Below are 84,487 nucleotides of genomic sequence, written 5' to 3'. Positions count from 1 at the left end.
TGACGGCCGCCGGCATTGAGCGCGCCCAGCGCTCCGCCAGCTTGCGCGCCGCCTGCGCCTTGGGCGACCGATCGCCGCGCCAGCGCCGCAGCCGAAGCTCGAGATCCGGGTCATTGCCCCCCAGCCCGCGCTCGCCAAGCAGCACCGCGACCTCCGCCGCCACGCCGCCCAGCCCCATCTCGCCCGCGCGCACCAGCATGTGTGCCAGCCGCGGCGGCATCGGCAGCGCGGCGATGGCGCGGCCATGCGCGGTCGGCCGCCCGTCCGCATCGATCGCGTCCAGCGCGCCGAGCCGCGCCCGCGCCTCGCTGACCGCTGCCTCGGGCGGCGGATCGATCCACGACAGGTCGCGCGGGTCAGCCACGCCCCAGATCGCGCTGGCCAGCACCAGCGCCGACAGGTCCGCCTCCACTATCTCGGGCGGGTCGAACCGCGGCAGGCCGGCGGTCGCCGCTTCCTCCCACAGGCGATAGGCAACGCCCGGCCCCTGCCGCGCCGCACGGCCGGCGCGCTGAGTCGCCGACGCCTGGCTCGCGCGCTCGGTGACCAGCCGGGTCATCCCCGCCGCCCGATCATAGCGCGGCCGCCGCGCCAGCCCCGAATCGACCACGATGCGAATGCCATCAAGCGTCAGGCTGGTTTCCGCGATCGAGGTCGCCAGCACCAGCTTGCGCCGCCCGTCGGGCTCGGCCCGGATCGCCGCGCGCTGGGCGGCGGGATCAAGGCTGCCGTGCAACCGGTGCAGCGCCACGCCCGGCAGCCCCTCCAGGCGCTCCGCCGTCCGCTCGATCTCGGCCACGCCGGGCAGGAACGCGAGCACTCCGCCCTCCGCCTCGCCAAGCGCCAGCCGCACCGCCGCCGCCACCGCATCCTCGATCCGGTCGTGCGTCCGCCCGATGTGACGCAGCGTCAGCGGCCAGCTTCGCCCCTCGCTCTCGATCACCGGCGCGCCGCCCATCAACGTGGCAAAGCGCGCCCCGTCGAGCGTCGCCGACATCGCCACCAGCCGGATGTCCTCGCGCAGCCCGGCCTGTGCATCGAGCGCCAGCGCCAGCCCGAAATCGCCATCCAGGCTGCGCTCATGCACTTCGTCGAACAGCACCGCGGATACGCCCGCCAGTTCGGGGTCACGCTGGATCCGCGCGGTGAAGATCCCCTCCGTCACCACCGTCACCCGCGTCTTTGCCGAGCGTTTGGTGTCGAGCCGCGTCGCATAGCCGAACGTCTGCCCCACCGGCTCGCCCGCCAGCGCCGCCATCCGCTCCGCCGCCGCGCGCGCCGCCAGCCGCCGCGGCGACAGCAGCAGCACCTCGCCGGTGCACCATTCCTCGGCCAGCAGCGCGGGCGCGACCGCGGTGGTCTTGCCCGCCCCCGGCGGCGCGACCAGCACCGCATTGGCGCGGGTGCGCAGCGCCCCGAGCAGATCGGGGAGGACGGCGTGGATCGGCAGGTCGTCGACCATCACGGCAGCGCCATCACCTCGGGCGACCGGAGCGCCGCGTCGATCAGCGCCTCGTCGGGCTGGCGCGCGGGCGGCGTGTAGGCCGGCACCTCCACCGGCGCGCCGACCGTCACCGCGGCGAAACGCGCAGGATCGCCGCCGGTCTGCCGCAGGATCGCCTCCAGCATCCGCACCGGTGTCTCGCGCCCCTCATAGCTCAGGCGGAACGTCCCCCAGTGGATCGGGATGGCATGTGCCGCGCCCAGCCGGTTGAACACCCGCACCGCATCGGCCGGGCCGATATGGCTGCCCGTTCCCATCTGCCCGGGCACGAAGCGGAATGCGCCGACCGGGATCAGCGCCAGTCGCACCGGGCCATGCGCCGCCGCCTCGCGCGGCCAGTTTCCGTCGCCCATCCCCGTGTCGCCGGCGAAGAACAGATTGCCCCCCGGCAGCGTCACGGTGAAGGCGGACCAGAGCGCGCGGTTGCGATCGCTGAACCAGCGGCTGCCCCAATGGTGGTTGCGCGACACCGCCACGGCGACGCCCGGCTTCACCGTCACCGACTGCCCCCAGTCGAGCGCCGTTGACGGCACCCCCGCCTGCCCGATCACGCTGTCATTGCCGAGGCTGGTGACGATCAGCGGCCGGTCACGCTCCCACAGCCGTTTCAGCGTCGCCTTGTCGAGATGATCGTAATGATTGTGGCTGACCAGCACGAGGTCGATCCGGGGCAGGTCCTCCAGCCGCACGCCCGGCGCGGTGACCCGGCCGGGGCCAAAGCCGAACGGCCCGGCGCGATTCGACCAGATCGGGTCGGTCAGGATGTTCAGCCCCTGAGTCTGCACCAGCACGCTGGCATGGCCGATCCAGGTGGCGCGCATCCGCTCGCCCTCGACTTGCGGCAGCGGCCGGGTCTGGGTCACCGGCACCGCCGCCGGCCATTCGGGCCGGCCGTCGCCACCCGTCAGGTACCGCCAGAAAAAGCCGCCACGGCTGCCCCCCGTCGGTGGCCGCACGGTATCGGCGTCGCCATCGGGGTTGAAGAATCGCGCGCCATTGAAATGGTCGCCCGCCGGCCCCTCATAATAGATCCGGTCCAGGAACCGCGGCACGATCGTGATCGCCAGCAGCCCGCCGATCACCAGGAACAGCAACCCTGTCCCCGCCGCCTTCAAAATCGTCTTCAACCCGGTGGCTCCTCAGCGCAGCAATTCGTCAGGCACCCGGATCGCGCGGATGGACATGTGAACTTCGACCATGAACAGAACGAGGCTGGCGATCAGAAGGACCATCGCCAGGATGAAACAGACCGCCAGATACTGGCCGATATGAAGCCCCGCCAGCACCGCGACGAACAGCAGCGCGACGACCAGGCAGGTCATCACCGCGGATGATACCGCCAGGAACAGCGCATGGTTGATGTTGTTCATCCGCCGCGCCAGCAGCCGCAATTCCATGACGTGCCGGTCATGCTCGGGCCCGGTCGTGCGCGGATGCAGCGCCTGCAGGCTGCGCGACCGATCCACCACCCGCGACAGTCGCCCCGCCAGCACGTTCAGCAAGGCGCCGATGCCGGCCAGCATGAACACCGGGCTTACCGACAATTGGATGGTCTGCGCGATGGTGAGGACTTCGGGCGAATAGGGCATCGTCATGGAGTCTGGCCTGTTCGGGGCGGCGCAACAAGCAGCAATGGCTTGGTAACCTGGATCAGGATAGGCAACGAAGCATGACCAGCCATGCCGCGCGTGCCCGAATCAACCGTGCGCCGGGGCCGTGGCATGTCCGTCTGGCGGAGGGCCTGCCCTCGGCAATCGATCACGTCGCCGCCGCCGCGCCTGCCAGTCATGGCTTTCTGCGCCGCGCCTGGTTCGCCGCCGCCATGCAGACCTATGGCGGATCGGTACGCACCATGATCGTTGAGGCGGGCGACACGCCCGTCATCGCGCTGCCGCTGCGCACCGTCGGCCCGAGGCTGGCGCGCCTTGCTGCCGTGCCGGGCAGCTTCTGGCCGTTCCGCAGCTTTCCGGTGGCGGAGGACACCCCGCCCGCCGCTTTCGACACGCTGCTCTCAACACTAGCGCGCACCGTCCGCGTGCTGCGTATCGGCCCGGTCTATGATGGCGATCCTGCCGCAACGCCGCTGATCGATGCGGCGCGCGCCAGTGGCTGGCGCGTGATCGACCGCACCATCGCCACCAGCTTCCTGCTCGACATGGCGGCCGCGCTGGCGGAGGGGGTGTGGCCGCGCAATTCCACGCTGCGCAAGAACCGCTTCCACGAAAAGCATTTGGCCGAACACGGCACGCTCGGCTGGTCGTTCCTGACCGGCCGGGACTGGCCCGCCGCGTTCGATGATCTCGCCGCGATCGAATGGTCCAGCTGGATCGCCGCCCGCACCGACGGGCGCGACGCGAAATTCACCCGCGCGGGCCACGGCGCCTTCTGGCGTGCCGCCGCCGCCGATCCGGTGCTGGCGGGCATGTTCCGCGCCGCACTGCTGACGGTTGACGGCCGCCCCGCCGCCTTCTCCTTCGACATTGACGCCGGCGACCTGAAGTACGCCGTCGCCAACAGCTATGATCCGACGTTCGGCAAACATTCGCCGGGCAAGCTGCTTTATTACCGCAACCTCGTCGACGCGCTCGACCGCGGCATCACCCGGGTCGATTGGGGCGCCGGCGACAGCGGCTACAAACGGACGATCGGCGCCGCGCCCGGCCCGGCGATCCGCGATTATCTGCTGATCCGCCCGGGCGCGTCCACCGCGCTCGCGCCGCTGATCAGGCTGGCGTGGCGGAAACGCTAGCAGCGGCGGGGCGCGATGCCTCCTCGGCTGGCGGTGGCCCCATCAATATTGCCTCCACCGCATCGATCATCCCGTCCAGCGCCACCGGCTCGCCCCAATAGGGATGATCCGGCCCCGCCCCCGCATCACGCGCCGCCTCGCGCCCCGCCAGCAAGGTGCGCAGCGACAGGCCGGCGAACAGCAGCCGCTGATTGACCAGCGCGTGCGGCAGATGCGCCAGCAGCCGGTGGAAATGCGCCAGGCAGCGGACATAGCCTTCGGAATGTTCGCCGCCCGCCCATTCGTCGAACATCTGCCGCCGCTCGGTCTGCATGCTGGTCATGAAACGGAAATAGGTCTCGCCTTCCCCCGTCTCGCCTTGCAGCTCGGCATTGGGCACGACCAGCGCACGCACCACGTCGCGCAAGGACATCTCGCCCTTCGCCTCCGCCTCGTCCAGCATGGTCATGCGCGATGCGTCGATCAGGTCCGCGCCCTCGACCACCAGCTCGCGCAGCAGGTCGTCCTTGCTGCCGAAATAATAATGCACCGCCGCCGCGTTGCGCTGCCCTGCGGCTTCCACGATCTCGCGCATGCCCACCGCCGCGATGCCGCGTTCGGCGAACAGGCGGCGCGCGGCGCGCTTCAGCTCGTTGCGGGTGGAGCCGCCACGGCCGGCGGAGGGGGGACGCACCATGTTCATGCGGCAGGACCATCGGCCATGCGCGCCCGCGGTTCAAGTCACATGGCTTAGATTGACGCATCCCGGCCCCGCCGCCATGCTAAGGCGACCGACTTAGAAGCGGCGACCTGACAACGGCGGAGCGGGAGAGAGATGGCGGCATTGGCGCATGATCGTGAGGCATGGGCGGAACTCATCGATCTCGACGTGCTCGCGCGCTGGATGGATCGCCAGGGGCTCGGCGACGGGCCGATCACCGGCGCGCAGACGCTGGGCGGCGGCACGCAGAACATCCTGCTGCGCTTCGACCGGGCCGGCCGCACCTATGTCCTGCGCCGCCCGCCGCGCCGCCCGCGTCCCGAAAGTGACGAGGTAATGCGCCGCGAGATGAAGGTGCTCGCCGCGCTCGCCGGATCGGACGTGCCGCACCCCGGCTTCATCGCCGGCGAGGGCGATCCGGCCGTGCTGGGCACCGCTTTCTACCTGATGGAGCCGATCGACGGCTTCAACGCCACCGTCGGCCTGCCCCCGCTCCATGCCGAAAGCGCCGATGTGCGCCGCCGGATGGGCGAGGCGATCGTCGACGGCGCCGTTGCGCTTTCGCGGGTCGACCCGCATGAGGCGGGGCTGGACGATCTGGGCAAGCTCGACGGCTGGCTCGAACGCCAGGTGCCGCGCTGGCGCGCGCAATTGGATGGCTATGCCAAGTTCGACGGCTGGACCGGGCTCGACGCGCTCCCCGATGTCGATGCGATCTGCGCCTGGCTGGAGGCGAACCGCCCGACGACGATGCGCCCCGGGCTGATCCACGGCGACTATCACCTCTCCAACGTCATGTACCGGCCGGATTCGCCCGCGCTCGCCGCGATCGTCGACTGGGAACTCGCCAGCCGCGGCGATCCGTTGCTCGATCTCGGCTGGCTGACCGCCACCTGGCGCGACCCCGATGACGCCAATCCGCGGCTGTCGGTCACGCCGTGGGACGGCTTCCCCACGCTGGCCGAAATCGCCGATCGCTATCTCGCCGCCACCGGCCGCACCGCGGCGGAGGCGCGCTGGTACACCGTCCTCGCCCCGTTCAAGCTCGGTGCGATCCTGGAGGGAAGCCACGCCCGCGCCTGCGCCGGCCTGACGCCAAAGCCGATCGGCGACGCGCTCCACGCGCACACCATCTCGCTGTTCGACCGCGCGCTGCGCCGCATCGACAAGCCTTTGCTCTAGGCCCTCACTCGCCCCGCGCCAGCCGCTCCTCGGTCAGCGTCAGCGCCGATCGCGCGCCCGGCTCAGGCGTCACATTGGTCGCGAAATAGGCGATTCCGGTGCCGGCCGCGCGATCGACCCACAGGCCCGACCGCAGGCCATAGGCCTCGCCCGCATGGCCGATCCGTGGCCGCTTGTCGCCCACCGGATCATCACGGCAGGCCGGCAGCGGCGTCGCGGTAAAGCTGACCGCCAGGCCATAGCGGCAGTTGAAGCCGCCCGCGCGCACCCCGCTCTCCGCCTCCTCATTCTGCACGCCATTACTACCGTCGAACGTCCATTCGGGCGTCGTCAGCACCCGCATCGACGCCGGCGACAACAATCGCACGCCATCCACCGAGCCATCGCTCAGCAGCAGTCGCCCGATCTTGGCCAGCCCGCGCATCGAGATGCGAAGCCCACCCTGCGGCGAGAACAGCGCGCCATTGCGCCCCGCCTGCCAGGTCGTGAGGTCGCAGCTGCCATCCTTTGCGGGCGTGACCGGACAGCCGGCGATGAACGCCTGTTCGTCGCGCACCGGTTTTCCCTCGTCATACAGCACCACCGCGCGCGCCTTCGCCTCCGCACTGCACCCGGCCCAGTTGAAACAGGCGTCGAGCTTCAGCGGCGCGAGCACCAGCCTCTCCATCAGCCGATCGAACCGCTCACCCGTCGCCCGCTCCATCACGCTCGCCACCACGGGAAAATTGAGGTTGGTGTAGCGAAAGAACCGCCCTGGCGGGTTGGCGTCATCCCACGCCTTCGGCTCCGCCACCGCCGCCTGGATGCCTTCGTCCAGCGCGATCAGATAGCCGGCATGGTCGGTCAGGCCCGAACGGTGCGACAGCAGCAGGCGCAAGGTGATCGGCACGTCCGGGTAATTCGGATGGCGCAGCCGCCAGCCAAGCCGCTCCGACACATCGGCATCAAGGTCGAGCACCCCTTGCTCCACCAGCCGCATCACCCCGATCGCCACCACCAGCTTGGAGATGGAGGCGATGCGCACCGGATCATCCGCCGTCACCGCCCGGCCGCTTGCGGCGTCTGCCAACCCGCGGCTGTCGACCGTCGTCACGCCGTCGCGGTCGAACGCCACCCGGACGCTCGCCATCGGCGCACTCGCAGCAGCCAGCATCATCAGCAGCATCGGCATTCCCCCTCACCCTCCTCGATCGCCCGCCCAAAAGAAAACGATCGACTTAGTTGTGCACAACGGTAATCCTCCCGCTCATGCTGCCGCCCACGAGCAGCAACCGGAAGAGGACCGCCATGACCATCCTGCTGCACCAGTATGACAGCTCGCCCTTTTCCGAAAAGGTTCGCGTGTGCCTCGGCATCAAGCAACTCGCCTGGGCCGCGATCGACCAGCCGGTGATCATGCCCAAGCCTGATCTGCTGGCGCTCACCGGCGCCTATCGCCGGATCCCGGTGATGCAGATCGGCGCCGACATCTATTGCGACAGTGTGCTGATCGTGCGCGAGCTGGAACGCCGCTTCCCGAGCCCCTCGCTCTTCCCCACCGGCAGCACCGGGCTCGACCAGGCGCTGGCACAATGGACCGACCGCTCGTTCTTCCAGGCGGCGGTCGGCGTCATCTTCGGCGGCCTGGGTGACAAGGTCGATCCCGCCTTCCGCGCCGATCGCGAGAAATTGAGCGGCGCGCCCTTCAACCCGGAGGCGATGGCCGCCGCGGTCCCCTATATGGCCGCGCAGCTGCGCAGCCACGCCGCGCTGGTGAGCGATCAACTTGCCGACGGCCGCGCCTTCCTCACCGGCGACCGCCCCGGCCTCGCCGATGCCAACGCCTTCTACAATCTGTGGTTCGTGCGTTCCTTCCACGCCCCGTCGGCAGACGCCTTCCTCGATCTGCCCGGCCTCGCCGCCTGGTATGACCGGGTGGTGGCGATCGGCCATGGTGATCGCAGCGCGGCCACGCGGCAGGATGCGATCGCGGCCGCGCGCGACGCCACGCCCGCCCCCGCCAGCGTCGATCCCGCCGATCAGGCGCTCGCCGGCCGCACCGTCACCGTCGCCGCCACCGATTATGGCCGCGATCCGATCGCGGGCCGACTCGTCGGATCATCGCCGCACCATTGGTCGATCGCGCGTGATGACGACCGCGCGGGATCGGTGGTCGTTCACCTGCCCCGGCTCGGCTTCGCGCTAACACCCGCCCACTGATTGTTGCGCCATTTCCCTGATACACAGCGGAAAGGATGCGCGCATCACGGCGATGGAAACGATAAATAAACCCTGATCGTGTCATCCGGGTGTCGTGAAACTGCCGTTCAGCCCTGGTCCGGTCCCCGTGCCTTTATGGCAGCTGCTGGGTATCCGGAATGGTGACGACCCGGAATTGTGGGGGCGGTTGCGCGCGACTCAGCTGTTTGTCGGCCGCCGACTCGCGCTGTTCCTGCTCGCCGCCAACCTGTCGGGCGCGGTTGCGGTATCGATTCTGTTCAACGGGCGCGTACCGCATTGGTGGCTCGCGACCTGGTTCGTCGGGCTGGTCGCGGTATCGACCCTCATCACGCTTCGCCGCCTCAACACGCGGCATCTGGCGGAGGGGCAGGCCTCGCTGCAGGAGATGCGGGACACCGCGCTCGAAGGGCTCGCGCTTGCCGCGATCTGGAGCTTCCCGCCGCTCGTCTTCGCCGCCACCGCGCCGGCGGCGACCTTCGACCTGTGGATGATCCTGTCGGTGCTGATGACCGCGGCTGCCTTCGCCATGGCGCCGCTGGTCCTTGCCGCGCTCAGCTTCATCGGCGGCGTCGCGGCCTCTGCGATCCTCCTGCTGCTGCTCCAGCAAGCGATCATCCCGGCGCTCGCGACCTTGATCTTCGCCGCGCTGCTGGTCGCCGCGTGCATCACGCGCGCCCGGTTCCATGTCATGCTGCGCGCGATCGAGCTGAACCTCTCCGACAGCAATGAAACCGTCAGCCTGCTGCTCGGCGAGTTCGAGGATTCGCGCGCCGACTGGCTGTGGGAAACCGATGCGCAGCGCCGGCTCTGCCGCGTCAGCACTCGGGTTGCCAGTGCGCTCGGCTACACCCCCGATCAGCTGGAGGGTATGTCGCTGCTCCAGGCGCTGGCCGGCCCCAGCTGGGACACCGGCGATTTCAGCCCCGGGCTCCGCCTGCTCGCCGACAAGCTGAAACGGCGCGAGCCGTTCCGCGACCTCGTGCTGCCGGTGATCGTCGGCGGCAAGCAGCATTGGTGGGAAATCACCGCCAGCCCGCGCCACGACGAAAGCGGCCGTTTCGTCGGCTTCCGCGGCGTCGGCTCCGACGTCACCGAACAGCGCACGTCGGCCGACAAGATCAACCGGCTGGCCCGCTTCGACGCGCTCACCGGCCTTCCCAACCGGCTCTACGTCAACGAGGCGCTGGCCCGCGCGCTGGCGGAGGCGGAACGCTGGGGCAGCCGCGCCGCGTTCATGATGATCGACCTTGATCGCTTCAAGGCGGTCAACGACACGCTTGGCCATCCGATCGGCGATCGCCTGCTGGGCCGCGTTGCGGAGCGGCTCGGCCAGCTCATCACCGAAAACGAGCTGATCGGCCGGCTCGGCGGCGACGAGTTCGCCGTCGTCGTCAACGATGCGACCGATCCGGCGCGGGTCGAGTCGCTCGCCCGCACAATCATCGACACGCTGTCGCAACCCTATGAGGTCGATCAGCACACGCTCTACATCGGCGCCTCGGTCGGCGTCGCCACCTCGCCGCGTGACGGCCGCGCCGCGGAAACGCTGATCCGCTCGGCCGATCTTGCGCTCTATCGCTCGAAGGACGCCGGCGGCGGCGTCTTCCACGCCTATGAGCCGCAGCTTCATGTCGATGCGGAGGAGCGGCGCGTGCTCGAAATGGCGCTGCGCAAGGCGCTCGACCGCGGCGAGCTGCAGCTCGACTATCAGCCCGTCGTCGATGCGACGAGCGAGCGCCTGTCCGGCTTCGAGGCGCTGCTGCGCTGGCACAATCCCGAATTCGGCACGATCTCGCCGGCGAAATTCATCCCGCTGGCGGAGGAGACCCGGCTGATCGGGCCGATCGGCGAATGGGTCGTGCGCACCGCCTGCGAGGAAGCGACCCGCTGGCCCGATGACGTGCGCGTCGCGATCAACGTCTCGCCCGAACAGCTGCACAATCCCAATTTCGTCGCGGTCGTCGCCCGCACGCTCGCCAGCACGAAGCTCGCGCCGCACCGGCTGGAGCTGGAGGTCACCGAAAGCGTGTTCATGCGCGAGGGGACCGGCGCGGTGAAGGTGCTGGACCGCATCCTCGAACTGGGCGTCCGGCTCAGCCTCGACGATTTCGGCACCGGCTATTCCTCGCTCGGCTATCTGTCGCGCACGCGCTTTTCCTCGATCAAGATCGACCGCAGCTTCGTGACCGCCGCGGCCAAGGGCGTGCCGGAGGCGCTGGCGATCATCCGCGCCGTCGTCGCGCTCGCCGGCAGCCTCGGCATGGCGACGACGGCGGAGGGGGTGGAAACGTCCGACGAACTGACGCTCGTACGCGCGCTCGGCGTCTCCAAGATCCAGGGTTTCTACTTCGGCCGCCCGCTGCCGGTGAGCGAGGCACGCGCCCTGGCCGGCCGTACGGGCCCCGCGTTTCGTGCCGCTTGAACCTTTGCGCCAGGGTCGCTAAGGGCCGTGTCGCTGCAGGGGTGTAGCTCAGCTGGTTAGAGCGTCGGTCTCCAAAACCGAAGGCCCTCGGTTCGAATCCGAGCTCCCCTGCCAAGCATCCGGTGGGGCCAGGCCGCACGATCCGGCGGACATATCCGGCGCCCCGATCTCCCGCGCGCCCTGCCGCCCCTCACGACCCGTCCCTTTTGCGCGGCATGCCGTGCGCCCTTGCTCTTGACGGCGCGCATCGCTATTTCGCTGGACGCATCCGACAGCGCGGACGGCTTTTACCACCGTTTCCCCCCGGGGACGCGGTAGAAGGCACATGCCCCGCTCGCGGTATCGAACGATTAAAAGGCTAACGCACGTGGCGAAGACGTCCCCGATCGAGTTCATCAACCAGGTTCGTGCCGAGACCAGGAAGGTCGTGTGGCCGAGCCGGCGCGAAACGATCATGACCGGCGTCATGGTGATGATCATGACGACCATCCTGGCGCTCTTCTTCCTTGGCGTCGACACGGTCTTCAACGCGATCGTCAACGCCCTGCTCAGCCTGGCCAAGTAAGAAAAAGGACGCGCCCGCAACATGCCACGCTGGTACATTATCCACGCTTATTCGGGCTTCGAGGGCAAGGTTCGCGACGCGATCATGGCCGAGGCCAGCCGCATGGGCCTCGAACAGCTGGTCGAGCGGATCGAAGTGCCCACCGAGACGGTGCAGGAAGCGCGTCGCGGCAAGAAGGTCCAGGTCGAGCGCAAGTTCATGCCGGGCTATGTGCTCGCCAAGCTCGAGATGACTGACCAGGTCTATCACCTCGTCAAGAACACGCCCAAGGTCACCGGCTTCCTCGGTTCGTCCGGCAAGCCGCAGGCGGTGAGCGAGGCGGAAGCCGCGCGCATGCTCAACAGCAAGGAAGAGGCCGCCGCCGCGCCGAAGACCAAGATCAAGGTCGATTTCGAGATCGGCGATTCGGTCAAGGTGCTCGACGGCCCGTTCGCGAGCTTCAACGGCACCGTCGAGGAACTCGATTTCGACAAGGCGAAGGTCAAGGTGTCGGTGTCGATCTTCGGCCGCGCCACCCCGGTCGAACTCGACTTCGAACAGGTCGAACGCAGCAAGTAATCGCACGGCCACGCTCTCCTTCCCCCCATCCGGCCGGGAGGGAGAGCGCCGTCACGCAGCGGCGATCATTGCCCTGCCGCCACCGCCGTCATCGGCCGCGGCCAAAGCGCCGCTCCAGCCACGGCCGGACGATCAGCGCATTCACGTCGACCACCGCATGCAGCAGCATCGCGGCCCATAACAGCCCGGTCGACAGATACAGCCACCCCAGCCCCGCGCCGATCAGGCCGACAGCGATCATCCCGCCGCGCCCCTGGTAGCGATGCGCCAGCGTGAACAGCGCCCAGCCCAGGACGCAGCCGATCGCCGCGCTCCCCGTCACGATCGCCGCCAGCAGCGGCACCGTCAGGCGGAAGAACAATTCCTCCGCCACTCCCGCACTTGCCGCCAGCAGCAGCGCCGCGCCCGTCTCCCGGCGTGATCGCGCAATCGCGGGCGAACGGTACGTCGGCCCGATCACCCGCCACCGCCGCCACAGCGACACCGCGACCAGCCCGGCGCCCAGCAGGAAGCCGCCGCCGATCGACAGCGCCGTCTCGCGCAGCGCCACGCCATCAAGGGGAAGGATGCCAAAGGCGCCGTACAGCTCGGGCGGCAGCACCGCTACCGCCTTGATCCGCCCGATCAGCGCCAGCGCCACCAGCGAGGTCGCGCCATACATGCCGGCGATCCCGGCCGCCCAGCCTAGCGAGGCGCGGGGCCGCGAGGGGGAAGCGCCGCGCACCGCGTCAGCGATCCGCGCGGCGATGCTGCGCCGGCTGCGCAGCGCATGGGCGATCAGCGCGATCGCCCCGATCAGCAGCGCCAGGGCCGGCAGCACCCCCGCCGACATGCCCGCCGACGTCCCCGCCAGCATCAGCGCGGCCGGTTCACCGCCGCCCGCTCACGCCCGCCGCATCAGCGGTTCAGGCGGTGCTCGCCGCGCACCCAGCGCACCGTGCCCGACGAGGCGCGCATGACGACGCTCTCGGTGGTCATGATCTTGCCCTTGCGCTTCACGCCCTCCAGCAGCGACCCGTCGGTCACGCCGGTCGCGGCAAAGATGCAGTCGCCCTTGGCCAGCTCGGTCAGGTCATATTGCTTGTCGAGGTCGGTGATGCCCCATTTGCGCGCCCGGGCCCGCTCGTCCTCGTTGCGGAACAAGAGCCGGCCCTTGAACTGGCCACCGACGCAGCGCAGCGCCGCGCAGGCCAGCACGCCTTCCGGCGCTCCGCCCGACCCCATGTACATGTCGATCGTGGTGTCGGGATCGGTCGTCGCGATCACGCCCGCGACGTCGCCGTCGCCGATCAGCACCACGCCGCACCCGATCGAGCGCAGCTCGGCGATCATCTTCTCGTGGCGCGGGCGATCCAGCACGCACACGATGATCTCGTTGGGCTCGACGCCCTTCGCCGCGGCCACTGCCTTGACGTTCTCGGTCGGCGACTTGTCGAGGTCGATCACGCCCTCGGGCAGCCCCGGGCCGACCGCCAGCTTTTCCATGTACACGTCGGGCGCGTTCAGCAGGCAGCCTTCCTCGCCGATCGCCAGCACGGCCAGGCTGTTGGGGCCAGCCTTGGCGCAGATGGTGGTGCCTTCCAGCGGATCGAGCGCGATGTCGATCTTCGGCCCGGTGCCCTGCGCCGCGCCGACCTTCTCGCCAATGTACAGCATCGGCGCCTCGTCGCGCTCGCCCTCGCCGATCACGACCGTGCCGTCGATGTCGAGCGTGTTGAGCGCCTCGCGCATCTTCTCGACCGCGGCTGCGTCGGCAGCCTTTTCGTCGCCGCGCCCGATCAGGGTGGAGGCGCCGATCGCCGCCGCTTCCGTCACGCGAACCATTTCAAGCACCAGAACGCGATCAAGCACCTTGCTGGGTGTCGGCATTCAATCCCCCAAAGAAAAATCGTTGTTTCGCCGATGCGATAGGCATCAACCGCGACCGTGTCGAGACGCCGCTTGCCCGCCCGCCGTCGCCGAGCGACAAGTGGCCGCATGGCGAAGCTGAAGGTCTATCGCACCCCCGCTGGCTTTCACGACGCCTATGTCGCGGCGACCAGCCAGAAGGCGGCACTCGCGGCATGGGGCAGCGATGCCAATCTCTTCGCGCGTGGCATCGCGGAGGAAGTGACCGACCCCGCGCTGATGGCCGCCCCGCTCGATCGCCCGGGTGAGGTGATCCGCGTCGCCCGCACCATGGACGACGCCGACGAGCCCCCACCCCGCCGATCGACGCGCGCCCCGTCGAAAGCGAGCGCGCCGGAAACCCCCGCCGCAAGGGCCAAGGGCCGGCCGCAGCCCAAGGCAGCACCAAAGCCCAAGCCCAAGCCCGAGCCTAAGCCGAAACCTAAGCCAAAACGCACCAAGCTCGATCAGGCCGAAGCCGCCCTCGCCGCGGCCGAGGCGCGTCACAAGGCAGAACGCGAGGCGCTGCGCCGCGAGGAACAGGCGCTCGCCGCCAAACGCCGCGCGCTCGACAAGGCGCAGGCCGCCGAGCGCACCCGGCTCGATCGCCGCCGCATCGACGCACGGGAGGCGTATGAGGCCGCGCTCGATCAATGGCGCGAACCATGATGACCAATGATGCCGGGCCGCCCGCGACGTCGCCGCTCACCCGCACCCCCGCCCTCTGCTAGCACCGGCGCGATCATGGAAAGCGACACGATCCTTCCTGCCTTCGCCGCCTGGTTCGACCTGGCAGGGCTCGCCGTCTTCGCCGCCTCGGGTGCGTTGGCCGCGGCGCGGCGGGCGCAGACGCTGGTGACGTTGCTCTTCTTTGCTCTCATCACCGGGGTTGGCGGGGGCACGATGCGCGATCTCCTGATCGGCGCGCCGGTGTTCTGGATCGTCGACAGCCGCGCGTCGACCGTGTGCCTTGGCGTCGGCCTGCTGATCTGGGTCACGCCCGAACGCTGGTGGCGCGGCCAGGCGCTCGACTGGTTCGATGCGGTGGGGCTGGCGGCCTATGCCGTCTACGGCGCGGCCAAGGCGATCGGCTATGGCGTGCCGCCCGTTCCGGCCTTTGTGATGGGAGTGGTCACCGGCTGCGTCGGCGGCATCATCCGCGACGTGCTGGCCAACGAACCCTCGATCCTGATGCGGCCGGAGCTCTATGTGACGGCTGCCGCGCTCGCCGCCGCGCTCTACGTCGGCCTCACCTATGTCGCGCTCCCCGGCTGGGCCGCGGCGATGATCGCCGCCTCTGCCGGCTTCGCGCTGCGCGCCGCGGCGATCCACTGGCAGATCCACCTTCCCGCCTATCGCGGCCGGCGCTGATCCTCAGTTGCCGCCTCCCGGCAACCGCACCCCGACCTCGGTGAACGGCAATATGTCGGCGGCAGGCGCATCGCGCTCGCCCAGCGCGCATTGCCACAGACCGACGTCGATCCAGCGGCCATATTTGTGGCCCACCGCCTCCAGCACGCCGACGGGGCGAAATCCGACCGCCTCGTGCAACCGCACCGATCGGTCGTTGGGCAGCGTGATGACCCCCATCGCCTGGGTGAAATGCTGCACGCGCAGCGTCTCCAGCAGCGCCTGGTACAGCCGCCGCCCGATGCCGCGCCCGCGCGCCTCGGGCGACAGGTAGATCGACGTTTCCACCACATGGCGATAGGCCGCACGCTCGCGGAACCGGCCGGCATAGGCATAGCCGGCGATCGTCTCGCCCGCCGGCCCGGCCACCGTCGCCACCAGCCAGGGATACAGCCCGTCCGTGCCCGTCATGCGCAGCGCCATCTGCGCTTCGTCGGGCGCCTCGGTCTCGAACGACACGACGTCACTGGTGACGAAGGGGGCGTAGATGGCGGCGACCGCAGCGGCGTCTCCCGGCCGCGCCGCGCGGATCGCCAGCGTCACCGCTGGACCGCGACCGTCAGCGCGCTGATCCGCCCACCCTCCAGGATGCCGCGCAGCCGCGCGCGTCGCGGTCCGGCACCGGCGACGCCTTGCGTGCCATAGATGCTGAGCTCGCCGGTGCCGTCGCTGCGGCAGCGGACGTCCAGCGATTGCGCATCGGCCAGTCGCGCCGCCATCCGCCGCACCTCCGCCAGCACGCCGGCATCGACCGGCTTGCTGCCCGCCGTCAGCCGGTCAAGCATCACCGGATTGCCCGTCGCCGGCGCGGCGGTCAGCTGCAACTCATAGGTCACGGTACCGCAGGTGAACCGTCCCGACAGGCTGCGCGGCGAGGCCACCTGCACCGTCACTGCCGCGGCCGGCTCCGGCGCGCCGCCGGCGGGCGCCGCCGCCTGCACCAGCAACAGCGCCGCACCCATCATGGTTACAGGGCCGACGATCACAGACCCAGCCGCGCCAGCAGCAGGTCCATCAGCCGTGCGTCGCTCGCCGTCGCCTGCTGCGGCCCCAGCCCGCCGCACTCCAGGCAGCGTGCCTGCACGCCGCCGCCCGCGGCCAGCCGCCGCAGGTCGCCCGCCGCCTGCGCCATCGCCTGGCGCTGGACCCAGCCGATCCGCGCAAAGGCGTCGGCCGGCGCTGCGCCGCTGTCCTCCTCGCGGCTACCGATCTGCTGCACGATCTGGCTCGCCCAGGTCGGCTTCTTCTCCAGGTAGTTGGGCTTGGCTGTGTCGGGGTCCAGCTTCGCGCGGCGCGCCGCTTCCTTGATCGCGTCGTTCAGCGATCCGAAGCGATCGACCAGCCCGATCTGCCGCGCCGTGCCGCCATCCCACACGCGCCCCTGCGCGATCTCGTCGACCCGCGCGACGGGCAGCTTGCGCGATTGCGACACCAGCCGCACGAACTCGCGATAGCCATGCTCGATGGTCGATTGCAGCACCATGTCGGTCTGCTCGTTCAACCCACCCAGAAGGTCCGGCTGCCCGGCCAGCGGCGTCAGCTTCACGCCGTCCGTGGTGATACCGATCTTGGCCAGCGTTTGCTCGAACGTCGGGACGAGGCCGAAAATGCCGATCGATCCGGTGATCGTCTGCGGCTCGGCAAAGATCACGTCGGCCGGGGTCGATACCCAATATCCGCCCGACGCAGCCAGCCCGCCCATCGACACGACGATCGGCAGCCCCTGCCGCTTGGCCTGCAGCACCGCGGCGCGGATCTGCTCGGACGCCATCACCGACCCGCCCGGCGAATCGACCCGGACGACCAGCGCCTTCAGCTTGTTCTGCGCCAGCCCGTCGAGGATGTACTTGGAAATCGTCTCGCCGCCGGCGGTGCCCGGCGCGGCCTTGCCGTCGACGATCTCGCCCGCCACCGTCACGACGCCGATCTCGCCGCCATTGGGCGCCGGATTGGCGCTGACATAGGCGGCATATTTGATCTGGTTGAACCACCCGGCGGGCTTGCCGCTCTCGGTACCCGCCAGCTCGGCGACGCGGCGGCCGAACGCCAGGCGATCACCGATCTTGTCGACCATGCCGGTCGCCAGCGCCACCTTGCTGATGTCGCCCTGTGCCGACCGGGCGAGCTCGGCCGGCTGCTCCAGCCAGCGGGCGATCTGCGCCTTTGGCCGGGCGCGGGCGACGCCGTCCTTCCACTGGTCCAGCAGCGATCCGTACAGCGCCTCCGACGCCGCGCGCGATTCCGCGCTCTCGTCGGTACGGGTATAGGGCTCGACCGCCGACTTGAACTTGCCGACGCGGAACACGTGGACGTCGACGCCCAGCTTGTCGATCAGCCCCTTGTAGTACAGCCGGCTGCCGCCCGGACCGGATAGCGCGATCCCGCCCAGCGGCGCTGTCCAGATCTCGCTCGCCGCCGCCGCCAGGCGATAGCCGCCATCGGTATAGGCAGTGGCAAATGCCAGCACCGGCTTCCCCGCCTGCCGCGCGCGCAGCAGCGCATCGGCAACCTCGGCCAGCGTCGCGGGATAGCCGCCACCGAACCGGTCGAGGTCAAGGACGATCGCCTTGACCCGCGCGTCGTCCTTCGCCGCGTCGATCGCGCGCACCACGTCGCGCAGCCGATATTGCTGGCCGATCTGCTGCCCCGACACCAATGCCAGCGGGTCCACTTCCTGGGGCTGCTCGACGATCGGGCCGTTCAGCGCCAGCACCAGCGCGCCGTCCTTGATCGACGGCGCGCTCGGCCGCGAGTTCAGCGCCGCGAACAGCAGCGCAAAGAACAGCAGCATCGCGACGAGCACCAGCGCGTCCTTGATGCCGACCAGCAATTTCCACGCGCCGCGAACCAGCTTCATCATGTTTTCCCGGGATAATCGTCGATCGGTCTAGCCGATGGTGTATGGCATCAGCAATACGCGCCCTCACTTAGCGCGCGCGCCGCGTCCCGGCCCGGAACGTCCCCGGTCACAGCATCAGGGTCACAGCATCAGGGCCAAAGCGCCTGCGCCGCCGCCCAGCCGCTCGCCCAGGCCCATTGGAAATTATATCCGCCCAGCCATCCGGTGACGTCAACCGCCTCGCCGATCACATACAGCCCCGGCACCTTGCGCGATTCCAGCGTCTGCGACGAAAGGTCCGCGGTCGATACCCCGCCGACGGTCACTTCCGCCTTGGCGAATCCTTCGCTGCCGTTGGGCACGAAACGCCACCCCGCCAGCGCCTGCTCCGCCGCCGCCAGCTTCGCATCGGGCAGGTTGGCCAGTTCCCCGCGCAGCCCAAGCATCTCCGCAAGCGCATCCGCCAGCCGCTGCGGCAACGCCCCGGCGAGCAGCTTGCCGACACCCGCCCGCGGCGTCGCCCGCTTCGCCTCGCGCAGCCAGCCCTCCCCGCGATCGGGGACGAGGTCGACGATGATCGGGTCGCCATGCCGCCAATAGGATGACACCTGAAGGATCGCCGGCCCCGACAGCCCACGGTGCGTGAACAGCATCGCCTCACGGAACGCGGTCTTGCCCGCGCGCGCCACGACCGGGGTCGCGACACCCGCCAGCGCGCGAAACGGATCGTCCCCGCCCAACGTCAGCGGCACCAGCGCCGGGCGTGGCTCCACTACCTTCATCCCGAACTGCCGCGCCAGGTCATAGGCAAAGCCGGTCGCGCCCATCTTCGGGATCGACGCCCCCCCGGTCGCCACCACCAGCGCGCGTGCCGTGACCGGAACGTCCCGTCCCCCGCCGATCGCCACGCGAAACCCGTCAGCCCCATGCTCGACCCCGCCGACCGGCCGGCCAAGCGTGAAATCGACCCCGCCCCTGGCGCATTCCTCCAGCAGCATCGCCACGATCTGCCGCGCGGAACCGTCGCAGAACAATTGCCCCAGCGTCTTTTCGTGCCAGGCGATGCCATATCGCTCGACCAGCGCCAGGAAGTCGGCCGGCGTGTAGCGTGCCAGCGCCGATCGCGCGAAATGCGGGTTGGCCGACAGGAAACGGTCGGGCGCGGTACCGATGTTGGTGAAATTGCACCGCCCGCCGCCGGAAATCAGGATCTTCTTCCCGGCCTTTTCGGCATGGTCGATCACCAGCACGCGCCGCCCGCGCTGCCCGGCGACCGCGGCACACATCAGCCCCGCCGCGCCGGCCCCCAGCACGATGGCGTCATAATCCTGCGCGGTCACGTCCGGTCAGTGCAGCTTGGCGATCGACAATCCGTCGCGCTTCGCCTGCTCCTTCACCGATTCCTCGCTACGGGTCAGCGCCTTGGCGATCGCCTTCAGCGCCATGCCCTTCTTGGCCAGCGTGTGCAGCTTCTGGATTTCGTCCGGCTTCCACGGCTGGCGATGTCGTTCAAAGCGTTCGGCCATGGCCATATCCTACTCTATCCAGCGTCCACCGTCATCCCGCGCGGGATGAGCGGCGCCTGTCACCGCTCGCGAGTCGCCGCGAAGGTGACCTTGGAATAACGATCGGCGATATATCCGACTTCCCACGCGCTCTTCGCCAGGAACACCGGATTGCCGTCGCGATCCTTGGCCAGCGCGCCGCGGTTCAGATCGGTGAATTCCTTCAGCGCGGCGGGATCGTCCGAGGATATCCAGCGCGCGGTGTCGAACGGCGATGGCTCCAGATTGGCGGCGACCTTATATTCCGCCTCCAGCCGCGACAGCAGCACTTCCAGCTGAAGCTGCCCGACGACGCCGATGATCCAGTTCGATCCGATCTCGGGATAGAACACCTGGATCACGCCTTCTTCGCTGAGGTCATCCAATGCCTTGCGCAACTGCTTGGTCTTGGTCGGATCCTTCAGCGCGACGCGGCGCAGGATTTCCGGCGCGAAGTTCGGCAGGCCGGTGATCCGCACCCCCGGCTTCTCGCTCAGCGTATCGCCGACGCGCAACGTGCCGTGGTTGGGAATACCGATGATGTCGCCCGGAAACGCCTCGTCGGCGATCTCGCGATCCTGGGCGAAGAACAGGATCGGCGAATGGACCGCGATCGGCTTGCCATGCCCGGTCGGGGTCAGCTTCATGCCGCGCTTGAACGTGCCCGAGCACAGCCGCATGAACGCGATCCGGTCGCGGTGCTGCGGGTCCATGTTCGCCTGCACCTTGAAGACGAAGCCGGTGACGTCCTTCTCGTCGGGCTGCACCGGCGCGGGCTCCGCCGGCTGCGGGCGCGGCGGCGGCGCGTATTCGGCCAGCGCGGCGATCAGCTCGGCGGGGCCGAAATCCTTCAGCGCCGACCCGAAATAGACCGGCGTCAGGTCGCCGGCGCGATACGCCTCGGGGTCGAACGCGGCATAGCCCGCCTGCGCCAGCTCGATCTCCTCGGCGATCTCGGGCGGCAGTTCGGGCGCATCCTCGACCCGCCCCTGGAACGTGCGGCTGTCGCCATCCGGGCGGCTGATGCGGTTGGTCTTCAGGTCAAGCACGCCCTGGAACGTGCCGCCCATGCCGACCGGCCAGCTCATCGGGCACACGTCCAGCGCCAGCATGTCGGCAATCTCGTCGAGCAGCTCGAACACCGGCCGCCCCTCGCGATCGACCTTGTTGACGAAGGTGATGATCGGCACATTGCGCAGGCGGCACACCTCGAACAGCTTGCGCGTCTGCGCCTCGATGCCGCGGGCCGCGTCGATCACCATCACCGCCGAATCGACCGCGGTCAGCGTGCGGTACGTGTCCTCGCTGAAATCCTCGTGCCCCGGCGTATCGAGCAGGTTGAAGAACACGCCGTCCTTCTCGAACGTCATGACGCTCGACGTCACCGAGATGCCGCGCTGCTGCTCGATCTTCATCCAGTCCGATCGCGCGCGCCGGTTCTGCCCCCGCGCCTTCACCTCGCCCGCCAGATGGATCGCGCCGCCGACATACAGCAGCTTTTCGGTCAGCGTCGTCTTGCCGGCGTCAGGGTGCGAGATGATCGCGAAGGTACGGCGGGGGGATGGCATCAATGAATCCTGCGAACGTAAGGGCGCGCTTCGACTTTGCGGTTCGGGCAGACCCCGCGTGGCACGCAGCCGATCGGAGCGTGGCTGGCACGCCCCTTCAACATGCGAACGGCAGAAGGGTCAGGAACGCGGAGTCGCGCGCTCGGCTATATAGGCACTCACCGCGTCAAAGGTAGCGTCCAGCGTCACGAACGCTTCCTCGCGCTCGAACAGGTCGCCGACGCGCGCCGGCAATGCGGGGCTGAGGCCCGTTGCGCGCTCCACCGCCTCGGGGAATTTGGCCGGGTGCGCGGTCGCCAGCGTCACCGTCGGACAGTCGAACGCGGCGCTGCGCGCGGCGGACAGCGCGATCGCGGTATGCGGGTCGATCAGCTCGCCGGCATGTTCATGCGCCCAGCGCATGGCCAGCGCCATCCCGTCGGCATCGACGCTCGCGCTCGCCAGATGCGCCGCCGCGCCGCCATGCTGCGCATTGGTCAGCCGCATCGCCCTGGACGCCTCGAACCCCTGCATCTGCGCCGCCAGCGCCGCGCCGTCGCGATCGCCCAGGTCGAACAGCAACCGCTCGAAATTGGACGACACCTGGATATCCATCGACGGCGTGGCGGTTGGCACCACCGTGGCGGAGGAATAATCCCCGGCGGACAGCGCGCGGTGAAGGATGTCGTTGACGTTGGTGGCGACGATCAGCCGCTCGATCGGCAGGCCCATGCGCGCCGCGACATAGCCGGCGAAGACATCGCCGAAATTGCCCGTCGGCACGCTGAACGCGATCGGCCGCCCCGGCGCGCCCAGCCGAACGGCGGCGTAGAAATAATAGACCACCTGCGCCATCAGCCGCGCCCAGTTGATCGAATTGACCGCGCTCAGCCGGAACCGCCCGGAAAAGGCGGGGTCGTTGAACATCGCCTTCACCAGCGCCTGCGCGGTGTCGAAATCGCCGCGGATCGCGATATTGTGGACGTTGGGCGCGCGCACCGTCGTCATCTGCCGGCGCTGCACGTCGCTCACGCGGCCGGCGGGGTGGAGCATGAAGATGTCGATCTTCTCGCGCCCGGCAACCGCGTCGATCGCCGCCGACCCGGTATCGCCGCTGGTCGCGCCGACGATCGTCAGCGGCGCGCCGTCGTCATCCTTCAGGAACCGCTCGAACAACAGACCCAGCAGCTGCAGCGCCACGTCCTTGAACGCCAGTGTCGGGCCGTGAAACAGCTCCAGCACCCATTGGTCGTGGTCCAGCTGGCGCAGCGGCGTGACCGCGGCGTGCGAAAAGCGGCCATAGGCCTGCTCACACAGCGCGCGCAGCTCGTCCCGGCTCAGCGAATCCCCGATGAACGGCGCCATCACCGCCACCGCGGTATCGACATAGGACAGGCCGGCCAGCCCCGCGATCTCGTCGGCGCTCAGCGTCGGCCAGTGATCGGGCACGTACAGGCCGCCGTCCGACGCAAGCCCCGCGAGCGTCGCGCCGCGAAAGTCGAGCGTAGGGGCTGCCCCGCGAGTGCTGATGTACCGCATGGACGTGCGCGTTAGCCCGGCGACCGCCCCCTCGCAACCGCGCCCTCCTTGCCCGCCGCCTAGCTCAGCTTCGCGCTGTCGGTCAGCGGCGTGGCCGGGTCAGGCGCGGCTCGCCAGCCGCCGGCGCAGCGCGACGAGGTAGATCAACGCGGCGACCGCGGCGAAGAAGAACCATTGCCCGGCATAGGCCAGGTGATTGTTGGGGACGAGGCCGATGTCCGGCCGGCTGTTGGCGGTCAACCCCGCGGCTGGCTCGGCCGCGACCAGCAGCATCTCCTTGGGCGCTGCGCGGAACAGCGTGGCGATCAGCGGCGTCTGGTCGGGCGCATGGCTGATCCAGCCGCGCACCATGCCCCCGCCCCATTCGACCATCTTCGTCGGATCGCGTGTCGTGCCCAGCTGTACCTTGATCGGCGCGCCCCCGCCCGGCGTCAGGCAGGTCGCGATCAGGCGATAGCCCGCATTGCCCGCCCCCGCGCGGGTGATCCCGGTCACCTGCGCGCATTCGGCGACGCTGGCGCGGAACAGCAGCGAATCGTCCGGGCTGCGCGGAAACGTCACCGCCGGCCGCGACGGGTTGGCGGCGAGCTGCGCCAGCTGCGCCTCCTTCTGCGGCAGGCGCACGCGCAATTGCCACAGGCCAAGGCCGATCATCGTGGCAACCGCCAGCGCGACGATGATGGTGGGAAGGATCGGCAGCCGCCTCATGCCGCCCGCCCTGCCCTGCCGCCGCCCCCGCTGGCAAGGTCACATCGCATGGCGGGGCTGGTGGCATCCCCAAACGCGAACGGGCGCGGCTCCGGTGGAGCCACGCCCGCTTGCTTGTCGATCCAGTGGATCGGGTCGTCGGTCAGCCGTGGACCGGTGCGCCCCAGCCGCCCCAGATGTAGATGGAGACGAACAGGAACAGCCACACCACGTCGACGAAGTGCCAGTACCAGGCGGCCGCTTCGAACCCGAAATGCGCCTTGGGCGTGAAGTCGCCCTTATAGGCGCGCATCAGGCAGACGATCAGGAAGATCGTGCCGACGATGACGTGGAAACCGTGGAAACCGGTCGCCATGAAGAACGCCGCGCCATAGTTCAGTCCCTTGAACGGGAACGGCGCGTGCATGTACTCATAGGCCTGGATCATGCTGAAGATCAGGCCGAGGACGACCGTGACCCACAGGCCCTTCAGCACGCCGTCGCGGTTGCCGACGCCGATCATGCCCCACAGGCCGGTCTTCTCGCCGCCACGCTGGTTGTGGATCAGCGCATGGTGCGCCCAGGTGATGGTGGTGCCCGACAAAAGCAGGATCAGCGTGTTGAGCAGCGGCAGTTCGAAGGCGTTGATCACCTCCATGCCCTTGGGCGGCCACTGCGCGGCCAGCGCCGCACCCTCGGTCACGCGCTCCACCGCGCCGTCGACGAAGACGATCGCATCGGGGAACAGCGCGAAATCGAAATAGGCCCAGAACCAGCCGACGAAGAACATCACCTCGGAGGCGATGAACAGGATCATGCCATAGCGGAAATGCAGCTGCACGACCGGCGTGTGATCGCCCGCGCGGCCTTCGCGGATGACGTTGCGCCACCAGCAGAACATCGAGAACAGCACGGCCGCCAGGCCGGCGAAGAACAGCCAGCCGCCGCCGTTCGGCTTGTCGACATGGCCTCCGTGCATCCACATGATGCCGCCAGCCGCCATCGCCAGCGCCGAGAAGGAGCTGATGATCGGCCAGGGATCGGGTGGGAGAATGTGGTAATCGTGGTTCTTGGCGCCGGCCATCGGGCTCTTCCCCTGTTGGTACCCTGTGTTTTGCGTTCGCTTAGCTGGACGGCTTGCCCGAATCTACCGGGTAAAACGTATAGCTGAGCGTGATGGTCTCGATATCCCGCGTGTCGGGATCCTCAAGGATTTTCGGATCGACGAAATAGATGACGGGCATCCGCATCGTCTCGCCGGGCTTCAACGTCTGTTCGGTGAAGCAGAAACATTCGATCTTGGTGAAATATTGCCCCGCCTGCCCCGGCGTCACGTTGAACGTGGCGGTGCCGGTGGTCGGCACGGCGGCGCGGTTGGTCGCGGTGAAGAACGCCATGTTGCGCGCGCCGATCACCACCCGCTGGTTGGGCTGTTCGGGCGTGAAGCGCCACGGCAGCTTGCCGTTGGTGTTGGCGTCGAAGTCGATCTTCATCTCGCCGGCGACGGCGCCCGGCGCCTCCAGCCCGCGCTGCGTGGTGCCGTTGAACCCGGTCACCTGGCAGAACAGGCGGTACAGCGGCACGCTGGCGAAGGCGAGACCGGTCATGAACAGGAGGCCAAGCACGGCAAAGGCAGCGGTCCGCCCCTTGCCCGAAATACGTGCCAACATCAGTGCGCGAGACCCTCTCTGATCTTCACGATGGAAATGGCGAACACCAGCACCACGAACGCGCCCAGCAACACCGCCATCACGACCGCACGGCTTTTCTGCCGGCGCCGGATCAGATCCCGATCATCAATCATGCAATCCACCGATCGGCGACAAGCGCGCCAAACACCACAAACAGGTACAATATGGAAAATTTGAACAGCGCCTTTTCGGGCAGCATCTTGTCGTCCGCGGCCGTGGTGCGCCGCGCGACGCGCCACGCCAGCACGCCGAACCACGCCGTCATCACGCTCGACACCACGCCATAGATCGCACCGGTCAGCCCCAGCGGCCACGGCGCCACCGCCACGATCGCCATCGGGATGGTGTAGAGGCCGATCTGGTGCCGCGTCACCTTCTCGCCCGCCACGACGGGCAGCATCGGCACGCCGGCATTGGCGTAATCGGTCTTCACGAACAGCGCGAGCGCCCAGAAATGCGGCGGCGTCCACAGGAACACGAACATGAACAACAGCAGCGGCAGCAGCGCGACATCGCCCGTCGCCGCGGCCCAGCCGATCAGCGGCGGAAACGCGCCCGCCGCCCCGCCGATGACGATGTTCTGCGGCGTCCGCCGCTTCAGCCAGACGGTATAGATCAGGACATAGAACAGGATGGAGATGGTCAGGATCGCCGCCGCCGCGACGTTCAGCGCCAGCCCCATCAGGATGACCGAAAACGCGCCCAGCCCGACCCCGAAATGCAACGCCGACTGGCGATCCATCCGCCCGGCGGGCAGCGGCCGGCCCATCGTGCGCTTCATCACCGCATCGATGTCCGCCTCATACCATTGGTTGAGCGCCCCCGCCGCGCCCGCGCCCAGCGCGATGCACAGGATCGCGGTGAAGCCGAGCACCGGGTGGATCGTCACTGGCGCCGCCAGCATGCCGCACAGCCCGGTGAACACCACCAGGGTCAGCACGCGCGGCTTGGTCAGCGCGAGGAAGTCCCGCCAGTCGGCAGGCGGCAAAAGGGGGCTTGCTGGAGTCATGGAACTGGGGGCGGGCATAGTCTCTTGTCGCGCCTGGGGAAAGTGCGGATGCGCGCACGCGCCGGCGATCACGTCTGGCGGATCACCCGTGCGGCGCGCGATCCTGCCGGCGATCAGCCGTGCAGCACATGGTCCTTGTCGCGCACGGTACGCGCGCTGTTCGCCGGATGCGCCGGATCCTCATAGCCAAAGGCGATGCCGAACAAGAGCTTGTGGTCGTCGCCCACGCCCAGTTCGCGGTGCACGATCTCGGCATGGTGGCTCAGCGCCCCTTGCGCGCACGATGCCAGGCCATTGGCGGTCAGCGCCAGCATGAACGACTGCGCATACATGCCGCAATCGGCCGCCTCGCGCATCCCCGCCCAGGCCGGGATGAACAGGAACATGGCGTGCGGCGCGTCGAAGAAGCGGAAATTGCGCAGGAACGATTCGGTCCGCGCCGCCACATCCTCGCGCGCCACATTGGTCGCCGCGAACAGCGATTTGGCCGCATCGATCTGCCGCCCGCGATAATGGCCGGGATAGGCGCCGGTCAGCGGGAAATCGGGCGTCATCTTGGTGCCGCTCTTGGCCGCATCGTGCAGCACGGTGCGCATCCGCTCCGCCGACGCCCCCGACACGACATGCGCGGTCCACGGCTGGACGTTGCAGTTGGACGGCGCCAGCTGCGCCATCTCCATCACCCGCTCCAGCAGTTCGGCGGGCACCGGATCGGGCTTGAACCCGCGCACCGAACGCCGCTCGCGCAGCAGCCGCTCCAGCGTCGCACTGTCGCCGGACGGGGCATTTGCCTGCGCGCCCGCCTGCTCGTTTCTTGCCGCCGCTGCTGTCGTCGCCATCACCCACTCCTAAGTCACTCGTTCGAATCTCCTTGCCTCACCGCCGCCGCGAAGTCACCATCGCCGGCAAAAGACGTAGAAAATGGAGAGGCACGATGTACGACCTGATCATTCGGGGCGGCACGATCGTCGATGGATCGGGCGCGGCCCCCACCCGCGGCGATGTGGCGATTTCCGGCGATCGCATCGTCGCGATCGGAACCGTCAGCGACCCGGCGCGCCGCGAAATCGACGCCACGGGAAAGCTCGTCACCCCCGGCTGGGTCGATATCCACACCCATTATGACGGCCAGATCACCTGGGCCTCGCGCATGGACCCGTCCTCGACGCTCGGCGCCACCACGGTCGTCGTCGGCAATTGCGGCGTCGGCTTCGCGCCGGTCCGCCCGCAGGATCACGACACGCTGATTCGGCTGATGGAGGGGGTGGAGGACATTCCCGGCGCCGCGCTTCACGAAGGGCTGTCGTGGCAGTGGGAAAGCTTCGGCGAATATATGGATGCCGTCGACCAGCTCCCGCACGACATCGACGTCGCCGTTCAGGTGCCGCACGGCGCGCTTCGCGTGTACGTGATGGGCGAGCGCGGCGCTAACCGCGATCCGGCGACCCCGGAGGAGAATGAGGAAATGCGCCGCCTCACCGCGGAGGCGATCCGCGCCGGCGCGCTCGGCTTCTCCACCACCCGCACGATGGTCCACCGCACCGCCGACGGCGATCTCACCCCCACCGTGCGCGCCGCGCGCGAGGAGATGGAGGCGATCGCCCGCGGCATCGCCGACGCTGGCTCGGGCGTCCTCCAATGGGTCTCCGATTTCCAGGAAATGGACGAGGAGTTCAGCCTCGTCCGCGACCTCACGAAGATCGCCGGCCAGCCGCTGAGCTTCTCGATGGTTCAGGCCGATGTCGTGCCCAACCAATGGCGCGAACTGACCCAGCGGCTCGATGCCGCCGTCGCCGAAGGCTATCCGCTGAAGGCGCAGATCGCCGGCCGCCCGGTCGGGCTGATGCTCGGCCTGCAAGGGTCGGTCCACCCCTTCATCAGCCGGCCGAGCTACCGCGAGATCGCCGACCTGCCGCTGGCGGAGAAGGTCGCCCGGATGCGCGATCCCGAGTTCCGCGCGCGCCTCATCGCCGAGGCGCCGATGAAGGATCATCCCTTCGTCAATTCGGTCGCCGGCGCGCAGCACAAGATGTTCCGCATCACCGACCGCGTGGACTATGAACCCGATCCCTCGACCAGCCTCGCGGCGGAGGCAGAGCGGCTCGGCGTCCACCCCGACGAACTCGTCTATGATGCCTTGCTCGAGGACGAGGGCCGCGCCTTCCTGTTCTTCCCGATGCACAATTACGTCGAGGGCAATCTCGACAACGTCCACGCGATGATCACCAATCCCAACACGCTCTCGGGCCTGTCGGACGGCGGCGCGCATGTCGGCGCGATCTGCGACGTCAGCCTGCCGACCTTCATGCTGACCCACTGGTGCCGCGATCGCACGCGCGGGCCTCTGCTCGACCTCGCCGGCACGGTGAAGCAGCAGACCCGCGACACCGCGCTCGCCGTGGGGCTTGCCGACCGCGGCCTGCTCGCGCCCGGCTATCTCGCCGACGTCAACGTCATCGATTTCGACCAGCTCGAACTCGGCAAGCCGTACATGATCTACGACCTGCCCACCGGCGCGCGCCGCCTGATGCAAAAGGCGAAGGGCTATGTCGCGACGATCAAGTCGGGTCAGGTCATCTATCAGCACGGCGAGCCGACCGATGCCCTCCCCGGCAAGCTGATCCGCGGTCGCCAGCCGGCGCCTGCCCCCTTGCAAGAGGCGGTCGCCGCCTGACATGCCGCCGCTCATCATCGAGGCCGCGCTGAACGGCGCGACGCCGAAATCGCGCAATCCCAACGTGCCGATCACGCCGGACGAACTCGCCAGCGAGGCGCTGGCCGCGATGGAGGCCGGCGCCGCGATCGTCCACACGCATATCGAGCGGATGGACATGACCGGCGACGCCGCGGTCGATCGCTATTTGGCGGCCTATGCCCCCGTGCTGGCGGCGCGGCCCGACGCGATCCTCTGGGGCACCGTCGCCACCGGCCCCGATGTGGAGGCGCGCTTCAGCCATTATCGCGGCCTCGCCCGCGCCGGCGTTCGCATGGGCGCATTCGATCCCGGCTCGGTCAATCTCGGCACGCACGGCCCCGACGGCCTGCCCGGTGCCTCGGTCCTCTACGCCACCACCTACCGCGACATCGCCTGGCTCGCCGATCTGCACGAGGCGGAGAAGCTCGGCCCGGCGATCGCCATCTACGAACCCGGTTGGCTGCGTACTACGCTGGCCTATGAACAGGCCGGCCGCCTCCCCGCAGGCACCTTCGTGAAGCTCTATTTCGGCGGCCGCTACAATTTCCTCGACGGCAAGCGCAGCAACGTCACCTTCGGGCTTCCGCCAACGGAGAAGGCGCTCGACGCCTATCTCGAAATACTTGAGGGCTCGTCGCTTCCCTGGGCCGTCGCCGCGATCGGCGATTGCGTCGTGGAAACCGGCCTTGCCAAGCTCGCGATCGAACGCGGCGGCCATGTCCGCGTCGGGCTGGAGGATTTCGGCGGCGAGCGTCAGCCCGGCAACCTGGAGCTGATCGCGGAGGTCGTTGCGCTGGCGAAACAGGCCGGCCGCGCGGTCGCCACACCCGAACAGGCAGCCAAGATTCTCGGTCTGCCGCGATGAGGCCAGCCCCGTGTCAGACGTGGCCAATCGTCTCCGCAGACAGGCCAATGTTCTCCGGCAACAGGCCGGACTGACCCCATTACAATTCCAGGAGAGGCCACATGTTCGATCTGTTGGTGAAGAACGGCACGGTCGTCGACGGCACCGGCGCCCCCCGCTTCCGCGGCGATGTCGCGGTGCAGGGCGACCGGATCGTCGCGGTCGGCCAAGTGTCTGGAACGGCACGTGAAACCATCGACGCCGACGGCTGCATCGTCACCCCCGGCTTCGTCGATATCCACACCCACTATGACGGCCAGGTCTCCTGGGACCAGATTCTCGCCCCGTCCTCGATCAACGGCGTCACCTCCGCCGCGATGGGAAATTGCGGCGTAGGATTCGCCCCCGCCCGCGCCGACAAGCACGACTGGCTGATCCAGCTTCTGGAGGGGGTGGAGGACATTCCCGGCACCGCTCTGGCGGAGGGGCTGACGTGGAATTGGGAAAGTTTTCCCGATTATCTCAATGCCTTGAGCGAGCGTGAATATACCATCGATCTCGGCGCCCACATGCCCCATGCCGCGCTACGCGCCTATGTCATGGGCGACCGCGGCGGCGACCATCTGGCCCGTCCGACGCAAGGTGAGGTGGATCGCATGGCCACCCTCACCGCCGAGGCGATGGAGGCCGGCGCGCTCGGTTTCTCCACCTCGCGCACCCATGCGCACCGCAGCCGCGATGGCCTCAACATCGGCACGCTGACGGCGGAGGATCCCGAACTGCTCGGCATCGCCGCCGCGCTGCGGCAGACGGGGAAGGGCGTCATCCAGTTGATTTCCGACGCTTATCTCACCGCCGACGATGATTTCGCCGCCGCCGAACTCCAGCTGATCCGCCGCCTCGCCACCACCAGCGGCCGCCGAGTCTCCTTCACCGTGCAGCAGACCGACGACGCGCCCGACCGGTGGAAAAGCATCTATCGCGAGATCGATCAGATGGTGGCCGACGGCCTCCCCGTCAGCGCGCAGGTCGCCCCTCGCCCGATCGGCGCGATCCTCTCCTTCGCCTCCACTACCAACCCCTTCGTCGTCGCCCCCACCTACCGCCGCATCGCCGCGCAAAGCGCCAGCGTCGACGCGCGGCTGGAGGCGCTGGCCGATCCGGACGTGCGCTCGGCAATCCTCGCCGAACATGCCGGCTTCCACGCCAGCGAAGGCTTTATCGCGCTGATCACACGCGGTTTTTCGCGCATGTTCCGGATGACCGATCCGGTCGATTACGAACCGCACGAAAGCCAGTCGATCGCCGCCGAGGCCGCCCGCGCCGGCGTCGATCCCGCCGCCTATGTCTATGACGCACTGATGGAGGAAGGCGGCCGCCGCCTCCTCTACATGCCGCTGATCAACTATGCCCGCGGCAACCTCGACGACGTACACGGCATGATGACCGGCAATCATGTGCTCTACGGCCTGTCCGACGGCGGCGCGCATTGCGGCACGATCTGCGACGGCAGCCTCCCCACCACCACGCTCGCGCTCTGGTCACGTGGCAACAAGGCCGGCCTCAGCACGCCGATCGAATCGCTGGTCCACGGCTACACGCAGAAGAACGCCGCGCACGTCGGCTGGCACGATCGCGGGGTTCTGGCACCCGGCTATCTCGCCGATCTGAACGTCATCGCGCTCGACGACCTCGCGCTCGCCCCGCCCGAGATCGTGCAGGATCTGCCCGCCGGCGGCACCCGCCTCCTGCAACAGCCACGCGGCTACAAATGGACGGTGAAGTCCGGCGTGCCGACCTTCGCCCGCGGCGAATGGACCGGCCGCACACCCGGCCGGCTGGTACGCGGCGCCCGCAGCCTGAGCTGAGCCGCCCCTTGCCTTCTGGCCGATGGCCGGCATAGGCGGGCGGCGAAGCTGCTGCCGGCCATGCCGCGCCGGCGTGCGGCTCGTCAGGCGGCCATGATCGCCGCCACCCGCCATGTTGGACAGCGCCGCCAGATATGAACGTCGACCTTTTTGATTTCGATCTTCCGCCGGAACGGATCGCGCTCCGGCCCGCGGCGCCGCGCGATGCCGCTCGCCTGCTCGTGCTAGACGGCGCCGCCACCCGCGACCGGATCGTGGCGGATCTGCCCAGCGAATTGCGCGCCAACGACATCCTGGTCTTCAACGATACGCGCGTGATCCCGGCCCAACTTGAGGGCACCCGCGGCGAGGCGCGGATCGGCGCAACGCTGCACAAGCGCGAAGGGCCGCGTCGCTGGCGCGCCTTCATCCGCAACGCCAAGCGGCTTCGCCCTGGCGACACGATCGACTTCGGCGCAGGCGTCTCCGCCACCGCAAGCGATCGCGCGCAGGACGGAAGCTTCGCGCTCGACTTCGCCGGCGACGAGCCCGTCGAACTGCTGCTGGAACGTGCCGGCCGCATGCCGCTGCCACCATATATCGCCGCGAAGCGCCCGACCGATGCGCGCGATGCCGATGATTACCAGACGATGTTTGCGCGCGAAGCCGGCGCCGTCGCCGCGCCCACCGCCGCGCTGCATTTCACGCCTGACCTGATCGCGGCGCTGGACGCAGCAAAGATCGCCCACACCACGCTCACGCTGCATGTCGGCGCGGGCACCTTCCTTCCGGTGAAGGCGCAGGACACCGCCGACCATCAGATGCATGCAGAATGGGGCCGGATCGACGCGCCGACCGCCGATCGGTTGAACGCGGTCCGCGCGTCCGGCGGGCGAGTAATCGCCGTAGGCACCACGTCGCTTCGCCTGATTGAAAGCGCCACCGATGCGGACGGCACGATCCGGCCATTCGAAGGTGACACCTCGATCTTCATCACGCCCGGCTACCGCTTCCGCGGGATCGACGGCCTCCTGACCAACTTCCACCTCCCGCGCTCGACCCTGTTCATGCTGGTATCGGCACTGATGGGCCTCGATCGGATGCAGGCGGCCTATGCGCACGCGATCGCAAACGATTACCGCTTCTATTCCTACGGTGACGCCTCGCTGCTCCTGCCCTGACCGCAGTGCGGATCAGCTCGCCGCGATCAACGCGGTCGATTCCGCATCGGCCCAGTCACGCGCCCCGCTGACCCGCCACAGTTCGCGCCCGTTGGCGTCGAGCATGATCGTCATCGGCAGGTTCGCCTTATAGGCCAGGCTCAGGCCGAGCTCGGGATCGACATAGGGCACCAGCCGGGTCAGCCGCTGCTCGGCGAAGAAGGGGGCGACCTTCTCGCGCTGCATGTCCTGGCTGACCGCGAGCACATGGACCTTGTCTCCGGCGATCGCGGCGGCGGCATTCAGACTCGGCATCTCCTTGATGCACGGCGCACACCACGTCGCCCACAGGTTCAGCAGCACCGGCTTGCCGCGGAAATCGGCGAGGCTCGTCTTCTTGCCCGCGGCATCGAAGAAGGTCACCGACGGGGCTGCTTCGCCCTGATGCGTGCGGTCGATCTTACCGGCGACGCTGGCGGCTGACTTGCTGCCGACCGCTCCGTCCGGGGAAACTTCGTCGGGACTGGCGTTGCTCGCCCCTGCGACGTTCGCTTGCTCACCGGCGGGCGTTTGCTTATCGCAAGCCGAGGCTGCGAGCGCAGCCGCAAGGAGAAAGACAGTTCCCGAGCGCGATGACATGAGCGGTTCCAACCAGATGTGGGGCGGACGATTTGCCGAAGGGCCGGCCGCGGTCATGCGCGAGATAAATGCCTCCATACCCTTCGACAAGCGAATGTGGCGGCAGGACATCCGCGGCAGCCAGGCGCATGTCGCGATGCTCGCGAAACAGGGCATCATCGGCGCCGATGACGCCGCGGCGATCGCGCGCGGGCTCGAGACGGTCGAGGCACATTACGAACAGGCTGGCGTTGCCGAGGATCTCGCGCTCGAAGACATCCACATGCAGACCGAGGCGCGGCTGGCCGACGCGATCGGCCCCACCGCCGGCCGGCTGCACACCGCGCGCAGCCGTAACGATCAGGTGGCGACCGATTTCCGCCTGTGGGTGCGCGACGCGATCGATCAGACGCTCGCCGCGCTCACTGCCTTCCAGCGCGCCTTGCTCGACCGCGCCGAGGAACATGCCGCCAGCGTGATGCCCGGCTTCACGCACCTTCAGTCGGCGCAGCCGGTGACGTTGGGCCATCATCTGATGGCCTATGTCGAAATGGCGCGCCGCGACGTCAGCCGCTTTGCAGACGCGCGGGTGCGGATGAACCTGTCGCCGCTCGGCTCGGCCGCGCTTGCCGGCACCGGCTTCCCGGTGGATCGTCATGCCACCGCGGCGGTGCTCGGCTTCGATGGGCCGACGCGCAACTCGCTCGACGCCGTCTCGGATCGCGATTTCGCAATCGAGTACCTGACCTGCGCGGCGCAATGCGCGCTTCACCTGTCGCGGCTGGCGGAGGAGTTCGTCCTCTGGGCCTCGCAGCCGTTCGGCTTCGTCGCGCTCAGCGACCAATGGTCGACCGGCAGCTCGATCATGCCGCAGAAGCGCAATCCCGACGCGGCCGAGCTGGTGCGCGGCCATGCTGGGCGGATCACCGGCTGCCTCGTCAGCCTGATGGTGACGATGAAGGGGCTCCCGCTGGCCTATTCAAAGGACATGCAGGACGACAAGCCGCCGGTGTTCGAATGCCACGACCTGCTCGGCCTCTGCCTCGCGGCGATGACCGGCATGGTCGAAAGCGCGACCTTCCGCACCGATCGCATGCGCGCGCTGGCGGAAAGCGGCTTTGCCACCGCCACCGATCTTGCCGACTGGCTGGTGCGCGAGGCGGGTATTCCCTTCCGCGAGGCGCACCACATCACCGGCCGCGCGGTCGCCCGGGCGGAAGCGACGGGCGTCCGGCTCGACCAGCTGCCAATCGAGGATCTCACCGCCATCGATCCGCGGATCGACGCGCGCGTCTATGACGTGCTGTCGGTCGATGCGTCGGTGGCCAGCCGAACCAGTTTCGGCGGCACCGCACCCGACAATGTGCGCGCCGCGATCCGTGAAGCACGCGAGGCATTGGCATGAAGGCAGTTGTTCTCCTCGCCGGCACGCTCCTGCTGGCGGCCTGTGGCTCGTCGCGCGGGTTGCGGCCGGCGGAGGGAGAACATCTGCCCGTCGCTCCTTATGGCGCGACCGCCACGCCAACCCCGGCCGACCTTCTCACCCCCTCGCCGCAAGCCCGTCCCGGCCGCAGCGACGAAGTGCTGCGCAATTCAGAACAGCGCCGCAGCGACGAATTCGACCTCCCGCCAAGGTAAGCAATGGATCATTTCGCACTCGTCAACGGCGAGCTTCACTGTGAAGCCGTCCCGCTCTCGCGCATTGCTGCAGAGGTGGGCACGCCGGTCTATGTCTATTCCGCCAACACCCTGCGCACCCAGGCCCGCCGCTTCCGTGATGGCCTGAAAGACGTGGCGCGGGTCCATCTCGCCTACGCCATCAAGGCGAACCCGAACATCGCCGTGCTGAAGGTGCTGGCGAGTGAAGGCTATGGCGCCGACGTGGTGTCCGGCGGTGAAATGGCGCGCGCGCTCGCCGCGGGGATGCCGGCAAAGGACATCGTCTTCTCCGGCGTCGGCAAGACACGTGCGGAGCTGGTGAAGGGGATCGAGGCCGGCATCGGCCAGTTCAATATCGAGCTGGAAGAGGAAGGCGTCGTCCTGGCAGAGTTGGCGGCAGCGCGCGGCAAGACGGCCAGCGCGGTGCTGCGCGTCAATCCAGACGTCGACGCTGGCACCCACGCCAAGATCTCGACCGGCAAGCGCGAGAACAAGTTCGGCGTCGCGATCGACGAGGCCGCGGGCATCTTCGGCCGGCTGTCGCAGCTCGACGGGCTGAACCTGCGCGGCGTCGCGATCCACATCGGCTCGCAGCTGCTGAACCTCGCACCGCTCGAGGCGGCCTTTGAGCGGATCGGCGCCTTCGTCGCCGAGCTGCGCGCCGCCGGGCACACGATCACTCATGTCGATCTCGGTGGTGGCCTGGGCGTCACCTACAAGGACGGCGACGTGCCGCCCGACCCGGCCGATTTCGGCGCGATGGTCGCACGCATCACGCGCGACTGGGACGTGACGCTGATGTTCGAGCCTGGCCGTGTCATCGCGGGCAATGCCGGCGTGCTGTTGACCGAAGTCATCTGGGTGAAGCCGGGTGTCACCAACCCTTATGTCATCGTCGATGCGGCGATGAACGATCTGGCCCGCCCGGCCCTCTACGATGCCTGGCATGATTTCGCGGCCGTTCATCCCACGGGTGAGCGGATGGTCGCCAATATCGCGGGGCCCGTATGCGAGACGGGTGACACGTTCGCGCGCGACCGCGAGATCGACGTGGTGAAGTCCGGCGATCTGGCGATCTTCCGCACGGCGGGCGCCTATGGGGCGACCATGGCGTCGACCTACAATTCGCGCCCGCTGGTGCCCGAGGTGCTGGTCGACGGCGACCGGTACGCCGTCGTGGCGGACCGGATTTCGGCCGAGACGATCCTCGCTGCCGAGCGCGTGCCGGACTGGCTGTGACGCTCCACAGCCTGCCGATCTTCGTCCGGCTGAGCGGCCGGGCGGTGATATTGGTGGGCGAGGGAGAGGCGGCGGCCGCCAAACGGCGGCTGCTGGAACGCGCCGGCGCCGTCATTCTGACCGAGAGCGAGCGCCCGGCATCGCCTGGCGACGATCCGCGACTGGCCATCGTCGTGGATGATGAGCCGGCCGTCGCGCGGCTGAAGGCGCGCGGCATCCTGGTCAACGCGGTGGATCGCCCCGAGCTGTGCGACTTCACCCTGCCGGCGATCGTCGATCGCAACCCGGTCCTGGTGGCGATCGGTACGGGCGGCGCATCGGCCGGGCTGGCGGCAGCGCTGCGCCAGCGGCTGGAGGCGCTGCTACCGATGAACCTTGGCCGGCTGGCTGACGCCCTGTACGCGGCGCGCGGCGTGTGGCGCGGGCGCTTTCCGGATGCCACCGCCCGGCGCCGGGCCATCGCTGCGGCACTCGCGCCCGGCGAAACGCTCGATGTGCTGCGCGACTTCGCCGATGATCAGGCACTACCGCCCACGCGGGAACCTTCCGATGGCGGGGAACGTCGTGTCGAGCGCATGGTCCTCACCTCCCCCGAACCCGACGATCTGACGCTACGCCAGGCTCGGCTGCTGGCGAATGCCGACCGGGTGACTCACGGCGCGAACGTGCCGTCGGCGATTCTCGATCGTGCCCGCGCCGATGCCGACCGGCTGCCATGCGCCGTCCCCCCGGTCGATCTGCCCGGCCTCACCGTCGATGTGAGAATGGCGTGAGCGGCTTTGGCTATCGCGTCGGTGCTGACGAGGCGGAGAAGGTTTCGGTCCGCGACGCGTTGGCCAGCGATGCCACGATGGTGTGGGTGCACCTGACCGATACGGCGGAACATGCGCAGGCGTGGCTGCGTGATGAGGCAAGGCTGCCCGACTATATCGTCGATCCGCTGACGGCGCAGGAAACGCGTCCGCGGTGCGATGCGATCGACGAGGGCGCCTTCCTGAACCTGCGCGGCCGCACCGACGAGGAGCTCGATTCCTCCGACATGCTGGCCTCGGTCCGGATCTGGGTCACCAGGGGCCGTGTGATCTCTGTCACGCGAAAGCATCTCTTGGCGACCGACGTGGTCGAACGCGACGTGGCGGGCGGCCGGGTGCGCGACCCCGGTGACCTGATCGCAGCCTTCGCAACGGCCATCACTGGCGATCTCGACCCGGTAGTCGCCGATCTCGGCGACGATCTCGACGATTGCGAGCAGCAGCTGGACGCCAAGAAGGTGTTCGCCCTCCGCCGCAACGTCACGCGGGTCCGGGTGGAAGCGATCAATTACCGGCGCTTCCTCAACCCGCAGCGCGCCGCGCTGGAGCAGATGGCGAAGATGGACGGCGACTGGTTGCAACCCGACGACCGCGCCCACCTGCTCGCTGCCGCCGATCGTGCCGCGCGGATGGCGGAGGAGGTGGAGGCGATCCGCGAACGGTCAAGCCTGATGCACGAGGCATTGACCGATCTGCGCGCCGAGCAGCTCGATCAGCGCAGCCTGATGATCTCGATCGCAGCAATGGTGTTCCTGCCGCTCACGTTCATCACCGGTCTATACGGCATGAACGTGGAGGGTCTGTGGCTCGCCAAGGAGCCCTGGGCCTTCAACGCCATCGTCGCGTTGTGCGCGGCAATCTCGATCGCGGTCGTCGCCTGGTTCGCCGGACGGCACTGGCTGCGCTAGGCCCTACCCCTGCCGGTCAGGCCGCGCGTGCCGCCCGCCACGCTTCTGCGATCTCCGACAGGGTATCCGCCACGTCGCGAAACGGCTTGCCATCCTGGCCAAGGCTCGCCTCGATCACCTGCTTGCGCGCGCCGCTGTAAAGGCGGGCGAGCGTCACGGACACCTCGCCCCCACGCTCGAAATCCAGGTTCGCCTCCAGCGCGAACAGGATCGCGGTGGCACGCGTCACCCGCTCGCTCTTGACCGCGAACTTGCGGTTCTCCGCCGCCCAAGCCGCCACGCGCAGCGCCTGGCACAATTCGTCGTAGAGCAGCTGCACCAGCGCGGGGCCATCCGCGTTGGCGGTACGGCCGGCCAGGTCGATGCGACGGTACGTCTGCGCCGGATCGCGCAACAGGGCGGACGCATAGGCCATCAATTATCGCTCTTGGTCCACGCCTTGATCTGGTTTTCCATGAACGTCTGCGTCGATTTGTAAGCGGCGACGCGCGCGTTCATCGACGCGAATTGCTGGGTCAGCCGCGTCGTCATCTTTTCCTGCTGCAGCGTCAGCTTGTCCTGCTGATCGACCAGGTCGCTCTTCGCCTGATTGTAGCGCGTCGTCGACGCACCCAGGCCGTAGAGGGTGCTGGTGGCATTGAGCTTGATCGAGTTCATCGCCGCAAGCGCGCCGGTACCATCGGACGAGTTGGAGAACATCGCCTCCAGCGCGCCGGGAAACTGGTTGATCGCCTGCGTCAGGCGGTCGGTGCCGACCGACAGGGTGCCGTCGCGGTTAGTCCCGACTCCGATCTCGGCGAGCGTGCGCGGCGTACCCGGCGCGGCGTTCGGCAGGAGGTCACGCAGCGACAGCGACTTCAGGCTGTTCAGCATGTTCTTGGCACCGGTGTCGCTGCGCAGTTCGCCCGTGATCGGGTCCGTCTGCTTCTTCAACTCGGCGAACACCTGATTGTAGGTGAAGACAAAGTCCTCGACGGCGTTGGTCAACGCTGCGGTGGGCGTGGACGAGGTGAGCGACACCGGCGCGGTCGAGGTCGACAGCAGGTCCAGCTTCACGCCCTCGACCAGGTCCGTGATGGTGTTGGACGCGCGCTCCACCCGAATGCCATCAACCGTCAGCACGGCGTTGCCGGCCGTGCTGGTGATCTGCATGCCGCTGCCGGTCGGGCCGACCGCGAACTGCGACAGCTTGGTCGACGGGTCGATCGACGTTTCCAGCGTGAACGCCTTGGCGCTGCCCGTGTCCCCCTTCAGCGATAGATAGGCGCGGCCATCGGCATCGGTGACGACGGACGCAGTGACGCCCGCCTTGCGCGCGTTGATCGCGGCGGCGATGGTGGTGATCGACGCGTCCTTCACCTCGATCTCGATCGGATCGCCCACCGCGTCCACACTCGTCATCTCGCCGGTGACAGGATCGAGCACCGCACTGCCGACCTTCAGCACGAAGGTGCCCGATCCCAGGACCTCGGTCTTGCTGGCCACGCTCGCCTTGGACACCGCCGCCTGGCCGGTCGCCAGCCGCTCCACCCCGATGCTGGCGCTGAACCCCGTCAGCTTCGCACCGGTGATCGGTGTGGCGGTCAACACGCCCGGGCTGGAGCTGACCGGCTGCGACTGGAGCGTCCCGCTCTTCACCAGCGTCTCGAGCGCCGTCGTGAAATCGGTGATCATGTTCTTCAGCGTCGACACGCCGGACAATTGCGCGGTCAGTTTATCGGACCGGGCGGTAATCGCCGCATTCTTGGCGGCGAACTGCGCCTGAACCAGACTGGTGACCAGCGTGTCGGTATCGACGCCAGATCCGGTGTTGAGCGAGGTCAGCAGCGCGCTCGCCGCCGACTTGGTCACGCTCGTCGTGCTGGGCGTCGGGGTCGGGGTCGGCGTGGCGCCGCTGCTGGAGACGGTGGTCATGACGTCGGATTAAACGGCCGCGCAACGCAAAGATTTAGCGCTTTGCGCCGGACCGGCGGCTGTCCCCTGCTCTAGTGCAACGCGACGCCATTCTCGTCGAAGCGCGCGCCGGCCGGAACGTCGATCGGCGGCAGCGGCGCACCGCCAGCGGCCGCGTTCAGATTGAAGACGAACGCCAGCACCGTCGCGATCGCCATATAAAGGTCATCGCGCACCTCCTGATTCTCGCGGCTGGTGTAATACACCGCACGCGCGAGCATGGGATATTCGAGGATCGGCACCGCCATCTCGCCCGCCAGCTCGCGAATCGCCAGCGCGGTCGCGCCGCGGCCCTTGGCGACCACCACCGGCACCTGGTCGCGTCCGCGATCGTAACGCAGCGCCACCGCAAAATGCGTCGGGTTGGTCAGCACGACATGCGCCTCGGCAACCGCACCGCGGGTGGAGCGGGACAGCATCGCGTGCTGGCGCGAGCGGATCTGCGCCTTCACCTCGGGATTGCCCTCGCTCTCCTTGTGCTCGTCCTTCTGTTCCTGCTTCGACATGCGCAGCTTCTTCATGCGCTGGAACATCTGCAGCGGTACGTCGAGCAGCGCGATCGCGACCAGCCCCATGGACATGACGATCATCAAGGTGGTGAGCGTACCGCCCAGCGCATCAACCGCAGCGCCAAGGTCCGATCGGGCAAGCCCCAACGTCGTGCGCGCACTGCTCATCAGCAGCCACACGCCGATCGATCCCAGCAGCGCCACCTTGAGCAGCGACTTGCCCAGCTCGATCCAGCCATTCATGCCGAAAATGCGCTTCAGCCCGGAGGCGGGATTGATGCGATTGCCCTTGGGCGCCAGCAGTCCGGCGTTGAACTGGAGCGAGCCGAGTGCCGCGGAACTGGCAACGCCAGCCGCCATCACGATCGCGAAGAGCGTCCCGAACGCAGGCAGCAGCTTCCACCCGGCCGCGGCAAGCGGGCGAAACGGCTGAAAATCCTCCACGTCGCCGCGGGTGAACTGGAAGCTTTCCGCCATCACGCCCTTGCACGCGGTGATCAGCATCGGCCCGAAGAAGACGAGCCACGCCACCCCCGCCAGCGCGACGAGCGCCGTTGCGAACTCACGTGATTTGAGGACGTCACCCTTTTTCCGCGCGTCCTTCAGACGCTTGGGTGTCGGGGCTTCTGTCTTTTCGCCGAACTCGTCAGCCAAGTACCAGGCTCCGTGCCGCTTCCAGGCCCTCGCGCACGACGACCAGCATGTAATCCCCCATCGCCGGGAAGGCCGCCGCCATCGCGATGACGCCGACCGCTAGACTCGCCGGCAGACCGATCGAGAACAGGTTCAGCGCCGGGGCCGACCGCGAGATCATACCGACCACCAGATTAAGGCAGAGTAAAAGGAAGCCGACCGGCAGCGCGAGGAGCAGGCCGGCAAAGAACGCATAACCGCCAAACAGCGCAATATCGCGCAGCTGGGCGGGCGCGAGCCAGGCAGCACCGGGCGGCAGCGCGGTATAGCTGCGCGCCACCGTGTCGACGAGGACGAGGTGCCCGTCGACTGACAGGAACAGCAGCGTCAGCAGGATCGACAGAAACTGGCCGATGGCGGGCGAGGAGCGGCCCGTATTGGGATCGACCATGTTGGCAAAGCCGATGCCCATAGATCCGCCAATGACTTCGCCGGCAATCAGCGGCGCCGCAAAGGCGATCTGGAGGATGAAGCCGAGCGCCAGCCCGACCAGCGCCTCGGCCGCGATCGCCAGAAAGGTCGCGACCGCGAACACCTGCGGCGGCGGTGTCACGTCATGCATCCCCAGCACCAGCACGCCGACCGCCCCCGCCAGGACGACGCGCACCTGTACCGGAACCGAGACGTTGCCGAACACCGGCGCCGCGACAAAGGCCGCGCCGACGCGCACCATGACGAAGATCAGCGCCCACAATTGCGGCTCGATTGACAGGCCCAGCCCTAGCATCGCCGCGCCGCCCCGCCGGCCATTGCCGCCGCGTGCAGATCGAGAACCCTCGTCACCGGCCTATCGAACCAGGTCGGGAATGCGTTCGAAGATCGAGACGGTGAAATCGCTGAGCAGCCCCAGGATCATCGCGCCGAAAATGACCAAGGACAGGCCGACCACGATCAGCTTGGGCACAAAGCTCAACGTCTGTTCCTGGATCGAGGTCGCGGCCTGGATCATGCCCAGGATCAGGCCGGAAACCAGCGCAGGGATCAGGATCGGCGCCGCGGCGAGCGCCAGCACCCAGAGCGTCTGGTTCGCCACGGTGAGGAAATAATCTGCGTCTACCATGCTGAAATCCGACTTCTCACCTGCACCATGCGCTCGGTCAGCGCGGCTTGCGTGATCGCGCTACGTGGCGAAGCTGTTGGCCAGACTGCCCATCGTAAGCGCCCAGCCATCGACCAGCACGAACAACAGCAGCTTGAACGGCAACGAGATGATCGTCGGGCTGAGCATCGCCATGCCCAGCGCCATCAGCACGGTGGCAACCACCAGATCGATAACCAGGAAGGGCAGGAAGATCAGGAAGCCGATCTGGAACGCAGTCTTCAATTCGCTGGTTACGAACGCGGGCAGCAGCACCGAATAGGGAATGTCATTGGGCGTCGCATAGGGGCCCGACTTTGCCATTTCGGCAAACATCGTCACGTCCTTCACCCGCGTCTGCTTCACCATGAAGGCATGGAGCGGTGCACCGGCGGTCTTGATCAGGTCGGTGCCGCCCATCTGCCCTGCGGCATAAGGCTGGATCGCGGTGGTGTTGATCTGGCTGATCACGGGCGCCATCACGAACAGTGACAGGAACAGGCTGAGACCGATCAGCACCTGGTTGGGCGGCGTCTGCTGGAGGCCCATCGCCTGGCGCAGGATCGACAGCACGATGATGATCCGGGTGAAGCTGGTCATCATCAGCAGGATGCCCGGCAGAATGCTGAGCAGGCCCATGATGATAAGGACCTGCAGCGACAGCGACATCGAGCCCGAGCCGTTCGGCCCGCCGCCAAGCTGCCCCAGCGCGCGATCCACCGCATCCCCTGCTCCCGGTGCGGCAGGTGCCGGCGCGACCGGCGCGCCCTGTGCCAGCGCAGGCATGGCGACCAGCACCGCAACCAGGAAGGCAAAGGCGATCAACAGCACCTTGCCCCACGGGAACGCCACCGGGCGGCGGTGCTCGACATCGCGGAACAGGGCCGGGCCGTTGCCGACGCGGGTCACGCTCACGAAAGGGTCCTCGGCGCGTCGGCACGATCGACCAGCGTCACCCCGCCGCGGCCGACCGACACCAGCAGCCGCTTGCCTTCAAATTCCACCACCGCGAGCCGCAGCCCCGGCGAGATCATCATCGTCTCCTTGACGTTGATGAGGCGCGTATCGGTACGTCCCGGCATGCGGCTTTCCAGCCGCCGCCACAGGTACAGGCAGCCGATCATCAGGCCGCAGACGAGCGGCAGCAACACGATCAGCTTCAGGATATAGGACCACATCATCGCAGATGATCAGCCGCGCTTGTCGGGATTGACGAGCTCGGTCATGCGCACGCCGAAGCGGTCGCCCACCGTCACCACTTCGCCCCGGCCGATCAGCGTTCCGTTGACGAACACGTCGAGCAACTCGTTCGCCTGCCGATCCAGCTCGATCACGCTCGATTCACCCAGTGCCAGCAGCTCGCGCAGCGTCAGCTGGGTGGAGCCGATCTCGACCGTCAGCTTGACGTCGACGTCCTGCAGCAGGCGGAAATTCGCGGCGAGGGCGCCATCGCCCATGTCCTTTGGCGGGAAGCCGCCGCTCATGTCGTTCACTGGGTCAATCCTTCGAGAGAAGCGAGCGAGGTCAGTTTGATCGCCGCATGGCCGTTCGACGTCCCCACCGTGCCGGTGCCGAGGCGATCGTTGCCGACCATCACCGGCACGTCCTGGCCGAAGCTGATCGGGATCACGTCACCGGGCTGAAGCGACATCAGCTTGGACAGGCGAATCGTCGGTTCCGCGAGGACCGAGCGCACCGGGAAGCGGATGTTCATTGCCGCGCGGGTCAGCGCCGTCTGCCACAGGGCATCCTCGGCCGCCGCCTTCGCCACGACCTTGCCGGTCAGCGCGGTGCCGTGCGGCTTCAGAGCACTGACGGGATAGACGATGTCGACAAAGGCCGGCTTTTCCTGTCCCGGCGCGATACCGAACCGGGTGACGATCATCGCGTCATCGCCGTCGAAATCGGCGAGCATTGAGGCATTGGCCTCGCACCGCCCGATCGAGAATGACACGCGGGCCAGCGGCTCCCAGGCGGCGGTCAGCGGGCGCGCGATCATGTCGCCCAGCCGCGCGACCATCGCCTCCGCCGCGGGTGAGAATTCGCGCGGCATGTCGGCCGGCGCGGCGCCCGTGCCACCGAAGAACAGGTCGAGCAGCTCCAGCACGAACTCGCCGTCCAGCACCAGCAGCGCGGTGCGATCGTCCATCCCCATCGGCAGCCACGCAGTCAGCCGGTCAGGGCGCTCCGCGCGATAATCGGCGAACCGCTGCACCGCGAGCGGCTCCGCCCAGGCCCGCACCTCTTCGCGCAGCAACGGCTCGAACACGCCGCGCATCCCCCGGGCGAGACGCGCCGAGAGATGCTGCAGCGTGTGCAGGTCGCCGAACGGATTGAGCTTTGCTTGCCCGAGCACGCCGGCCTGAACCGGCCGTGCGCGGGATCGCTCGCGCCGTTCGCGCGGAGGAGAGGACGTGGCGTTAACCATGCACGTTCACTGAACAACGAAATTGGTAAAGTAGACGTTACCAACGCCGCCAAAGCCTTCCTTTTGCTTCAGCGTCGTGTTGATTGCGCCCTCCAGCCGCTTGGCCAGCGCCATCTTCCCGGCGGACGAAAAGACCTGGTCCTCGGTGGTGTCGCCCAGCGTCATCAGGATCGCGGAGCGGATCGCGATATCGTTCGCCTTCAGGTTCTGGATGACCTTCTCATCATACGGCGTCGAGATGGCGATGCCGACCTGGATGAAATGCACCGAATCCTGGAGATTGGCGGTAAACTCCTTTTCCAACGCGTAATAATTGGACGCGTAGGGGCCCGCCGCGCCTTCCGGCGTCGGCTTTTCCTCGCCACCGCCATGCCCGCCTTCGTCGCCCTCTGGCGCGGGCTGGGCACCCTTGGGCACCAGCTTGGGCTTGTTCGGATCTTCCGCATGTGCAGCGCCGACGAGGCCGGATCCGGCCGCATAGAGGCCGGCACCGACCCCCCCGCCGACCAGCACGAGGCCGCCGACTGCCATCACAATGATCTTGCCCAGCTTGCCCTTCTTCTTGGGCGCGCCCTCGGCCTGTTCCTTGTCACTCATTGGTCAAACGTCCCTGGTGTTCACGCGATTCGGTCGTCGTCCCCGCCACCGGCATCGCTGGTGGCGAGATGGGTCGAACGGTTGGATGTGGCTGGCGCGCCGGTCGGCGTGCGCTGCGCCTGTGGCTGCTGCTGATGCTGCTGCCCGGTGCTGCTGCCATCGCCGAGATGCGCCGACAGCTTCAGCCCGCGCGCCTCCGCAAGCTCGACGAGCCGCGGCTGTGCCTCGGCTAGGATCTGCCGGGTTTCGGGGCTCTGTGCGATCATCTGCACCGCGACCGCATCACCCTCGCGGCGCAGCGACACGTCGATCGCGCCGAGCTTGTCGGGCACCAGCCGGATGCTGGTATCCACAGCGTCCAGCGCGTCGCGGATCATCTCGATCCGGCCGATCATCTTCATTGGCCAGTCGTTGCTGGTCATGACGATCGGCGCAGCCGCCATAAGGTCGCTTCCGGCTGCGGCCGACGAAGCAATGCCCGCCCATGCGATCAGTCCTTCCGCAGGATCAAGGCGGCGTTCGTCGCGCACTGCCTGGTGAATGGCAGCGGCGAACACCTGCGCCGCCGGCGCGATCGCCGGCACGGCTGCAGGTTGCGGCACGGCCTGAGGCGCGAGCGATGGCACCTGAACCACCGGAGCCGTCGGGGTCACAGCTGAACCGCGCCCCGCCTGGCCCGCGCGGTCCGAGATGATGGTGACTGGCGACAGAAACGGCGCGTCGCTCTCGAGGGCCACCTTCTCCGGAGATTGAACACCGACAGTGACCGGCGGCTCGCCTGCTGCGCCCAAACTGGCGCGAGGAACGGCGGCCGCAGCGATTGACGCCGGTGAAGGAGTCACGACCGCGTCAACAATCGCCGGCCTGCCAACCAGTGGCTCGACGTTCTCGGTGTCTGCTGCCCCGACCATCAGAGCGCCGCGGACGGCTGGCGTCGCGTTCGCGGCAATCACCGGACGATCAGCTAGCAACGGCGCCATCACCGGATCTGCGTCCGACGCGGCATGCCCCTCGCTGACCTGAGGTGCAGCGACCATGTGGTCCGTCGATTTCAAGGGATCGTCGCGGCCCATCTCATGCAACGCCGCATCTTGAGGCGTCGAGGCCGCGGCGGGCGCAACCAGCGGCGGCAGCTCCACGGCGGGAAGAGCGACCGACACCATGAGCGACGCCCTGCCACTGGTAAGCGTGGGCGCAGCCATCTGACCGCCGTCACCTGCAATCGCGGCCAGGTCGGGCGTGGGAGCCGCCTCTCTCGCCACCGACACTGCGCGTTGCGACAACGCGGCGACGCCGGCGGCGGCGACGGCCGCAGTATCGACATCTCCTGCACCGGGAATCGCACCCGGCAGCTCAATCGGATCAACCTCGTCAGGCTCACACATCAGGAACGGCAGCGGCGCTGCAATCGCGGCCGTCGCAGCAGCGCCACGGGTAACCGGCGGCCCAACCCCTGCCGCATCGAACGACGGCGGCACCAGGTCACACATCGGCATCGCGAGCCACAGCGCAAGCAATTCGCCGTGCGGCAGCTCCTCGCTGCCGGGGCTTGCCGGCAAGGTCTTGCCGCCTGCCGCCTCGGCTTGCCGCGTGCCGCCGGTACCCAGTTCGATCATCGGCGCCATCTGCAACAACGACGCGAACAGCGCCGCCTCAGCCGGCATCGCCACGCCTGGTCCCGCCATCGGCACCGACAGCGCGCCAGCCACTGGGGCCTGAGAATGGAAGGAGATCAACGTCATCGCGGCAGTCGGTCACTCGTCGTGAAGAACCGACCTAATGATCAGCAAGGATCGTGCCGAACCTTGCGCGTCGGAGGCGCATCTTGCAGCGCCCGGATGGCGCGCAGCGCCGCCTCTGCCTCGCCACGCGCGATCAATTTTTCCACCGCACTCTGATCGCGCTTCGCAGATCGCGTGGCTTCGCTCGCGCGGTCCGCTTCCGCCGCCGCCGTCCGCACGCGGTTCTCGATCACCTCGGCATTGCGGTGCAGCTTTTCGCGGTAATGCGCCATCGCCGCAAAGGAGACGGCAGCGCCCGGCCCTTCTCCCGGTGCCACGGCGGAGGCGAGCTGTGCGATCCGCTGCGACAGCGCGGTCTCGCTCGCGACCTGCTCATGCGCACGGCTTTCCGCCGCCCGCGCCATGCCCAGTTGCAGCGTGCGGACGCGGTGGAGGCGCTGGAGCTTCTTGTTATCCATCGCCGAAGACGCCGGTCAGCTCGGTCACCGCATCGTCCAGCGAGACGCTGGCGTCAGAATCCTGCCGGATGAACTCCATCACTGCCGGGTGATAGGCGATCGCCGCATCGATCGCGGGATCGGCGCCCGCGCGATAGGCTCCCATCAGCACCAGATCGCGGTTTTCCTCATATGTCGCCAAGTGCCGGCGCAGCACGCGCGCGGCCTGAACATGCGCCTTTGCCGCAATGTCGGTCATCACGCGGCTGACCGACTTCGACACGTCGATCGCGGGATAGACGGCATGTTCGGCCAGCGCGCGGCTCAACACGATATGGCCGTCGAGGATCGAACGGGCGGAATCGACCACCGGATCATTGCCGTCATCGCCATCGGCCAGCACCGTGTAGATCGCGGTGATCGCGCCGCCGGTGTTCACATCCGTCCCGGCGCGCTCGATCAGGTTCGGCAGCATCGCGATTGCCGACGGCGGATAGCCGCGCGCCGACGCCGGCTCGCCCAGCGCGAGCCCGATCTCACGCCCGGCATGCGCCACGCGGGTCAGCGAATCCATGATGAGGAGCACGTTCTTGCCCTCGTCACGAAACGCCTCCGCAATCGCAGTCGCGCGAAGGGCGCCGCGGATGCGCAGCACCGGGGAATGATTGGCCGGCACCGCGACGACCACCGAACGCTGGCGCGCCTCGCCCGCCACCTTGGTCTCCAGGAAGTCGGCAACTTCGCGGCTGCGTTCGCCGATCAGGCCGATGACGATCACGTCCGCCTTGGCCGCGCGCACCATCATGCCCAGCAGCACCGACTTGCCGACGCCCGAACCCGCCATGATGCCGACGCGCTGGCCCTTGCCGATGGTGAGAAGCCCGTTGATCGCGCGCACGCCGACATCCAGCGGCTCGAGCACGCGGCCACGATCGAGCGGCGACTGGAGCTTGCCGGCCAGCGGCCAGCGGCCGGCGCCGCGGATAGGACCCAGCCCGTCGATCGGATTGCCCGCGCCGTCGACCACCCGGCCGAGCAGCGCCTCGCCCACTTCCGCCTCGCCCGGCGCGCCGGTCGGGCGCACCGGCATCTGCGGCAGCAGCGCGGCGGGGCCGCCAAGGTTCATCAGAAGGGTGCGGCCATTGCGAAAGCCGATTACCTCCGCCTCCACACCGACACCCGCATCACCGATGCGGCAGACCGTGCCGACCGGCAGCGTCAGCCCGACCGCCTCCATCAAAAGGCCGTCATAGGACGCCAGCCGCCCCGCGACCTTCGGCGCAGGCCGGAAATCGGCATTGCCCAGCGATTCCAGATAATCGGCAGTGAAGCGGTGGAGCATCTACTATCCTGGAAAAAAGCGGCCCGTCCAAATGGTCGCTGCCAGCGAGCGGACGGGTCAGAGCGCGGGAACGGCAACCTTCTCGAGCGTGCTGGTCAACTGTTCGAGCCACAGGTCAGGGCCATCCTCGACAATGGTGGAAGCCGCCTCGAGCACGAAAGACCCGCGCCCAAGCGACGCGTCACCGACGGAAAAGATCGTGTCGGGAAGGCGTCCGTCCAGCAGCGCGACATCGTCCGGGTGCACGCGCAGGATGGCGCTTTCCGACTGGTCGGCCAGCAGATCCGACGCCGCGTCCACCCGCCCGGCGAGCAGATCGCCCGAAATGCCGACCTGGTCGATCAGCCCGCTGACAAGGTGCAGCACCGTCTGGCGCAGCTGCGCGGCGGTCCGCTCGCGATCGACGCGCTGGTCAGAGCGAAGCGCCGCAAGGATCCCCTGCACCAACGCCGAGTCACGCTCGACCGACGCGGCATATTCGGCCCGGGCAGCAGCATAGCCGGCATCAAAACCGGCCTGATGCGCCTCCGCCAGCCGATCGATCATCGGCACGTCCGCCATCGCGGCGACGACCGGATCGATGTGCGCCGTTTCGTCCAGAGCCTCAGCAGCCGCTGCCTCGGCGTGATCCTCTGCCCCATCCGCCATGCCATGCGGTTGCGACGAGGCGCAGAACGCCTCCTCGATCCGCGCGATCATGTCACCGGGCGAGAAGCCCGGCGCGCGTTCGGCAAACACCCTCTGCAGGCGAAGCGCGGCATCATCCTGGCGCGGCGCGAAGCCGGCGACGAACACATTGGCCCCTGTCCCCGACGTGGCTGTCCCCGACGTGGCCGTCCCCGACCTGGCTGCCTCAGACATAATCGTCCTCGCCCCCACCCATCATGATCGTGCCATCCTTGGCGAGCGTACGGGCAATGGCGATGATCGCCTTCTGCGCGTCGAGCACTTCCGACAGGCGCATCGGGCCACGCGCTTCCATCTCGTCGCGGATGCCGTCGGCCGCACGGGCAGACATGCAGCCGAGGAAGCGGTTGCGCGCCGCCTCATCCACGCCCTTCAACGCGCGGGTCAGGATGTCGCTGTCGATGTTGCGGATCAGCGTGCCCAAATTCTTGTCGTCCATGTCGAGCAGATTGTCGAAGACGAACATTGCCTCCTCGATCGCCCGTGCGGTTTCCTTGTCCAGCTTGAACAGCTTGGGCATGACGCGCTGCTCGGTCGCCTTGCGTGCGCCCTGCAGGATCTTCGCCGCCTCGCGCGTACCGCCCAGCTTCACCTGCGTGCCCTGCGCAGCGCTCACCGCGCGGCTGCCGATCATCGTCTTCAGCGTCTCGACCGCTTCGGGCGTGATCGGGCCAAGCTTCGCGATCCGGTGCAGGATCTCGGGTTGCGCCGCGTCGGGCAGCAATTCCAGCACCTGCGCCCCGACCGCCGGATCAAGGTTGGCGATCAGCAAGGCGCAGACCTGCAAGTGCTCCTTTTCGATCATCGCCGCGATGTCCGTCGCGTCCAGCCAGTCGAGCAGCTCGATCTCGCATGCCGCTTCCGGCGGGGTAATGCGCGCCAGCACGCTTTCCGCCTTCTCCTGACCCAGCGCGCGGTGCATCACCGCCTCGATCTTGGGCTTGGGGTCGAAGGTGATGCCGGTCCGCTCACGCGCGCGCCCGACGAAATCGTCGAGCACGCCCTCCACGTCCGCCTCGCTGACGTCGGCGACGGTGTACATCGCACGGCCCAGCTCGCGCACCTCGTCGGGCTCGAGCTTCTGGAGGATCGCCGCGGCCTCCTCCTCGCCCACCAGCATCATCAGCACCGCGGCACGTTCGGTACCGGTAAAAGTGCGCAGCGCGATCTCGCTCACTGCGCGGTCGCCTTCATCATGTCGCGCACCGCCAGCGCAGCGCGCGCCGGATTGTCGCGGGTGAAGCCGCGCACCTTGCCGATCCGCTCGTCGTAATTGCGGCTCGCCTCGATCTCGTCCAGGGTCACCGGCGGTGCCACGGCGATCTCGGCGGCGCCAATCGTGCCCTCCATGCCGTCACCGCTGCCCTCGCCGCCCGCGGCAAGCATCGCGCGCGACGGTGCCTCCGCCTCTTCCTTCTTCTTCATCAGCGCCTTGGCGAGCGGGCGCACGCCCAGCAGCAGGACCAGCAGCGCGATCAGGATCGCGGTCACGTTGCGCGCAATCACCGGCATCCAGCTATTGTCGTACCAGGCGGGACCATCGCTGGCGCCCTCGCCTTCACCGGCGAACTTGCGGCTGATCACCGTCACCTGATCATTGCGCCCCTGATCATAGCCAACCGCGGAGCGGACCAACTGGGTGATCTGGTTGATCTCCATCGCGGTGCGCTTGCCCTGTTCAGGCTCGCGCAGCAGCACCGCTACCGACAGGCGCTTGACGCCCCCCGGTGCCGCACGCGTCACCGACACTTCGCGGCCCAGATCGTAGGAGCGGGCGAACTGATCGGATTGCTTGTTCGGATTGGGGGCCGGGCCGCCAGCGACCGGCTGGCCCGGAGCGACGGGCTGACCGTTCGCGCCCGTCGCGGCCTGCGGCTGCTGCAATGCTGCGGCGGGCGGCGGCGTGTTGCTCAGCGCGCCGGGGATGCCGCCGGGTGCCTGGCTGTCGGGCGCCTGGTTGCCGGTCCAATTGCCGGTTTCGGCGCGCAGCGCGCCTTCCTTCTCGTAGCTTTCGCGGGTCGCGGACGTCTCGTCCATGTTGACGTCGGCCTGCACCTCGGCGGTGAAGTTGCCGGCGCCCACCAGCGGCGTCAGCAGCTGGATCAACTGCGTGCGGTACTTTTCCTCCACCTGCCGCTGCAGCGCGATCCGCTGCTCGGTGCCGCTCTGCCCCATGCCGCCGGGCTTGGAGAGCAGGCCGCCCATCTGGTCGACGATGGTCACCGCCTCGGGCTTCATGCCCGGCACCGATGAGGCGACGAGGTTGATGATCGACTGCACCTGCGCCTCGCTCAACGCACGGCCGCCCTGCAGCTTCACCACCACGGAGGCCGAAGGCTGGGCATTGTCGCGCACGAACACGCTGGATTCCGGCATCGCGAGATGAACGCGCGCCTCGGTCACGACATCGATCTCCTGGATCGATCGCGCCAGCTCCGTTTCGCGCGCCTGGCGCAGCCGCTCGCCCTCGACGGCGCGGCTGACGCCCATCGGCAACTGATCGAGGATAGCGTAGCCGCCCGGCGCTGCCTTGGGCAGGCCCTGGCCCGCCAGCAGCAGGCGCGCGCGGGAATAATCCTCCTCGTTCACCGTCACCGCATCGGTTGCTTCGTCGATGTGGCTGGTGATGCTCGCGGCGGACAGCGCCTGGGTGACGGCCGCCTTGTCGGCGTCCGGCAGCCCCGAATAGAGCATCTTCTGCGGCGGCGTGGACAGCGCCGACCATGCCAGCGCCGAGGCGCCGATCAGGCTGACCATCAGCGCCATCGGGCCGGCACGGCGCACCGCGGGCTGTGCGAACACGCCCTGGATCTGCTTCAGCGGGTTCGCGAAGCGCTCCGGGATCACCGAGTTCGGCTGGCCGGGGTTCGTAGGGGCAAGTGCGTTAGCCATATCAGACCGGCATGCTCATGATGTCCTTGTACGCGGACAGGATCTTGTTGCGGACTTGCAGCGTCGCCTCGAAGCCGACCGAGGCCTCCTGCCGGGCAAGCATCACCTTGGCGATGTCGACCGTCTCGCCACGCTCATAGGCTTCGGTCAGCGCGGAGGATTTCTGCGACTGCGCGTTCACCGATTGAAGCGCGCTTTCCATCGTCGCGGCAAAACTTCCCGCCTGTTGCGCGCCGGAAGCGGGCGCGCTCTCCGCCGCGATCGTTGCGTTCGCGCGGCTCAGCGCAGCGTTGCGCTCCAGGATCTGGGCGCGCAGCGCCATCACCCGGTCGACCCCGCCTACACCACCAACACCGCTCATGCCGTCAGTCTCCGATCATGCGGCGCGGCGATCTCTTCACCCTGCTCGCGCGCCTTCGCGAGACGGTAACGCAAGGTTCGTTCCGAAATGCCGAGCCGGCGGGCAGTTTCGATACGATTTCCGCCGCACGCCTTCAAAGTCTCGCGGATCGCGGCAAATTCGGACAGCCGAACGACCGACCCGAGCGTCGTGGCGCCCGGTGCCGCAGGCTCATCGGCAAAGACGAACGGGCGCGGCGCGCTGGCGCGATCGAACACGATGTGATCGGCCTCGATCGTCTCGCCACCGCAGAACAGCAGGGCGCGCTGGATAACATTCTCGAGCTCGCGGACATTGCCCGGCCAGTCATGCGCAACCAGCTTGGCGATCGCCTCGTGGGAGGGCCAGGGCACCACGGCGCGAACGCCGGCATGGCGCAGGATCATCGTCGCGGCGAGCGCCGGCACGTCCTGCGCACGATCCGCCAGCGCCCGCGTGGTGAGCGGAAACACCGACAGGCGGTAGTAAAGGTCGGCGCGGAAGCGGCCGGCGGCCACCTCTTCCTGAAGGTCGCGGTTGGCGCAGGCGACGACGCGCACGTCGATCGGCACCGGATGCGTCGCGCCGATCGGAACGACTTCGCGCTCCTGCAGGACACGCAGCAGCTTGGCCTGCAGCGGCAGCGGCATCTCGGCGATTTCGTCGAGCACGATCGTGCCGCCATTGGCCGCGCGGAAGAAGCCCTCGCCCCCCGACGACGCGCCCGTGTAGCTGCCCTTCACATGGCCGAACAGCATCGCTTCCAGCATGGTTTCGGGCAGCGCGGCGCAATTGATCGCAATGAACGGGCCGTCCGCGCGCCCCGAATTGCGATGGATCGCGCGCGCCAGCACTTCCTTGCCGGTACCGGTCGGCCCGTTGATCAGGACGGTGATGTCGGCAGCGGCAACGCGCTCGGCCAGCGCGAACAGCGCCAGCGTCTCGGGATCGGCGGCGGTGGGAAGGTCGGGGCCGCCCGCCAGCGCGCGGGCAAAGGCATTGCCGACCACCGAATCGGCATGATCGAACCGCAGCCGCGCGGGCGCGCCATCGCGAAACGGCGTCACCTGCGGCGCGCCGCGCGACAGGATGACAGTGCGCGCCGGCACGGGAGAGGCCTCGCCCTCGGCCACCAGCCACGCAGTATCCGGCTGCGGGCGCCCGGACGGCGCGGCAACGACAAAGCCCTGCGCGCGAAGCGAGGAAACCAGCGTGACATGCGTATCGGCAACAGCAGCGGACGGAACGATCGAGCGCAAAACTTTTCCCCCACGGAATGATCCTGTCTCTAGGCGTTAGTTGGTTAACGACCTCTTGAGCCGGCAGCCGGCCGGCAGAATTTTTCCGGGTGCGCATCGCGCGCGCAAATGCGCCCGAACGCGCCGCGCATACCCGAACGGGCGCGCTCCTGCCCGGACCCGCGCGCGAGGAAGCCGGCTCTGGCAGCCGCTTGCCGCCTTGCCGGAATGCCGGCCAACTCTTGCCGGCTGCCGGCAATCGCCCCCCATCGTCAGAGCGCGCGGGCCGCATTTCCGGCAGTCCGGACGGCCTGCAAAAAAGTTCTAAAAGCTTCCGTGCCTTGGCCGTTTCGTATGGCGACGGCTCGGCCCTCCGCTCTGGGGGCGGCGGGGCGGTCGTAACCACAAAGGAACGTACGATGACCGTGATCAACAGCAACATCTCGTCGCTGCGCGCCAGCAACGCTTCAAACAAGGCGCAGTCGGCTCTCTCGACCGCCATGGAACGCCTGTCGACCGGCAAGCGCATCAACTCGGCCAAGGACGACGCCGCCGGCCTCGCCATCGCCAGCTCGATGACTTCGCAGATCCGCGGCATGAACCAGGGCATCCGCAACGCCAATGATGGCATCTCGATGGCGCAGACTGCCGAAGGCGCGCTGGACGAGGTGAGCAACATGCTCCAGCGCATCCGCGAGTTGGCGGTTCAGTCGGCCTCTGGTACTTACGACGACGACGATCGTAAGAACATCACAGCCGAAGTTGACCAGCTTACCGCCCAGATTGGTCAGGTTATCAAGAACTCCGAGTTCAACAAGGTGAAGTTGTTCGACGGCACTGTCGAAAAGGTCACGATCCAGACCGGCTCGACGGCTGAAGACACTGTTGACCTAGCCATGGCGGATCTTACCACTCTCGCGGCTGATGGCGGCGCGGCAGGCTCGTATGATATTTCGGACGCCACCAAAGCAAGCAACCTGCTTGCTACGCTCGACACCGAGCTTGAGAGTGTTGCAACGGCGCGCGCTACGCTCGGCGCTAGCCAGAACCGCCTTGAGTCCGTGGTCAGCAACATGACCTCAAACATGACCAACCTGTCGGACGCGCGCAGCCGCATCGAAGACGCAGACTTCTCGGAAGAGTCGACCGCTCTCGCCAAGGCGCAGATCCTGTCGCAGGCGTCGACCGCGATGCTGGCTCAGGCCAACCAGTCGCAGCAGGGCGTGATGAAGCTTCTCGGCTAATCCGTCGGCGGCACCGGCATCGCCCCCAAATGGGTGTCGGTGCCGCTCCGCTCAGCGTAGCAGAGACAGACGGAGGAACCCGGTGGCCGCGTGCCGCCGGGTTTTTCGGCGTGTGGCGCGGGTGGGACCCAAAGCTGGCGTCCGTACAAAAAGCATCGTCACCCCGGACTTGATCCGGGGTCCCGCTAGCTTTGCGGCGATCAAGAAGAAGAAGAAGTGGGATCCCGGATCAAGTCCGGGATGACGGTCGTGCGGTGTCCCGCACATGTCCGGGATGACTCGCGGCCGGTTCAGCCTTCCGCGATCACCCGATAGTCGATTGGTTTGAAACTGCCGCCGTTGGACGAATAGGCCGAGCAGGCGGTCAGGCCGATGACGAGGTCCATCGCCGCGCGGAACACGATCTTGTCGCCCGCCTTGCTGATCGGCGGCAGCACCTCCAGCTTCCCCGTCTCGCCGTTCACCGGCACGTTCATGAAACAGTTGAACGCGCACGGGATCATGTCCTCGGTCACGCCATAAGGCGCCAGCGCCTCCGCCAGATTGCCGAAGCAGCCGCGGTGGAGCGGCTTGTCCGGGTAGAAATGCCGGAACGTGTCATAGCTGCACGGCGTCAGCAGGAAATCGTGCCGTCCGACATCGTCGGCGATGATCTCCAGCATCGGGCGCGATCGGTTGGAATACAGCACATGGCCGGTCGTCAGGTAGATCGTCTCGGCATAGTCGAACGTCCGCCCCGAGGAGATCGCCTCCCCCACGTCATCGGCGTTGAAGGCGAGCAGGTCTGACACCTGCACTCCCATCGGGTCGATCACTTCGAGAATGGCGCCCTTGTCGAGGCGAAAGGCCGTGCCGCTTCGTTCGGGAATCCGTGTCGCTTCAGTCATCAGCACCGCGATAGTGGAAGGGGCAGGCCCAGGCGTCATCGACCACGCGACCGCTATATTGCCGCGCCTCGCTAGCTGTGCCGTGGCGCGCCAGCATCGGGTTGCGCGATCCGGCCAGCGCCTCGTCGCGGATCAGGATCTTCTCGCGCATCCCCTCGTACCGGCCCTCGGCGCGCAGGATCTCGAACTGGTCGTGCAGGTTGAACACCAGCGCCGGCTTGGCAAAGCGGCGCGCCGGGCGGCTGGCATGGGGGTGAAGCCCGACGACGAAGAACGCCTCCCCGCCGAAGCTTAGCGAGAAATGCGGGTCCTCCGGATCATGGCTGACGCGATGGTCATATTCCTGGCCGCGCCACACGTCCTTGTCAGACAAGGATTGCACGCGATCCCACAGCGCCTGCTCGAACGCCGGCTCGTCGAGATCCTCGGGGCCGTTGAACACCACCGCAAAGCTGCGGAACAGTGCCGGCTCCTCGCGATAGGCGGAGGCAAAGCGCAGCAGGCCATCATGGATGCGCAGGTCGTCCCACCCGCTGTCGATCCGGTTGCAGGCCAGGACGTTCAGCGTCCCCTTGGCGAGCGCCGCCTTGGCACCGACGCAGGGAAATAGCCGATCCTCGACATGGACCTGAAGCAGGCGCTCGAATCGATCCTGATCCTCGTGGCGCCAGGGAAACAACGGTGTAGCGGGCTGAGGCATGGGCCCGAGATACGCGCAGCCCGGCGGGAGTGTTCCCAGCGAACCGCTTGATATCGATCAAGAGCCGCCTCGTCGCGGCTCGTTGCCTCAGCCGCGCAGCAGCGTCTTCTTCAGCCGCGCGTGTGCCGCGCTCTTGATCTGGCACACCCGCGCGGCGCCGACACCGAGCACTTCGCCGATCTCGTCGAGGTTCAGTTCCTCGACATGATAAAGCTGGATCACCAGCTGTTCGCGTTCCGGCAACGCCGCGATCGCCGCAATCAGCCGCTCGCGCTGCTGCCCCTCGGCGAGCTGGTCGAACGCGTTGGGCTCATCGCTGGCGAACCAGGGCTGGTCGTCGACATAAACGTCGTCGATCGATTCGAACTTCACCGCCTCCGCGGCGGCGTAATCCAGCCGAAGCTTCTCCACCGTCACCCCCAGCCGCTTTGCCGTCTCGTCATCCTTGGGTGGGCGACCAAGCTCGCCGGTCAGCGTCTGCACCGTACGGGCATAGTCGCGCCGCCGCTTGATCGCCCCGCGCGTCATCGCCGCGTGGCGTCGAAGCTCGTCGATCATCGCCCCGCGCAGCCGGGTGGTGAGATATTGCTTGAAGGTCACCTGCCCGCGATCCTCGAACGATCCCGCGGCCTCGACCAGCGCGACCAGCCCGGTCTGCACCAGATCCTCCACCTCGATCGCGGTCGAAACGCTGCCATGGACATGCCACGCCAGCCGGCGGACGAGCGGGAGGTGTTCGCGCACCAACGCCCCTTCGTCACGCGCGCGCTGCCGCGGCGAGTAGGTCAGCGGCATCGCCTCGGCAAAGGCGGCGGCCATCGGCATCGCGCTCACGCCGCCACCGCCATCTGCGGCTGGCCCGCACCAATTGCAGGATGCGTGTCATTCGCGCCGATCACGGCGACGACCTCGACGGCCTTGTCCTCGGGGACTTCGAAGAAGCTCATGACGGGGGTATCCGGCAGACAGGTTTTGACCAACTTGCGGATCGCGACGCGGATCGCGGGCTGAACGACGAGCGCGAAGGGCTTGGCCTCGGCGATCATCGGCTGGGCGGCGCGCTGCAGCGCATCGACAATGCGGCGGCCGAGTTCCGGCTCGACAACATGGCGGCGCGACGGGTCTGACCGCATCGCCTGGCCAAGCAGGCCCTCGAGGCCACCCTCCAGCGTCATCACGCGCAGCGGCTCGCGCACGCCGCACAATTTCTGGATGATCAGCGGGCCCAGTTCCGGGCGGATCAGCTCGACGATCTCCTCGGCATCCTGCGTGCGCTGCGCGACGACCGCGATGGCCGACGCGATACGGCGGAATTCCTTCAGCGTGATGCCTTCGTTCAGCAGCGCCTTCAGCACGCTGGTCAGCGTGGTGAGCGACAGCGGCTGCGGCACCATCGAGGCGACGAGCTGCGGGTTGCGCTCCTTCAGCCCGTCGAGCAGCGCCTGAACCTCGTCCGCGCCCAGCAGATCGGCGGCATTGGCGCCCAGCGCATGGTTGAGGTGCGTGGCGATCACGGTGCCGCTATCGACCACCAGGTAACCCGCGCCGGTCGCGGCATCGGCATCACCCGGCGCGATCCACGTCGCGTCGAGGCCAAAGGTGGGGTCCTTCGCCTTCTTGCCCTGCAACTCGCCGAAGCCGGTGCCGGTGTCGAGCGCCAGCATCTCGTCCGGCGACACCTGATCCTCGCCGACGACCACGCCGCCCACGAGGAGGCGATAGGTGTAGGGAGCGAGGTTGATGTCGTCGCGCACCTTCACCTGCGGCACGACGAAGCCGAGTTCCTTCGACAGCTGCCGGCGCACGCCAGTGATCCGGCCCATCAGCGGCGCACCCTTGCGCTCGTCGACCAGCGGCACGAGGCCATAGCCAATGTCGAGGTTGACCATCATGCCGTCGGTCACTTCCTCCCAGCCGATGCGCGACTGGTCGACCGGCTCGGGCGCGGCGACTTCCTCGATGGGCGCCGGGCGCTGCGCGATCTTGTGCAGCTTCCACGCGGTGAAGCCGGCGATCGCGGCGGCGGGCAGCAGAATGAGGTGCGGCATGCCCGGCATGACGCCCAACAGGCCAAGGATGCCGGCCACCGGCGTCCAGGTGCGCGGGCTACCGAATTGGCTGCCGATCTGGCCGGCAAGATCCTTCTCGCTCGACACGCGGGTCACGATCGCGGCGGCAGCGATCGACAGCATCAGCGCCGGCAGCTGCGCGACCAGCGCGTCGCCGATCGCGAGCAGCGTATAGGTCTTGGCCGCTTCGGCGATCGACAGCCCGTGACTGACGGGGCCTAGGATCAACCCGCCGATGATGTTCGCCGCAAGGATCAGGATCGCGGCAATCGCGTCGCCCTTCACGAACTTCGACGAACCATCCATCGAGCCGTAGAAATCCGCCTCGGTGGACACCTCGATGCGGCGCTTCTTCGCTTCGTCGGGCGTCATCAGGCCGGCGTTGAGATCGGCGTCGATCGCCATCTGCTTGCCGGGCAACGCATCCAGCGTGAAGCGCGCCGACACTTCGGACACGCGGCCAGCACCCTTGGTCACCACGATCAAATTGATGATCATCAGGATCGCGAAGACGAAGATGCCGACGATATAGTCGCCGCCGATCAGGAAGCTGCCGAACGCCTCGATGACATGGCCGGCCGCCGCCTCGCCCTCATGTCCGTGCACCAGCACGACGCGCGTCGACGCGACGTTGAGGCCCAGGCGAAACAGCGTCGCGAACAGCAGCACCGTCGGAAAGGACGAGAAGTCGAGCGGCTTCTGCGCGTTCAGCGCGACCATCAGCACGGCCAAGCTGATCGCGATATTGGCGACGAAGAAGATGTCGAGGAGGAAGGCCGGGATCGGCACGACCATCACGAGCACCAGCAGCAGGATCGCGGCGGGCAGCGCCACCTGGCGTGAATTGGCGAGCAGCTTCACTTAGGTCAGCCCCCCATGCTCGCGAGCATCATGTACGCCAGCCGCGCATTGTCCGGCGACGGGCGCAGCAGGTTGGCTGCCTGCGCGGATGCCTGATTGGCGGTCCGGCCCATGGCGGCATTGGCCCAGGTCATCGCGTCGGATGCGGACTGGTTCGCGCCGGTGACCACCGTCGCCCCCTCCATGTCGAGCATCTGGGCGGCAAATTGCAGACGCGGCAACGAATTGCCGGCATTGCCGGTGCTGCCGGCAGGCCCCGCCCCGTCGCCCAGCTTCGCGCCGAACCGCTCGTACACGTCGGACAGCGAGCGGGCGGAGCCGTCACGGTTGAAGAACACGTTGCGGTTCGCGCCGGCCGCGGCGGGGAACATGCTCGCCGCGGTGCGATCGGGCGATACCTGCATTGCCTTCAGGAACTGCTTGGCGCCGCCCAGCCCCAGGAAATGCGCCATGTAGAGGTCAGTGCCGGTCGCCTCGCGGCCAAGGCTCGCCTCCAGCGCATCCTTGTTGTCGGACGCATGTTCGGCCGCCATCAGCGACGCGGCTTCGGGGTTGTTGCGCAGGTCGAGGATCGCGCGGCGCAGGCCGGGATCGCTCACCGTCAGCCGGCCGGCGCCATTGCGCTGGATGCCGTCCGCGGCCCAGCCCATGCCATGCTCCGCGCCATGGTTCTTCACCACGGCCAGCCAGCTCTGCTCGATGAACTGATACAGGCCGCTCGCCGACGAGGTGCGCGCACGCGCCGATGCGTTGAAGCCGCTTTCCACCTTCGCCTGGCCAAGCAGGTAATCGAAATCGATCCCGGTCTTGGCAGCGGCGCGCTGGATCGCGGTCTGCACCCGCCCAGCGGCGGCATTGAGAGCGTTGACGGTCATCGGTGCTGAAACATTCCCTGTTCGCAGGAACGATCAGCAAGGAGTGTGCCAGAAGGCGTGTGCGTCAGCGGGGGATCAGGGGCACGCCAGGTCGAACGGCAAACAGGTGCTGCGCGGCCGAACGCCGCCCGCACCACAGAACGATGACAGGTCAGGCGTAGGCCGGCGCCCGACGATAGGAATTGCTGTCCTCACCGGTGAGGAGCTGCAGGCGACGGCGCACATTGGCCGCCATCAGGTTGACGTAAATCCGGCAGGTGTCGTTGAGCCGGTTGGCCTCGTCGGCGAGATCGCGAAGCTCCGGCCCCGCGGGCCCCTCGCCCAGACCGCGCAGCGTCTCGATCGCGGTCAGCTTTGCCGAGGTCGCCTTTTCCAGCTCGGCGACATTGTTCGCCTTCAGCGCGGCGATCTCGCCGTGCAGCGTGTCGATCACGCGGATAAGGGCATCACGCCTTGTCATTCGACATCCATTCGTAGCGGGCGGCGATCAGCGCGTCGGCGATGGTGGAGGGGGAAAGCGGAAAGGTGCCCTTGGCGATCGCTTCCTTGATCTTGGCGACGCGCTCCACATCGACCGGCGCGCTGGCCGACAGCTGCGCCGCGACGGTCGGCGTCGGCGCGGTCTGCGGCTGTTTCGTCACGCTGGCGGTGGCCGCCGGCGTCGCTACGCGCGACACCCCGGCGATGCGATCGCGCGGTCTTGTCCCGATCGGTTCGACCATAAAAATCCCCGTTGCACCTCGATCCCACCGGCATAAACGGCCGGCGGCGAGGCACCTTTAGGAATTTTTTCACTCCACCCATCCGGGCAGGGTCGCGCGACCAGCGGCAACGGCCACTGCCTGCACCGGCATCTTGCCGCCATCGATTCGCACCATCAGGCGCTGGCCCTCTGCCGCGTCGGCCATGGCGATGCCCTCGCGCGTGATCGAAAAGCCGTCGGATCCCGCCTCGATCACCAAAGGATCGCCGCGCTTGATGACCTTTTCCGCCATCGCGGCCGGCGCCGCGGCGGCGCCCCCCGGCCGGGTCACTACCGTCGCGCCGGCGGGCATGCGGATCGGCACGAACAGCCGCCATTCCGGCGCGGCGCACGACACCACCACGGCATCATGCGCATCGGTGCGCCAGGACAGCGCCACGGTGGAACATTGCTTCAGCCGCAGCCGCGGGTCGATCGCGGCACGCGGGCCGCCATCCTCGCCGATCGACTTGCCGGCAAAGGCGGCGACCGCCTTGTCGAGTGCGGTCGTATCCTGATGGGCAGTGGCGGTGGCAGGCGCAGCGAGCGCCAGGACGAGCGCGATCACATGGATTCTCCGGTAAGGGACAAGGTAACGACGACCTGCCGGCGCGATGGCCGGTCGGCGGTCAGGATGATGATGCCGCCATTCGCCACCGGGGCAAGCGCGGCCGCGACGGCGCGCGCGCGATCGGCGGCAAGCACCGCAGCACTGCCGGTCGCGCGATCGACATCGGCGGGTGACCCGTCGACCGCGCCCGTGATGCGCAGCGTCACACGCGGGTCGCGCGCCGCTTCTTCAGCCCAGGCGACAAGGCTGCCCGGCGAGCCCGGCAGGCGCGCAGAGCCGGGTGCGAAGTTGAACATGCCGGCGGCAGCCAGCGGCAATGGATCCGGCCTTGGTGCCGGGGCCGGCTCGCCAAAGGCGGCCCGCACCCCCTGCATCAGCGCGGCGCGGTCGAGATTCTGATTGGCGTGGAGCAGCACGAAGAAGCCGACCAGCAGCAGCGCGAGGTCTGCCAGCGTGATCAGCCACAATGGCCGATGCGCCGCCGCAACGGGAAAGTCGTCGGCTGTCGTCATGCCGCCTCGCTCCGCCGCGCGGGCGAGAAGCTGACCGGCTGCGGCTCCTCGCGCGCGGCCAGCGCGACGAGCGGCGCCTCCAGCCGCTGGCGCTCGAACGCCTCGATCCGCGCCGCCGTCCGCAGCCGCGCGGCAATCGGCAGCGCGACGAGATTGCCCAGCAACGCGCCATAGAGCGTCGCCAGCAGCGCCACCGCCATCGCCCCACCGATCGCTTGCGGATCGGTCATCTGCACGAACATCGCGACCAGCCCGACCAACGTTCCGACCATCCCCATCGACGGCGCGGCTTCCGCCATGCCGGCCCAGATGTCGGCAACCGACACGTGACGCTCGATCCGCGCGCGACGCAGATAGTGCAGCCGTGCGGCGACCTGCGCCGGGCCGTGCCCGTCAACGATATCGGCGATCGCCGCCGCAACATCGGGGTCGGCAATGACCGATCGGTCCAGCGCGAGGACCCCGTGCCGCTTCGCGATCCGGCTGAACGCTCCGATCTGCTCGATCAGCGGATCGGCGCTGAACGGGCGACGCGGCAAAGCGCGCAGCGCGACGATCGCGCGGCCCACATCGCGCAGCGGACTGCGCAGGATGGCCGACGCCACCGTGCCGCCGCCCACGATGGCAAGCGCTGTTGGATCGAGGAAGGCACCAAAGTTCATCCCCGCGCCTACGCAAGCGCCGGGCCAGTTCCGTCGCCCACGGGCCAAGTCCTTGTTGATACGGCAATCGCGCCGGCTCACCGCCGCCACCCGGCAACCTTGCCGGCCGCCCGGCAACATCTTGCCGCCCGCGCCTTGCTGGCGGGTGGCGCTCTGCCGGCAAGGCGAAGTGGCACACACCTTGCTGGGACACTGCGCGCACAGGCACGTGCAGGAGATTTCAGGCCAATGGCCAACGGCAGTCTTTTCGGGGTTCATGGCGCGGCGCTCGAGGTGCGGGCGCAGCGCATGAACGTGCTCGCCTCCAACATCGCCAACGCCTCCACGCCGAACTTCAAGGCGAAGGACATCGATTTCACCAAGGCGCTCGCCTCGGTGGAGCGGCAGGGCGGCGTCGAGCAGGCGACACTGTACCGCACGCCCGACTCGCCCTCGATGGACGGCAACACGGTCGAGCTCAGCAAGGAGCAGACCGCCTTCGCCGAAAACGCCGTCCAGTATCAGACCACGCTGTCGTTCCTGAACGGCCGCATCAACCAGCTCACCCGCGCGCTGAAGGGAGAATAACCCATGGCGAACCAGCCTCTATCGATCTTCCAGGTCGCTGGCCGCGCAATGTCCGCGCAGCTCGTGCGGATGAACACGACCGCCTCGAACCTCGCCAATGCCGGCGCGGTGACCGGCTCGTCGGAAACCGCCTATCGCAGCATGAAGCCGGTGTTCCGGACACAGTTCGATCAGGCGAGCGGCATGGCTACCGTCAACGTGGAACGCGTCGTCACCGCCGGTGAGGACCCGATCAAGATCCGCGATCCCAACAACCCGATGGCTGATGCCGACGGCTTTGTTTACCAGTCGGCGGTCGATGAAACGCGCGAGCTGGTCGACATGATGGAGACCGCGCGCAGCTACCAGAACAACGTCGAGGTGATGAACACCGCCAAGTCGTTGATCGTCGACACGCTGAAGCTGGGGCGCTGATAGATGGCGACCTCCTTCGACGCCACAATCGGCAACCTCGGCCTCAGCACCGCGAACACGGCGGCAAAGAACGCGGCCAAGTCCCCGACGATGGGCCAGGCCGATTTCCTGAAGCTGATGACCGCGCAGATGAAGAACCAGGATCCGTTCGATCCGGTCGACAATACGCAGATGGTTGCGCAGATGGCGCAATTCTCCTCGCTCGCCGGCATCACCGAAATGGGTTCCACGCTGAAGGCGATCGCCGACAAGCTGGGCGCGACCAGCATGCAGGATGCGGTCAGCTATGTCGGGCGCACCGTGCTGACGCCGGGCAATGTCGCTTACGGCCGCGCCTCGGGCGGTATCGCGGGCGCGATCGAGCTTGGCGCCGATGCCAGCAACGTTACCGTCGCGATCTCGGATGCCAACGGCCAGCTGCTGCACAGCGCCGATCTCGGCGCGCAAAAGGCAGGCACCGTCAGCTACGACTGGGACGGCAAGACCGCCGCCGGCGCCGATGCCGGCGCCGGCCCGTTCACGGTCAGCATCAGCGCCAATGACGGCAGCCGCTCGGTCGCCGCCAACAGCCTTGTCTGGGCGCCCGTCACCTCCGTTTCGACCACCAGCGGCGCTGCCGTCCTCACCTTGCCGGGGATCGGTGAGGTTCCCGCCACCGCCGTTCGCCAGATCGGCTGACCTCTCCCCTCACCTATCCCACGTTCCAGGAGCTTCCCTCATGTCCTTCTACACTTCGCTTTCCGGCCTCCAGGCTGCGCAGACCGACATGTCGACCATCTCGCACAACCTCGCCAACGTCTCGACCAACGGCTTCAAGAAGAGCCGCAGCGAATTCACCGACATCATGGCATCGAACTTCACCAGCGATCCGCGCCGCCTGACCGGCTCGGGCGCCGCGCTGGCGCAGAACAAGCAGATGTTCGGCGCGGGCAGCCTGGTGACGACCGGCTCGTCGCTCGACCTCGCGATCGCCGGTGACGGCTTCTTCCCGGTCAAGACGACCGCGCCCGGCGGCACCACCATCGCCTACACCCGCAACGGCAGCTTCGGCGTCGATCCCAACCGCTTCATCACCGATGCGCAGGGCAGCCGCCTGCAGGCCTATGCGGTCGAGACGGACGGCACCGTGCCGGGCGCAGGCACCCTCATTGACGTGCGCGTGCCCGACAGCAGCGGCGCGGCGATCGCGACCAGCAAGCTGTCGCTGAAGGCCAATCTGAACGCCGGCGCCGCCGCATCGGACGTCGAGTTCGACCGTACCAATCCGGCCAGCTACGGCAGCGCGACGACCACCACCATCTATGACGCGGCCGGCAATCCGCAGACGCTGACCAACTATTTCGTGCGCAAGGCACCGGCCGATGCGACCAGCACCGCGAGCGAATGGACCGTCCACAGCTTCGTCGGCGACGTCGAACTGAACGAGGGCGGCACCGACATCGCCTTTGATTCGAGCGGCAATCTGCTGGGCAGCGGCACCTTCTCGCTCGCCTTCCCCGACGCTGGCGACGCGACCCGCGCGCCGATCAGCTTCGACCTGACCGGCACCACCGCCGGAAAGCAGCCGTTCAGCGTCGCTTCGCGCGCGCAGAACGGCGCCGCGCCCGGCGAATTCGCCGGCATCACCGTCGACAACAGCGGCATCATCACCGCCAGCTATTCCAACGGCGACGCGGTGAAGCTGGGCAAGGTCGCACTGGCGAACTTCGTCAACCCGACGGGCCTGCGCCAGACCGGCGGGCAATATTGGAGCGCGAGCGGCCTTTCCGGCACGGCAACGATGGGCGCCGCGAACGAGAACGGCTTCGGCAAGCTGATGTCGGGCACGATCGAGGGATCGAACGTCGACATTACCGAGGAGCTGGTCGAGCTGATCGCTGCTCAGCGCAACTTCCAGGCGAACGCCAAGGCGCTCGATACCTCCAGCCAGATCTCGCAGACGATCTTCAACATCCGCGCGTAATTCTGGCCTGACTCTTGCTGTGTTCCGTCTGCGCTTCGGCGTGAACGGAACACCTTTGGATCGATCGAACGATGGACAAGCTGGTCTATACGGCGGCGACGGGCCTCAAGGCGCACATGGCGGCGCAGGCCGCCATCGCCAACAACATGGCAAATGCCTCCACGACCGGCTTTCGTGCCGATCGCGTGGTGTTCGACCGGATCGAACTGAAGGGCGGCGGCGCACGCTTCGATGCGCGCGCGCCGGCCGCGCAGGAAGTTACCGATGCCGACCGCAGCGTCGGCGCGATGATCCAGACGGGTCGTAATCTCGACGTGGCGCTGACCGATGCCGACACCTGGCTGACGGTACAGGCGCCCGACGGTACCGAAGCCTATACGCGCCGCGGCGACTTGACCGTCACTGCATCGGGCACGTTGCAGACGGGCGACGGTTACCTGGTGATGGGGTCGGGGGGCCCCATCACCATCCCGCCGTACAATTCGCTCTCGATCGGGTCGGACGGCTCGATTTCGATCGTGCCGCAGGGCGGCGCTGCCACCGACGTCACGGTGATCGACAAGCTGAAGCTGGTATCGGACCGCGGCTCGTCGACGGTGAAGGGCCTCGACAATCTGATGCACGTGCGCGGGGGCGGCGTGCTGCCGGAGAATATGGACGCCAAGATCGCGTCCGGCACGCTCGAACAAAGCAACGTCAACATGACCCAGGTACTCGTCGACATGATCGAGAACCAGCGCAGCTACGAGGTCCAGGCGAACCTGCTGAAGGAAGCCAAGACCATGGACGAAGGCGCCGCCTCCGTCATGCGGATGCCCGGCTAAGCCCGCGCGCGATTAGAAGGAACTAGACCATGACCACCGCCGCCATGCACATCGCGCGCACCGGGCTCGACGCTCAGGATACGCGCATGCGGGTGATCTCGAACAACCTCGCGAACGTGAATACCACCGGGTACAAGCGTGATCGCGCGGCGTTCGAGACGCTGAGCTATCAGGTGATCACCGCGCCGGGTGCGCAGTCGACGCAGGAAACGCGCTACGCCACGGGCCTCAATCTCGGCACCGGCGTGCGCGTGCAGAGCACCGCCCGCATCGATACGCAGGGCTCGCTCGCCACCACCGGCAACAGCCTCGACATGGCGCTGGACGGCGACGGCTATTTCCAGGTGCAGCTGCCCGGCGGACAGCTTGGCTACACTCGCGCCGGCAATTTCTCGCGCTCGCCCGAAGGCCTGCTGGTCACCAGCGAAGGCTATCAGGTGATGCCGGGCATCAACGTGCCCGAAAACGCCACCGCGATCACCATCGGCATGGACGGCACGGTGTCGGCATCGATCCCGGGCCAGGCGGAGGCATCGAACCTCGGGCAGATCCAGGTCGCCAGCTTCCCCAACACCGCCGGACTCCAGTCGATCGGCGACAATTACCTCGTCGAAACCGCCGCATCGGGCACCGCCAACATGGGCGTTCCGGGCGAGGACGGCCGCGGGAAGATCCGCCAGGGCATGCTGGAGGCAAGCAACGTCAACGTCGTCGAGGAGCTGGTCGACATGATCGAGACTCAGCGCGCCTATGAGGTCAATTCCAAGATGATCTCGGCCACCGATGAAATGCTCAAATACGTCAATCAGAACATCTGAGGACTGACCGGCCATGACGTCGCGCACGCTCCCGCTCGCCACCGCATTCGGCACTTTGGCGCTTCTCGCCGCGCCTGCCCACGCCGGCCTGTTCGGCAAGAAGGCACCGGCAGAGGATTTCACCGCCGTCCACCCCCTGCCCGTCGCTTCGGCGCCGGCCCCGGCGACAGGCGCGATCTTCCAGGCGGCGGATGGCTATGCCGCGCTGCATGAGGGCTGGCGCGCACGCCGCGTCGGCGATCCGCTGACGATCGTCCTGGTGGAGCGGACCGCGGCGTCCAAGTCCTCGACCTCGAAGCTCGATTCGGGCGGCGGCTTCGGCATCACCCCGCCGACCACTGGCCCGCTGAACCTGTTCAACACGACCGACGCCAGCGCCAGCGGCAACCGCAATTTCGCCGGCACCGGCACGGCCGGTCAGGCCAATTCGCTCTCGGGTGAAATCTCGGTCACCGTGGCGCAGGTCTATTCCAACGGCACGATGCTGGTTCAGGGGCAGAAGCGCGTCACGCTCAACCGCGGCGACGAATTCATCCAGATCAAGGGGCTGGTGCGCACCGCCGACGTGGACCGCGACAATCGCGTGGCGTCGACCCGCGTCGCCGACGCCCAGATCGCCTACACCGGCAAGGGCGATGTCGCGCGCGCCGGGCGGCAGGGCTGGCTCAGCCGCTTCTTCCAGGTCGTGAGCCCCTTCTGATGATCATGTTCCGCACCCTCCTCGCCCTTCCTGCGCTGCTGATCGCGGCGCTGTGCGTCGCGGCGCCCGCTACCGCCGACCGGATCAAGGATCTCGGCGGCTTCCAGGGCATCCGCTCGAACCAGCTCACCGGCTATGGCGTCGTCGTCGGCCTGCCCGGCACGGGCGACGACAATCTCGAATATACCGTGCAGTCAATGAAGGCGGTCGCATCGCGCTTCGGCCTGCAACTGCCGCCCAATGCGAACCAGGGGCTGAAGAATGCCGCAGTGGTGATGATCACTGCCGAGCTGCCCGCCTTTGCCAAGCCCGGCCAGCGGATCGACATCACCGTCTCCTCAATGGGCAAGGCGAAGAGCTTGCGCGGCGGCAGCCTGATCATGGCACCATTGCTCGGCGCGGACGGACAGATCTACGCCATGGCGCAGGGCAATCTCGCGGTCGGCGGGCTTGGCGCGGAGGGCAAGGACGGCTCGCAGATCGTCGTCAACACGCCCTCCACCGGCCGTATCCCGGAGGGCGCCACCGTCGAGCGCGCGGTCGCCACCGGCTTTGCCGATTCACCCAATCTCACCTTCAATCTCCAGCGCGCCGATTTCACCACCGCGCAGAATGTCGCCGCGGCGATCAACCAGCGGCTGGGCTTCGGCGTGGCGCAGGCGGTCGATGCGGTGTCGGTCGCGGTGCGCGCGCCGGTCGGCGCCGACGTGCGCGCGACGCTCATGTCGACGATCGAGAATCTCGACGTCGTGTCGGCAGAGCCGCCGGCCAAGGTCATCGTCAACGCCCGCTCGGGCACCGTCGTCATCAACTCCGCGGTCCGCGTCGGCCCCGCCGCCGTCACCCACGGCAAGCTCACCGTGCGGATCGACGAGAACCAGCGCATCAGCCAGCCCGCGCCCTTCAGCCAGGGCCAGACCGCGCGCGAACAGAAATCGGGTGTCGCGGTGGATGAGGAGCATCGCCCGATGTTCCTCCTCGCCCCCGGCCCGAAGCTCGCGGACATCGTCAAGGCAGTGAACGCGATCGGCGCCTCGCCGGCCGACCTCGTCGCCATCCTCGAGGCGCTGAAGGAAGCCGGCGCGCTCAAGGCGGAGTTGATCGTCCTGTGACCGGGCCCGTTCAGATCGGCCGCGTCTCCGGCACCACAGGCATCGACTCGGGCCTGAAGCGCGAGGCGTCCAGCGAAAACCTGAAGGCCGCGGGGCAGCAGTTCGAGGCGGTGTTCACCGGCATGATGCTGAAATCGATGCGCGCGGCGAAGCTTGCCGAGCCATTGTTCGACAGCCAGGCGATCGACACCTTCCGCGACATGCAGGACCAGAAAATGGTGCAGCAGATGGCGCAGCACACGCCGCTCGGCATCGGCAAGGCAATGACCGAATTCCTGTCGCGTGGCCTTTCGGCAACAAGCGCCGAAAATCAGAACGTCGGCCAAAAAGACGCGGAACCGGCGCCTGCGCTTCAACCGCCCCTTAACCACGACTGATCCACAAGGCCCGCGTGAGCGACCTTCTTTCCATCGGCGCATCGGGCGTCCGCGCGAATCAGACCGCCCTTGGCGTGGTGTCGGAGAACATCGCCAACGCCGGGGTCACGGGCTATTCGCGCCGGACGATCACGACGACGGAGATCAGCAGCGCGTCGGGCACGACGGGCCGCGCGACCGGCCACGGCGTCTTCGTCACCGGCGTCACGCGCGCCGCCGACCAGTTCAAGGCCGCCGCCGTGCGCACCGCCGGCGCCGACCTTGCCCGGACCGAGGCTGGCGGCGTGTGGATGGACCGGATCCAGTCCTCGCTGACCGGCGCCGGTCTGGAGGGCCGCCTCACCGCCTTCTTCAACGCCGCGAAGGGCGTCGCCGCCGATCCGACCGCCACCGCGCCGCGCGCGGTGATGCTGGAACAGGCCAACGCCCTCGCCGCCTCCTTCACCGCCACCGGCGTCGCGCTCGCCAATGCCACGGCGGAACTGGATGCGACCGCCGATGGCGCCGTCGCCAATCTCAACAGCCTGTCTGCCGCGCTCGCCAAGGTGAATGACGGGCTGAGCCGAGTCACGCCCAACACCAACGCCGCCGTCAATCTCGCCGATCAGCGCGACGCCATCCTCGAACAGATGAGCGGCCTCGTCGACGTCACCGCCACCTATGACGCGGCCGGCCGCGCGACCGTGCGCGCCGGGGGCGGCGCGGGCACGACGCTGGTGAGCGGCAATCAGGTCGCGACCGTCAGCTACGCGCGCAATACGCAAGGCACCGTCGCCTTTGCCGTCACCAATGGCGACACGGTTTCGGTGCTGGCCCCGCAAGGCGGTGCGCTCGGCGGGATCGCCGACGGGGCGCAGCGGATCGCAGGCGCGCGGATCGAGCTTGCGGAGCTCGCCACCGAGTTTGTCGCCGGCGTCAACGCGGTGCAGGCCGGCGGCCGCACGCTCGACAATGCCGCCGGCGCGCCGCTGTTCATCGTCGGCGACTCCCCCACCGACATCACCATGACGATGACCGACCCGCGCGGGATCGCCGCGGCGGCACCGGATGAGGGGACACGCGGCAACGCCAATCTCGCCGCGCTGGAGAATTTGCGCACCAGCGCGCGCTTTGAAGGCACGATCGGCAACATGGTCTCGACCAATGCCGCCGCGATCCAGGCGCGCGGTATCGTCGCGGAGGCGCAGGGCGCTATCCACGACGGCGCGATCGCCGCGCGCGACGCGATCTCGGGTGTCGATCTCGATCGCGAGGCAGTCGACCTCCTCCGCTTCCAACAAGCGTATCAGGCGTCCAGCCGAGTCATCTCGATCGCCCGCGACACGTTCCAGACCTTGCTGGATATCCGCTGATGAGCGTCAATCTTTCCACCAACCTGTTCTACAACCGCTCGACCGCGTCGATGCAGAAATTGCAGGCGCAGTTCGATCGGCTCAACGAACAGGTGGCGACCGGCAAGAAACTGCTCGCCCCCTCGGACGACAGCGTCGGCTACCAGCGGCTGCAGGTGATCAACCGTGCCAACGCCGATGGCACGCAGGACGCCGCAAATGTGAAGCTCGCCCAGGCGACGCTGCAACAGGCCGGCACCAACCTGTCCTCGATGACCGAGCGGCTGCAACGTGCCTCCGAACTGGTGATCCAGGGCCGCAATGGCACCAATTCGCCCGCCGCCAAGCAAGTGATCGCGACCGAGCTCGACAGCATCATGGAATCGATCGTCGCGCTGGCGAACGGCAAGGATGCACGTGGCCTCCCGCTGTTCGGTGGCAAGGATGACGGCGCCGCCGTCACGCCCGGTGCCGCCGGCGCCCTGACCTTTGCCGACGGCAAGGCTGCACCGATCCCGATCGGCGACGGCCAGAGCGTCGAGGTGACGGTCAACGCACGCGAATTCCTTGGCGTGAAGGACGGCGCCGACCTCGGCACCGCCATGGCGGCGATCATCGCGGCGCTGCGCGGCGACCAGCCGATCCCTGACGAGGCGGTCGATACGCTCGGCACGATCGGCGATCAGGTGACGGCGATGCAGACGTCGCTCGGCGCGCGCGAGGTGCGCGTCGACCTGCAGCTCGCGCAGCTGAAGACCAGCGCCGACGACCGCGAACTGGTGCGCGCCGATATCGAGGATGCCGATCCGACCGAAACGATCGTCCAGCTGCAAAAGACGATGACGATCCTGCAGGCGACCCAGGCGAGCTTCTCCAAGCTCTCCAGCCTGTCGCTCTTCGACTATCTGCGCTGACCCGCCCGCCCCTCACGGGGCAATTTTTGCGGTAAAGAAATCGCCCGGCCGGTCGTTTGACAGATAGCACCTTATGTAGCGTCCGGGGATAAAGATGTTCGCCGCCATCGGCCTTGTTGTTCTTATCGCCATGGTCTTCGGCGGCTTTGCCTTCACGGGCGGTTCGCTGGGCCCGGTGCTCCACGCCCTGCCGCACGAAATGCTGATCATCGGCGGCGCCGCTGCCGGCGCGCTGATCATCGGCAATTCGGGCAAGGAGCTGAAGGCGATGGGCGGCGGCCTCGCCAAGGTGTTCAAGGGGCCCAAGTACAAGAAGCAGGATTATCTCGACGTCATCTTCCTCGTGTCGAAGCTGATGAAGATGCTGCGCATGGAAGGCCCGATCGCGCTGGAGCCGCATGTCGAGGATCCGAAGTCCTCCGCCATCTTCGCCGAATATCCGCGCCTGCTGGCCGATCACACGCTGGTCAATCTGGTCGCTGACACGCTGCGGCTGGTGGTCGTCTCCTCCGGCACGCTCGATGTCCATGCCGTCGAGGAGGTGATGGATAACGCCATCAAGACCCACCATCACGAGGTGGAGGGGCCGCACACCACGCTGACCTCGCTCGCCGACGCCCTCCCCGCGCTCGGCATCGTCGCCGCCGTGCTTGGCGTGGTGAAGACGATGGGCTCGATCGATCAGCCGCCGACCGTGCTGGGCGGCATGATCGGCTCCGCACTCGTCGGCACGTTCCTCGGCGTGCTGCTCGCTTATGGCATCGTCAGCCCGCTCGCCTCGCGGCTGAAGCAGGTGATCGATGCCGATGCCGCGATCTATCACGTGGTGAAGCAGATCATCATCGCCTCGCTCCACGGCCACCCGCAGCCGCTGGTGATCGAGGCCGCCCGCTCGGGCATCGCGCACAGCAACCAGCCCGGCTTTGCCGAGGTGTTCGACGGCCTCCGGGGCAAGTAAGCCATGGCCGCGCGCGCACCCCATGGCAGCAACCAGCCGCCCAAGATCATCGTCAAGAAGATCTACGTCGAGGGTCACGGCGGCCATCACGGCGGCGCGTGGAAGGTCGCCTATGCCGATTTCGTGACCGCGATGATGGCGTTCTTCCTCCTGATGTGGCTGCTCGGCGCCACCACGGAAAAACAGCGCAAGGGCATCGCCGACTATTTCGCGCCGACCATCCTCAACACCAAATCGCTTGGCGTCGGTGGCGGTGGCCTCTTGGGCGGCAACTCGGTCACCACCGACGAGAAGACGGGACCACTCGACGGCAATTCGCGCATGCCGATGATCGTTGCGCGCGCTGACGGCGCTGGCGGGCCGCAGATCGGCACCGGGGCCAAGGGCTCGCTGCGCAGCCGCCAGGCGATCGCGGAGGAGGACCGCCGGAATTTCTCCAAGCTGAAGCAGCAGGTGGAAAAGCAGCTGCGCGAGCGGCAGAATCTGGCGAAGCTCGCCAAGCACATCCGCTTCACCATGACGCCCAACGGCATGCGCATCGATCTGGTCGACGATGCCAATTATTCGATGTTCGCGCTCGGCACGACCGCGCTGGAAAGCGATGCGTCGGCGCTGATCGGCATGGTGGCGGAGGGGATCCGGGAAACGCAGAACCCGATCATGATCCGCGGCCATACCGACAGCCTGCCCTATGGTGATCCGCGCGCGATGAACAACTGGATGCTCGCCACCGGCCGCGCCGAGGCGACCCGCCGGCGGCTGGCACTCGGCGGGCTGCCGGAAAGCCGCTTCCACCGGATCGAGGGCGTCGCCGATCGCGAACCGATGATCACCGACAATCCGATGGATCCGCGCAATCGCCGGGTGGCGATCACCCTGCTCTATCGCGCCGGCTCGTTCGGCCAGTAAGCGGCGCCGCGCCGCCGTGGCACGCGCGGCGCTCGCTCGTCAGGGTTCGTCGCGATAGATCGCCACCAGCGGCGCGCTGCCCGCGCTCACCCGCCCGCGATACATGCCCGGCGTGTTATAGCTCCAGGCAGTCGTCCCCGACGGCGTGTTGACGATGACGCCGCCGTCGCCGCCCAGCCCCTGTACCTCAGCCATCACCGCATCCGCCGCCGCCTGCGGACTGTCGCTCTTGAAACGGATGCGCGCGCAAATCTCATGCGCCACGCCTTCGCGGATGAAATATTCGCCGGCGCCTGTCGCGGATACGGCGCAGGCGCGATCATCGGCATAGGTGCCCGCCCCGATCACCGGCGCATCGCCGATCCGGCCCCACCGCTTGCCCGTCACGCCCCCGGTTGAGGTCGCCGCCGCGACATGGCCGTTGGCATCGCGCGCCACCGCGCCGACCGTGCCATACTTGCGGTCGACGTCGATCGCCGACAGCTTCTTGGCCTTCAGCGTCTCCAGCTGCCGCCGCCGCTCGGGCGTCGCGAACCAGGCGGGATCGGCCTGTTCCAGCTTCTGCGCGCGCGAAAAGGCATCCGCCCCCGCGCCCGCCAGGAACACATGGTCGCTCTTTTCCATCACCGCGCGCGCCAGGCTGACCGGGTGGCGCGTGGCGGTCACACCGGCCACCGCGCCCGCGGCACGGGTGCGCCCGTCCATCACCGCCGCGTCCAGCTCGTTGCGGCCCTCCCAGGTGAACACCGCGCCGCGCCCGGCGTTGAAATGCGGATCATCCTCCAGCACGTGGATCGCCGCCTCGACCGCGTCCAGCGCGCTGCCGCCCTTGTCGAGCACTGCCGATCCGGCGGCCAGCGCCTGCTTCAGCGCGGCGCGGATCGCCTTGTCCTGCTCGGGCGACAGCTTGTCACGCTCGATCACCCCGGCACCGCCATGGATCGCCAGCGACCAGCGCGGCGCCTCCTTCGCCATGGCAGGGGTGGCGAGCAGAGCGGCAAGAACGGGCAGCAACAGGCGCATGATGTTCCTTTTCGTCAGACAATTGGCGTGTTCAGACAATGGCAGGTCGGGGATCGGGAATGTCGGCGCGCGGGCGATGCAGGCGAAGGCCGATCAGCGGGCGCAGCCACGGCACGCGCCGCCCGCCGAGGTAAAAGGCCCAGCATCCCGCCACCGTCGCCGCCACCAGAATGACGAAGTCGAGCGTGAGCGGCAGACCCGCCAGCAGCAACCAATAAGCGACGACGACGATGATCGTCTGGTGGATGATGTAGAAGGGAAACACCGCCTCGGTCAGCATCGGGCGCCAGCGATGGTCGCGGTTCCAATAGGTCTCCGCCACGCCGATCAGCGCGGCGATCGTCATCCAGCCTTGCACCCCGCGCGCCAGGCTGAAGATCGTGCCGAACGGCCGCGGCGTCACCCGATAGCCGGCAAAGACGATCTGGATCGTCGCCACGGCCAGGAACGCCAGCAGCGCCGCCAGTGCCGTCACCGTCCACCACCGCGCGAAAGTGGCCAGCATCCGCTCGCTGCCGGCCATGGCGTATCCCAGTACGAACATCGGAAAATAGGTCGCATGCGCCACCCAATCGCCGACCATCTCATGCGTCTCGCGCGCACCGGGGAACAGCACGCCGCTCACCAGCATCAGCCAGGCCATCGGCAGGATCAGCGCGCCGACGCCGCCGAACAGTCGCTCGAACGCCCGCTGCGCCGCCGCCCGAACACCGCCCGGCGTGATCGTCAGCACGGCAGTGAAGGCGAGCGTATAGACCCACAGATAGGCGACGAACCAAAGGTGGTTCCACGTCGGCAGCGCGATGCCGTCGATCCGGCGAAACGCGAAATAATCGCCGGTCCAGAAGGCGAGGAAGCCGCCCGTCCAGCCATGCTGCGTCACCAGCTCGACCCATGGCTGCGGCGGCACGATCACCGCCATGCCGAAGGCGAGCGGGATCAGCAGCCGCGCGGTGCGGTTGCGCACGAACGGCCACGGCCCCGGATGCCGCACGAATAGCGCCCGGCTGGCATAGCCCGACACCAGGAACAGCAGCGACAGTCGCCACGGGTTGGACAGCATCATCGGCACCGTCACCCATTGTTCGGCGCCAAGCTTCGCGTGAAAGCCCCACGGCACGAACACCATGCCGATGTGATACAGGATCAGGATCGCGAACGCCCCGATCCGAAGCCAGTCGAGGCCGTAATGCCGCTGCATCGCCGGGGAACTAGCAGGGCGGATACCGCTAGGCCAGCCGCCGCGCTGGCCGGGGTGTCGCTGGCGCCAGGCCGATCAGCGGGCGCAGCCAGGGAATGTCGCGGCCGATCACGTAACAGGCGACGCAGGCGGCGGCGGTCGCGCTCAGCAGGAAGACAAAGCCGTCGCCCGCGCTCATTCCCCAAGACGGGATCACCCACGCCAGGACGACCAGCACCGGATGATGGATCAGATACGCCGGGAACACCGCTTCCGCGAGCGGCCGGCGCAGCGGGTGATCGCGGTTGAGCATCCCGTCCGCCAGTCGCAGCAGCGCGATGATCACGCCCCACGCCATCGCCCGCCGCGCCGCGCGGTTCGCCGCCATCAGCGCGTGGCCCGGCACGTCCAACCCCTGGTAATGCAGCTCGACCCCGACGACGACCAGCGAGCAAAGCCCGGCGATGACCAACGCGCCCACCCAATGCTGCCTGATCGCGCGCCACAAGGCTAGCGATCCGCCCAGCGCGAAGCCGAACAGGAACAGCGGCAGATAGCCCACATGGCCCGACCAGTCGGTGGTCAGTCCCTGCGTTTCCGGCACGACGAACATCAACGCGACCTTCGCGCCGGCCAGCGCCAGCATCGGCGCCCAGATGATCCGCCGTCCCACCGCCAGCCACTCGAACCACGCCTGGATCCGCCCCGCGCCGACCCGCGCCAGCAGCAACGCGAGGACCATGGTATAGGCCCACAGATAGACGACGAACCACATATGCTCCCATTGCGGAAAGCCGCGGCCGTTCTGCGCCCAGGGGCGCCAGTAATCGTGCAGCCAGAACCTAGCGAGGCTATCGGCATCCCCCGCCAGTTGTGCCCGCACCCACAATTCGGGCGGCAACAAGACCAGCATGGCGAAGGCCAGCGGCACCAGCAGGCGAAGGCTGCGCTGATGCGCGAACGCACCGATGCTGGGCATGCGCGCGATCAGCCGCCGCGTCGCAAACCCTGCGACCACGAACAGCAACGGGATCCGCCACGGCGTCAGCAGCGCCATCGGCACGATCAGCGACGGGAACGTCTCGGGCCATTTCACCACCCACGGCCAGGGCGCGAACACCATCGCCACATGATAGATGATCAGCAGCCCGAACGCGCCGATGCGCAACCAGTCGATTCCATAATGGCGCGCAACCGGCGCAACGTCGTCCATGGCGCGGCGCTATAGCGCCCGCGGATTGTTTCGAAACGTTGCTGGAGATCAGTCCCGCGCGCTGGCCGCACGCTTCACCGCTTGATGCGCAGCGCCCCCAGGAAATCGCGCTTGCCGATCTTCATCCCCTGCGCGCGCAGGATCCCGTAGGCCGTCGTCGCGTGGAAATAGAAATTGGGCTGCGCGAAGGACAGCAGGAACTGCGCGCCGGTGAACGGCATGCGCAGCTCACCCATCGAAAACTGCGTGTCGCGGTCCGCCAGCGCGTCGAACTCGGCCCGGTTGACCGCCTCCAGCGCGGCGATCGCGCCCTGGATCCGCTCGTGCAGGCCGGCGAAGTCGGTCGGCCACGGCGCCATGCTGGGCGAGAAATTGCCCCCGCGCACGCCCTCGATCCCGCCGATCGAATGTTCCGCGACCGATTTCACCTGATAGCCGAACGGCAGCATGTCGGGCGCGAGGCGCGCGTCGATCAGCTCGGCGGCGGTCATCCCCTTCTCGGCCGCGAACGCTTCCGCCTTGTCCAGCAGGCGGTCGATCGCGCCCAGGATCTGGATGTTCGACGGGATCACCGCGTCGTACAGCGAAAGTGTCATCGTCCTGCCCCACGTTTCGTTTATGTGTGGGAGGCGCTATATCGATGCCAAAGCCGATAGGAAGCCCTTCGATGTCCCTACGCCCCTGGCGCGATATTCACCGCCGCGCGAGCCGCCAGATCATGGTCGGCAACGTGCCCGTCGGCGGCGACGCGCCCGTCACCGTGCAGACGATGACCAACACGCCGACTGACGATGCCCGCGCGACGATCGACCAGATCCGTCGCTGCGAGGATGCCGGCGTCGACATCATCCGCGTCAGCTGCCCGGACGTCGAATCCACCGCCGCGTTGAAGCAGATCGTGCGCGCCGCGCGCGTGCCGATCGTCGCCGACATCCATTTCCACTATAAGCGCGCGCTCGAGGCGGCGGACGCCGGCGCCGCCTGCCTGCGCATCAACCCGGGCAACATCGGCTCGGCCGATCGCGTCAACGAGGTCGTCAACGCTGCCAAGGCGAACGGCTGCGCGATCCGTATCGGCGTCAACGCCGGCAGCCTGGAAAAGGACCTGCTCGAAAAATACGGGGAGCCCTGCCCTGAGGCGCTGGTCGAGTCCGCGCTCGACCATATCAAGCTGCTGCAGGACCGCGATTTTCACGACTTCAAGGTCGCGGTGAAGGCATCCGACGTGTTCCTCGCCGTCGCCGCGTACCAGCAGCTCGCCGAGGCGGTCGATTGCCCACTTCACCTCGGCATCACCGAGGCGGGCGGCTTCGTCGGCGGCACGGTGAAGAGCGCGATCGGCATCGGCTCGCTCCTCTGGTACGGCATCGGCGACACGATCCGCGTCTCGCTCTCGGCCGAACCCGAAGAGGAAGTGCGCGTCGGGTTCGAGATCCTGAAATCGCTCGGCATCCGCAACCGCGGCGTCCGCGTGGTCAGCTGCCCCAGCTGCGCGCGTCAGGGCTTTGACGTCATCCGCACCGTGCAGACGCTGGAGGAACGCCTCCAGCACATCCGCACCCCCATGTCGCTCTCGGTGCTCGGCTGCGTCGTCAACGGCCCGGGCGAGGCGCGCGAAACCGACATCGGCCTCACCGGCGGCGGCAATGGCAAGCACATGGTGTACCTCTCGGGCGTCACCGACCATGTCGTCCAGGACGAGGGCATGATCGACCACATCGTGCGCCTGGTCGAAGCCAAGGCCGCCGAGCTGGAGGCCGCAAGCGACGCCGTCAAGGTGGCGGCAGAGTAACACTCGCGCACCAAAGTGGTGCTTTGGTGCGGCTTCTCGCAATCCAGCCGTCACGTCATGCCGGGCCCGTCCCGGCACGACGTGTCAGGCCTCAATGCGGCACGGCGCCTAGCTCGACGCCGGTCTTGTCGTGCAATGCGAAGCGGTCGATCAGATCGGCGCTCGCGCGATTATAGCCGATCACCTCGACCACCGACCCGTCGCGCCGCAGCCGCGCGACGATCTTGTCCAGCGCGCCCACCCCCGAAATGTCCCAGAAATGTGCCGCCGACACATCGATCGTCACCGCGCGTCCCGCCTCGGGCGCAAAGGCGCGGGTGAAGCGATCGACCGAGGCAAAGAATATCTCGCCGCTCACCCGGTACAGCACCCGCTCGCCCTCCACCTCGCGCACGACGGCGAACATCCGCCGCACCTTGCCCGCGAAGAAGATGCCCGACAGCAGCACGCCGGCCAGCACGCCCTGCGCCAGGTCATGCGTGGCCACCACCACTGCCACCGTCACCAGCATCACCGCCGATGACGTCGGCGGATGGCGGCGCAGGTTCGGGATCGAATTCCAGCTGAACGTGCCGATCGACACCATGATCATCACCGCGACCAGCGCCGGCATCGGGATCTGCCCCACGATCGGGCCGAGCACCGACAGCAGGAACAGCAGGAACGCGCCGGCGATAAGGGTCGACAGCCGCTTGCGCCCGCCCGACGTCACGTTGATCACCGACTGCCCGATCATCGCACAGCCACCCATGCCACCGACCAGCGCCGCGACCATGTTGGCGCCGCCCTGCCCCATGCACTCCCGCCGCTTGTCGCTGTCGGTATCGGTCATGTCGTCGACGATCTGTGCCGTCAGCAAGGATTCCAGCAGCCCCACCGCCGCCATGGTCAGCGAGAACGGCAGGATGATGCGCAACGTCTCGAGCGTCAGCGGCACGTCGGGCAGCGCAAGGCTCGGCAGCCCCTGGGGCAGCCGCCCCATCTCGCCCACCGTACGCACCGGCAGGCTCATCGCGATGCTGACGATCGCCAGCATGATGATCGCCACCAAGGGCGACGGCACCGCCTTCGTCACCCGCGGCAGCAGGTAGATGATCGCCAGCCCCGCGGCGATCATCGCATAGGTGTGCCAGCTGACGCCGATCAGCTGCGGCACCTGCGCCATGAAGATCAGGATCGCCAGCGCATTGACGAACCCGGTGATGACCGATCGCGAGACGAACTGCATCAACAGGTCGAGCCGCAGCAGCCCCGCGGCGATCTGGATCACCCCCATCAGGATGGTCGCGGCAAAAAGGTAGTTCACGCCATGGTCGCGCACCAGCGGCGTCACCACCACGGCGACCGCGGCGGTGGCGGCGGAGATCATGCCGGGCCGCCCGCCGAGCAGCGAGATGATGATGGCGATCGCGACGGAGGCATAAAGGCCGACGCTGGGATCGACCCCGGCGATGATCGAAAAGCCGATCGCCTCGGGGATCAGCGCCAGCGCGACGACGATGCCGGCCAGCGCCTCGCGCCGCACATCGCCGGCGCCAGCGAACCATTCAGTCCGGAAACGGGAAAGCATGAAAAGGGGAAACCTGTTCGTTGAACGCAACACAGAACACCGCGTGCAGCATCGGGCAGGCGGCAAAAGGATGATGTCTGTGCAGGTTGCCCGGCGGATCAGCGGCCGGGATAGCCACCCGGGCTTTCACCGGGTCCTTGCGAATGCGCGCGTCATAGCGTTGCCGATGCGCCCGGCGCAAGATGCCCCTTTCCGCTCCCCGCCGCGGCATTCAACGGGCTGAAAAGCGGTCCATGTGGTTGAAACCGGACCGGCCATCCGATAGGCGCAGACACAGTAAGGAGAGCGCCCGGACACCTGCCGTCGCATCTCCGTTTTTGACAGGAGTTGCCCCATGTCCGCCAGCACCGGCCTGCGCCGCGCCGCCATCGTCGCCCCGATCCGCACCGCCGTCGGCAAGTTCGGCGGCAGCCTCTCCTCGCTCACCGCGGGCCAGCTTGGCGCGACGATCCTGAAGGCGCTGATGGAGCGCACGAAGATCGATCCGAGCCGCGTCGACGACGTCGTCTTCGCGCAAGGCTATGGCAATGGCGAGGCGCCGGCGATCGGCCACTGGGCATGGCTCGCCGCAGGCCTGCCGATCGAAGTGCCGGGCTATCAGCTCGATCGCCGCTGCGGCTCCGGCCTTCAGGCAGTGATCGACGCTGCGATGATGGTGCAGACCGGCGTCAGCGACGTCGTCGTCGCCGGCGGCTGCGAGAGCATGTCCAACGTCGAACATTACACCACCGACATCCGCAAGGGCGTGCGCTCGGGCAATCTCACGATCCACGATCGCCTGACGCGCGGCCGCCTCATGTCGCAGCCGGTCGAGCGGTTCGGCGTCATCAGCGGCATGATCGAGACCGCCGAGAACCTCGCCAAGGATTACAACATCAGCCGCGAGGAGGCCGACGCCTATGCCGTCCGCTCGCACCAGCGCGCCACCGCCGCCTGGGAAAAGGGCCTGTTCGCTGACGAGCTCGTCCCCGTCTCGGTGCCGCAGAAGAAGGGCGAGGCCGTAGTGTTCGATCACGACGAGGGCTATCGCCCTGACGCCACGCTGGAGACGCTCGGTCGCCTGCGCCCGATCGAGGGCGGCGTCGTCACCGCCGGCAACGCCAGCCAGCAGAATGACGCCGCGGCCGCCTGCCTCGTCGTCGCCGAGGACAAGTTGGAGGAACTGGGGCTTGAGCCGATCGCCTGGTTCCACAGCTGGGCCGCGGCCGGCTGCGACCCCTCGCGCATGGGCATCGGCCCGGTCCCGGCGGTCGAGCGGCTGTTCGCCCGCAACGGCCTCTCCTGGTCCGACATCGACCTCGTCGAGCTGAACGAGGCGTTCGCGCCGCAGGTGCTCGCCGTGCTCAAGGGCTGGGCTTGGAGCCAGGACGACAGCCGCAACGAAATCCTCAACGTCAACGGCTCGGGCATTTCGCTCGGCCACCCGATTGGCGCCACCGGCGGCCGAATCCTCGCCAATCTGACCCGCGAACTCGTCCGCCGTGACGGCCGCTATGGTCTGGAGACGATGTGCATCGGCGGCGGCCAGGGCATCGCCGCGGTCTTCGAGCGCGCATAATGCTGGGGGAGGCACTGGCGGCGGCGCAACGCTATCGCGACGACGCCCGTGCCGCCCTCGCGGCCCGGCTGGACGCCGCGCCGATCGACACCGAGCAGCGCGCCGCCCACGGCTTCGCCTGGGTTGCCACGACGGTCGCCGCGCTTGAGGCGGTGGCCGACTGGGCCGATCGCAACGCCGGTGAGGTCAACGCCCTCGTCGCCCGCCTCGCCTTTGGAGAAAGCATCGCCCAGCTCGTCGGCGGGCTGCCGATGGGCCAGAACGAGCTGTTCCGCCCCGTCGACCTCGGCCTCACCACCGCCGCCCACACGCTGGCGACCGCCTGCTCCGACCTCCTCGATCACGACGCCGCCGCGGATCGCCGCGCGCTGGTCGATCGGCTCGCCGCCGGCGAATGGCCGAGCGAAACACTCCACGATGCCGAGCTCGACGCGATCCGCGACCAGTTCCGCCGCTTTACCGATGCCGAAATCCTGCCCCACGCCCACAGCTGGCATCTCGCCAACGACCTGATCCCCGACGCCACCGTCGCCAAGATGGCGCAGCTCGGCACGTTCGGCGTCTGCATCCCCGAGAATTACGGCGGCCTCGGCCTGTCGAAGCTCGTCATGTGCATCGTCACCGAGGAATTGTCGCGCGGCTGGATCGGCGCCGGCTCGCTCGGCACCCGCTCCGAAATCGCCGGCGAACTCATCGCCGGCTCCGGCACCGAAGCGCAAAAGGCCGAGTGGCTCCCGCGCATCGCCAGCGGCGAGGTGCTGCCCACCGCCGTCTTCACCGAACCCGATGTCGGCAGCGACCTCGGCTCGCTGCAAACCCGCGCCCGGCGCCAAAACGACGGCTGGCGCATCGACGGCGCGAAGACGTGGATCACCCACGCCAGCCGCTCGGACCTCATGACCCTGCTCGCCCGCACGCTGCCGGATGCGAAGGGCTATGCCGGCCTCTCAATGCTGCTCGTCCCCAAGCCGCGCGGCACCGAAAGCGATCCCTTCCCTGCGCCGGGCATGTCGGGCAGCGAAATCGAGGTGCTCGGCTATCGCGGGATGCGCGAATATGCGCTCTCCTTCGACGGCATGTCCGCCCCCGCCGACGCCCTGCTCGGCGGCGAGGAAGGCCAGGGCTTCAAGCAGCTGATGCGCACCTTCGAGGGCGCCCGGATCCAGACCGCCGCGCGCGCCGTCGGCGTCGCCCGCCGCGCGCTCGAACTCGGCCTGTCCTACGCGGTCGATCGCCAGCAGTTCGGCCGCGCGATCATCCACTTCCCGCGCGTCGCCGACAAACTGGCGATGAGCCTCGTCGATCTCATCGCCGCGCGCGAGCTCACCTATGCCGCCGCCCGCGCGAAGGATTCGGGCAAGCGCTGCGATATCGAGGCCGGCATGGCGAAGCTGCTCGCCGCCCGCGCCGCGTGGAGCAATGCCGATGCCGCGCTCCAGATTCACGGCGGCAACGGCTATGCGCTCGAATTCGAGATCAGCCGCATCCTGTGCGACGCGCGCATCCTCAACATCTTCGAGGGCGCGGCGGAAATCCAGGCGCAGGTGATCGCACGCGGGCTGGTCGCACAGCGCAACTGACGCCCCCTTGCGCAACGCCCGCTGATCGCGCCAAGACTGCGCGACTGTGCAGATCAAGCGGCTGCGCCTTTCCGGCTTCAAAAGCTTCGTCGATCCGGCCGATCTCAGGATCGAGCCGGGGCTGACCGGCGTCGTCGGCCCCAACGGCTGCGGCAAGTCCAATTTGCTCGAAGCGCTGCGCTGGACGATGGGCGAGAATAGCGCAAAGTCGATGCGCGGCGCCGGCATGGAAGACGTGATCTTCGCCGGCACCGCCACCCGCCCCCCGCGCGACTTCGCCGAAGTCTCCCTCCTCGCCGAAGTGAACGGCGACGAGACCGAAATCGTCCGCCGCATCGAACGCGGCGCGGGCAGCGCCTATCGCATCGACGGCAAGGACGTACGTGCCAAGGACGTGTCGCTGCTGTTCGCCGACGCGGCGACCGGCGCCCACTCCCCCGCACTCGTCAGCCAGGGCCGGATCAGCGCGGTCATCGCCGCCAAGCCCACCGACCGCCGCGCCATGCTGGAGGAAGCCGCCGGCATCGCGGGCCTCCACGTCCGCCGCCGAGACGCCGAACAGAAATTGCGCGCGACCGAGGCCAATCTGTTGCGCCTCGACGAAGTCATCGCCGATCAGGAAGCCCGCGCGGCCGCGCTCCGTCGCCAGGCACGCCAGGCGGAAAAATACCGCCTCCTCTCCACCCAGATCCGCGTCGCCGAAGCCCGCATGATCTTCGCCCGCTGGCGCGAAGCTGCCGCCGCCGCCGAT

90 protein-coding genes, 1 tRNA gene and 1 other annotated feature are annotated in these 84,487 nt (G+C 67.9%); of the genes, 36 read left to right on the top strand and 55 right to left on the bottom strand.

The annotated features are described in order from the left end of the window. The 3 genes from hrpB to XM50_RS05015 all read right to left on the bottom strand — a co-directional run. The coding region (hrpB, locus tag XM50_RS05025) for an ATP-dependent helicase HrpB (RefSeq protein ID WP_046407872.1) at window positions 1–1,462 on the bottom strand (1,462 nt) is incomplete at its 3' end. Continuing rightward, complete coding sequence (locus XM50_RS05020) at window positions 1,462–2,622, bottom strand: MBL fold metallo-hydrolase (RefSeq protein ID WP_046407902.1); 1,161 nt, start codon at window positions 2,620–2,622, stop codon at window positions 1,462–1,464. The genes XM50_RS05020 and hrpB, both read right to left, overlap by 1 nt. Window positions 2,623–2,643: 21 nt before the next feature. Further along, window positions 2,644–3,093, bottom strand: a complete 450-nt coding sequence (locus XM50_RS05015; protein WP_186314001.1) for a DUF2721 domain-containing protein — start codon at window positions 3,091–3,093, stop codon at window positions 2,644–2,646. 80 nt (window positions 3,094–3,173) lie between these two features. Between XM50_RS05015 and XM50_RS05010 the strand changes: the two genes are divergently transcribed. Continuing rightward, complete coding sequence (locus XM50_RS05010; protein WP_046407869.1) at window positions 3,174–4,253, top strand: GNAT family N-acetyltransferase; 1,080 nt, start codon at window positions 3,174–3,176, stop codon at window positions 4,251–4,253. On the opposite strand, the gene XM50_RS20405 is transcribed toward XM50_RS05010, so the two are convergent. Beyond that, entirely contained in the window at window positions 4,228–4,935 is a 708-nt protein-coding gene (locus XM50_RS20405; RefSeq protein WP_052742437.1) for a TetR/AcrR family transcriptional regulator, read from the bottom strand. The two genes, XM50_RS05010 and XM50_RS20405, sit on opposite strands and share 26 nt — an antisense overlap. A 132-nt stretch (window positions 4,936–5,067) precedes the next feature. On the opposite strand from XM50_RS20405, the gene XM50_RS05000 reads away from it, so the two are divergent. Further along, complete coding sequence (locus tag XM50_RS05000) at window positions 5,068–6,135, top strand: phosphotransferase family protein (protein ID WP_046407867.1); 1,068 nt, start codon at window positions 5,068–5,070, stop codon at window positions 6,133–6,135. Between the two features lie 4 nt (window positions 6,136–6,139). Here the strand turns inward: XM50_RS05000 and XM50_RS04995 are convergent, their stop codons facing one another. Beyond that, a complete protein-coding gene (locus XM50_RS04995; protein WP_046407866.1) occupies window positions 6,140–7,306 on the bottom strand; it encodes a serine hydrolase domain-containing protein in 1,167 nt (388 codons plus the stop codon). Window positions 7,307–7,422: 116 nt separating this feature from the next. Here XM50_RS04995 and XM50_RS04990 point away from each other — a divergent pair, with 116 nt between their 5' ends. The 5 genes from XM50_RS04990 to nusG all read left to right on the top strand — a co-directional run bounded on the left by XM50_RS04990 (window position 7,423) and on the right by nusG (window position 11,900). Continuing rightward, entirely contained in the window at window positions 7,423–8,334 is a 912-nt protein-coding gene (locus XM50_RS04990; RefSeq protein WP_046407899.1) for a glutathione S-transferase family protein, read from the top strand. A gap of 94 nt (window positions 8,335–8,428) precedes the next feature. Beyond that, window positions 8,429–10,777 (top strand): putative bifunctional diguanylate cyclase/phosphodiesterase, encoded by a 2,349-nt coding sequence (locus XM50_RS04985; RefSeq protein WP_046407864.1) that lies wholly within the window; start codon window positions 8,429–8,431, stop codon window positions 10,775–10,777. A gap of 37 nt (window positions 10,778–10,814) precedes the next feature. Beyond that, a tRNA-Trp gene (locus XM50_RS04980) sits at window positions 10,815–10,891 on the top strand. A gap of 253 nt (window positions 10,892–11,144) precedes the next feature. Further along, window positions 11,145–11,342 carry a preprotein translocase subunit SecE gene (gene secE, locus XM50_RS04975; protein ID WP_046407863.1) on the top strand — a complete coding sequence of 66 codons (198 nt, stop codon included), beginning with the start codon at window positions 11,145–11,147 and terminating at the stop codon, window positions 11,340–11,342. A 21-nt stretch (window positions 11,343–11,363) separates the two neighbouring features. After that, window positions 11,364–11,900 (top strand): transcription termination/antitermination protein NusG, encoded by a 537-nt coding sequence (gene nusG / locus XM50_RS04970; RefSeq protein ID WP_046407860.1) that lies wholly within the window; start codon window positions 11,364–11,366, stop codon window positions 11,898–11,900. Window positions 11,901–11,988: 88 nt separating this feature from the next. On the opposite strand, the gene XM50_RS19135 is transcribed toward nusG, so the two are convergent. Together XM50_RS19135 and glpX are read right to left on the bottom strand one after the other, a co-directional pair. Next, the gene (locus XM50_RS19135) at window positions 11,989–12,756 is read right to left on the bottom strand and encodes a CPBP family intramembrane glutamic endopeptidase (protein WP_052742435.1); all 768 of its coding nucleotides are present in this window, start codon (window positions 12,754–12,756) and stop codon (window positions 11,989–11,991) included. 41 nt (window positions 12,757–12,797) lie between these two features. Next, window positions 12,798–13,769, bottom strand: coding sequence for a class II fructose-bisphosphatase (gene glpX / locus XM50_RS04960; RefSeq protein WP_046407859.1), 972 nt, complete (start codon window positions 13,767–13,769; stop codon window positions 12,798–12,800). A gap of 108 nt (window positions 13,770–13,877) precedes the next feature. Between glpX and XM50_RS20950 the strand changes: the two genes are divergently transcribed. After that, window positions 13,878–14,456 (top strand): hypothetical protein, encoded by a 579-nt coding sequence (locus XM50_RS20950; protein WP_046407857.1) that lies wholly within the window; start codon window positions 13,878–13,880, stop codon window positions 14,454–14,456. Between the two features lie 75 nt (window positions 14,457–14,531). Continuing rightward, a complete protein-coding gene (locus XM50_RS04950) occupies window positions 14,532–15,158 on the top strand; it encodes a trimeric intracellular cation channel family protein (protein WP_046407856.1) in 627 nt (208 codons plus the stop codon). Window positions 15,159–15,161: 3 nt separating this feature from the next. Here the strand turns inward: XM50_RS04950 and XM50_RS04945 are convergent, their stop codons facing one another. The 13 genes from XM50_RS04945 to XM50_RS04890 form a co-directional block, all read right to left on the bottom strand. Continuing rightward, window positions 15,162–15,740, bottom strand: coding sequence for a GNAT family N-acetyltransferase (locus XM50_RS04945; protein WP_046407854.1), 579 nt, complete (start codon window positions 15,738–15,740; stop codon window positions 15,162–15,164). Then, window positions 15,737–16,183: a hypothetical protein gene (locus tag XM50_RS04940; protein WP_156167141.1), complete on the bottom strand. Its 447-nt coding sequence runs from the start codon at window positions 16,181–16,183 to the stop codon at window positions 15,737–15,739. Before XM50_RS04940 ends, XM50_RS04945 begins: the two co-directional genes overlap by 4 nt. Continuing rightward, on the bottom strand, window positions 16,180–18,054 hold the full coding sequence (gene sppA / locus XM50_RS04935) for a signal peptide peptidase SppA (RefSeq protein ID WP_046407895.1): 1,875 nt from the start codon (window positions 18,052–18,054) through the stop codon (window positions 16,180–16,182). The genes XM50_RS04940 and sppA overlap by 4 nt, the downstream gene beginning before the upstream one ends. Before the next feature lie 131 nt (window positions 18,055–18,185). Further along, window positions 18,186–19,322 carry an NAD(P)/FAD-dependent oxidoreductase gene (locus XM50_RS04930; RefSeq protein ID WP_046407893.1) on the bottom strand — a complete coding sequence of 379 codons (1,137 nt, stop codon included), beginning with the start codon at window positions 19,320–19,322 and terminating at the stop codon, window positions 18,186–18,188. A gap of 60 nt (window positions 19,323–19,382) precedes the next feature. Then, complete coding sequence (locus XM50_RS04925; RefSeq protein ID WP_046407892.1) at window positions 19,383–19,562, bottom strand: hypothetical protein; 180 nt, start codon at window positions 19,560–19,562, stop codon at window positions 19,383–19,385. Between the two features lie 59 nt (window positions 19,563–19,621). Continuing rightward, complete coding sequence (locus tag XM50_RS04920) at window positions 19,622–21,148, bottom strand: peptide chain release factor 3 (protein ID WP_046407851.1); 1,527 nt, start codon at window positions 21,146–21,148, stop codon at window positions 19,622–19,624. 120 nt (window positions 21,149–21,268) lie between these two features. After that, complete coding sequence (gene thrC, locus XM50_RS04915) at window positions 21,269–22,666, bottom strand: threonine synthase (protein ID WP_046407849.1); 1,398 nt, start codon at window positions 22,664–22,666, stop codon at window positions 21,269–21,271. A gap of 99 nt (window positions 22,667–22,765) precedes the next feature. After that, on the bottom strand, window positions 22,766–23,374 hold the full coding sequence (locus tag XM50_RS04910) for an SURF1 family cytochrome oxidase biogenesis protein (protein ID WP_046407848.1): 609 nt from the start codon (window positions 23,372–23,374) through the stop codon (window positions 22,766–22,768). A gap of 142 nt (window positions 23,375–23,516) precedes the next feature. Next, on the bottom strand, window positions 23,517–24,437 hold the full coding sequence (locus XM50_RS04905) for a cytochrome c oxidase subunit 3 (RefSeq protein ID WP_046407846.1): 921 nt from the start codon (window positions 24,435–24,437) through the stop codon (window positions 23,517–23,519). Window positions 24,438–24,477: 40 nt separating this feature from the next. Next, window positions 24,478–25,023: a cytochrome c oxidase assembly protein gene (locus XM50_RS04900; protein WP_046407844.1), complete on the bottom strand. Its 546-nt coding sequence runs from the start codon at window positions 25,021–25,023 to the stop codon at window positions 24,478–24,480. Beyond that, on the bottom strand, window positions 25,023–25,157 hold the full coding sequence (locus XM50_RS20945) for a hypothetical protein (RefSeq protein WP_269430559.1): 135 nt from the start codon (window positions 25,155–25,157) through the stop codon (window positions 25,023–25,025). The genes XM50_RS04900 and XM50_RS20945 overlap by 1 nt, the downstream gene beginning before the upstream one ends. Continuing rightward, entirely contained in the window at window positions 25,154–26,053 is a 900-nt protein-coding gene (locus tag XM50_RS04895) for a heme o synthase (RefSeq protein WP_046407843.1), read from the bottom strand. Before XM50_RS04895 ends, XM50_RS20945 begins: the two co-directional genes overlap by 4 nt. 113 nt (window positions 26,054–26,166) lie before the next feature. Beyond that, window positions 26,167–26,892, bottom strand: a complete 726-nt coding sequence (locus tag XM50_RS04890; RefSeq protein WP_082102720.1) for a nitroreductase family protein — start codon at window positions 26,890–26,892, stop codon at window positions 26,167–26,169. A gap of 95 nt (window positions 26,893–26,987) precedes the next feature. On the opposite strand from XM50_RS04890, the gene XM50_RS04885 reads away from it, so the two are divergent. The 4 genes from XM50_RS04885 to queA all read left to right on the top strand — a co-directional run bounded on the left by XM50_RS04885 (window position 26,988) and on the right by queA (window position 32,620). Beyond that, on the top strand, window positions 26,988–28,727 hold the full coding sequence (locus XM50_RS04885) for an N-acyl-D-amino-acid deacylase family protein (protein WP_046407841.1): 1,740 nt from the start codon (window positions 26,988–26,990) through the stop codon (window positions 28,725–28,727). Between the two features lies 1 nt (window position 28,728). Then, window positions 28,729–29,613 (top strand): 3-keto-5-aminohexanoate cleavage protein, encoded by an 885-nt coding sequence (locus tag XM50_RS04880; RefSeq protein ID WP_046407840.1) that lies wholly within the window; start codon window positions 28,729–28,731, stop codon window positions 29,611–29,613. Window positions 29,614–29,714: 101 nt separating this feature from the next. Further along, window positions 29,715–31,460: an N-acyl-D-amino-acid deacylase family protein gene (locus tag XM50_RS04875; RefSeq protein WP_046407838.1), complete on the top strand. Its 1,746-nt coding sequence runs from the start codon at window positions 29,715–29,717 to the stop codon at window positions 31,458–31,460. 134 nt (window positions 31,461–31,594) lie between these two features. Next, on the top strand, window positions 31,595–32,620 hold the full coding sequence (gene queA / locus XM50_RS04870; RefSeq protein WP_046407837.1) for a tRNA preQ1(34) S-adenosylmethionine ribosyltransferase-isomerase QueA: 1,026 nt from the start codon (window positions 31,595–31,597) through the stop codon (window positions 32,618–32,620). Window positions 32,621–32,632: 12 nt separating this feature from the next. Here the strand turns inward: queA and XM50_RS20940 are convergent, their stop codons facing one another. Then, complete coding sequence (locus tag XM50_RS20940; protein WP_046407835.1) at window positions 32,633–33,238, bottom strand: TlpA family protein disulfide reductase; 606 nt, start codon at window positions 33,236–33,238, stop codon at window positions 32,633–32,635. Between the two features lie 16 nt (window positions 33,239–33,254). Between XM50_RS20940 and argH the strand changes: the two genes are divergently transcribed. From argH to XM50_RS04840, 5 genes are read left to right on the top strand one after another with little or no spacing between them, the layout of a single operon-like run. After that, the gene (gene argH, locus XM50_RS04860) at window positions 33,255–34,622 is read left to right on the top strand and encodes an argininosuccinate lyase (RefSeq protein WP_082102726.1); all 1,368 of its coding nucleotides are present in this window, start codon (window positions 33,255–33,257) and stop codon (window positions 34,620–34,622) included. Further along, window positions 34,619–34,855, top strand: coding sequence for a hypothetical protein (locus tag XM50_RS04855; RefSeq protein ID WP_046407832.1), 237 nt, complete (start codon window positions 34,619–34,621; stop codon window positions 34,853–34,855). Before argH ends, XM50_RS04855 begins: the two co-directional genes overlap by 4 nt. Before the next feature lie 3 nt (window positions 34,856–34,858). Beyond that, a complete protein-coding gene (gene lysA, locus XM50_RS04850; RefSeq protein WP_046407831.1) occupies window positions 34,859–36,115 on the top strand; it encodes a diaminopimelate decarboxylase in 1,257 nt (418 codons plus the stop codon). Beyond that, window positions 36,112–36,888, top strand: a complete 777-nt coding sequence (locus XM50_RS04845; protein ID WP_046407829.1) for a precorrin-2 dehydrogenase/sirohydrochlorin ferrochelatase family protein — start codon at window positions 36,112–36,114, stop codon at window positions 36,886–36,888. Before lysA ends, XM50_RS04845 begins: the two co-directional genes overlap by 4 nt. After that, window positions 36,885–37,835: a CorA family divalent cation transporter gene (locus tag XM50_RS04840; RefSeq protein ID WP_046407827.1), complete on the top strand. Its 951-nt coding sequence runs from the start codon at window positions 36,885–36,887 to the stop codon at window positions 37,833–37,835. The genes XM50_RS04845 and XM50_RS04840 overlap by 4 nt, the downstream gene beginning before the upstream one ends. 16 nt (window positions 37,836–37,851) lie before the next feature. Here the strand turns inward: XM50_RS04840 and fliS are convergent, their stop codons facing one another. The 18 genes from fliS to XM50_RS04750 all read right to left on the bottom strand — a co-directional run bounded on the left by fliS (window position 37,852) and on the right by XM50_RS04750 (window position 53,831). Next, window positions 37,852–38,250: a flagellar export chaperone FliS gene (fliS, locus tag XM50_RS04835; RefSeq protein ID WP_046407825.1), complete on the bottom strand. Its 399-nt coding sequence runs from the start codon at window positions 38,248–38,250 to the stop codon at window positions 37,852–37,854. Then, entirely contained in the window at window positions 38,250–39,749 is a 1,500-nt protein-coding gene (gene fliD / locus XM50_RS04830) for a flagellar filament capping protein FliD (protein ID WP_046407824.1), read from the bottom strand. The genes fliS and fliD overlap by 1 nt, the downstream gene beginning before the upstream one ends. Before the next feature lie 71 nt (window positions 39,750–39,820). Further along, a complete protein-coding gene (locus XM50_RS04825; RefSeq protein ID WP_046407822.1) occupies window positions 39,821–40,951 on the bottom strand; it encodes an EscU/YscU/HrcU family type III secretion system export apparatus switch protein in 1,131 nt (376 codons plus the stop codon). Further along, window positions 40,944–41,717 (bottom strand): flagellar biosynthetic protein FliR, encoded by a 774-nt coding sequence (gene fliR / locus XM50_RS04820; RefSeq protein ID WP_046407820.1) that lies wholly within the window; start codon window positions 41,715–41,717, stop codon window positions 40,944–40,946. Before fliR ends, XM50_RS04825 begins: the two co-directional genes overlap by 8 nt. A 60-nt stretch (window positions 41,718–41,777) precedes the next feature. Further along, window positions 41,778–42,050, bottom strand: coding sequence for a flagellar biosynthesis protein FliQ (fliQ, locus tag XM50_RS04815; protein ID WP_046407818.1), 273 nt, complete (start codon window positions 42,048–42,050; stop codon window positions 41,778–41,780). Between the two features lie 60 nt (window positions 42,051–42,110). Then, window positions 42,111–42,977: a flagellar type III secretion system pore protein FliP gene (fliP, locus tag XM50_RS04810; protein WP_432430983.1), complete on the bottom strand. Its 867-nt coding sequence runs from the start codon at window positions 42,975–42,977 to the stop codon at window positions 42,111–42,113. A 2-nt stretch (window positions 42,978–42,979) separates the two neighbouring features. Further along, window positions 42,980–43,249, bottom strand: a complete 270-nt coding sequence (locus tag XM50_RS04805) for a FliO/MopB family protein (protein WP_046407814.1) — start codon at window positions 43,247–43,249, stop codon at window positions 42,980–42,982. Between the two features lie 9 nt (window positions 43,250–43,258). Further along, a complete protein-coding gene (gene fliN / locus XM50_RS04800) occupies window positions 43,259–43,561 on the bottom strand; it encodes a flagellar motor switch protein FliN (RefSeq protein WP_046407812.1) in 303 nt (100 codons plus the stop codon). Continuing rightward, window positions 43,558–44,496, bottom strand: coding sequence for a flagellar motor switch protein FliM (locus tag XM50_RS04795; protein ID WP_046407810.1), 939 nt, complete (start codon window positions 44,494–44,496; stop codon window positions 43,558–43,560). Before XM50_RS04795 ends, fliN begins: the two co-directional genes overlap by 4 nt. 6 nt (window positions 44,497–44,502) lie before the next feature. Continuing rightward, window positions 44,503–45,093: a flagellar basal body-associated FliL family protein gene (locus XM50_RS04790; protein WP_046407807.1), complete on the bottom strand. Its 591-nt coding sequence runs from the start codon at window positions 45,091–45,093 to the stop codon at window positions 44,503–44,505. Window positions 45,094–45,113: 20 nt separating this feature from the next. Next, the gene (locus XM50_RS04785; RefSeq protein WP_082102718.1) at window positions 45,114–46,835 is read right to left on the bottom strand and encodes a flagellar hook-length control protein FliK; all 1,722 of its coding nucleotides are present in this window, start codon (window positions 46,833–46,835) and stop codon (window positions 45,114–45,116) included. A gap of 41 nt (window positions 46,836–46,876) precedes the next feature. Beyond that, on the bottom strand, window positions 46,877–47,293 hold the full coding sequence (locus XM50_RS04780; protein ID WP_046407803.1) for a hypothetical protein: 417 nt from the start codon (window positions 47,291–47,293) through the stop codon (window positions 46,877–46,879). Continuing rightward, a complete protein-coding gene (locus XM50_RS04775) occupies window positions 47,286–48,614 on the bottom strand; it encodes a FliI/YscN family ATPase (RefSeq protein WP_046407801.1) in 1,329 nt (442 codons plus the stop codon). Before XM50_RS04775 ends, XM50_RS04780 begins: the two co-directional genes overlap by 8 nt. A 57-nt stretch (window positions 48,615–48,671) precedes the next feature. After that, a complete protein-coding gene (locus tag XM50_RS04770; protein WP_052742434.1) occupies window positions 48,672–49,475 on the bottom strand; it encodes a FliH/SctL family protein in 804 nt (267 codons plus the stop codon). Continuing rightward, window positions 49,468–50,478 carry a flagellar motor switch protein FliG gene (gene fliG / locus XM50_RS04765; RefSeq protein ID WP_082102716.1) on the bottom strand — a complete coding sequence of 337 codons (1,011 nt, stop codon included), beginning with the start codon at window positions 50,476–50,478 and terminating at the stop codon, window positions 49,468–49,470. Before fliG ends, XM50_RS04770 begins: the two co-directional genes overlap by 8 nt. Next, complete coding sequence (gene fliF, locus XM50_RS04760) at window positions 50,475–52,193, bottom strand: flagellar basal-body MS-ring/collar protein FliF (RefSeq protein WP_046407797.1); 1,719 nt, start codon at window positions 52,191–52,193, stop codon at window positions 50,475–50,477. Before fliF ends, fliG begins: the two co-directional genes overlap by 4 nt. Window position 52,194: 1 nt before the next feature. Continuing rightward, entirely contained in the window at window positions 52,195–52,554 is a 360-nt protein-coding gene (gene fliE, locus XM50_RS04755; protein WP_046407795.1) for a flagellar hook-basal body complex protein FliE, read from the bottom strand. Next, complete coding sequence (locus XM50_RS04750; protein WP_046407793.1) at window positions 52,551–53,831, bottom strand: sigma-54 interaction domain-containing protein; 1,281 nt, start codon at window positions 53,829–53,831, stop codon at window positions 52,551–52,553. The genes fliE and XM50_RS04750 overlap by 4 nt, the downstream gene beginning before the upstream one ends. Window positions 53,832–54,229: 398 nt before the next feature. Here XM50_RS04750 and XM50_RS04745 point away from each other — a divergent pair, with 398 nt between their 5' ends. Then, on the top strand, window positions 54,230–55,054 hold the full coding sequence (locus tag XM50_RS04745) for a flagellin N-terminal helical domain-containing protein (RefSeq protein ID WP_046407791.1): 825 nt from the start codon (window positions 54,230–54,232) through the stop codon (window positions 55,052–55,054). Between the two features lie 290 nt (window positions 55,055–55,344). On the opposite strand, the gene XM50_RS04740 is transcribed toward XM50_RS04745, so the two are convergent. From XM50_RS04740 to XM50_RS04695, 10 genes are all read right to left on the bottom strand, one after another. Then, entirely contained in the window at window positions 55,345–55,941 is a 597-nt protein-coding gene (locus XM50_RS04740; RefSeq protein WP_046407885.1) for a DUF1989 domain-containing protein, read from the bottom strand. After that, on the bottom strand, window positions 55,934–56,641 hold the full coding sequence (gene gntA, locus XM50_RS04735) for a guanitoxin biosynthesis heme-dependent pre-guanitoxin N-hydroxylase GntA (protein WP_046407789.1): 708 nt from the start codon (window positions 56,639–56,641) through the stop codon (window positions 55,934–55,936). Before gntA ends, XM50_RS04740 begins: the two co-directional genes overlap by 8 nt. A gap of 87 nt (window positions 56,642–56,728) precedes the next feature. Next, a complete protein-coding gene (locus XM50_RS04730; RefSeq protein ID WP_082102724.1) occupies window positions 56,729–57,466 on the bottom strand; it encodes a sigma-70 family RNA polymerase sigma factor in 738 nt (245 codons plus the stop codon). Between the two features lie 5 nt (window positions 57,467–57,471). Then, window positions 57,472–59,571, bottom strand: a complete 2,100-nt coding sequence (gene flhA, locus XM50_RS04725; protein ID WP_046407787.1) for a flagellar biosynthesis protein FlhA — start codon at window positions 59,569–59,571, stop codon at window positions 57,472–57,474. Between the two features lie 5 nt (window positions 59,572–59,576). Then, complete coding sequence (locus XM50_RS04720; RefSeq protein WP_046407785.1) at window positions 59,577–60,446, bottom strand: lytic transglycosylase domain-containing protein; 870 nt, start codon at window positions 60,444–60,446, stop codon at window positions 59,577–59,579. A gap of 151 nt (window positions 60,447–60,597) precedes the next feature. Beyond that, window positions 60,598–60,906: a hypothetical protein gene (locus XM50_RS04715; protein ID WP_046407784.1), complete on the bottom strand. Its 309-nt coding sequence runs from the start codon at window positions 60,904–60,906 to the stop codon at window positions 60,598–60,600. Continuing rightward, window positions 60,893–61,168 carry a flagellar biosynthesis anti-sigma factor FlgM gene (flgM, locus tag XM50_RS04710; RefSeq protein WP_046407782.1) on the bottom strand — a complete coding sequence of 92 codons (276 nt, stop codon included), beginning with the start codon at window positions 61,166–61,168 and terminating at the stop codon, window positions 60,893–60,895. Before flgM ends, XM50_RS04715 begins: the two co-directional genes overlap by 14 nt. 69 nt (window positions 61,169–61,237) lie before the next feature. Further along, window positions 61,238–61,756, bottom strand: coding sequence for a flagella basal body P-ring formation protein FlgA (locus XM50_RS04705; protein WP_231621856.1), 519 nt, complete (start codon window positions 61,754–61,756; stop codon window positions 61,238–61,240). Next, window positions 61,753–62,271 carry a flagellar motor protein MotB gene (locus XM50_RS04700; RefSeq protein WP_197075363.1) on the bottom strand — a complete coding sequence of 173 codons (519 nt, stop codon included), beginning with the start codon at window positions 62,269–62,271 and terminating at the stop codon, window positions 61,753–61,755. Before XM50_RS04700 ends, XM50_RS04705 begins: the two co-directional genes overlap by 4 nt. Continuing rightward, window positions 62,268–62,933, bottom strand: a complete 666-nt coding sequence (locus XM50_RS04695) for a motility protein A (RefSeq protein ID WP_046407779.1) — start codon at window positions 62,931–62,933, stop codon at window positions 62,268–62,270. The genes XM50_RS04700 and XM50_RS04695 overlap by 4 nt, the downstream gene beginning before the upstream one ends. A 228-nt stretch (window positions 62,934–63,161) precedes the next feature. Between XM50_RS04695 and XM50_RS04690 the strand changes: the two genes are divergently transcribed. From XM50_RS04690 to XM50_RS04630, 13 genes are all read left to right on the top strand, one after another. After that, window positions 63,162–63,500, top strand: coding sequence for a flagellar basal body rod protein FlgB (locus XM50_RS04690; RefSeq protein WP_046407777.1), 339 nt, complete (start codon window positions 63,162–63,164; stop codon window positions 63,498–63,500). A gap of 3 nt (window positions 63,501–63,503) precedes the next feature. Continuing rightward, the gene (gene flgC / locus XM50_RS04685; protein WP_046407775.1) at window positions 63,504–63,914 is read left to right on the top strand and encodes a flagellar basal body rod protein FlgC; all 411 of its coding nucleotides are present in this window, start codon (window positions 63,504–63,506) and stop codon (window positions 63,912–63,914) included. A 3-nt stretch (window positions 63,915–63,917) separates the two neighbouring features. Further along, on the top strand, window positions 63,918–64,592 hold the full coding sequence (locus tag XM50_RS04680) for a flagellar hook assembly protein FlgD (protein ID WP_046407773.1): 675 nt from the start codon (window positions 63,918–63,920) through the stop codon (window positions 64,590–64,592). Between the two features lie 40 nt (window positions 64,593–64,632). Beyond that, window positions 64,633–65,877, top strand: coding sequence for a flagellar hook protein FlgE (locus tag XM50_RS04675; protein WP_046407771.1), 1,245 nt, complete (start codon window positions 64,633–64,635; stop codon window positions 65,875–65,877). Window positions 65,878–65,948: 71 nt separating this feature from the next. After that, the gene (locus XM50_RS04670) at window positions 65,949–66,701 is read left to right on the top strand and encodes a flagellar basal body rod protein FlgF (RefSeq protein ID WP_046407769.1); all 753 of its coding nucleotides are present in this window, start codon (window positions 65,949–65,951) and stop codon (window positions 66,699–66,701) included. Between the two features lie 29 nt (window positions 66,702–66,730). After that, window positions 66,731–67,519 (top strand): flagellar basal-body rod protein FlgG, encoded by a 789-nt coding sequence (gene flgG, locus XM50_RS04665; RefSeq protein WP_046407767.1) that lies wholly within the window; start codon window positions 66,731–66,733, stop codon window positions 67,517–67,519. Between the two features lie 13 nt (window positions 67,520–67,532). Next, window positions 67,533–68,219: a flagellar basal body L-ring protein FlgH gene (locus XM50_RS04660; RefSeq protein ID WP_046407765.1), complete on the top strand. Its 687-nt coding sequence runs from the start codon at window positions 67,533–67,535 to the stop codon at window positions 68,217–68,219. A gap of 5 nt (window positions 68,220–68,224) precedes the next feature. After that, window positions 68,225–69,331 carry a flagellar basal body P-ring protein FlgI gene (locus tag XM50_RS04655; RefSeq protein ID WP_046407878.1) on the top strand — a complete coding sequence of 369 codons (1,107 nt, stop codon included), beginning with the start codon at window positions 68,225–68,227 and terminating at the stop codon, window positions 69,329–69,331. Continuing rightward, entirely contained in the window at window positions 69,328–69,708 is a 381-nt protein-coding gene (locus XM50_RS04650) for a rod-binding protein (protein WP_082102714.1), read from the top strand. The genes XM50_RS04655 and XM50_RS04650 overlap by 4 nt, the downstream gene beginning before the upstream one ends. A 14-nt stretch (window positions 69,709–69,722) precedes the next feature. Further along, window positions 69,723–71,060 carry a flagellar hook-associated protein FlgK gene (gene flgK / locus XM50_RS04645; RefSeq protein ID WP_046407764.1) on the top strand — a complete coding sequence of 446 codons (1,338 nt, stop codon included), beginning with the start codon at window positions 69,723–69,725 and terminating at the stop codon, window positions 71,058–71,060. Further along, on the top strand, window positions 71,060–71,953 hold the full coding sequence (locus XM50_RS04640; RefSeq protein ID WP_046407762.1) for a flagellin N-terminal helical domain-containing protein: 894 nt from the start codon (window positions 71,060–71,062) through the stop codon (window positions 71,951–71,953). The genes flgK and XM50_RS04640 overlap by 1 nt, the downstream gene beginning before the upstream one ends. A 94-nt stretch (window positions 71,954–72,047) precedes the next feature. Further along, on the top strand, window positions 72,048–72,911 hold the full coding sequence (motA, locus tag XM50_RS04635; protein WP_046407760.1) for a flagellar motor stator protein MotA: 864 nt from the start codon (window positions 72,048–72,050) through the stop codon (window positions 72,909–72,911). 3 nt (window positions 72,912–72,914) lie between these two features. Continuing rightward, window positions 72,915–73,820, top strand: coding sequence for a flagellar motor protein MotB (locus XM50_RS04630; RefSeq protein ID WP_046407759.1), 906 nt, complete (start codon window positions 72,915–72,917; stop codon window positions 73,818–73,820). Window positions 73,821–73,859: 39 nt separating this feature from the next. Here the strand turns inward: XM50_RS04630 and XM50_RS04625 are convergent, their stop codons facing one another. The 4 genes from XM50_RS04625 to XM50_RS04610 form a co-directional block, all read right to left on the bottom strand. After that, window positions 73,860–74,795 (bottom strand): isoaspartyl peptidase/L-asparaginase family protein, encoded by a 936-nt coding sequence (locus XM50_RS04625; RefSeq protein WP_046407876.1) that lies wholly within the window; start codon window positions 74,793–74,795, stop codon window positions 73,860–73,862. Between the two features lie 79 nt (window positions 74,796–74,874). Further along, window positions 74,875–76,044, bottom strand: coding sequence for an acyltransferase family protein (locus tag XM50_RS04620; RefSeq protein WP_046407757.1), 1,170 nt, complete (start codon window positions 76,042–76,044; stop codon window positions 74,875–74,877). Window positions 76,045–76,072: 28 nt separating this feature from the next. Next, window positions 76,073–77,236 (bottom strand): acyltransferase family protein, encoded by a 1,164-nt coding sequence (locus XM50_RS04615; protein ID WP_046407756.1) that lies wholly within the window; start codon window positions 77,234–77,236, stop codon window positions 76,073–76,075. A gap of 74 nt (window positions 77,237–77,310) precedes the next feature. Then, window positions 77,311–77,832 carry a DUF1993 domain-containing protein gene (locus XM50_RS04610; protein WP_046407755.1) on the bottom strand — a complete coding sequence of 174 codons (522 nt, stop codon included), beginning with the start codon at window positions 77,830–77,832 and terminating at the stop codon, window positions 77,311–77,313. A gap of 71 nt (window positions 77,833–77,903) precedes the next feature. Here XM50_RS04610 and ispG point away from each other — a divergent pair, with 71 nt between their 5' ends. Beyond that, window positions 77,904–79,028 (top strand): flavodoxin-dependent (E)-4-hydroxy-3-methylbut-2-enyl-diphosphate synthase, encoded by a 1,125-nt coding sequence (ispG, locus tag XM50_RS04605; protein ID WP_046407753.1) that lies wholly within the window; start codon window positions 77,904–77,906, stop codon window positions 79,026–79,028. A 91-nt stretch (window positions 79,029–79,119) separates the two neighbouring features. Here ispG and XM50_RS04600 read toward each other — a convergent pair whose 3' ends face one another. Both XM50_RS04600 and XM50_RS19960 read right to left on the bottom strand, forming a co-directional pair. Further along, a complete protein-coding gene (locus XM50_RS04600) occupies window positions 79,120–80,598 on the bottom strand; it encodes a SulP family inorganic anion transporter (protein WP_197075361.1) in 1,479 nt (492 codons plus the stop codon). Further along, window positions 80,576–80,779 (bottom strand): hypothetical protein, encoded by a 204-nt coding sequence (locus tag XM50_RS19960; RefSeq protein WP_156167139.1) that lies wholly within the window; start codon window positions 80,777–80,779, stop codon window positions 80,576–80,578. The genes XM50_RS04600 and XM50_RS19960 overlap by 23 nt, the downstream gene beginning before the upstream one ends. Beyond that, window positions 80,683–80,738 (bottom strand) — a sequence feature (sul1 is cis-regulatory element that is thought to sense ions involved in sulfur or methionine metabolism; They are found in Alphaproteobacteria). (Overlaps the previous gene by 56 nt.) 153 nt (window positions 80,780–80,932) lie before the next feature. Here XM50_RS19960 and XM50_RS04595 point away from each other — a divergent pair. The 3 genes from XM50_RS04595 to XM50_RS04585 all read left to right on the top strand — a co-directional run. Then, window positions 80,933–82,156: an acetyl-CoA C-acetyltransferase gene (locus XM50_RS04595; protein WP_046407752.1), complete on the top strand. Its 1,224-nt coding sequence runs from the start codon at window positions 80,933–80,935 to the stop codon at window positions 82,154–82,156. Next, a complete protein-coding gene (locus XM50_RS04590) occupies window positions 82,156–83,736 on the top strand; it encodes an acyl-CoA dehydrogenase family protein (protein WP_046407750.1) in 1,581 nt (526 codons plus the stop codon). Before XM50_RS04595 ends, XM50_RS04590 begins: the two co-directional genes overlap by 1 nt. A 46-nt stretch (window positions 83,737–83,782) precedes the next feature. Continuing rightward, the coding region (locus XM50_RS04585) for an AAA family ATPase (RefSeq protein ID WP_046407749.1) at window positions 83,783–84,487 on the top strand (705 nt) is incomplete at its 3' end.

The organism is Sphingomonas sp. Ag1, assembly GCF_000980895.1.
Lineage (GTDB): Bacteria > Pseudomonadota > Alphaproteobacteria > Sphingomonadales > Sphingomonadaceae > Sphingomonas > Sphingomonas panaciterrae.
This window is presented reverse-complemented; position numbering and strand designations above follow the sequence as displayed.

Bases quoted from the DNA above. Each gene is read 5' to 3' on its own strand.
- XM50_RS05015 (WP_186314001.1), bottom strand. From the start codon at position 3,093: ATGCCCTATTCGCCCGAAGTCCTCACCATCGCGCAGACCATCCAATTG.
- XM50_RS05010 (WP_046407869.1), top strand. From the start codon at position 3,174: ATGACCAGCCATGCCGCGCGTGCCCGAATCAACCGTGCGCCGGGGCCG.
- XM50_RS20405 (WP_052742437.1), bottom strand. From the start codon at position 4,935: ATGAACATGGTGCGTCCCCCCTCCGCCGGCCGTGGCGGCTCCACCCGC.
- XM50_RS05000 (WP_046407867.1), top strand. From the start codon at position 5,068: ATGGCGGCATTGGCGCATGATCGTGAGGCATGGGCGGAACTCATCGAT.
- XM50_RS04995 (WP_046407866.1), bottom strand. From the start codon at position 7,306: ATGCCGATGCTGCTGATGATGCTGGCTGCTGCGAGTGCGCCGATGGCG.
- XM50_RS04990 (WP_046407899.1), top strand. From the start codon at position 7,423: ATGACCATCCTGCTGCACCAGTATGACAGCTCGCCCTTTTCCGAAAAG.
- nusG (WP_046407860.1), top strand. From the start codon at position 11,364: ATGCCACGCTGGTACATTATCCACGCTTATTCGGGCTTCGAGGGCAAG.
- XM50_RS19135 (WP_052742435.1), bottom strand. From the start codon at position 12,756: ATGCTGGCGGGGACGTCGGCGGGCATGTCGGCGGGGGTGCTGCCGGCC.
- glpX (WP_046407859.1), bottom strand. From the start codon at position 13,769: ATGCCGACACCCAGCAAGGTGCTTGATCGCGTTCTGGTGCTTGAAATG.
- XM50_RS20950 (WP_046407857.1), top strand. From the start codon at position 13,878: ATGGCGAAGCTGAAGGTCTATCGCACCCCCGCTGGCTTTCACGACGCC.
- XM50_RS04950 (WP_046407856.1), top strand. From the start codon at position 14,532: ATGGAAAGCGACACGATCCTTCCTGCCTTCGCCGCCTGGTTCGACCTG.
- sppA (WP_046407895.1), bottom strand. From the start codon at position 18,054: ATGAAGCTGGTTCGCGGCGCGTGGAAATTGCTGGTCGGCATCAAGGAC.
- XM50_RS04930 (WP_046407893.1), bottom strand. From the start codon at position 19,322: ATGTGTGCCGCGGTCGCCGGGCAGCGCGGGCGGCGCGTGCTGGTGATC.
- XM50_RS04925 (WP_046407892.1), bottom strand. From the start codon at position 19,562: ATGGCCGAACGCTTTGAACGACATCGCCAGCCGTGGAAGCCGGACGAA.
- XM50_RS04920 (WP_046407851.1), bottom strand. From the start codon at position 21,148: ATGCCATCCCCCCGCCGTACCTTCGCGATCATCTCGCACCCTGACGCC.
- thrC (WP_046407849.1), bottom strand. From the start codon at position 22,666: ATGCGGTACATCAGCACTCGCGGGGCAGCCCCTACGCTCGACTTTCGC.
- XM50_RS04910 (WP_046407848.1), bottom strand. From the start codon at position 23,374: ATGAGGCGGCTGCCGATCCTTCCCACCATCATCGTCGCGCTGGCGGTT.
- XM50_RS04905 (WP_046407846.1), bottom strand. From the start codon at position 24,437: ATGGCCGGCGCCAAGAACCACGATTACCACATTCTCCCACCCGATCCC.
- XM50_RS04900 (WP_046407844.1), bottom strand. From the start codon at position 25,023: ATGTTGGCACGTATTTCGGGCAAGGGGCGGACCGCTGCCTTTGCCGTG.
- XM50_RS20945 (WP_269430559.1), bottom strand. From the start codon at position 25,157: ATGATTGATGATCGGGATCTGATCCGGCGCCGGCAGAAAAGCCGTGCG.
- XM50_RS04895 (WP_046407843.1), bottom strand. From the start codon at position 26,053: ATGACTCCAGCAAGCCCCCTTTTGCCGCCTGCCGACTGGCGGGACTTC.
- XM50_RS04890 (WP_082102720.1), bottom strand. From the start codon at position 26,892: ATGGCGACGACAGCAGCGGCGGCAAGAAACGAGCAGGCGGGCGCGCAG.
- XM50_RS04885 (WP_046407841.1), top strand. From the start codon at position 26,988: ATGTACGACCTGATCATTCGGGGCGGCACGATCGTCGATGGATCGGGC.
- XM50_RS04880 (WP_046407840.1), top strand. From the start codon at position 28,729: ATGCCGCCGCTCATCATCGAGGCCGCGCTGAACGGCGCGACGCCGAAA.
- XM50_RS04875 (WP_046407838.1), top strand. From the start codon at position 29,715: ATGTTCGATCTGTTGGTGAAGAACGGCACGGTCGTCGACGGCACCGGC.
- queA (WP_046407837.1), top strand. From the start codon at position 31,595: ATGAACGTCGACCTTTTTGATTTCGATCTTCCGCCGGAACGGATCGCG.
- XM50_RS20940 (WP_046407835.1), bottom strand. From the start codon at position 33,238: ATGTCATCGCGCTCGGGAACTGTCTTTCTCCTTGCGGCTGCGCTCGCA.
- argH (WP_082102726.1), top strand. From the start codon at position 33,255: ATGTGGGGCGGACGATTTGCCGAAGGGCCGGCCGCGGTCATGCGCGAG.
- XM50_RS04855 (WP_046407832.1), top strand. From the start codon at position 34,619: ATGAAGGCAGTTGTTCTCCTCGCCGGCACGCTCCTGCTGGCGGCCTGT.
- lysA (WP_046407831.1), top strand. From the start codon at position 34,859: ATGGATCATTTCGCACTCGTCAACGGCGAGCTTCACTGTGAAGCCGTC.
- fliS (WP_046407825.1), bottom strand. From the start codon at position 38,250: ATGGCCTATGCGTCCGCCCTGTTGCGCGATCCGGCGCAGACGTACCGT.
- fliD (WP_046407824.1), bottom strand. From the start codon at position 39,749: ATGACCACCGTCTCCAGCAGCGGCGCCACGCCGACCCCGACCCCGACG.
- fliR (WP_046407820.1), bottom strand. From the start codon at position 41,717: ATGCTAGGGCTGGGCCTGTCAATCGAGCCGCAATTGTGGGCGCTGATC.
- fliQ (WP_046407818.1), bottom strand. From the start codon at position 42,050: ATGGTAGACGCAGATTATTTCCTCACCGTGGCGAACCAGACGCTCTGG.
- XM50_RS04805 (WP_046407814.1), bottom strand. From the start codon at position 43,249: ATGATGTGGTCCTATATCCTGAAGCTGATCGTGTTGCTGCCGCTCGTC.
- XM50_RS04795 (WP_046407810.1), bottom strand. From the start codon at position 44,496: ATGGTTAACGCCACGTCCTCTCCTCCGCGCGAACGGCGCGAGCGATCC.
- XM50_RS04790 (WP_046407807.1), bottom strand. From the start codon at position 45,093: ATGAGTGACAAGGAACAGGCCGAGGGCGCGCCCAAGAAGAAGGGCAAG.
- XM50_RS04785 (WP_082102718.1), bottom strand. From the start codon at position 46,835: ATGACGTTGATCTCCTTCCATTCTCAGGCCCCAGTGGCTGGCGCGCTG.
- XM50_RS04780 (WP_046407803.1), bottom strand. From the start codon at position 47,293: ATGGATAACAAGAAGCTCCAGCGCCTCCACCGCGTCCGCACGCTGCAA.
- XM50_RS04775 (WP_046407801.1), bottom strand. From the start codon at position 48,614: ATGCTCCACCGCTTCACTGCCGATTATCTGGAATCGCTGGGCAATGCC.
- XM50_RS04770 (WP_052742434.1), bottom strand. From the start codon at position 49,475: ATGTCTGAGGCAGCCAGGTCGGGGACGGCCACGTCGGGGACAGCCACG.
- fliF (WP_046407797.1), bottom strand. From the start codon at position 52,193: ATGGCTAACGCACTTGCCCCTACGAACCCCGGCCAGCCGAACTCGGTG.
- fliE (WP_046407795.1), bottom strand. From the start codon at position 52,554: ATGAGCGGTGTTGGTGGTGTAGGCGGGGTCGACCGGGTGATGGCGCTG.
- XM50_RS04745 (WP_046407791.1), top strand. From the start codon at position 54,230: ATGACCGTGATCAACAGCAACATCTCGTCGCTGCGCGCCAGCAACGCT.
- XM50_RS04740 (WP_046407885.1), bottom strand. From the start codon at position 55,941: ATGACTGAAGCGACACGGATTCCCGAACGAAGCGGCACGGCCTTTCGC.
- gntA (WP_046407789.1), bottom strand. From the start codon at position 56,641: ATGCCTCAGCCCGCTACACCGTTGTTTCCCTGGCGCCACGAGGATCAG.
- XM50_RS04730 (WP_082102724.1), bottom strand. From the start codon at position 57,466: ATGCCGATGGCCGCCGCCTTTGCCGAGGCGATGCCGCTGACCTACTCG.
- XM50_RS04720 (WP_046407785.1), bottom strand. From the start codon at position 60,446: ATGACCGTCAACGCTCTCAATGCCGCCGCTGGGCGGGTGCAGACCGCG.
- XM50_RS04715 (WP_046407784.1), bottom strand. From the start codon at position 60,906: ATGACAAGGCGTGATGCCCTTATCCGCGTGATCGACACGCTGCACGGC.
- flgM (WP_046407782.1), bottom strand. From the start codon at position 61,168: ATGGTCGAACCGATCGGGACAAGACCGCGCGATCGCATCGCCGGGGTG.
- XM50_RS04700 (WP_197075363.1), bottom strand. From the start codon at position 62,271: ATGACGACAGCCGACGACTTTCCCGTTGCGGCGGCGCATCGGCCATTG.
- XM50_RS04695 (WP_046407779.1), bottom strand. From the start codon at position 62,933: ATGAACTTTGGTGCCTTCCTCGATCCAACAGCGCTTGCCATCGTGGGC.
- XM50_RS04690 (WP_046407777.1), top strand. From the start codon at position 63,162: ATGGCCAACGGCAGTCTTTTCGGGGTTCATGGCGCGGCGCTCGAGGTG.
- flgC (WP_046407775.1), top strand. From the start codon at position 63,504: ATGGCGAACCAGCCTCTATCGATCTTCCAGGTCGCTGGCCGCGCAATG.
- XM50_RS04680 (WP_046407773.1), top strand. From the start codon at position 63,918: ATGGCGACCTCCTTCGACGCCACAATCGGCAACCTCGGCCTCAGCACC.
- XM50_RS04675 (WP_046407771.1), top strand. From the start codon at position 64,633: ATGTCCTTCTACACTTCGCTTTCCGGCCTCCAGGCTGCGCAGACCGAC.
- XM50_RS04670 (WP_046407769.1), top strand. From the start codon at position 65,949: ATGGACAAGCTGGTCTATACGGCGGCGACGGGCCTCAAGGCGCACATG.
- flgG (WP_046407767.1), top strand. From the start codon at position 66,731: ATGACCACCGCCGCCATGCACATCGCGCGCACCGGGCTCGACGCTCAG.
- XM50_RS04660 (WP_046407765.1), top strand. From the start codon at position 67,533: ATGACGTCGCGCACGCTCCCGCTCGCCACCGCATTCGGCACTTTGGCG.
- XM50_RS04655 (WP_046407878.1), top strand. From the start codon at position 68,225: ATGTTCCGCACCCTCCTCGCCCTTCCTGCGCTGCTGATCGCGGCGCTG.
- XM50_RS04640 (WP_046407762.1), top strand. From the start codon at position 71,060: ATGAGCGTCAATCTTTCCACCAACCTGTTCTACAACCGCTCGACCGCG.
- motA (WP_046407760.1), top strand. From the start codon at position 72,048: ATGTTCGCCGCCATCGGCCTTGTTGTTCTTATCGCCATGGTCTTCGGC.
- XM50_RS04630 (WP_046407759.1), top strand. From the start codon at position 72,915: ATGGCCGCGCGCGCACCCCATGGCAGCAACCAGCCGCCCAAGATCATC.
- XM50_RS04625 (WP_046407876.1), bottom strand. From the start codon at position 74,795: ATGGCGAAGGAGGCGCCGCGCTGGTCGCTGGCGATCCATGGCGGTGCC.
- XM50_RS04620 (WP_046407757.1), bottom strand. From the start codon at position 76,044: ATGCAGCGGCATTACGGCCTCGACTGGCTTCGGATCGGGGCGTTCGCG.
- XM50_RS04615 (WP_046407756.1), bottom strand. From the start codon at position 77,236: ATGGACGACGTTGCGCCGGTTGCGCGCCATTATGGAATCGACTGGTTG.
- XM50_RS04610 (WP_046407755.1), bottom strand. From the start codon at position 77,832: ATGACACTTTCGCTGTACGACGCGGTGATCCCGTCGAACATCCAGATC.
- ispG (WP_046407753.1), top strand. From the start codon at position 77,904: ATGTCCCTACGCCCCTGGCGCGATATTCACCGCCGCGCGAGCCGCCAG.
- XM50_RS04600 (WP_197075361.1), bottom strand. From the start codon at position 80,598: ATGCTTTCCCGTTTCCGGACTGAATGGTTCGCTGGCGCCGGCGATGTG.
- XM50_RS04595 (WP_046407752.1), top strand. From the start codon at position 80,933: ATGTCCGCCAGCACCGGCCTGCGCCGCGCCGCCATCGTCGCCCCGATC.
- XM50_RS04590 (WP_046407750.1), top strand. From the start codon at position 82,156: ATGCTGGGGGAGGCACTGGCGGCGGCGCAACGCTATCGCGACGACGCC.